Here is an 89,486-nt window from a genome sequence, read left to right as displayed (position 1 = left end):
GAATAATCCCAATATTCATGGCCATGCTAGCCAACAGACTCAGCAATGCCTTGAAGGGCCGTTTGGGGATTTGGCTTGCGGTTTTAATTGCGTTCGCTCAGTGAATGCGGTTGCTTGCGCCGCATCGCCTGATCAACAGTGCGTCAGTGATAATTTTGGCCACATTGCCTGCGGTTATGGTTGCGTTAAAACGCCAACACGCGTCGCCTGTGCAAGTCGACCCAATGAGAATTGCATTGTAAATGGCTTTAACGAAATAAGATGTGGACGGCAATGCCGTCTTGAGGGCTTAAATCTAATACGCTGCTATTAACCAGCATGGGGATTGTGCTTTTGCATGATCCCTAAGTCCGCTCATACACGCAGAAGGTCATATCGTAGAGATTATTTTCATCTTTGGGTCTAAATGTTTTTTCCCTGCATTCCCAGCTGCTGTCCAGTTCCGGAAAAAAAACATCGGCTTTAAACTGGTGATGGATCACCGTCAAATACAGTCTAGAAGCGAGGGCTAAGGTTTGTTGGTATACGGTTGCTCCGCCAATGATCATTACTTCAGGTGCGCCACTCGTTAACTCAAAGGCCTGCTCTAGAGAATGAACCACCTCAACGCCTTCAAAATTTAACTCCTGGCTTGTTAAAACAACATTCCGCCGCCCTGGCAGAGGTTTGCCGATTGAATTAAACGTATTTCTACCCATAATGATGGGTTTAGCCATGGTTAAATGCTTAAAATGTTTCAAATCAGCAGGCAAGTGACACAACAATTGGTTCTCTTTTCCTAGACCCCGCCTCTCATCCATAGCCGCTATCAAACTAATGAGCATTATTTTCCTCTCTATTCCTTGCCATCTCTTCAGCCATTTTAACCGCGGCTTCAAGGCTGCTTGGATCAGCTAAGCCTGTTCCCGCCAACTCCATGGCTGTGCCATGGTCAACGGAAGTTCTGATAATGGGTAAGCCCAGAGTAACGTTCACGGCAGAGCTGAAATCAGCATACTTGATAACTGGTAAGCCTTGATCATGATACATGGCCAGAAAGGCGTCACATGTCTGCAGATGTTTTGGCGTGAACAAGGTATCTGCAGGGAAAGCACCTTGTATATGAATGCCTTCTTTTCGCAGCGCCTCCAGGGCAGGATTAATGATTTCAATTTCCTCGCGTCCGAGATACCCCCCTTCACCAGCATGCGGATTTAATCCAGCGACAAAAATCTTGGGATTTTCTATGGCAAAATCATCGCGCAAAGATTGATAAATTTGCCTCACGACTTTATGGATAAGGTCTGCTGTAATTGCATTTGGCACGTCCCGCAACGGCAGGTGAGTAGTTAATAAAGCAACCCGCATGGCCTGGCAAGCCAGCATCATAACTACCGTTTCAGTTTGACAATACTCCGCAAGAAACTCAGTATGGCCAGTGAAAGTAAATCCTGCCTCGTTGATCACAGCTTTATGCACTGGCGCTGTAACTAAAGCCGCGAATTCTCTCTCCATGCATTTTTGTGCGGCCAACTGCAGCATCTTCAGAACATAAGGCGAATTATTGGGATTCAATTTGCCAGCCTCCACTGAATCAATGCAGGGAAGGGAGAGTACAGTTAATTTTCCTGGTTCTGTAGCAACCGAGTGATCCTGTCGATAGTCACAGAATTGGACTTCAATGTTTAATGTTTTCGCTCTTTGAGCTAGAAGTGCTTTATCGCCGAGAATCACCACAGGCAATTGTAGAGCAGCGAGAGCAAGACATAAATCAGGTCCCACCCCCGCGGGTTCGCCACTGCTTATGAGCAGTGGCTTCATGCCAATTCCTTATCCATTACATTTATATAGGCACTGCTTCTTATGTGTTGCTGCCAGTTTTGAACTGCTTCCGTAAATTTTCGCTGCGTTAAAAACTGCCTGACCTGCTCTTTTTTGTAAGATTCTGAATCATCGATTTTTTTACGTTCCAGGACTTCAATGATGTGCCAACCAAACATGGTTTTTACCGGTTTGCTAATGGTATGCAATGCTAAATTGTTCATTGCTTTTTCAAACTCTGGCACCAACTCCCCTGAATTGACCCAGCCTAAATCTCCGCCCTTAACGGCGCTGGCTGCATCCAGGGAATATTGCTTCGCCATCAAAGCAAAATCTTTCCCCGATTTTAACTGTTGATAGAGGTTATTCGCTTGTCTTTGGGCTTCTTCAACCGTCATGCTGGCATCTGGCTTTAATAAAATATGACGCACATGAGTTTTGGTCACTTCGTGATGCTCTTCTTTGCCTCCAATTGCAATTAATTTAATTAATTGAAAACCATTTCCAGTTCTTATTGGACCTGCAACTTCGCCCGTTTTCATATTAACCACTTGTTTCGCAAAAATTTCTGGAAGTTCAGCCAAGTGCCGCTCGCCCAGGTCACCACCTTCCAAGGCAAACTCCCCGCTTGATTCAGCAATGGCCATACGATTGAAGTCTTCGCCCTTTTTAATTTTGCCAAGCAGCTCCTTGGCCTTTTCACGAGCCTTGTTTACTTGCTCTGTAGTCGGTTCCTCAGGAACTGGGATGACGATATTTTGCACATGGTAAGTCAATTGATTTTTGTTTTCGGGCAGTCCTGTTTTTAAGAAATCTTCAACTTGCTTTGGCGTTACAGTAACGTCTTTACCTACTGCTTTCTGCTGCAACTTACTGATTAGCATTTCCTTACGGATGTTTTCCTTATACGTTGACCAGGTTAACCCCTGGCGAGTAATTTCTTCTCTCAGCTGCGTTAAGGATAAATTATTGGCTGTGGCTATTTTAGCGATTGCATCATCTAAATCCGTGTTGTCTACGGTGATGTCATTCTGCTTGGCTAATTGCAATTGCAAATCCACGTCAATTAAATGCTGCAGTACTTGCTTGCGCAATTCGGTTTCCGTAGGCAATTGCATGTGTTTTGCCTGAATTTGCTGACGCAGCAATTCCACTTGCGTATTTAATTCACTTTCCGTAATCACCCCGTCATTAACAACAGCAATTACTTTGTCCAAAGGCTGAGCTGCTTTTGCAACTGTAAGTGCTGGCAGAAGCAGCATTAAAAGTGCAATTCGCTTGAGCATGCAGTATCCCCTTTTAATTTTTTGGCAATTTAGATTATTCTTAATCAAAATACAAGCAACTTTGACTTATTTAAAACCAATATTAACTGTTATGGAACTGATCCAGATAGGTAGGTAAATAGCTGCGGATTGTACTCGCAGGATCACTGTTACCCACTGACCCAAGTCCCTTTAACAGTATCTGTAAATAGACGTTGTTATTATACACAGGTTGCGCTAAAGAGTTTAGACTTTGAAAACTTCGCCCTCCTAATAAACGTACTGCCCAGCAACAACTGTCATATTGAACACCCAAGAAAGACATCATTTGATAGCCTTTGCTGATGTTGTAATTGTATCCACCAAGAGTACTCCAACGCTCATTAAACGGCCATGCGTAAGACAGGGTCACTTGATGAAGTGGGCTCACCTGAACGCCGCTGTTGGCGACTTGGGTGATATCTCCATTAAGCAAGTAGCTGTAGCCAAAGTTGACGATGTGATTTAAAGCAGGTTGATAATGTAAATTCAGGTGGCCATTGTTGGTGTTACGAAAATGAGGATCCCAGACATAATCGCCGGTTAGCATCCAATTTCGATTGAAATGGTAGATTCCTCGGCTGGCGATGGGGGAATAAGTTGCTTCAGGGGATAAATAACCTAAAGTCAGTGGATTGTCTCTGCAAGTTCCTGCAGGATTTTGACACAGTTGTACTCTTCTCCCTGAAAAATAACGTATTTGGCCTACAGAAATGTTGGCTCTTTCAACACCATTTTCATCGGATAACCAGCGTGAACTTAGGGCATAGGAAAGTTGATTGCTATCTCCAATGCGGTCAAAGCCTGAGAAGCGGTTTTTAAAGAATAACTCATCGTAATTAAAAATCATGTAACCCGAATCAAAGACTGGAATTGTGGTTTGATCATGGTAAGGCACGTACAAATAGAATAAGCGAGGTTCTAAAGTTTGTGTGAGACCTTGTCCAAGAAAATCGGTCGATCGTTCAAAATACAAGCCACCATCCAGGCTATACCGAGGGATGAAACGATTAAATTCACCATTTTCTAAAGTTGACACCGGGAATCCATAGCTATGCAATGGATTGCTGTCGTTTAAAGAAGCAAAATTATTGCGGCTAATATTGTAATAATTTTCTACCACCTCAACAGAAGGATTAAAAAAGCCCCAGGGCTTCCTTTGTGGGAGTTCAAGCACTGGGTTGAAATGGAAGCGAGGGCCCTCCGGCTTTTTTAGAGTGGGTGGGTCAATGGCTCGTAATGATTTTAAAAAGGGTTCATCTGGCCATTGGAAATAATCGAATTGCCCGAGAATTGACAAATTGCTGTTAAACGGCAAATCATCATAATTACCTGCGGCCAACAATTGCGGAAGCCGTTGATACACATCATCGATTGGCGTTTGGTTAATTGGATGCAAGGTCTGATAACTTTGAAGCATTCCGCGAACCAACCAATGATCAGTGGTATAGCTTAAATCCGCTTGACGCAACAATTGGCGTTCGGTTAGCACTGCAAAATTGCTAGAGAAATCCTCAAGAAAGTAATTATCAGAGACTTGTTGAAAATTTACCCCCAGATGTAAATTAGGGGCAAGCCAAGTGCTATTTAACATCTGCACTGACCAGCGATCACTTGATATTCCCCGCAGCACAGGATAGAGCGCCTCATTATCGAGAATAAAGTCCCTATAGGCACGGTCATGGGGCAAAAAACGCCCGTTAAACACCCCAGAGGAATTCAAGGTTAAATAACGAAATTGGCCACCCACCATCAAACCCCGACGGGAATAAAGATGGGGAATAAAGGTGGCATCATAATTGGGGGCGATATTCCAATAATAAGGTTGCGCATAATCAAAACCGCCAATATTGGACATGCCGACCGTAGGCATTAAGAAACCCGATTTGCGCTCTTTGGAAGTCGGAAAGCTTAAGTAGGGACTGTATAAAACAGGCACATCATAAATTCTTAGTCTGGCATTGCGGGCAACGCCGGTGGCTTTGGCATTATCCAAGGTTATTGAATCCGCCTCAATTTGCCAAGCTTTATCCTGGGGGGCACAGTTGCTGTAGGTTGCCTTTTTTAACACATAATCCTGATTAGGAAAGCGCTCAATCAAGCTGGCCCGTCCCCATGCAGGCAAAATAGCACTGACGCGTTGGGTATTAAAACGATATAAAACATCCTCTACCGAGCCTGCTTTGCTGTCGGGATAAATGGTTGCTTTACGCGCAATCATTAAGCGATCAGGTTCTAAATAACGGACCTCGCCAAGCAGTTCAATTTTAGAGATTTTATGGCTGCTTGCGTCTCGATAGACATAAGCCGTTTGGGCATTGACCACTCGCAGACCTTGCTGAACTTCAACCCCACCAGTCAAATCTGAGCGGCCTGAATTAGAAAAAGAAACATTGCCGGCTGTGATTTGAATTTCTTCAGGATCACTTAAAGGAGTAATGTTGATGGGTTGGTAAGAACCCCGGCAAACTGGTGCCGGCGAAATAAGGGGACTTTCCCAGCCTAAGCATTCTGCAAAATGGCTACGGATAGCATCCGTCAAATTGACATCGCGAGCGATGACACAAGCTTGAACAGGTTCAACTTCCAGCACGTCTTCGGCATAGGCAATGGCGTGATGTGCGCCCAAAGCTACAGCAATTAGAGTAAGTGAGGCAACCAAGCTGTAACGATGGCAAATCACTGTTGTTATTATTTGAGGAATATAAGCTTTCCTAATGTTCAGCGCCACCAAAATACCTTATGATGCACATGCATTAATGCAAACCATAATATTAAATGATTATTCAGCATTAACACACATCGTAAGTAGAATCTGGCTTGGGAGTATAGCATGCAAAATCGGCAAAACGCACTCAACAAATGGTTGGAGCAAATACTTCATTCCTCCTCCTTTATAATCAACCCCTTAGCCGGTGATGCAAGTTTCCGCCGTTATTTTCGCCTTAATGCCAATGGACAGAATCAAGTAATAATGGATGCGCCTCCGGAGAAGGAAGCGCTTCTTCCCTTTCTAACAGTCAGTCACTTATTAAGCAGTCTCGGTATAACAGTCCCCGCAGTTCATGCGGTGGACGAAACTCAGGGCTTTGCCCTCCTTGATGATTTCGGTGATGAACTCTTGTTAGCCCACCTTTCAACACAAACAGCTGACGAATTATACGCAGCAGCCATAGCCATTATTCTGTTGATGCAACAATACCGCCCTGGCACAGCAATTACTCTCCCTGCCTTTGACAAATCCTTTATGCTGCAGGAACTGAATGTTTTTCGTGAATGGTTCCTCGATGCTTATCTGAAATTGAAGTTGAGTGCAGAAGACAACAAACTGCTTGATGACTGTTTCAACTGGTTAACGGATGAAATTGACCAGCAACCGAAAGTTCTTATTCATCGGGATTTCCATTCAAGAAACATCATGCTCCTAGAGCAGGGCGAAACCATTCGCCTAGGCATCATTGACTTTCAAGACGCGATGATTGGCCCCTTTTGCTATGATTTGGTTTCACTGCTGAAAGATTGTTATATTCAATGGCCCTGCGATCGGGTAGCTGCTTGGCTCAAATCTTTTTATGAACAATCCCCTCTAACAAAAAATTGGACACAAGATGCTTTTCAACAGGCTTTTGATTTCTGTGGGCTACAAAGACATTTGAAAGTTCTGGGTGTTTTTTCAAGATTGCATCTGCGCGATCACAAATCCAACTACCTGCAAGATTTGCCGCTAACGCTTCACTACGTCATGTCTTGCCTTGAAACCTATAAAGAACTAGAACCTTTTTACCAATTTATGCAAAGGAGAATTCGCCTACCGTGAAAACCGCAATGATTTTAGCTGCGGGCCGAGGTGAACGCTTAAGGCCCATGACTGATGTATTACCCAAAGCACTATGCTGCGTCAAAAACAAACCTTTGATCGAGTTTCATATCGAGAAATTAAGCAAAGCTGGATTTGAACGTGTTGTCATTAATCATGCGCATTTAGGCGGGCAAATACGTCGCTACCTTGGGGATGGTCAAAAATGGAACATTGAAATTTGCTACGCGCCTGAGCCCCCAGGAGGGTTGGAAACGGGTGGTGGTATTTTTAATGCCTTACCCTTGCTGGGTAGGCGCTTTTTAGCCGTCAATGCCGATATTTTCACAGATTACGATTTTGAAGCTCTGAGCCTGGAAGAGAATTCTTTCGTAAAATTGGTTTTGGTACCCAATCCCAGCCATAACCTAGGCGGAGATTTTGGGCTGATGAATGGATTATTAACCAATGATAGACACTACACTTACCCAGGTATTGCCTATTATCGCTCCGACGTGTTTGCCCATTGTCGTCCCGGGCGCTACAGTGTTACTCCCATTATTCGGCTATTGGCCGAAAAGAAATTGGCAACGGCTGAGCTCTACAATGGCTTATGGCTAGACATTGGTACGGTTGAACGACTCAGACTTGCCAATAATTTTTAAAGAAAACAACTTAAATGCCTTTTCTTTCTTAACCCGCCGGGCCGGCATAATTGCTAGCCGTTGCCTCTGGAGTAGCAGGAGCTGTGGCTGGCGCTTCCTTTGCTGCCGTTGGCGTAGGAGCCTGCGTGACTTCTGGTTTTTTCTCTGGAAAAGGCTGTTGTCGAGTAGTCACTGCTATTTCATGGCCTTCTTTATTGAATTGCTGGAGAAAATTGGTAAATCCATTCTGATCATTGCTTACCATGCCTCTCACTTCAGGTCCATTAGCCACTACCGGTTGACCACTGCTATCCCTAAGAATATGCCCCTTATTATCCGCCTCATAAATGACGCTGTTCTTGCTGATCTTATTGTTTTCCGCCAACCAGGCATTAAATAATTTATCCATATCTTGCACAGACTCTGAATCAAGTGCTTTGCCATCAGCCGCATAACCTCTGATGAATTGCGCATTATCATTAATGGCGTAATCCATAATAATATTGCCCTCGATCTTTGAGGAAAGGGAGTCGGCTGCCTTCTCGGCCAGATTTCTTTGTAAATTATGAAAATCAGTTAAAGGACCGACATTTCCAGTCCAGGGGTCGCTTTTCAGCTCACGTTGCATGCTTACAGTTTCGGCAAATTCATTAATATGGGATAGAGCCTTCTTCCCTTCATCCATTTTACCTGCTTGCACCAACTTGCTTTCAAATTGATCCCTGAAATAGAAAGCAGCCTCAACCGTAGTAGCTACTTCTTTACATTGAGTAAGTGCTTCAACGGAGGGTAAAGGAATATTTTTATGAACGCTTCTAGTCTCTGTAGCCATGTTTATCTCACAATTTGAGCTAAATGATTCCCAAATGAAAATCTATGCAGACTGAGTTTATATAAGTTTCCATGAGTATAGCAAAATTGCGTAGGTCGCTGACACTGATTCTGAGCCCTGAAAGTGTTAAAACACAGTAAATTTTAGAAGGATTTCGCAATGACCGCTTAACGGCCATTGCGAAGATTCATTACTATTTATCCAAGGGATTTGGAAGATTATCGGTCACCGAGGCAAAGGATTTCTTTTTCATGGAATCAAAAGAAAACTCATCCACCTGAATGGCATCCCAACGAGCTCTCTCTACAGCCATGAGTTCATTCATCTCTTGTTGCGTTAATTCTCCCTTGCTCACTTTTTTCGCCAGTTGCTCCTTAAACCCACTAAATTTGACTCTCTTGATATCAGCGATTTTCTTATATAAATCGCCATGCTTAATGATCAACTGCAACGCCTTTTCCATCCTGTCAACAGGCTGATTGGCATCGCCACTTAAATAAACCAGATTTTTTAACCAATCACGATAGCGGTTATTGGCTTTCATGGAACGCGCCAGCTGATGATCTAGATAATCACTCGGATAACGCATGGTCTGACCTAAGGGAAATGCAAAAAGGCGCATCAAGAAGCCTATACCCTTAGAAGGAAAATTTCGACATACTGCTAACATTGCTTTTTGCGCATGATAAAAACAGTAATTTACAGCCCACTTGGCGTGTAATTTGTCATCCCCATGCTCTCCGCTCTTTTGATACAAACGCAAAGCCGCCATGGCCATATAAAGATAAGACATGCCGTCAGCCAATCTTGCTGATAAACGTTCTCGTCGTTTCAAATCGCCGCCTAGATATATAAGAGACATATCAGCAATCCAGGCATAGGCATGACTCAAGCGAGCGAGACGTTGATATTCTCTCCTTAAACCGCTTCGAGGAGTACTAATGAATATTCCTGCTGTCCAACCGGAGCAAATGGTCTTGGCAAAATTACGTAAAAAATAGACGATGTGTTGCCAAATCAACCCTCTAAAAGCGATTTTATCATCACGTGAAACGGCATAAAATTCATCACGTACGAAGGGATGGCATGCCATTGAGCCTTGGCCAAAGATTAAAAGATTACGCGACATGATGTTCGCGCCTTCAACGGTGATTGAAACCGGTACCCCCAAATAATAGCTTGACAGATAATTACGGGGACCGACCACTACGGCTCGTCCCGCATGAATGTCCATTGCGTTGTTAACGGCCAGGCGTCCAATCTCGGTATTGAAATATTTGGTAATTGCAGACGCTACCGAGGGCTTTTTATGTTCGTTTACAGCCGCAACGGTAAGTAAGCGGGTAGCATTGGCAAGATAACTCAACCCAGCTATTTCAGCCAATTTTTCCTCTATACCTTCAAATTGGCCGATTTCAACATTAAACTGCCGACGAATCCTTGAAAATGCTCCTGAAGTCAAATAGGAAATCGAGGAAGAAGCCGCACCTAGTGCAGGCAATGAAATAGAACGACCGATTGACAGGCATTCCACAAGCATTTGCCAACCGCGACCTGCATTTTTTTGACCGCCGATAATGGTAGAAATGGGTACAAAGATGTTTTTGCCACGGATTGTACCATTCATGAATGGCTGCATCGCTGGCAAGTGGCGATTACCTATTTCAAGATTTTCCGTGTCGCGAGGAATCAATAGACAGGTTATCCCCTCCTCTCCCTCGCCTTGCAGCAAGCCGTTGGGATCTTTTAAATTTACAGCCAAACCAATTAAGGTCGCCACTGGCGCGAGAGTAATCCAGCGCTTATCTAAAGTGATTTCAAGGCCTAGAACTTCTTTATCCCCTACGGCTCTTTTAACCACGATCCCTTCCGATTGAATGGAGGTGGCATCACTTCCCGCCCCAGGCTCAGTCAGGGCAAAACAGGGGATATCAATTCCTTTAGCTAAATTCGGCAAATACTGCGCCTTCTGTTCCTCAGTTCCATAATAAGTGAGGAGTTCTCCTGGGCCTAGGGAGTTAGGCACCATTATCGTTACGGCCGCGACGCTTGAACGGCTAGCTATCTTCATGACAATATCAGAATGAGCACGTGCCGAAAAACCTTTTCCGCCATATTCCTTAGGAATTACTAAACCAAAAAAGCCTTTTTCCTTAATGAAATTCCAAACTTCCTCGGGCAAGTCTCCTGCTTGGCTGATTTGCCAATCATCAAGCATATTGCAAAGCGCCTGCGTCTCATTATCCAAAAATGATTGCTCTTCGGCGCTTAACTCAGAGGAGACTTTAGCCAAACGCTCCCAATCCGGAGCCCCTCTAAAAATATCCTGTTCAAGCCAGGTATCACCCGCATTCAGTGCTTCTTCTTCGGTTTTTGATAATTTCGGGATGGAGTTTCCCAAGCGAGCAAATAAAAAATCACTAATTGCTGCGCGAATGGGTTCTACTCGAATTAACAACACTGTCGCAATCACAGCGATCCAAAGAAGCGTTGCCAAAAGCCAATGCATACCAACAACAAATGTTCCAAACAGCAGGTAGAGGGCACTTCCCACCTCCCATACGAGCGGATTTAAATTGCGGTACAAAACGATGAGTGTAAATGCCAAATAAAAAAGAAATAGAAGCGTTGCCATGTTCCAAACCTTCCTTTGTCTTTAGGCTGTGATATCCACAAGCGGAAAATTCTAAGTATATACCTGTGCCCTATCCTTTTGCGAGTGGGGTTCGCAGCTCGAAATAAAATTTTTAAAAGTGCTTGCCAAAAATACTGCATTGTGTTGATTTTATTGCTTTTCCGCCTTTTACAATTTCTGCTTTTCTTCATTACTTTTATCTTGCTTAAATAAACCTGATCTAATAGCGTTAAAGGATTTAAATCTTTGTGAATGTTATGAATCAACGTTTGTTTTGGAATTTTGAGATAAAACAGGAATCTTCCCTGGATTGGCCGGCCCTTCCCTCTGAAGAAAAAGATGCCATTAAATGGGAAGCCCGTTTTTTTTGGCCTGAAAACGAGATTATTGTACTCCACGGTCTTGATGAGCAATTTATGGATCTGACGCGCTATGAGATTAAACGTCGTGAGGATTGTTACATATTGCTAGAGGATTTCGATTACAACATTAAAAAAAGAAAGGGAAATATAGTCTACAAACCGCAACTGCACATGCAGCACCAAATTCGGGGCTTTGCAAAGAAAATTAATCTTGAGCACTCAGCACCCGAAACGGTTCTACCGGGGCGCACCGTTGAGTCTATATCCACATTGCTCAATAAACTACAACAGGGGGAAGAAATCACTGTCCACAAAATTGCCCTGATTTATCCATTTCCGACGCAACCCACTGTTAAACTTGAATTAGCAAGACTGCATGTGCATGGCAAAATTTATTTTACAGTGTGTGTTGAAGGCCGTTCTTTTAATCTCGTTCGCCTGATAACCCAGTATTTGCTACCCGGGAAGAAAGCTGTCGATTACGTGAATTTTCTAAAACGGCAACTTCATCATGATTAAGACATTGCTCGCCATCATTACAAGCTTTGGCAAAATAGGCATCATTTCCCTGGGCGGGGGCAACTCCATGTTGAAATTGCTTGAATACGAAGCCGTTAATTACCGTCATTGGATAGGAGAGGAAGAATTCATTCAAATGGTGGGATCGACCTTTTTATTCCCTGGTCTTACGGCGGTAAAATTATCCGCCCTGATTGGCTATAAAGCAGCTGGGCTGTCAGGCTTAATTCTCGCTGTCGCTTGTTTGAATTTACCAGGCCTGTTATTAGCCTTTTTCGGTTATCGATTGCTTACCAACCACACCAGCCCCTTCACCCAAAAAATAATGATTGCGGTGCAGTATGGTGCTTTGGCCTTGTTAGCCGCGGCTTCTTTTTCAGTTGCCCAAGGGGTTGTTGGCATGTACCCATCCTTACCCATTGCCCTTGCTACGGCTCTATTTTTCTTTGGCCTGGTCTATTGGGACCTCTCACCCTTTTGGGGATTCTTGGCGTTTATTGCCGTTGGTTTTTTTCTCGTGCGTTAATCTTGCGTATCAGGACAAGGTGCAATAACCTAGCCCTAATGAATCGTCCTCAGTAGGAGTGTTGCGTGGCTGATGATTTAGATAACCCTGAGTATTACATCAATCGGGAATTCACATCCTTGGCTTTCAATGAACGCGTTCTGCAATTAGCAAAGGACCCCCGGGTTCCTCTCCTGGAACGAATGCGGTTTTTGTGCATCTGCAGCGGCAATCTGGATGAGTTCTTTGAAATCCGTGTGGCTGGCCTGAAAGAGAAAATGGCTCTGTCATCTCGCAAATTTTATATCGATGGTTTGCAAGCGGATGAAATCTTTAGCCAATTAAGTAGAAAAGTACATCTATTAAGCGATGAACTCTACCATATTTTCAATAAAGAATTACTGCCGTCAATGAAAAAGGAAAACATCCATTTCCTGGCTACTGACGAATGGACAGAAGACATCCACCTTTGGGCAAAACATTATTTTAAAAATGAAATTTTGCCGATTGTAAGCCCCATCGCTCTAGATTTAGCCCACCCCTTTCCACGTCTATTTAATAAAAGTTTAAATTTTATCATTTCCTTACGAGGCAAAGACGCCTTTGACCGTAATATAGATTACGCCGTGATACATGCTCCGCGTTCCCTTCCCCGCCTCATTCATTTACCCTCGGAGTTGTGTAATGAAGGCGGCGAGTATTTTGTTTATCTGTCATCCATCATCGAAACGCATGTGCATAGCCTTTTTCCTGGCATGGAAATTAATGGTTGCTACCCCTTTCGCTTAACGAGAAACAGCGACTTATTTTTGCGTGAAGAAGAAATCGAAGATTTGGCGGTTGCAGTCCAAAGAGAATTGTTCTCCAGGCATTATGGACATGTGGTGCGTTTGGAGGTGGATAAGTGCTGCCCCTCCAAAATTGTTGATTTCCTGTTGCAAAAACATCATCTTCATCATGAAGACGCTTACCACTGCGATGGCCCAGTTAACTTACAACGTTATTTAGGCGTGATTAACCGCATTGACCGACCCGATCTTAATTACCCCCCTTTAATGGTTCAGTACCCTGAAGTGGTGCATCAAAAAAGAAATATTTTCAACGTCCTGGATGAGCAAGATATTCTGCTTCATCACCCTTATCAAAGTTTTGATGTAGTCATTGATTTTGTCCGCCAAGCGGCCGCAGATCCCAATGTCCTTGCCATCAAGCAAACTTTATATCGCACCCACTCCGAATCGGTGATGGTCAAAGCTTTAGTGGAAGCAGCACGCTCTGGCAAGGAAGTAACCGCCGTGGTGGAGCTGCGCGCCCGTTTTGATGAGGAATCCAATTTAAAACTGGCCAATCGCCTGCATGAAGCCGGTGTATTGGTGTTATACGGGGTCATGGGGTATAAAACGCATGCCAAAATGACTTTGGTGGTAAGAAGAACTCATGGAAAATTAAAACGCTATGCCCATTTGGGTACAGGAAATTACCATGAGCAAACTGCCAGACGTTACACAGACTTTGGTTTGCTAACTTGTGAATCCAACATTACTTCGGATCTGCAACTTATTTTTCAGCAACTTACAGGTTTAGGTAAGACTGTTAAATTAAAGGCACTTTGCCACTCGCCCTTCACCTTTCAAAAGAATTTATTGCAACTGATAGAGGATTGCATCCAAACTGCATTGGATGGCAAGGAAGCTGAGATCAATATAAAAGTGAATGGATTGACGGATAAAACCATGATAAAAGCGCTTTATCGCGCCTCCCAGGCTGGGGTAAAAATCAATCTTCTGGTTCGCAGCGTTTGCTGTCTTAAACCTGGCATTCCAAAGGTTTCGGAAAACATTCGCGTCATTTCAATCCTCGGCCGCTTTCTTGAGCATCATCGCGTCTATTACTTCCGCATGCAAGATGAAGAGCAGTTGTATTGTTCGAGTGCCGACCTTATGGAGCGGAATCTTTATACCCGAATTGAAATCATGTTTCCGATCCTGGATGAAAAACTTCGCAAACGCATTAAGCAGGAAATTTTTAGAAATTACCTCAAGGACAATTCCAATGCCTGGGAAATGCAAGCGGATGGCAGTTATAAGCCAATGACGCAAGGACACTACAGTGCGCAAGAAAAACTCATTGAGTCGTATGCGAAAATTGGGCAATAGGTCTCCTGATGGATGCTCAGAGCAACAGAGTTTTACTTTTTTTGCCCGCCTCTTCACGCGCCAGGCGGGGCAAAAGATAGCCAGGAACTTTTTCTTGCAATTCCCGATAGATGCTTAAGGCTTTTTCAATGGGCAAGTCAAAATGGGCAGCCCCTTTCACCTTATCCAAAAGATGCAAATAATAGGGAAGAATACCAAAATCAAGTAGTTTTTCACTCAACTCGGCGAGCACATTGGCGTCGTCATTTATGTCTTTTAATAGCACGGATTGATTAAGCAAGTGGCAACCGCTTTGCTTTAATGATTCACAAATTGTTTGCACGCTGTGATCAAGCTCTTGTGCATGATTAATGTGCATGACCATTATCTTTCGACAAGGGGAGTTTTTTAATAAGCTCAATAATTCACTGTCAATTCGTTCTGGCAAGACTACCGGCACGCGTGTGTGGAAGCGAACCGTACGAAGATGAGTGATTTCATGTATGTAATTAAAAAACTCCCTGAGCACTGCGTTACTTGCCAGCAATGGATCACCGCCACTTAAAATCACTTCCTTAATGCTTCTGTCGGATTTGATGTATTCCAGGACATCTTGCCAGCCGCCCCGGCCAGGATTATTTTCCCGATATGGGAAGTGACGCCTGAAGCAGTAACGGCAATTTACAGCACAAACACCGGTAAGCGTTAGCAGCACTCTTCCCTGATATTTATGCAGTAAGCCTTGCCGTGGATTTCCCTCATGTTCTGCCAAAGGATCGTTATGGTAACCCTCTGGATTCTGCAGTTCAGCTTGCGTAGCCAAAATTTGCAAAAGAAGAGGATCCCTGGCATTTCCTTTTTGCATGCGAGCGGCAAAACCGCGAGGAACCCTGGTTTTAAATGTTTGTTCCGCAAGCTTGCTGCCAAGGCTTAATGGTAACGATAAAAACTCAAGTAATTCATCTACTGTGCTAAAGCCTTGGGCTAGAATTTTTTGCCAACTTAAAGGGGAATCTCGCATTAACTGTTCAAAATTGATAAACTGGGCCGAACTCTATCGAAATTGGAACAAAATCTCAACAGTGGAGCACTGATGGCAATATATAGCACCAATGAATTCAAAGCCGGTTTGAAAGTAATGATTGACAATGCACCTTGCAGTATCGTCGATTGCGAGTTTGTCAAACCCGGTAAAGGACAAGCTTTTACACGAGTCAAGATTCGCAACTTAAAGACTGGACGTGTGGTTGAACGCACTTATAAATCCGGTGAGACTTTACCTTCTGCAGACGTTGTCGATGTTGAAATGCAATATTTATACAGCGATGGTGAATACTGGCATTTCATGGTTCAGGAAACATTTGAGCAATATGCAGTTAATGCAGAAGCGGTGGCGGATGCAGTACAATGGTTGAAAGAACAAGACATATGCATTGTTACACTGTGGAACAATGAACCCATACAAGTTCTGCCACCCAATTTCGTTGTTTTGGAAATTGTGGAAACGGATCCCGGCGTGCGTGGAGATACTTCAGGCGGCGGCGGCAAACCTGCCAAACTTGAAACAGGAGCTGTTGTGCGGGTGCCTTTATTTGTCCAAACGGGTGAATTGATCAAGGTAGATACGCGCAAGGGCGAGTACGTCTCGCGGGCTAAAGAATAAGGAGAATAAAATGAGTGACATTAACTTTGATAGGGATTTTGAAGTTTTGGCACTCACTCCTGCAGAGACCACGTTAAAAGAACTTCAAGCAAGATTCAGTGAACTGGTCTCTGCCGATGATTTTCAGGATAAATTAAGGGCAAATGATGAGCAGGCTAAAAGCATCGTAGCCGCTTACAGCAATTTGCAGCTTTTGCTAAAGCCCTATGAGAGCCTGGATCTCCACCAGAAACGCAAATTGCTGGATGCTTTGAATGAAATGCCTGATTTTCAACTAAAACGGTATTTAGGCATTTACCCACATAACAGCAGTCAATTTTATTGGGACAGTAAGAATTATCCAAAACTTAGGGATTATCTTTCAGGTCAGATCATTAACAACGCTGGAACCTGGATGACCAGTATGGTGGGTGCTTTGTTTAAAAGCTGCGCAGTCAACTCCTATCCTTTGAAGGATAACGACGACCCTGATTCCCTAATATTGAAAAAAAATCGCTAATCAGAACCTTGGAATTTATATTGGAAGGGTGTGCCGCACACCCTTCCCTGATGACAATTACCATCTACTGACATAGCCATACCAGGCATTGGGATAAGCCCCGCCGTAATCGCCATAATAATAAATGTTTCGATAATTACCCCAGTAGGTATTTTCCAACTCATAATTGGAATAATAACGGGTGCCCCAATAAGGGCGGTATCCATAATAGCCCACCGAATAGACGTAATCATTGGTGTAGCCTGGGTAAGTAGTAGCCGTTGTCATCGCGCAGCTGGATAACAGCAGGATTGGCGTAAACGCAAGTGAAGCAAGCAGTAATTTTTTCATACACGCATCCTTGCCATGATAGGTTGTTCTTTAATTATACTTCAAGCTTTTGAATTATACAAAATGAGCGGGGAATGCGAGATTAGTCTTGAAAAATTGCAAGAATAAATACGGTAACGACCACCTGGGTTCTGAGCCGCTGGGTCTACAAAAGTGGCGATCTATGATGCGCTTTAGGTTCCCCGGCCATGCGGATATACACACCACGCATCAACAACAATCTCCTATCTAAAAGCTAAACTGGTTCAGCCAGGTTAGTCATCACCTAATCTTATATTAGACCATCTGGCTAAAACCATCTATGTGCCATCTGTATGAGTACAGGTTAATCGCGAAAATTTTCAAATTGCAAAGGTATTTTGATGTCTGATTTTTTAAGCAGCGCAATTGCCTCTTGCAAATCATCACGCTTTTTACCCGTAATGCGAATTTTGTCGCCTTGAATTGAACTTTGGACCTTAAGCTTACTGTCCTTAAGGAGCTTAACAATGTCTTTTGCAGTGGGCTGATCAATTCCCTGTTTAAACGTCATGTTTAAAGAAAAGGTTTTACCGCTATGCACTGGTTTATCTTCAATATCAACGCCACTGGCATCCACTCCTCGTCTGGTGCAATGATTGCGAAACAAATCCTCAAGCTGACGTACTTGAAAATCTGATTCAGACTTAAGGGTGACCGTTAAATCCTTAAGCTCAATGCTTGATTCCACCCCGCGAAAATCAAAACGTGTGGCAATCTCGCGAACTGCATTTTCCACCGCATGGCGTAATTCAACTGTGTTAATTTCCGAAACAACATCAAAAGAAGGCATATGCTCCCCTCGCAGCCAAACTTAACAAGCATTGTAACTAAAAAAGGCATTTTAGGTATACAGCTTTAAGCCCTTGGCTTGTTAACAGGATGCAACATTAAGGGATTAAGGATGAGATTGAGCATTTTGCCTTAATGATAATTCAGGAAAAATTGCAAGCAATTCACCTTCGCACTCCTCCAGCAAATTAGCCAATTTCCCTTTTTTATCAAAAACACCACCGTAGAGTCTATAAACACGCTCATTGTCAGCCATAGCTTTTTTCAAAGCGTTTTGTAAGACGGTTGGATTATCAATCACTTCCCCTTGATAACTCATATACTGCAGCTGCATCCACAAAGCATTAGCGACATCAATCCTGGCATTTTGCAAGCGCTTATTAAAGAAGTATCCTTTATTGACGGGATGAAAGCTGGAAAACACATAATCTTGGTTTTCTTGACTGGAAATGAATAAAGCTCGTTTGCTGAAATAATCTTCCAATTTAACGAGAAGCCTTTCTCTTGTCTTTTCAAGACGCCAGGCTGCTGCTGTTGCATCAGACTCAAGATTTGTCTTAATGCTGGTTGCCAAAGTAGTGGACAAGTTAAGGAATAACTGCAAAAAGGCACTTTTCGAAAAGCCAAGTTGGACAGCACATTTTGCCATGAGGAACAGACTGGCCATAAGAGCCGAAAGAGTTTTGGACCCTATAATTAAATCCTGGCTTTTGCTTAAAAATTGCAAATAGGCAGGTGAAGCCTCTTGTTTGCCAAGCAAACCACGAGTTTGCTTGGCTATCTTGTAGTTAAGGAGCTGTTTAATGAGTATATCTTTCAAATATTGCAATTTTTTTACTGAAACGGCGTTAATTGAAGTTAACGTTTCCCTATCCGCTAAATAGATTTTTTCCATAACAGACTGGCTAATGTCTGTGATTTTAAATTTCTTTGTAATTGCAAAATCAAGAATGGTCTGTAACTTACCGTGAATCAATTTTAATTGATTTGCCAAATCAGAATGAGCAAATTGACCATGAGCTAATTTTTCCTGCATCTGTTTAAATCGCGTAAGACTGGACTGAGCAGTCCCCCTTTTTTCTTGGTTTTTTTGAAGACTTACACGACAAACGATGACTGGATGAAATGGTTTTCTCTTGCTGTCAAAGAAACAACTCATGGTAGCTTTGTTTGATTTAGGTGACTTATTTTACCATACAAACCAAATATTGACTAATAAGGGTTAAAATTACACATATATTCACCAAGATGAGGTCATTTTAATTGGAGCCGTTGGCAATTTCTTTTTAATCCAGACCATCAGAGGCGTTGAAAGTGTTTGTTTTTTTTACTATAGATTAAAAAAGGGATACATGCAGCAGCAGACAAGGAGGTAAAACAATGCAACTTCCTATTCAAGTCGTATTCAGGAATATGGATCCGTCGCCAGCTGCTGAAGAAAAAGCACGCTCTCTGGCCACTAAACTCGAGCGCTATTTTGATAAAATTATGGGCTGTCGGATAGTCATCGAATCGCCTCATCGTCATCACCATAAAGGAAAACTATATCACGTACGTATTGATTTGACAGTTCCAAATGCCGAACTTGTGGTGAGTCGCGAGCCATCCGATCATCACGCGCATGAAGACGTTTTTGTCGCCATTCGTGATGCTTTTGATGCAATTAAACGGCAACTTCAAAATTATGCCCATCAACGAAGGGGCGAGATAAAGCATCATGAAATCCCTAACTACGGCAGGGTTCTTGAGGTATGCCCTCCTGCCGACTATGGCTACATTGAAACCCCAGACGGGCGGCAAATTCGTTTTACCAGCAATAGCCTAATTGATTATGACTTTGAGAAACTGGAAGTAGGCGATCGAGTCCGATTTGCAGAAGTAGAAAACTCTGAAGAACCAGTTGCAAGTACGGTTTACGTAGAAAGAAGCAATCATAACGGCGGCTGAAGGAGAATTTGTTATGCTTGTAGGAGAGTTCTGCAGTCGCGAAGTGGTGATGATGGAAGTAGAATCAGTCAAAATACTGCAGTCTCATGCGCAGCCATCATGTGGACAATCTGGTGATTATTGAGAAAAAGGAAAAAAACAATATCCTGTCGGTCTTATTTCGGATCGCGACCTGGTTGTTGAAGTCATGGCCCTAGGCTTATATCCAGAAGAATTAGCCGCAGCTGACGTTGTAACTCGCTCGCTTTTGGTGGTCACTGAAGAGGATAGTTTTTTAATGCTCTCGATTTTATGCGCGAAAAGGGTCTGCGCCGTTTGCCCGTTGTTAATGTTCAAGGCAGCCTAGTTGGAATCACCCTTAATGATGTCACTGATGTTGGCTGAAATGTTAAAGGATATGGCTACAGTAATGAGCCAAAGAGCGCTTGAATTTAAAATCGCCCTTAGCATTATTGATAAGAAAATAGCCCATTATATTGTTATGGCTTGCGTTCGACCGCAGCGAATGTTTGTGGTAGCGGTTTTCGGTATTGACTCGACTGAACCATCAAACACAGCAGTATAATAAGCATTGGTGAGCGGAAAATCCCCCCCTTCCGTGGAAGTCCAATAGCTTACCTGCCAAGGGTAACCAAATCCGAGAGAAACGAGCTCGGCGATCGTTGTGAACCACTGATCTACCGCAGGTAAATACCAATCAGTGAAACCACTACCAGCATAAGTAAAACAAACATCACCAGCCCCAGTATTGCCGGCAGCAATCATTTGGGATGTATTAAAGGCCCCATCTGTCTGGCTGTTAGCGCCAACAATCTGTCCATAATTTCCCCATTCGACATTTGAAGCAACATCGACATTGGTAATGACAAAAGCATTCCCACCCGAAATCGCATAGACCAATCCTCCCCCGTACTGAAAAGCTAAAGCAATGGGCACCGAATTGGCGGTATTGCTACCGCTTACGGGAATGTTGCTATGCGTTACATAGGGAGTAGGGGAACTAAAAAACAAGGTGCAAGAAGCGCCAGGGGCCACACTTGCACAATTACCACTGTCTTGCACCACATCAGTTAAGTCCCCCGGTAAAGTAGCGTGAATATTAAGAGCATTGACGGTGCTGCTGGCGCTGTTGGTAACGGTAATGCCCACCGCAGGGCCACCAACTGTAATCACTGCACGTGGCTGTGCAATGGAAATAATCGGCATCGCAGCCACACGCACAGTGATGGTTTCCCGGTTGGTATTACTACCTCCAATCAGCACACTCCTGGTTTCAACAGCACTGCCCGTAAAGGTAATGCTGCAACTGGCTCCGGGAGCTAGTGCAGCCCCGCAAGTATTACCCACCACGGATATGGAGCTGCCTGCAGGGACAACCGCAGTCACATTTCGGGCGACAATATCAGATACATTTGTTACCGTTACCGAGCCAGTGCCGTTAACAGAAAAGGCAATGCTCGTGGGAGAAACGGAAATTAGGGATTCCGAAACCAAGATGGTCACAAAAGTGGAGGTTGTATTGCTTCCCTGGAAAATAACTTGAGCTTCGGTAGGCACTGCCGAAGTAAACGCCATGTTGCAACTGGCTCCAGGAGCCAAAATGGCTGGGCAATTGTTCGCCACGAGTATCAAAGGACTATTGGGAGGAATAATGGCCCTTATATTTTCCGCACTAATCAGGGTACTTGCACTATTGGTGATGGTGACTGTCCCTCCGGATGTTATAGTGAACTTTAAAAAAGAGGGAGAAGCAGTTAGTATCGCTTGCGCTGCCGGTACGACGGTAACATTTAATTCATTCGCTTGCTCTGGCTGTGAGCATAAAAAAGGATCAGGAGTGTTGTCAGTGGGGCTTTTGGTTTTACAAATGATAGGGCCACCATGGACACCGGCGCCCATCTGATTTGCTATCAGACGAAGACTCAATATGCAAGAAGCCCCTGGAGTCAGCACAAAGGGGATGCTGCAATTGCCCGTGCCGGGAACTGCCGTAACCCCTAAAATGGGTTCCATCGTTAGCCTTCGGGTAATCGAGGTGTTGTTGATCACCACGTAATTGGCGATGGCGATGGCATTTATTGGTAATTGCGCAGGAGGTCTGTTAATTGGGAGAATGCTGAATTTGGGCGTGGAACCCGCTTGCAAAGGCATAATCGAGCAACAAGCGAGAACCAGCATTAGAAATTTGCCCAGCAATCTTCCCGTTTTCATATCTTATCCTTAAGCCAGGTAAGTGAAATTAATTAAAAATTGTTGCGTATACAAATTACTGAGTGATAAAACTGAGTTTGTGGTTTGGCCCCATGCAGGCGCCAATTGGGTTTTACCCCAATTGAGAAACTCATAACCTATACCAATCTGGAAATTATCAGTCACTGGCATGTCAAGACCCGCGCCCAGAGAATAGGTGAATGCCGATTGGTCATTATTACCAAACGGTGGCGCCGGAATTTCAGGATAAATTTTAGGAGATATGCTGAAATTGGAGCTGTTGTTCATTCCATAGCCTAAACCCACACTAAAATAAGGAAGCATGTAGTCCAAATCGCCAATGAACTTGGCTTTTGCGGCAATGTGCTGATGTCTTACTTTATAGGTATAAGTGAAATTATTAAAGTTTGGATTAGCATCTTCCCAGACATCACCGGTTAAATTAGAAGAGGAAGTAACAGCAACCTCTAAGCCAAGCTGGGTAATGAATGATTCATTGAAGTGGCAGGCATAACCTGCAAACAGCTCTATGATGCCCGAAATTTCATCCGTGTTGCTATTTATTGTGTAAGTCTTAACCACATCCGGTTCAAGTCTAACGTTCTTCTTGTCTCCACCTCCTACCCAAGCAGGACCGATACTTAGTGTTGCAAAAAATGGAACACCTGATTGCTGATGTAAATAGTTATCGTAGGGATCGGCCAGGGCACTGGCAGACAGGAGGAAACTGGTTGCTGCAATGACTAACTTCTTTATGCTCATATACGTCCTGCTTTTTTACTGCTTCTTCCTTAAAAAGGAACCCAATTGAAACATCAATTTATATCGCATTTCCAGGTAGTAATCCAGAAAAAGCTTCAATAGCTTAGGACAAGAGTTCCATGAAAAAACCATTCAGCACGCTTATTCATCTTGGGTTATATTTTTAATAGGAGGTGAAATAATCTTATGGAAGATGAAAAACAGAAAACCAATAATCTTTACCCGCCTCTCATTTACAATCATGAGCACAAAGAACGAAGGGTGGGTTTTGAAATTGAATACGTGGGCATTTCGCTAAAGGATTCTCTAAACATTCTTAAGCGCTTGTATTCAGGAAATATTCAGCTTGAACACGATAAAAAAGGAGTGCTTAAGGACTCAGCACTGGGGACTTTTGAAGTTGAGCAAGATGCGCAGCTTTTAAAGGAATTGGCCAAGCATTCGAAAAAAAATCAAGAAGAAGGCAAAATCGATTTAAGTGGTTATCTCAGTACTGCGATTGATTTTGCTCTAAACAACATCATTCCTCTGGAAATCATCTCCCCCCCTGTGCGGATTAAAGACATTCCAAAATTAGACAAGATTATTGATGAGCTCAGATTACATGGGGCAAAAGACAGCAGCTCCTCATGGCTTGCAGCATTTGGCGTTCACCTTAATCCCGATTTGCCATCTTTATCAGCCGACTGCATTCTCGCTTATTTGCAAGCCTTCATCCTATTGCAAGACTGGCTAAGGAAAGAAATTCAAGTGGATTTAACAAGGCAGTTATCCACTTACATCGCTGACTTTCCGAGCGCTTATAAGCTCAAGATTTTAAAGACCAGTTATCAGCCCTCTCTAGCAAAACTGATGGATGATTATTTGCACTATAATTCGACGCGTAACCGCGCCTTAGATTTATTGCCGCTTTTTGCCTTTATCGACAAACAAAAAATTGCCGAACAGGTTGATAGCGATTTGGTTAAGGCACGACCAACTGTCCACTACCGACTGCCAGACAGCAACTTTCATAAAGAATCACGAAATTTTACCACTGAATGGCAACGCTGGCTTAAAGTCGAACAATTGGCTGCAAACCGAGCAGTATGCCAGGAGATGTGCCGCAAATATCTGGAGCACCTGCAAACCAGTTCGTTTTCCTTCGATAGCGAAGGCTGGGTTGAAATATGTGAAAATTATCTGAGGCATCTATGAGAAAGCGTCCTCTCATTGCAGTTACTCAGTCTTCAAGGCAATCCTGGCTGCCTAATTTTGCTTTAAAGCTGGCCATATGGCTAGCCGGCGGGCGTGTCATAAGCATTAATCCTGCAAGCAACCAGCATCGCTTTGATTATCAAGCCTTATTGCTGGGCGGAGGTGTTGATATCGATCCCAAACTGTATGGAGATTTACGAAAAATTGGCTACCACTATCAATTCGAACGAGACGAGCTGGAACTTAAACATCTGGCCTACGCTGAACAACATCATTTACCTGTGTTTGGCATCTGCAGAGGCTGTCAATTGATGAATGTTTACCGCAAAGGGACATTATGCCTCGACATTGAAAAAGTCTTTGAAAATGCACAATATCCTTCTCATCTTCTTGGCTATTTATTCTTTCGCAAAACAATCCATATTCAAAAGCCCAGTTTATTATTTGCAATTTCGAAGCAGCACAGCTTAAAAGTAAACAGCATTCACAAACAAGCCATCGCCAAACTTGGCCTAAATTTGAAAATCACTGCCTGGGAAAGAAATCAAATCATTCAAGCCATTGAGGATCCGACTAAGCCATTTTATTTCGGAGTGCAATTTCATCCCGAGTTTTTAATTCACAAAAAAATATTTTTGAATTTATTCAGGGCGTTTGTAAAACAGGCAAGCAGCAAAAAACAGTCTGAAATACCAGGTTGAACCGAAGTTCAACCTGGCTGGATTTTAGAAGCCGCCGGGCAAATTGATTGAGCCCGCTTTGTCAGGAGTGGCAGGCTGAGAATTGATGTAACAACCCTTGGATTTTTCGCTCACCACAGTAACACTGCCATCTGTACCAATCAACAAATTGCAGATGTTGCTGTTACTCCCACTAATCAGCATGGTGGATGAAGCATTGATGTTCTTAACCAGACAAGCCGGATTTTTACTGACTGGGTCTGGACAAGTTGTGCTGTTATTAATAAGCACCGGCTTAAAGGGGTAGCCCACATAAACCATGTAGGAATATTGGGTTGAAGGTGGCGGTGGCACACTGCCGCAAAATTTCCCTTTAATTTCGCCAGGCTGAATGTTGTCTAGTGAGCAAACTGCACTGCCATTGCGGTAAAAATTCACTGTTTTAGGCGTTGATTGCTGGTTATACGCGGAAACATAGAGTTTATCACCGCTGCCAAATGCTGCGTAAGCGGGAGTATCGGCCGTGACCTCCGGATTTAGGGTGCCATATCGGTTTAGATTTTGAATCCAATAATAGATACTAGGCTTAGATTCTCCAGGATCGGGCGTATTGCCTTGCTGCTCGAAGTACTGCGTGTAATATTGCGCTGCCTTAGCTGGGTCACCCAGAGCAAGATATTTTAATAAAGTCCCGCAATAGGCTGAATTGCTTGCATCTCCCGAACAAGGATTTTTAGCGTCCAAACTGTAGGCGCGTTTTACAAAATCCGCGTTGTAACCCAGATAGAAAGAACCTGCGGTCATCGGAAGCGTATTGGATGCCAGGTTCTGATAATAGCAAGGTTGTGCCGCACAGAAATAGGTGGAACGATCCAGTTTTCCGCCCCAAACATTACCTACAATTAAATAGCTTTGTCCGGTTGAACTGTTCGACCAATTGCTGGGAAACACAGCAGATTCGGGGTTTTGATTGAAATGATAATGGTTTAAGCCTTGCTCCTCTGTAGTGTATAAATACAACCCTGTCTCCAGAAGATCTTGGGGAGAACTATTATCCCCTTCAAAACTTAAGCCTTCTGTGTTTAATCCCCAGAGGATAATCGCTTGTGCCAAATTCATAAACTCAGCGCTGTCTTCTTCATTGACGTTGTCAAAGCTGTAAGGCATTCCGAGTGCTGAAGATAAGCCAGCATAAGGGTCAAAACTTCTAAAATGCGGGAACTTGGCTGGTTCGGAACCATCCTCTCCATACTTGTAATTGCAGATGTCTCGAATCAACAAGTTAACCATAGCCCCATATTGCTGAGCCCAGGTTTTGTCAAATTGAGCTATCGTTGCTGCCGCGTCAAGTAAATAGCCCCAATGGAAAGCATGATCGGTTAAGGTAGTTGCGGTAAAAAATCCGCTGGGGAAACCCATCATGCTGTTCCATTCACTGTTGTAACTAAAAAACCAACTGCCTTCTTGCCGCTGGCAATCCGACGCACCTCCAGGACAAGGATCAGTGTAGTTTAAACCGGTAAGAAAACTGGTCATTTGATTTTTTAATGCAGTTAGCAAATCATCGCGAATCTTTTTGTATTTTGGATTTGGATTGCTGGAAGAACCCATCAATACATGAGCTATTTTGATGAGTTGAGCCTCGCGGCCAAGCAATTTGCCCGTAGCATAAGTATCCGTCCAGGGATTTTTAGAATCCAAATGAGGATCTGGGGGCAAGCTGAATGGATAACTGCCAATTTTGTCCAGTTCCGCTTGGCTAAGGCCATTGGCCAAAGTGGGCATTACACCATGAAAAGGCACTTCTGTTGCAAAGGATGAATGGTCTTGACTTGATTGATTAGGGACAAAAAGTTGCATATTCCCTTTCAAGGTCCGAACAATGCCTTGACTGCCAGCACAATTATCTTGAAAAAAACAACCTGCTTTATCAACCGCCGACATATTTTTAACTTGCCATGGGTATACCATCACCAAGGGCTGATGTTTGAGGGCACTGTTTGCATAAACCGTTTCTGTGTCAAAATTAAAATGGCTAATGACTTTTGAAGAAGCCTTATCATATCCATATTGTATGGAGGTGTTTTTGATAACCGTATGTGCATAAGGCTTAATACGATTGGCCACATCGAGCGCTGCGGCATCCGAACTTGCAGGAATCACCATTAAGGAAATAAAACGGTTTGGATCATTGCTGTTTATTTGCGTTCCAGGTACCACATTGCCACTGCCGCCTTGATCCACAGGAACAATGACTGCGCCACTGCTCGTTTTCCATGGATTAGCCGAAGAGGCAGGATTCGTAAAATAGGCATAATACCGATAATTTCCATCGGAAGCATTCCTGGTTTTAAAGACGCTAAAACCTGAGCCCTGGCTTAATAGTTTAATGTCTTGGGAATTGCTAAATTGCAAATAAGAGGTGGGCTGGTTATTTTGTTTTTCAATAAAAATAAACGGCGAACCCTCAGCAACCCTGGCCGAGATTAAAGGGCTGTTATTACGCTTCCATTCTAACTTCACCATCCAATCTGAGTAGTCATCCACTAATGGCGCAGTACCGAGCAAATCTCCCGTGGTAAAATTAAGATCAAGCGTATTGTCATAACCCCTATCGACATGAACGTTATCCACTTTGGCATTTTGTAGCGGAATACCCAAAGAAATCCCTTTTTCATTAAATCGAACACTTAGCGGGTTTGGTAGTAGAAGCAAAGGGTTTAGGTAATCACTGTCTTGAATTTGTCCAGCTGTTTTATCAACCGCCAACATCGGCGTCCACCAGAGTCCAGTGGTAATGACTTTATCTGTTAAACCAAACTGACTGCCGCGAAAACTGGACTTTAATGTGGCATAGTTGTCAATCAGTGGATAACCAGCATCTTTTGACACACGTCCCGGGTATTTTTCGGCAAGCTTGGCAATTTGCTGATTATCATAAAGGATCCCATGGCCAATCGGTGTTGCGCTTTGGATTAAATGACTATGGATTAAAAAAGAACCAAATAGAAGGATTCTGCTTAAATTCTTAATAGGGCTTTGCTGATCTGGCATTAATATCTCTCCTTAGTTGACAGTAATTACTCCCATATTGAAAAAACCTTTTTGTTAGGTCTCTTTTTTTACCTTAAAGGGACTAATCTTTCACTGTCAACCCAAAGAGAATGATTCAATGACAATAAATGCTCTTTGTATCAATATACAAAATAAACAAATTGAATTTATAAACTGTTTTGTTGAGAGTTATTCTGAAGTGTTGTAGCACTCTTCTCAGCTGATTTTGCAGTATGAAAAAAAGAATAGTTTATTTTTTCAACCATGCGATATGCAGCCCAGCCAATTACTGTCCCCGCGGTAGCCCGTGTGGTGTCAACCAGAGTTGTTTTAACAGCATCCTTAAAAATATGTGTTGCAAATTTACCAAAAAACATTTCTTCCCTTCCTATTTAATTGCGAGTTAGTGTTGTATTTTATCCCATTAGCGCAAAATAATGCCAACACTTTTGACACAAGTAAACATCAGAGAAAGAAATGTCGTATGCAATCAATGTCCCAAATATCAAATTAATTAGCGTGCTGGGCCAGCCGATGGCGAAGAATCCCTATCCTCTTCAGGTTTAGGCCAAACCCTTTTTAGCGGTTCTGTTCCCATGGCATGATCCAAGCCAAAAATAATGCTAAATGTGAGAGCAGTTTGCGGGCTTCTTATTAAGGCTTCTTTCAAAAAGGTTACTTTAAAAAAAGTTTTCATGGCTTCTTTAGCACCCATTTCGCGCATATGAACCTTTGCCTGGCTAAACATGGAAAAAGGGCTTACGGTAACTACGCGGCCCTCATTCATTTTTGAGGCTAATAATTTTTTATCCGCGTAGGCATTAGGTATTGTAGTCAGGAATGTGGCTATAACGCCTGAAGTGGCTCCAGCTGCTACCTGATTGTAGATATCCCTATTGAACTTGAATAGGGAAGCGATGGAATCCCCCATCATGCCTATGGCCGCAAAATTAATGAACCCTGCAATGGAACGGGATCCCCAGTTGGTTGTTGTTAGATGCCATAAGTTGGCTACCGACCAGTTGAAATTTCCTTTGGTGACGATTTTGGCGCTTTCCAGCTTGGCCTTGCTTACCAAACCATTGCTGACCAACAAATCCGCCTGAGAAAATAAAAAAGTGCCAAGTACGCGTTTATGCGGGTGCACTTCGTGCTCAAGCTGCTCTTCGGCCGATTCCCGGTTTTGTTGTTTGGCCGTAACTGCCACGGCCCCTCTTTTTTGGCCAGCTATGGCATAGGAGCCAAAGCCACGGTACATGCTTCGAAATAAGCCCTGTTTGAACGCCGAATCTGCACCACTTGCACCAGGCAGCTGCATGCGAGTCAACATGTATTGAAAGGGTTGGGTAAAAGCAGAAACGCTAAAGGAAATCGCTGCGGTTTTAAAAACCAAGTTCGCGAATACATAAGGTTTGCCAAAGAATGGTGAATCAAGTTCTGCTGTGTTTGTTTCTTTTTTCTCACGCATAATTTTGTTCCTGATTACAATTTTTAATCAGAGTAACCAAATTTTCTTAAGAAAATATTAAAAAGAAGCAATTTTGCAGTTTATTGCCTAGATGAGCAGCAATTCCCATGCAGCTGGGAAATAATCCGCCGCACAAGACGGCCACATCGTATTTCTTTCCACACGCTCAGCAATGCTAAAGCTATTCCTGTGGGCCATTAACTTGCTATAGTTAGCCTATCCACCCTTTCCTTTTGGTGATGCATGAGCAATCAGCTTCTCAATTACCTAAAAGATAATAATTTGGTATTAACCACTGCAGAATCTTGCACTGCGGGACAAATCATTCATCTGTTAGCCCAATGTGAGGGCAGCGGCCAATGTCTGGATGCTGGATATGTAGTTTATTCTGAAAATGCCAAGAAGCGCTTGCTGGGAGTAAGACAGGAAACCATTGAGCAATATACCTTAACCAGTGAAGAAATAGCCCGTGAAATGGTTATGGGGGCCTTAAAGGACAGCTTGGCCAATGTCGTTGTTTCAACGACAGGTATTGCAGGTTCAGAACCTATGGATGGAATTCCTCCTGGAACCATTTGCTTTGGTTGGGGCTTTAAATTAAAAAATGAAGTGGCTATCTACAGCGAGACCAAGCGTTTTCAAGGGGCTCGTGCTGATATTTTATCTGAGGCTGCAAAGTATGCTTTGGCGCAAATTCCCCATTATCACCGAATTTCACAGACCGTAAAATGATGCGCTTTCCCCTAATCATTGAGAATGCGTTTAGCTATCTGGGAAAAGTCTTAGGACTTGGCGAATCCTTACTGTCTTCAGCCTGTTGGGGTGGAAAGAATGAAATTGGCCTTGACTTGTTGCTGGAGAGGGTTTGTTTTGGTTGCTCGCTGAGCAATTCCGCCAGCTCATGATGTCCCATGACGGCAGCTATATCATAAGGCCGCATCCAAACTGTCTCCTCTGAATGCCCGGAATTCTGCTCGATAAACGTTTGCATCCTGTTTAGAATTCCTGTGCCTCTTGCCATGGCAAAATTCAACAGTTTCAGCCGATTAAATGACGTGGGCAAGGATGGGTCTGCCCCATATTCAAGCAACTTTTGAACTGCTTTGAAATGCCCGTTTTGAGCCGCAATAAAACAAGCCGTACAGCCATTTTCCTTTGGCTTATTTAAATCTGCTTTATGAATCGCCAAACGCTCAATCACCTGGGTAAAACCTTTTTGCGCGGCAATAAACACGGCGGTTGTTCCGTCTTGGGTTTCCTGATTGACATCAACGCGCGTTGCCAAATAATCAATGATGTCTGAATGCCCCTGGTGGGCGGCTGCATGAATGGGTGCAACTCCGTTAATTAAGGTTTCAGACATCTTTGCCCCCCATGTTCCAAGTTCTTCGAGCGCTTCTTTATGTCCTCTTAAAGCACAAATATAGGCCGCGCTTTCGTCTTGAGAGTTGGTTTGATCAACATCAGCGCCATGTTTTGCCAACTTCGAAATAACCTTGGAAAAACCTTGCAGTGCAGCGGCAAGTATTGGCGAATTTCCATTATTTAAAGGCTTATTCAAATCAGCACCCAGGACCGCCAATTCTTCAACCAAATCATGAAATCCGGATTGAGCCGCCAGCAATACGGCAGTAGCACCGCAATTGCTTGTTTGGTTTATGTCAACACCCCGTGTAACCAGCTCAAGAATAATGGCTTTTTGCCCTTCTGCGGCCGCGACATGGATAGGCGCTCGGCCTTCTTCATCATCCAGGCTTAAGTCTGCACCCAAATCGGCGACTCTCCTGAGCCCTTCACAATCACCTCGTCGCGCTAATAAATAGGCGAGATTAACCTGATCCTTTCGTTGAGCCACTTCAGTATTGATGAGATGCTTGTTCTTAACTTCTGCCAGTGCATGAGCAATGGGGTTTAGGCGCGGATCACTCGCGGTTAATAAAACGGCTGAATTCAATGCCACAAAAGGGCTATGAATGTCTCTTTTAAGGCTATGCATTATCTTTTCAGCAAGAAGCCTTCTGTCGGCGAAATTCAGGTATTGGGCTGGATAAGTTTCTATATCGAGGTAGTACCAACCGATGCTAGGCTTAAATGAGAGGGCAGTGCTGTGTTTGGCACCCGTGAGAAGCACAGCCAGGGGTTTGTCCAGTTGTTCTGAGTGACTGGTAAAAGCCTCTTCCAATTGCTTAAGGTATAGCTCAAGCTCATCCAGATTAGACAGAAAAGATTCTTCATACACTTCCCTAATCCCACCGAGGACCTGAATTTTGTCACAGGAAGCAAGAGGGGAAATCGACTCAAGATCTTGTTGCGTGGGGAGGCTTTCTCGGTCAAACAAGCCGGGGTTAAGAAAGGGAGCCTGGAATAACATCAAACTTTCACAAAAAGCCAGTGCATCCAACAATTGTTGGTCATTCTGACTCAGAGTGTCGTTCTTCTTGCTTTGAAGTTCAGTCAGCCAATCTTTGAAATTGGCTCTGTTTAAGAGAATGTATTGTATGCGCTCATCAAATTGTTTTTCTTCACCTAAAAGATGGGCTTCAAGCCAACGAACCGCAAATCCGTGGCAATAATAATCTCCCAGTTTAGGATATCCCAAGCCCTCCAGCATAGTGGAGAGTTCGTATGCAAGATTCTGGTAAAACATGGCATCACCTGCAACCATTTATTGCACACTGTGTGCAATTTAAGATCATTATAGATGGGCTCTTGTCATTTGACTATGGAAATTGCCGAGCGGGGCATTAAGCTTTGGCAAACAATCCTATTTAGACCTAATGCTGGGTCAACTTTATGTCAAAAACTAAATCCTATAGTGACATTTTTTTAGAGGGTTAAAACAGTAGGGGTTGATTGGATATGCCGATCTCGCATTCGATTTCTTGTTCAATATTTTTTTCCATGAGTGATATTACCCATTCTAAACTATGAACTTATTGATGACCTGTGTTATACATTTAAATAAAAAGGTATAAACAAATGACCAAATTCGTTTATTTACTGGGGCTCCTGATTGCCTGGATTTTGTTTTATAACATTCTGACTCGCAGAAGGGTCAGATTTCCCAAGCTTAAAACAACCATTATTGTGCTTTTATTTTCTGGGTTGATTGTTGCCTTCAGCAATAATCTTTATGCATTTTTCGATCGCCTGCTCTTTTCTTTGAATAAAGCCGGGGAAGTTGCATTGGTTAACTCCCCATTTAAAATCCCTGCGAATCAGGATGCCAATTATTGCAAACAATTCAAAGATCAAGACGGGCATGAAATTACAGTTGTATCCGTGCGAAGCGATGGAAGGTATTGTGGTGATTTCTGGCGATTCAAAGAACGAGTAGACATTTTTTTGCCCTACAAACACTTTAACAATCAGCAATGGATTTACTGGGCATCACCCAACTTGCAAATCATAGCCAACAAATAATTCAATGGGCACGCGGGTGTAGTTTAATGGTAGAACCTCAGCTTCCCAAGCTGATGGCGTGGGTTCGATTCCCATCACCCGCTCATCCTGTTAATCAAACTTCCTTCCATTACCTGGGGATGTTCAGCAATCGATCTTCTGGAGCCATGTCATCACCAGGGGTTTTGCGTAAAAAAGCCTGGTCAAAAAAACTATACTGCCCGCTTTTTAATTTACTTGCCACAGAAACAAGGGCCGGGATGGTTCCAATTCCTGTAAGGAGTAACAGTAGGTTTTTCAAAAAAGGGCCCCAACTTGAATTACTTTCCATTTTGACCTGGTATTCGCGGATGAGCCTGCCTGCTTCGATTTGCAAGGCTAGCGAAGCCTCTTGCATGGCATTGTCTCGAGCGGGTTCATCTTGGCTCATTAGCTCATTCAGCCTTTGTTGGAAATTATTCAATTTAGTGTCCAGTTCTCTCTTAAGAGAAGCAATCGTCCCTTTATCCATTGTGGAAACAGAGTTTTGGATGGCTTCAAATTTTTTAAATTGCTGCTTAATATTTTCCCTAATTTCGACAAGCATAAATTGCCCTAGTTCCCTCGGATTCGGTAGATGTCTGTTTTTTTCCACAAATCGAATAGTCAGTGCTTCTTTATTCAAACCAATACCGATGAAACGCCGATACAATTCCACGCGCAAAGCAGCGTCATAGGCTTTTTTGAACTCTGTTTTATAATTTTCGACGTCCTCAATGCCATTGGTGTGCCTGTAGGCTTTAGCAAATGCCGTTTGAGCCGCCGCCATAATCCCTATAACGTCTATACCATCCACAAAATTTCTGCATTCCCAACTAGCTAACTTTGGCGCCGAATCAAAAGCCACCTTGTGGATCTTTTCTTTTAAGGTTTCTAAATCATTGCCATTGCTTGCTAAGGCCTTTTCCAGCGAGGAATCGTAATTGGCCATTATACTTTGGGCTATCTTTAGAACTTTTTCAGGTTTCATGATGTTCAAGCTTTAGTAATTTAGATACCAATTATATTGAAACAAGCTTAGGGTTTTATTAAACCTCTTCTGCAAAAAATGAATTATTCTTTTTTTACATTAATTATTTAGTAATCACATTGTGCTATTATGACACCCTATTGAGCAACCTTAAGCTCATTCAAGCAACTGCCACCTAATGAGCAATCTGTAGAAAATTTATTATCCATTGTCAAAGTGCAATTGCGCAACAAACTGTTGTCTCCCCGTGGTGATCTCAGCCGAATTATTGAAAGTGGTTGAAGAAAATACGGGTAACATTGCTAAACTGTGGTGAGCCAAAGGATTCTTCATTGCGGCTTCCTTAGAAAGTAACGGCCGGGCTTGTGTCCTAAGGATTTGACGGTATTGCTGCCTCAGCCAAGATGCTAAGGAATGTTCATTTTGAGCTATTTACAAACGATTCATTGTCTTCTATGATTTGATTAATGTCACATTAATCAATACAAGAGGCCATATGAATCGTGGCGGCAAAAGGCTGGGAGCAGGACGCCCTGTTGGCAGCAATCGCTACGGAGAGCCAACAAAAACCATACGAGTACCCATCTCACGAATGGCTGAGATTAAAGAATACATTAATAATCAGCCCAAGGGATTTCCTCTTTATAGCTCGAAAGTAAGGGCCGGTTTTCCCTCGCCAGCTGACGATTACATCGAATCTCACCTTGATTTAAACGAACATCTGATAAAACACCCGGCATCTACCTTTTTTTTAATTGCCGAAGGCGATTCAATGACTGATGCCGGCATTCAACCTGGGGATATGTTAATCGTCGACAAAAGCCTTGAGCCAGTACACGGTAAAATTGTGATTGCCGCAATTGATGGTGAGCTTACGGTAAAAATACTGTCGAAATTGAATGGTAAAGTACAGCTTATCCCAGGAAACAAAGCTTACAAGCCAATTGATATCAGTGAAACGCAGGATTTGGTTATTTGGGGCGTGGTCACACACATCATTCATCAGGCGAGCTGACATGTTTGCCTTGGTTGACTGCAATAATTTTTACGTCAGTTGTGAACGCTTGTTTCGTCCCGATTTGCAAAATTCTCCCGTTATTGTGTTAAGCAATAACGACGGCTGTGTCATCGCCCGTTCCAATGAAGCCAAGGCGCTTGGCATTAAAATGGGGGCACCCTATTTTGAGGTGCAGGGACTTTGCAAGTCCAATCGCGTACAAGTTTTTTCCTCCAACTACAGCCTCTATGGCGACTTATCGCATCGAGTAATGACCGCCATTGAGCAAAATTGGCCGGAGACTGAAATTTATTCCATTGATGAAGCTTTTCTTGATTTGAAAACCTTGCCAGAAAAAAACATTGATTCTTTTTGTACGGAATTGCAAAAGCTTATTTTTAAACACACAGGCATTCCTGTCTCCATCGGCATTGGCCGGACAAAAACCCTCGCTAAGGCCGCCAATTACGTGGCCAAAAAGAAATTAAAACTACCCATTTTTAACATAAGCAATCAGGAAACCAACTGGCTTCCCCACTTGGCCATACAGGATGTTTGGGGCGTTGGCCGTCAGTATTGTAAACAACTCACAGCCTTAGGGATTAAAAATGCCCTTGAATTGTCGCAAATGAACCCCCGTTTTATTAAAGATCGTTTTAATGTGGTTTTGCAGCGCACTGTCCTTGAATTATCGGGCAAGCCTTGTTTGGATTTGGAGGAGATAGCAGCCAGACAATCCATCATGTCTTCTTGCTCCTTCGGTACTTTGCAGACGGACTTTGCCTGTATCCAAGAAGCCATTAGCCATCATTGCAGCACCGCCTGGGCTAAAATGCGACGCCAGGGACTTACCACCCAGCATCTATCCGTATTTATCCGCTCCAATTCGTTTCGCGAAGATTTAGCCCAATATTCCAATTCGATTGGTTTTCGCCTGGTTAATCCCAACGATGACTTGAGGCATTTGACCACCATCGCCAAACAGGGTCTTAAACGTATTTATCGCAGGGGGATTCAATACCATAAATGCGGTGTTTTATTGGCGGATTTAATCGATAAACAATATTATCAAAAGGATTTATTCCATCAGCCGAGCGATGAACAACTGTTTGCCGCTGAAAAAGTAATGGGGCTGATTGATGGAATCAATCAAAAATATGGGCCAAAGACCATGCGACTGGCGGCTGAGGGTTTTCGTAAATCCTGGTCAATGAAGCGGCAATTAAAATCTCCGCACTACACCACCCGCTGGTCTGAACTTCCAGTCGCTTATTTGAAATAGTTTAAATTTCTTTTCGTGGTGTACTGACACCCTTGTCATTCTGTTTTCGTTCAACATCGTCCATGTATTCACCAGTTCGACCGCCAGAAACTTTATCCAGTTTGTCTTTGCTGAGTTTTTTTGATTTTTGCTTCGCTTCGGAAGATTTGGAGGAATTGTCCATGCTTGATGTCCTATAACGGAAATATAATAAAGCATAGTTCAGTTTATTTAAGCTTGCGTGACTTCTTTGTTCCCTCACCATGCTCACCCAGCAGCTCAATGATCCAAGCTTTACCAAGGCTTACAAAGAAAGGTTAAAGGACATAATTGCTCAATATGGACAACAACAATCTGAGACTGGGCAATCTGGATCATCCTTTAAGGATATAATTTAATTCTGCTAAATGTTCCTTGCAAAAGGAGGCGTATTTAATCAAATTTATAACCTGATCTTAAGCATTCAGGAACAACAGCTGGCTTAGGCAGCCAATCGAAGCATTCCGTGGTCTTTACAGTGATTTTACCCGCGTAAACAGCGCAGGTTTTCCGAGTCAGGATTTGTCAGGGCTTCTGCACCAGTTTGCCTGGCTTCCTTACTTCGCAAGCTCATCTGCCCACTGGCTCCAAGTGGGTGAGTTCTGAGTGATTCCAATACTGCTGCTAAGCTTAATCGTATGGGAGGTTGACTTAAGTATGCGCCTCGTCGACAGCAACAGGACTGTAGGGATATGCTAAATAAATTTATCCAGGTAGACCATCAATGGAAAACAACCAAGGCAAGCGCTCCTCTGATGCATTGGAAAATAAACCCGATTTATTGAATTTGGCTAATTTTCCCCTGCTGAATGAACAGGCAGGCCTTAACACCGCAAACAGCAAAAGCGTATTGGCTGAAATGCTGACTATTATGGTGAACGATTCATTGCCTAATGTGAATTAGTTTCGACTTAATCTGACACAAGTACTTGAAAAAGAGAGAGTTTCCGGTTTTGATAGAAGTGCGAACTTGAAACAAAACCAAAAGGAAAACTCTCATGATAGATAATACAGTTAAAATTATTAAACATAAAGTTGGCTTATTAAACCTTGCTGAAGAATTAGGGAATGTATCTAAGGCATGTAAAGTAATGGGCTTATCCAGAGATACATTTTATCGCTATAAGTCGGCAGTAGAATCGGGAGGAGTTGATGCTTTATTCGATCAAAGCCGAAGAAAACCTAATCTAAAAAATAGAGTAGAAGAAGCAATTGAACTCTCGGTAAGGGAGTATGCGATCGCATTTCCAGCCCATGGTCAGCTTCGTACGAGCAATGAGCTTCGTAAACGGGGTATTTTTGTTTCTCCAAGTGGAGTTCGTAGCATTTGGCTGCGATATGAGCTTGCCAATTTTAAAGACCGCTTAAAAGCATTAGAGGCTAAAGTAGCTTCTGAAGGAATTATATTGACGGAAGCGCAGGTCGTAGCTTTGGAGAAAAAGAAATTTGATGATGAGGCATGTGGTGAAATCGAAACAGCACATCCTGGTTACCTCGGCTCGCAAGATACTTTTTATGTGGGTACGCTTAAAGGAGTCGGTCGCATTTATCAGCAAACTTTTGTTGATACCTATAGTAAAGTGGCATTTGCCAAGCTTTATACGACTAAAACGCCAATTACTTCAGCAGATTTACTGAACGATAAGGTTTTACCCTTCTTCGAACAACACGATTTACCTATACTGCGTATTTTAACAGATAGGGGTACTGAATATTGTGGCAAGGTAGAACAGCATGATTATCAGCTTTATTTGGCAATTAATAACATTGACCATACAAAGACAAAAGCAAATTCACCCCAAACAAATGGGATTTGTGAACGTTTTCATAAAACGATTTTACAGGAGTTTTATCAAGTAACATTCCGAAAGAAAATTTACGAATCAATCGATGAATTGCAAAAAGATCTGGACGAATGGATGGATTACTATAATAATCAACGTACTCATCAGGGTAAAATGTGTTGTGGACGTACTCCAATGCAAACTTTGATAGAGGCTAAACAAATCTGGATGGAAAAATTTATAAACTAAATTTGACCTGACAGACACTTCTTAAAAACCGGTAACTGTCAGATCAAGTTGGAACTACTACACCTAATGATTTGGCGCGAATGAAAGAAGCCCATGATTTAAATGATTGGGAAAGCACCCAAAACATTGCCCATAAAATCAAAGGCGGTGCAGTTTATTTAGGTACGGTGCGATTAAAAATGGCCTGTCAGCACCTGGAGCATTATTGGAAATCAGGGCATTCTGAGTTATTAGAACCCCTTTACCAGCAAGTCATCACCGTCATCAATGACAGTCTCGAGGCTATGAATGACTGGCTTGAAAAACATGGATAACGTTTTATACAGCGATGCCCAGCAATGAACCAATACCTGCACTTACCAGCATTGCCAGGCTTCCCCAAACCACGACGCGCACAGTACCGACCATTATTTTTGCCCCGCCCACCTTTGCAGCCACGCCACCCAGCAATGCCAGCAACAGGACCGCCATTACAGAAAGGATTAGAATAAGATAAGGGCCTGGAACCATTAAAACAATCAAGAGGGGCAATAAGGAACCGAGGGTAAAACTGCCAGCAGAAAATAGTGCTGCCTGAAAAGGGCGCGCACTTGATATTTCTGTAATACCCAGCTCATCGCGAGCATGGCTGCCTAACGGGTCTTTAGCCATCAACTGCTTTACCACTTCTTTCGCTAGCTTAGGCTCTAATCCACGGTTGATGTAGATTGTGGTTAGTTCCTCTATTTCATTGGGCAGGCTCGCCTCAAGCTCTATTTGCTCACGCTGCAGAGCTGATTTCTCGGTGTCCGCCTGGGAGCTTACAGAAATATATTCACCCGCAGCCATCGACATGGCACCTGCAATCAACCCCGCAATACCGGCTATGAGAATCCCTTGATGTGGTGTATGAGCCGCAGCGACAGCAATCAACAGGCTCGCCGTAGAAATGATGCCGTCGTTTGCACCCAGTACGGCAGCTCGTAACCAGCCAATCCGCCCGATTCGATGATATTCTTTATGTTGCATATGCTATCCCTATAAATTAGCCTGTTTTAGGTCTGTGGCTTCGTTCCCAAGATTTCAATTCTGGATGCAATGTGCCTGCAGATTCATCATCTAGAATACAGCCACATTCCCTGAATCAGAGTGTCTTTTGCGGTCCATTCAATCCTTTCTGTGATGCAATCCATCAGCATTTTAGATTTACATAAGTTTACCTTAATTTATTTTTGATAAAATGCTCAGCATTTCATCTCACTGGCCGAGCAAATGAGCTACTTGAAAAAATTTAAAGGGTTAACACAAGCTTTAATCGATACGAAATTAGTTGAAGAAAAAGAGCCCTCTTTATTCTATTTAGACCCTACAGTGGGGTACAAAAACCAACTGTTTCAGTTAATAAAAGAATTAGAAAACCTTTTAGAGACTCACAAAATCTCCGCAAAACAGGCTTATTTTAATTTGTTAAACCTGTGCGTCTCATTGCAAACTACGACGGAGCCTCAAAACTTCTCGTCCGAATACTTGGAATCGTCTCTGTTCAACTCAGGTTTGGCCTTAGTTCTTGGTGACTCATCTATTGAACTAACAACAACCCACAAGGTGGAAAAAAAAGAATTACTTTTTGTCCACTTATATGAGAATGCCAAAAAGATTATCCCTGAGGAAATAATAAATCAAATCCGGCAACGATTTTTTACCGAAGTTAACCCCATTTCGCTTTCAGAAGCCAATTGGCTACTGGCAAAACAATTGTTTGATCATTTGCATTCAATACAAGATGCCAAACTGCTTGAAAAAACCCAACTTAGCATTTTGGGTTATTTAAGAGGAATATCACATCAGCACACCATTCGAGAAGAGTGGCTAAATATTGCTTCAGCAATTCATCCTCTGCCCGTCACTGATTATATATTCTTTAAAATGATTGAAAGGGGTAATGATGCCATTGCCTCAACCCTGGATGAATCCCTAAATCCAGAAGGTCCATCACGTTCACAACAAACCCTTATTGACCCGATACAAAAATTTCTCGCACAGACCAATCATCTTTGCCGGGTTGAAATCGAATATAATTCAGAACAGCATTTAACACACACACAGTTATTTCCCAGCCAAAACTTACCTTTCAATGCCGAACAATTTGCAACTGAAATATGCAAGCTTGGTAAATCGTTAACTTCTGTGGAACGAAACCAGTTAAAAGAGTTTGTATGGGATATGGTGAAGTTGATTCAAGAAGCTCAAAGTTTACAGGCCGAACTCGTCCTTTTGCAAAAAACCCGCTCAAGACAAGAGCCTATCACCTATACAAAAGTACAACAGCATCATGAGGAAATAAAAAGAGACTTGCAGCGCCGTGCCTTAAGTCTTAAAGCTAACGCGGATAACTTAAAATCCAAAATGATTGATATGGCTGAAATATTTAATCAAATTGAAGACAGGATGTCATGGGAGAAGATCATAGGGATAGGGACAATGATTATTGGTGGGATCATTGCCTTGGCAGGTGTGGCAATGCTCTTTATTCCGCCCTTGGGTGGAGCATTAGCCGTCGTAGGAACGGTTTCCTTGATGAGTGGCGCAGCCTTGGCAGGTATCGGTGCATGGGGCTTTTTTAAAGCACCCAAGCTTTCAGAGCGAACGTTGGATGACGCAAAGGCGATTGCCGATCATTATCAAAACCTGGGTACTTCAGCTTGCAGACAAATAAGAGATTTTATTCCTGGTTCTGATAAACAAGACGACTTAACCATGGGAACCAACGCTCTTTTAACTTTTTAACAGTACTACACTCATTCTTGATAGCTTGGTTGACGCCTTAGCGCCAGCCAAGCCTCACCCTACCCCTGTCATCATTGCTCAAGTAGCTTTAATTCCTGACCGTCTGACTTTCTTAGACTAAATAAAGTGTGTTGCGGTCAGCTTCATTCCCCCATCGTTGGCAGGTTTGAAGGGCCGAAGAGGTCTTGAGAGGCTAAGAGCTCTTTGCATATGTGTTTGTTAGAGCGTTAGTTTCACGAATAAAAACGGTTTGAGGCAGATTGAGGGGTTTTTAAACACTCTAAAATAGAGCTGTAAATCATGCGTTTCCATCCACTTTCCACAAAGTTATTCACAGTTTTTGGGGATAACTTTGTGCGTCAGAAGACAGATTAATCCCTTGACAGCAAAGGGTTTAAATAAAGGGACGAAATTTTAAGCCTGGATGGTTTATTAACTTATCCACAAGGAGAGAAAAATGAAAATAGAACAGGAGCGAAACTATGATAATAGAAAATTTATGACTCCGGTAGTCTTGACGTGTAAAATTTTCCCAATATTTTTTTTAACATTTTGTAATCACAGTGTTTTTTATTTGGCAGAATGATTTTTCAGTGGGTTTGGTAGGACAATAGATACAGAATCATGTTGTATGCCAGTCTTAATTATGGAAAAGACGCATGCCTTTAATCAGCTTAAACATTTACTGGCACAAGAAAAACAACTGGGCATTCATGAACCTGCATGTGCAGTATTAGCAACTTTACTGCGAAGGCAGTCCAAGTAACCATCCGTGGAATCCAGTCAGAAAGCTTTTTATTTTTACTCAAAGACTCAGCCGTAAAAATCTTTGGGATGAGCAGCTTTGCAGAGTTTATCCGTTATTTTAAAAATAGACGGTTAGTGGCAGCGGGCATACCTTTCATCATAGTTTAGGTGTGGAAACGGTTTTAGTCATTCAGCAAGCTTTATATGATTATTGGAATCGTTCAAATCAATTAATAAAGAGGCTTGATGTATTTGTGCCCGCATGAAATCTGCACAAGGCTTTATCAATGATGCAATATCCTCCCAATGTTCACTTTCTAAACCAACGCAGATTGCTTTAGCGCGCCGCATTACGACTTGCTGTGCCTCAGGTAAGTTAGGAATTGCCCAATCAGCCGCCGCTGGTTTTGATCGAATCGCATTGGTTTTTAAGGTACTCCAAATTCGAGCATAGGTCAGTAGCACATTTCGAGTGTCATGCTCTAAATCTTCAGTAAGCCTGCCTAGATCATGAAGCATTGCTCTTACAAAATCACCATAGGGCACTTTGGGCAGCAGTTGTTTTGGTTCCAAGCCAAATAAAATGTGATTTTTTAATAAAACCTGGGTAATAATCAGCGCAAGATCTGGCATTTCTTGTGTCGGCCAAAGGTCAACCTTGCCATGTTCAAAAGAAGCCCTTAACCATTCGCCATATTGAAAATCAAACTGAGGTGGATAATGCCAGGGATTAATTGCAGCCTTTCGGACAAAGGTCATTTCAATTGGCAATTGAATGCTTTTCATATAAATGCCCGAGGTTTTAAGGAGGTGGGCAATTATCTGCTTTCTTTCATCTAAAGTCATGGAGTGGCTTATCACAACCAGTAAATCAATGTCACTGTACTTTTGTAGTCCGCCTACAATAGATGACCCATAAAGATAAATTCCCAAAAGATCGGCCCCCAAAACGATCTTTAACAGATCTAAGCTTTCTTGGATTTGATTTTGTATTTGCAAATTAACTGTATTTAGCACAGGTCAATCCATTTTTTTGTTAATGACTGATGAGCTTGCCTTCTTGAGGACACTGCTAATGAGATCATCCTCAGTAAGGCAACACGATCAAAATGCATTCAATAACTCAAGGATGCACGCGTTTCAAGTCCAGAAGCTTAAATTCCAGCGAAGTGAAATGTCCTCTCCAGCATTGGCAGTATATTTGCTGTTTAACTTGGTCGGTGAGATGCAGCTTATGACTTTATAACAAGCTAACCTGGCTTTCACAACATCCAAATTGTTTGATTTATCCTCTTGGATTTCTAGGATTCCAGTAATCAATGGGATTTTTCAGGTGTGGCTCACCGCGATCATCAACTCCGCAATTACCACTTGGAGCAGAACGGCCACCAGAAATATTCTTTAAATCATCTTTTTTTAACTTTCCTTTGATTTGAGGCTGTTTTGAAGAATCTGGAGAAGACTTTTTCATGATGTTGTCCTGTTACAAAAAGGTCTTTTAAGAATAGATTAGATTTTTTAAAAAAGAATTATGGTTGAATAACATTACCTTCGCCCCAAGACTTGAAATTTATCGATGAATAGGTAAATCAAAGCTTTTTGATTCACCTGTTTGATTAATTTTGAAGCTTAGCAAATATTGCCAGTGGCTAAGGATTCCCATTAGCAAGAAGCAGAGTTTTGATTTTCTTCAGTGGAGCCCCTGGTCAATTAGAAATGCTTCTGCAGCATTTCTTCCTTTGTTGAACAGGAAATTTATAAATTCAAAATCCGCATTAAATTTCGTTGAGTAATCGAGTTCGAGTACTTCCTGATCGTAGATGGGGTGTACTTTTGCTTCAGCCCATTTGTTCGCATCACCTGACAAAGAGTCCGGATTTTCTTTCAATAGCTCTATAAAGTACAATTCGGTGGCTATGCGTACACTGAAGGCAACTTCATTCGCCCTATTAATAATATGGGGTGAGATGACAGGAACGTCGTTGCGATGTTGCGGATTAATATGTACAAGGATTATATCTTTGCTGGCACAATCCTCCACCAGCGGCCTTAAACTTGGGTTTCCTGTATACCCTCCATCCCAGTATTCTTCTCCATTAACTTCTGTGGCCGGAAATAAGGTCGGCAAACTTGAAGAAGCGATCAGAACATCCGGCGTTATGTCATCATTTTTGAAAATTCTGGCTTTCCCAGAGGTCACGTTCGTTGCAAATACAAATAATTTTGTTTCGCTTTTCCTGAGGTTATCGAAATCAATTACTTCTTCCAGCAGATTTTTTATACCCATTAAAGGATTAACATTTAAATAAGGGGATAAGGCGCGGGACAGCCATTCGTAGGTTAGGAATGAAGTCGAAAAATCAAGGTTCCAATGGCCGATTAGCCTATCCAAGACCCCTCGGTGAAAAGGAGTAAATGGCGCCATGCTTGCAAAACTTTCCCAAAAGGTTTTAAGGGCTTTTTTTGCTTCTGCGGGTCCCCCGGATAAAAGGGCACTTGCTAAAATGGTCGCGTTATATGAACCTGCCGAACTTGAAGCAATTCCTTCAACCTTAAAGTCTGGTTCATCAAGGAGTCTATCCAAAACACCCCAAATGAATGCACCATGGGTTGCCCCGCCTTCCAGTGCCAAATTCAATTGATTAAGCTTGAGTTGATTGGCGCGTTGATTTTTCTTCATAATTGTTCTCACTCTGCTGTGATGTGTGGCTATAGAACATTCCTTGCTCATACGCCCAGGTTCATTGCCATTGTGACATTCCCAAACGCCGTATTTTCCAGAAGAAATTAATCCTCTTTTTTTATTTTCACATGAAGATGACCGTCTACATCAATCCAGGCGCGTTTCATTAGCTTTGTGTTAAATGAAATGCCGATATGCCCTTCCTGACTGACTGAGATAAGTCCCATTTCAAATGTCTTAGGGTTTCTTTTGTGAATCACTTCATCACAGGCTTCCTGCAAATTTTTATTTAAAAGCTCCTTTATAAAGGAAACGGCACTGGCAACGACTCCCGTGATAAGAAATTCACCTTCTCCAGTGGCAGAAACTGCACAAGTTGGATTATGGGCATAGCATCCAGCGCCAATGACGCAACTGTCGCCGATTCTGCCAGGCAAGCAATTTGGCGTGCCTCCTGTTGAAGTGGCCGAGGCCAAGTTGCCTTCTTTATCTAAAGCTACGGCGCCTACTGTCCCATGATATTTTTTGCGTAAAAACTGTTGTAAGTCCTGGGAGTCCCGGCTTTCCAAAAAGGCTTTAAATTGTTGTTCTGTGATGAAATAGGACTCTGGTTCGAGTACAAGATCTTCCATGTTGGCAAAATGCAAAGCCCCGTAACCGGATAAAAAAACATGCTTTGAGTCATTCATCACCATGCGGGCAAGGGTAATTGGATTTTTAACATTTCGAGCCATTGACACAGCGCCTGCCTTTGCAGTTTTACCGCACATGATTGCGGCATCCATTTCCACTTCACCTCTGGCATTCAAAGCTGAACCACGCCCGGCATTGAATAAAGGGTTGTCTTCCAAACAGATCACCGCCTCCTCAACAGCCTTTAGTGCGCTGCCTCCTCTGCGAAGAACTTCATAACCCCTTTTTACAGCAGCTTCTAAACCCTGTTTATGAATTTGAGGATTTTCTTCCACAAAAGAGTTTTCATTTTCTGCTCCTGCATGAATAGCAATAGCTATTTTACTCAATTAAGAACTCCCTTTCCAAAGCCTGGTTTTAAGCCGCTTTTCTTTATGATTATTCTATTTTTAAAATTAATCCATTCGTACTTACCATGCGTTCATTAGGGACGAGCAAATAGCCCTTTTGAAGCTTCAATTCTAACCAGCTGTTTAAACTAAATAATGTGGATAACAAAAAGCCAATCCGTCCATGCAGCTTTATTACAAAAGTTCAAAGTCCAACCTAAACAGCAAATCTGTTTTGCATTGCGTCGAATGCAATTTGGTTTACGCCACCTGGCCTGCGGCCCAACCAGAAGACCAAGCCCATTGAAAGTTATAACCGCCTAACCAGCCTGTAACATCCAACGCTTCGCCAATAAAATACAATCCCGGAATGTCATTTGCTTCCATGGTTTTCGAAGATATCGCATTGCAATCTACCCCTCCTATAGTAACCTCTGCAGTTCTATAGCCTTCAGTGCCATTAGGCTTAACAATCCAACTATGCATTTGATGTGCGATGGCCGTCATCTCTCGATTGGATAAATCTGCAAGCTTTGTTTCGGCGAGATTTGGCGGAATGAATGCCTCGATCAATCGTTTGGGCAAATACATTGATAGAATAGAATTTAATTGTTTTTGAGGCATTTCAAGACGCGCTTTTTTTAAATCTTCAAAAAGATTTTGCTCGGGTAAAAAGTTAACACTGATGGGTTCTCCAGGGTGCCAATACGAGGATAATTGTAAAATGGCAGGGCCGCTTAATCCTCGATGGGTAAACAAAATATTTTCTCGAAATTCCTTTCGTTCATTGTTAACTTTGCTGTCAATGCTAATCCCAGAAAGGGTTGAACATTTTTCTTTATCAGTGACATCCAAGGTCAAAGGAACAAGTCCTGCTCGGGTTGGCCAGACTTTAATTCCAAATTGCTCGGCAATTTTATAAGCAAAGGGACTTGCGCCCATAGTTGGGATGGATAAGCCGCCAGTGGCAATGATTAATGAATTGCAGAGAAACGTGCCTCTGCTGGAGTGAATCTTAAAATGAGAGCTATCCATGAGTTGGATCTTCTCTATCTTGCTATTTAAATGAATTGATACTCCCGCTTTCTCACACTCCGCAAGCAACATGTCTACAATATCTTTGGATTTGTTATCACAAAATAATTGCCCTAATGTTTTTTCGTGAAAAGGAATAGCATGTTTTTTTACGAGCTCGATGAAATCCCATTGGGTATAGCGACTCAATGCAGACTTAAAAAAATGGGGATTATGAGAAAAATAGTGATGGGGTTCTATATTGTAGTTAGTAAAATTACAACGCCCTCCTCCAGACATAAGAATTTTTTTACCCACTTTGTTGGCATGATCCAGAATCAGGACCTTGCGGCGGCGCTTGCCTGCTTCAATTGCACACATCAAGCCGGCAGCCCCCGCCCCAATAATAATCACTTCAATTTGTTCCATCGAATAACTCTTAAGGAAATCAACAAGCACTTTGGCCCAAGATTAAACTAATATAGCCAATATTTAAATGACTGAAGAAAAATGAACCAACTATTGAAATTAGTTTTACTTTAAACGGGGCGCCTGGAAAAATGCGGGGTGGTAAAACAAGTTTTTATATTGAGTTAACCATTTTGTACAAGGAAACAGGGGGTTAAAATGCTCCTTATTAACAAAGGCATTGAAACAACAACCATACACGTTTACGCCAGTATTTTATGTCCGAAAAACCAATAAGCCAGGGGAAAGCTCACAACAATTTGCCCTAACCTATGGATGCATATCTTAAAATAAGCAGAAATTCACTAGCGCAACAGATATTAAACTCACCCATTTATTCTTCCATGATTTTAGGGTGGAAACATTTGGTGGGTATCAAGTAAGTCACTTCGAGAGGGTGATTTAACCTAAGTATGGAACGGACAGCTCATCTCAAGCTTGGTATTGTCCAGTCTATAGCTGGAGTGTCATTAGGCAAAAATGGTGCTGTTGTGATGTTCTGGTGCCAGGATATGGGTGTTTTTCTTTTTAACAAATTAATTGGTGGGGCGGCGGGAATCGAACCCGCTACCATTAATTTTTAGTTTTTCATGAAAAACTATCAAAGACCATGAAAAACCATGTCAGTTCTGGGCTATCGTTCTTTCTCCAAAACATATTAAGTTGTCTTTCATCGTCTGTAATTGTCCTCAGATGGTGCCGTTTTGGTGCCGCTAATTAAGAGGTGAATTCAGCTTGCTCGATCACATCAGGAAAAAGATACTTCTTATTCATCCCCTTCTCTTTCAGTAGCCCCTTGAGGTAGCATAAGTTGCTTTCTGTTCGTTCAATCAAAAACTCCTTAAGTTCAAATCTACAGGTGTCCAATCGATTTTTATAGCGTTGACTAAAATAATTTAATGATGGGAAAGCTCCGTTTTGCAAAAAGAAAGAACACGGATGGCTATAATAGCTGAAAGTACCCTCTTGTCTTTCCGCTCTAATGTTTTCTGTGTGTATATTTCTATCAAGCATTTTAATTGGCGACTGAGGATCAAGGATTTTAAAAGCGTATAAAGCAAGAAATTTGGAGTTTTGCTTAGATTCATTTCCTAAAGCAAAATGAATAGCCACATGAAAATTATATAACCAATCTAATGCTGCAGTTGGGATCCCGTAATGTTGTGGCAATGTCTCGTCTACAGCAGCCAGATCTTCATAGGGATTAGCTTGCTGAATGAGCGCACCATCCTTTAAACTGTGACGGTTAATAATGGTTGGGAGGTATCTTTCGAACATCTGTTGAAAAGTTGTTTCCTGCCTCCAATACTCAGCGTCACGTAATAAAAAACTAGCAGCATCCTGTTTAGAGACGTTATTGGGATTATTTTTAACAAAAAGATGGAGAGAATGGTTGTAGCGCATTATATAAAGGCACCATTCTTTTAATAAGTATATTGCTGGATGTTGCGAATGAATAGGATTGGAAGAATACCATGATGCTATAGTTTTTTTAATTTCTTTACTATTGAACTATTCACCAAGGAGCGTTGGGGGAATATTAAAGTCTATCTTCATTTTAGCAATCGAATGCTCTCTAAAAGCACTGGGTGTTAACTGATACCTAAAATCTTCATGTCCTCTGAAAACATACCCTTCCAAAGACAATTGTTCCAGCGTAGAGATTATAGTGCGGATGCCTGTTGTCATAAAGTGAACTCCTTTTTAAAGATGAATATTATTACATCCTTGTCATTGATGCAAAATAAATTGACAAAATTTGCTTTGTACTCAATAATTATTAACATCATTACAAAGGATGCTAATATTTTGGATCTGATAAACATATCAACAATTAGCGCAGGCTACTCATTTCGCGGAAAAATTCCTGAACTTAAAAACTCAGGCGTTTATTGTGTTCAAATGAAAGACATTAATGAAACATATAATGTAAACTGGAGCACAGTAATAGAGACTATATTACCTAGCCGCCAATCTCAGGTATCACTTCAGTTTGGGGATATTTTATTCGCAGCACGTGGCCAGCGTAATTACGCCGCATTAATAAATGCTGAGCTAAAAGAGCGTCTTGCGATTGCAGCACCTCAATTCTTTGTAATTCGTTTAAATGTTCCTGATGTTCTTCCAGAATATATAGCTTGGTTTTTAAATCAAACTATCGCACAGCGCTATTTTCTCAGTAATGCTGAGGGTAGTACAACGCCAAGTATTCGTAAACAGGTATTAGAAGCCACTCCAATTATTTTACCTACATTGAAGCAACAAAAAACTATTATGGAATTAGCTACAACCATTAGCAAAGAAAAACAGTTAGCACACAAAATAATCGCTAATGGTGAGTTACTTATGCAAACACTGCTTAATGAAATCAGCCAAACCCAATTGAATCAAGAGGAAGTTACATCATGCTAAATAGCCATGCGTTAAACACTATACCCATCCATGCCGATCCTGTTAATCAAGACGCTATCAACAAAGCGCTGATGGCAGCGTGTGATACTTTTCGGGGAACGATCAGTGCTGATACCTATAAAGATTTTATTCTTACCATGCTCTTTCTCAAATATATATCAGATGTCTGGCAAGATCATTTTGACGAATATCAAAAACAATATGGTGATGAGCCGGAATTAATTCATGAAATGATGAAAAATGAGCGTTTTGTGATTCCTGAAATTATTCTTAAAAATGAAGATGGCTCTGTTAGAGATCAATTTCAAGCAACGTTTAAAAACCTTTGGGAACGTCGCCATGAACCTGGAAATGGTGAACGGATTGACCTGTGCTTACATGCTATAGAAGAAGCAAATGGTACCAAACTACACGATAACGCTAAAAGTGTTTTCCAAGATATCAGTTTTAATACCGATAAGCTCGGTGAAGAGAAGCAGAAGAACACTATATTAAGGCATTTGTTGGAAGATTTTGCCAAACCTGAGCTTAACCTAAGACCCTCTCGTGTCGCAGGTCTAGATATTATTGGCAATGCTTACGAGTATCTTATCAAACACTTTGCAGCAAGTGGTGGGCAAAAAGCTGGAGAATTCTATACTCCTCCCGAAGTATCTAGCTTGATGGCAACATTACTTGATCCCCAACCCGGTGACAATATATGTGATCCTGCTTGTGGGTCTGGCTCTTTATTGATGAAATGTGGTCGACTGATTAGAGAAAACCATCACCAAAAAAATTATGCACTCTTTGGACAAGAAGCTATAGGCTCGACATGGTCGCTCGCAAAGATGAATATGTTCTTGCATGGTGAGGATAATCACAAAATCGAATGGGGAGATACCATTAGAAATCCAAAGCTGTTGGATAGTAAAGGACATTTGATGCTCTTTGATATCGTCACAGCTAATCCACCCTTCTCTTTGGATAAATGGGGTCATGAAGAAGCTGAAAATGATCATTTTGGCCGCTTTCGCCGAGGTATACCGCCTAAAACCAAAGGTGATTATGCATTTATATTACATATGATTGAAACACTTAAACCTAAAACAGGTCGTATGGGTGTAGTTGTACCTCATGGCGTTTTATTTAGAGGTTCTAGCGAAGGAAAAATCAGGCAAAGATTAATTGAAGAAAATTTACTTGATACGGTGATTGGCCTACCTGAAAAACTCTTTTATGGTACCGGCATACCTGCGGCCATACTTATTTTCAAAAAACAAAAATCAGATGATAAAGTGCTTTTTATTGATGCGTCGAAAGAATTTAAATCAGGTAAAAACCAAAACCAATTGTCTCAAACCAATATTGATAAAATCATTGAAACCTACAAACAACGACAATCTGTTGATAAATATGCCTATCTCGCAAAACTCGATGAAATAAAAGAAAATGATTACAACCTGAATATTCCTCGTTATGTTGATACCTTTGAGGAGGAAGAAGAAATTGACTTGATGGCAGTTAGAGCTGAACGCTTATTACTAAAAAGTGAACTGGCTGATCTGGAGCTTCAAATGGAAGCTTATTTGAAGGAGCTTGGTTATGGTTCCTGAGACATGGAGGCTAAGTACTATTGGAGAAATCTCAAACGTTGCGTCCGGCGGTACTCCTAGCAGAATGAATGAAAATTATTGGGGCGGCGATATCCCTTGGGTAACTACTGCTGAAGTTCAGTTTGGAACGATTTTTAATACATCTGAAAAAATAACAGAAGCAGGCCTCGCAAATTCATCGGCAAAACTTTTTCCAGTTAATACAATTCTTATGGCCATGTATGGGCAAGGAAAAACTAGAGGGCAAGTTGCAAAACTTGGTATAGAAGCAACAACAAACCAAGCCTGTGCTGCCATAATGTTGAATAATGAATACGATGTAGATTACTACTTTCAATTTCTGATCAGCCGTTATGAGCATATAAGAGACATGTCTAACAGTGGAGGGCAAGAAAATCTTAGCGCTGGAATTGTTAAATCAATTCAAGTTCCCGTGCCTCCATTACCAGAACAAAAAGAAATAGCCCAAATCCTATCAACATGGGACAAAGCCATCACCGCCACCGAAAAATTATTAGCTAATAGCGAACAACAGAAAAAAGCGTTAATGCAGCAGTTGCTTACAGGTAAAAAGCGATTTTTGGGGTTTAATGATGATTGGGATGAATATTCTTTGCAACAATTGGGAACTACTTATAATGGATTATCAGGGAAATCAAAAGACGATTTTAAACAAGGTAAACCTTATATACCCTATGTAAATATATTTAATAACTCAAAAATAGAGGTTACAAAGTTAGAGCTGGTTAACATTGAATCGGGTGAAAGACAGAACCAAGTAAAATATGGAGATATTTTTTTTACAACTTCATCTGAAACTCCACATGAAGTTGGCATGTCCTCTGTTCTTTTAGATACTTTAAATGAAACATACCTGAATTCCTTTTGCTTTGGTTTTAGGTTATATGATTTTAAGCATCTGCTCCCTTCTTTTGCTCAGTTCTTTCTGAGAAGCGCAAAAATTCGTAAAGACATATCAGCTCTTGCACAAGGAGCAACTCGTTATAATCTTTCCCCTACTAGATTGATGAAAATCAAATTCAAACTCCCCTCGGTGAATGAGCAACAAAAAATCACCTCGGCACTTTCCGTCGCAGACAGTGAGATCGAAGCATTGCGGAAAAAACTCGACTTTGTGAAACAAGAGAAAAGAGCATTAATGCAGCAACTTTTAACAGGGAAAAAACGGGTTAAAGTAACGGAGATAAATAATGCTTAACTTACTTTCCTTTGAAGACGCTATCATTGATTCTCAAAACTATTCTAAACGACATTTAATTCTAGGAAATGGATTCAGTATAGGCTGTTTCCCTGATATTTTTCATTATTACTCTTTATATAACAAAGCGGACTTTTCTAATACACCAGAATTAAAACAGGCTTTTGAAGCTTTTAATACACAAGATTTTGAAATCATTCTTAAAGCGCTCACTAATGGCATTAATCTATTACCTATTTATCTACCAAATCATCAAGCATTCATAAAAAAAATAGAAGCACATATTGCTTGTTTAAAGGAAGTGTTAATTCAGACTATTTCAGAAAATCACCCGAAGATTCCATCTGACATTTCAGAAACGAAATATCTGCACTGTAAGAAATTTATTAATTATTTCCTTGGAGAAGGAACCTCTGGACAAGTTTATACACTTAATTATGACTTACTTCTTTATTGGGTTCTAATGCACTCCAGTGATTTTATTGATGAAGCAGCAAACAAAATAAACAAAAATGATGGTTTTGGAAATGTTGAAGATGAATTTGATACTTCATATGTCATTTGGCAAGGTCACTCTAACTCAGGGCAGCAACGCGTTCACTATCTACATGGCGCACTTCATTTATTTGATGCAGGATATGAGTTAAGAAAATACACCTGGCTTAGAAGTGGTGTTCGACTTATTGATCAAGTCCGTGAATCACTTGAAAACAATGAATTTCCATTGTTTGTTACAGAAGGTACCAGCCAAGAAAAAATGGCTAAAATTGAACATCATGCATATCTTTATCATAGCTATAAGAGCTTGATCGCAAACTGCAAGCAAAAAGAGCCTTGTGTTTTTATTTATGGACACTCCCTTGCTGAAAATGATAATCACATTTTAAAGAAGATAGGTAAAGGTAAATTCCCTAAATTGTACATAGGATTATACGGAGACCCATCCAATCAAGGAAACAAGTACATTATTCAACAGGCCAATAAACTAGCTGCTTTAAGAGATAAAAAATATCCCTTAAATTTAGCATTTTATGACTCATTATCCGCTAATGTATGGGGAGCATGATGATTTTCAATCAAAAGACCGCTTTCTTTGCTATCCAAAAGAGACTCCTATCATGACATGGACAGTTGAACTAATTTTAAACGAACTCATCGAACTCGATGAGCATCAACGTATTGAAGCTAAACGCGCCAGTGAAATTGGGCCTTCGGTGATGCAAACTATTTGTGCTTTTGCAAACGAACCCGGTTTAGGAGGCGGCTGGCTGCTTCTTGGTGTTGATGAACCAAACGATGAACATAACACACATTGGGTTAGTGGTGTTGATAATATCGACAAGTTATTAGGCGAGCTGCAAAACAATTGCCGCACACAGTTTGAACATCCTGTCCGCATTGAATGTAAGCATGAAAAATTTGATGGCAAATCAGTCATTGGTATTTTTGTACATGAACTTGAACCTAATGCAAAACCATGCCGTTTTATTGGAAAACCCGACAAACACAACAAGCGCAAAACAGGCGTATGGCGACGTGGAGCAAACGGTGATTATGAATGCACTGAAAAGGAACTAGAGCCTATTTTAATAGCAAAGGCTGGCAGCAGCTATGAACAAATTATTTTACCGGATACCACTCTCGATGATTTAGATGAAAATGCTATCGCTCTGTATCGCAAACTACGTGCAAAAGTTCGTCCTAATGCCGAAGAGTTACAAGCTGATGATCTAGAGCTACTCCGTGCTTTGCGTGTAGTTAAAAAACATGGTGCCGAGTATATCCCCAATATTGCGGGGTTACTCTTATTTGGAAAAACACTTTCTTTACGTGGGTTATTACCGGCTGTTCGTGTAGATTATGTTCGCGTTGCAGGCACTGAATGGGTAGAAGATCCAGACCAACGTTTTCAATACTCTCTTGATCTGCGAGAACCATTATTAACCCTTATTCCTAAACTTGAAAATGTGATTTTAGATGATATGCCTCGCTATTTTCGTTTAGAAGAAGGACAGTTACAACGTTCTGATCAGCCTTTCTTGCCTCAAAAAGTGATTCGCGAGGCGATTGTGAACGCAGTGATGCATCGAGATTACCATGTCCACCAGCCAACAATCGTTGTGCGCTATAGCAATCGGCTTGAGATCCGAAATGCGGGTTATTCTTTGAAGTCTTTGGACGAATATGATGATACGGGTTCTGAGCTAAGAAACCCTATCCTTTCTCATGTCTTATATGACTTGGATTTTGCAGAAACGAAAGGAACCGGGTTTCGCACGATGCAGCGTTTACTAAACGATGCGGGTTTAACTAAGCCTATATTGTTATCGAATAGACAAAGTAACTACTTTAAAGCAACCTTTTTACTCCATCAACTGATGAATGAAGAGCAGTTGCTTTGGTTAAAGCAGTTTAGAGACTTGAATTTAAGTTCCGATGAAGCCAAAGCGTTGGTCTTAATTAGAGAGGTGGGAGCTATCGACAATAGTGCGCTGCGAGCGATTACAGACCTAGATACGCTGGCAGCAAGTAAAGTACTTGGTCGCCTTTGGCAACAATACCATTTGATTGAAAAAGGTGGAAGTGGACGTAATACTTATTATAAACCGACCCATTTGCTGATTAGCTATCATCCTTCTGAGCATCAAAATAGAGATGAGATCAATAGAAATGATAGTAACCTCATGGCAAATGGTAATGACCTCAATCGAAATGGTAGTGACCTCGATGCAAATAGTAGTCACTTACCTGATGCTTTGAGAGAGGAAATAGATCGATTGACTCCTAAGTCTCGTCAGATAAAGCCCCTCATTTTGAAGTTATGCCAACATCACTCGTATTCTGCCGATCAAATGGCGACTATTCTTAATAGAAACGCGAGTGCTTTAAAAACGAAACAACTTGTACCTATGTGTGAAGAAGGTTTGATAACGTATACCCATCCAGAGGTACGAAATCATCCAAATCAAGCTTACGCTATCACAGAGAAAGGAAGGCAGTGGTTAAAAAATAAGGGGCAACTATGACCCAATTACCTCGTTTTCAAGAAGAATACAGCGCAAAAATACCTGCGTTGGTTGTTCTCAACAATTTAGGTTGGACTTTCCTATCTCCAGAACAAGCATTGGCTTTACGTGATGGTAAACCTAATGAGGTAGTCTTAAAAGCTGCACTATATGATGTGTTAAGAAAACGCCGCTTTATATATGCAGGAAAAGAGTATCCGCTTTCTGATAAATCGATTGATGCGATTGTTGCAGAAATTAGCACACCTGCATTAAATGAAGGATTAACCAAAGCAAATGAACGGATATATAACCACATCTTATACGGAATTACAGTCACTGAGTTTGTTGGTGGTAAAAAAATAAACCCGACTATTACGCTGATTGATTGGCATGATATCCAAAATAATAGTTTTCTATTTACAGAAGAATATTCTGTTTTGGGTGCTGGTGGTGTACAAACCCGTTGCCCTGATATTGTTTGTTTCGTTAATGGCTTACCACTCGCAGTCATCGAGGCGAAACGTCCAGATGGGAAGAAAGGGCCAACGATTGAGGAAGGGATATCACAACATCTACGTAACCAGCGTTTAGGCGAAATCCCTCAGTTATTCGCCTATAGCCAACTTTTATTATCTATTAATGGCGTTGATGGCTTATATGGAACACAGGGCACAGATGCAAAATTTTGGGCGACTTGGCGAGATGAAGATATAGACGAGAATCAATTTAATCAAATTAAAAATTTAGCCCTTACCACGCAACAAGTAGACGTTTTTTTTAACCATCGGCGAGCAACAGATAAAGTTTGGTTTGAAAAACTCATTTCGCAAGGACAATTAGCTGTAACAGGACAGGATAAACTGCTAATCAGTTTATTATCACCCCAACGATTACTCGATATGACTCGTTATTTCATGTTGTTTGACAAGAAAGCAGGGAAAATCGTTGCACGTTATCAGCAGTTTTTTGGTATCCAGCGGCTGATCGAACGAATTAACACACCAAACCCTGGTGGTGGGCGAGAAGGTGGCGTGATATGGCATACGACTGGTTCTGGTAAATCGCTAACGATGGTATTTTTATCGCGCGCACTCATTTTGCATGACAGTTTGAAACAATGTCGCATCGTTGTAGTCACTGATCGTGTCGATCTGGAAAGACAACTATCTAATACCTTTCATTCTGGTGGTGAGTTTTCTGGAAAAACAGAATTTTCAAATGCAAAAGCAACATCCGGCAGACGACTGGCAGAGCAAATCAGCAAAGGCACTGAACGTGTTATTTTTTCTCTCATTCAAAAATTTAATACCGCGGCCAAGCTGCCACAATGCAAGAATTTAAGTCGTGATATTGTCGTTTTAGTGGACGAAGGCCACCGCTCACAAGGCGGGGAAAATTATATTCGCATGAAACAGGCTTTGCCTAATGCGGCCTTCATTGCCTTTACAGGTACGCCCTTGCTTAAAGAAGATAAAACAACGAATAAATTTGGGTCTATCATCCATGCTTATACTATGCAGCGTGCGGTAGAAGATAAAATGGTGACACCGCTTTTATACGAAGAAAGACGTCCTGAACTCATGGTCAATGATCGTGCTATTGACTCTTGGTTTGAACGAATAACTGAGGAACTTTCTGATGAACAACGGGCAGATTTAAAGAAGAAATATGCCAAAAAAGGCGAAATCTACCGCTCTGAAAATCGAATTGAGCTTGTTGCTCTAGATATAGCGCATCATTTTGTAAAAAATATTGATGAGGGCTTAAAAGGACAAATTGCTTGTGACAGCAAACTGTCTGCCATTCGTTACAAAAAATATTTAGATGAAGTTGGATTATTTGAATCCGCAGTAGTAATGTCACCTCCTGATACCAGAGAAGGAAACGTGGAAGTTGATGAGTCTAAAATTCCAGAAGTAACAAAATGGTGGAAAGATAATGTTGGCAATCAAGATGAACGTGAGTACACACGACAGGTTATAGAGCGTTTTGCCAATGATGAAGATTTAAAAATAATTATTGTTGTTGATAAGCTGCTTACTGGTTTTGATGAACCGCGAAATACGGTGCTCTATATTGATAAGCAGCTAAAAGAGCATAATTTAATTCAGGCTATAGCTCGTGTTAACCGATTACACGAAAAGAAAAAATTTGGATTGTTGATTGATTATAGAGGAATCCTTAAAGAGCTTGATACCACTATTACCAAATATCAGGATTTAGCATCCAAAACACAACAAGGTTATGACATTACCGATTTAGATGGTTTATATCATCAAATGTCTAGTGAATATAAACGTCTTCCCCTGCTCTATGATGCACTATGGAAAATCTTCAAAGAGATTAAAAACAAAGGAGATTTTGAACAACTAAGGCAAGTACTTATTCCCAAAATACAAGAAGTTGATGACAACCTCGTCGATACAAACCTGAAAGTTCGAGAGGATTTCTATGATGCACTGAGTGAGTTTGCGAATTGTCTCAAAGTTGCCTTACAGTCTGATAGCTTTTTTGATGACAAAAGTATTACCGATGCCCAACGTACTCACTATAAAGAAACATTAAAACAATTCACCAGCCTGCGCCAAATTGCAAAACTCGATGCAGGTGAAATCATTATATATGATAAATACGCCGAGCTTGTAAAAAAGCTCATGGATAAACATGTTGTTGGTGTGCAAATTAAAGAGCCAGTAGGTGTATATGAAGTTGGCAAAATGGGACGTCAAGAACGTCCCGAAGAATGGAATGAAGAAAAAACAAGAAACGAAACAGATATCATAAAAACACGCATCGCTAAAATGATAGAACAGGATTTAAGAGATGATCCTTATGCGCAAGAAACATTCTCAGAACTTTTAAAAATAGCCATAAAAGAGGCAGATGAGCTATTTGAACATCCATTAAAACAATATTTACTATTTCAAGAATTTGAACATGATGTGCTGAACAGAAAACTAAAGGAAATTCCAGCGGATTTTTCTGATAATCACCATGCACAAGCTTATTATGGGGTATTCAAACTTCAACTTCCTGTTTCCTTTGCCACGCTTACAGAACAAGAACAAAAAAAATGGATTGATCTTGCTTTTACTGTGGACGAATTAATTAATATTTCGATTGCAGAACATTCTTTGAATCAACAAAATACAGAAGCAGACATTCGAAAAAAATTATTACCTATTATTTTCAAGGCGTGTAAAGAATTAGGTTTTGGAATGGAGCACGCAAAAAACATTATTGAACAAATTATTCAAATTGTTCGTGTGGGTTTAATTTCAATATGATTAAGGATAATCGATGTCTACAGACACATCCTATATTACATTCGGGATAGATAAAATTCCTTTTGAGCTTCGAGCCAAAAGTCAAGAAGTCCATCGCATCACAATTAAAGTCAAACCTGATTGTCAGGTTATTGTTTTTGCACCTCCATCCGCAACCCATGACGAAATTATTGTGGCTGTAAATAAACGCGCAAAATGGGTGTATAACAAATTACGTATATTCAGATCTCAACAAGAATATATTACTCCTCGACAATATATAAGCGGCGAAAGTCATTATTATCTAGGTAAAAAATATTTGCTCAAAGTGATTAATGATTCAAAAGCCAAACCGCAAGTCAAATTAGTACGCGGTCAACTTCAAATTATTGCCGCAAGGAATATAGAGCATAGACGCCAACTATTGTCAGATTGGTATAAGCAAAAAGGTTTTGAGTTTTTTAGCAAAAGATTAGATCAACTTCTATTGACAGCCCCTTGGATAAAAGAACGCCCCACGATAAATTTAAGAGCGATGCGCTCCCGATGGGGTAGCTGTGCAGTTAATGGAAAAATAACACTTAATACTCATCTCATTAAAGCACCGACAGCATGTATTGATTACGTGATACTCCATGAGCTATGCCACCACTCTGAACATAATCACAGCGATAAGTTTTATCGTTTATTAAGTCAGGTTAGCCCCAACTGGAAGCAGGTAAAACATTATCTCGATAAAACTGCTAATTTATATCTTATGACTTAATCATGGGAGATTTATAACATCTAAGATTCTGAACTAGAACACCGATAATTTTAACATCAATATCATCATTTACTTTAATATTTGGCCAATTATCATTTAATGTTAGCAGTTCAAATTCTGCCGAGGTATAAGATAATTTTTTATACTGACATATCAGCGTTTCTGACTTACCACTGATTTTAACTGCTACAAAATCACCCGGTTCTGGTAAAACAGAAGGCTTAATCACCAATCATTGACTCTAATTTCAGGCATCATACTGTTATCTGTTATTTTCAAGGCAAATGCATCCGTGCTTAATTCTGGTTGTAAAGCCGTACTCACAGAAATAAAAACCATCTCGCCAGATGTCTCTGCATCAGTATGCAATTGAGAAGGAAAAGCAGTTGATTGCTCGGTGTGAGAGGTCTTTGGCTTTGGAGATATTGAAAGAAGCGCAGAGTGAATACTCGGGGTAATATTGAATGGGGTGGTTTAGTCATAAAATCGGGTATGAATAGATTTAATAAAGCTACCATTCTCGGTGCCTTAGATTTCTCTTATAAATTGATTTAAGAAAATAACTCATATATGGACTTATTCGAAGCTACAGGGAAAAATTATTTTTAGGATTAAGGAATGAATGATGCAAAAAAATAGCACCTACTTTGGGGTTGTTTCACTTAGTCTTATTTGTTTCATTCAGTCTTATATTGCTAGATGTGAATAAATTAATTGAACTGGCCTACAAGCCTGTGGAAACCGCATCTAAAGCTATCGCAAAAAATCAAGTACAACTTAATGAAATCAATAAGGCTCTTAGTAAAAACGAGAAATTGACAAATTTGTATTTGAAAATGGAGTATGGTTCCGCTGCTTTTTTCTCATCAGTTGACGATAAAAAAGAGCCATTGATTTTGCTCAGTAATATACAAGATTTAATTAATAGAAATACATTACTTACCGAAAAAACCAATCTTCTGGAAAATAATCAGGACCTAAAAAATGAAAAACCACAACTCAGTATTTCAAATATTTGGGTCTGGTTGTGGTCAATAGTAATTTGGACCGGAGAAATGATCTATAAATGAATAATTGAATCCTTCGCTGACTTTATATTGAATCAAATAAAAAATAAGGCATTTCCTATCAATAAAGACGGATCAACTTGGTTGAGCTACTCCAAAAATTGTTGGACAACAGTAACAGTTCACAGATAAAATTCCTACCTTTTTTTTCCGCTGAAAACTCCATGCGTTTCTTCCAAACATATATCTCCATCCTTTGTCCACACATCTTTATAAAATCTTCTATAGTCAGTGCCGTCTTCTTCTTTGCCATAAAATGCCTTCTGGCGGCTTACATTGAAGTTTTTCATCTTTTTCCAACCATACGTTTTTTTCTCTGTTTCATTAAAAGGTAGCTTCAAAACGCTATTACATCCCATATCCCAAACAGATGATGAAAAAAACTCAAACGAGCATATATTTTCAAATTGGCTTACCATGAAGGATTTATGAGTTGAAAATTGAACATCTTTCCTATCAATAAATATATCGAAATTAACTATGGCATATGGGCCATGTGTGGTGGTCATTTCATGATACGAAATAACACGCATGGCAGGTGATGTAAAATACTTCGTAAGATAATGATCACAAGAAGTAATATTATGCTTATGCAAATACGTTTTCATGCTTTCCAATAAATCGGCGTGGGCAATAACAGGACAAAATGCCACATAAAAAAGTAGTATCCTTAAATTTTTCACACTCTTACCCTCAAAATTTTATCGTATTATGTCGTTATATGTTATGAAAATACTAAATCGTTTATAACGATAGAAAAATTCAAGGTTCCACAAACGATAAACACAAATAGTATAATCATTGACAGACAATCTGATTAAGATTGTCTGTTTTCTCTACCTAACAAGTAACTTTCCGTCCTTGAGTGCAATATCTATTTTTATAGTTCAAAAAAAAGTGTATATTTTTTTCTTTAAACTAAACTGCTATTCTTCGCAAGCATTAAAGGCTACTCTTGAAAAGTACCCATGCTGTACGAACCACCCAAGCTCATGCTGACTTGAAATAACTAGCCCGGGACGCACAACAGATTCAATAGTAGATAGTTCATCATTAATTTGGGTGACAAATAAAATAACATGAGCGCCGGGCTTAACAAAGACATCCCCCGTTTTCATCCACTTAATATATATGGGACTTGTTTTCTCAAAGATTTGACCTGTGTTCCATTTTGTCTTAAGCCCCCATAAATTTGAGATAAACCCCGAGCAATCTACACCTGCAGTGCAGGAGGGCAAAGGATTAATCGCTGTGTTTACATTGCCCGCTTTTATGCGAGTAATTTTTTCATTAAATGAATTGACTGAATCAAAACCGCCCCAACTGTAGCTCACTGAGAACATGCATTGTGATTCTTTACCTACTAAATAAGGGGGAATAGCTCGACCTGGGCAACTGGGATCATTTTCAATTGCGTGACTAATATAACACTGATAATTATAAAGATATTCTATTGCACGAATAAATACATCTGTTCTTGATTGGCAAGGTTCATCATTTAATTGGTGTGGTACTTGATTATCTGTGTTCGTGGGGCAATTTGCATTTTCTAGAGCTGATAAGTTGTGCGGCTCGATGAATTCGCGTTTTTTATTTTCAGGTAAGGGCTCAATTAAATCAAAAGCCAACCCCTTTGGCTGTCCACTCATAAACCAAACCTCTCCCTTATCGTTGATCGCAATAGAATGGACTACATAGTCATCAACTGGGATTTGAGGTAATCGAAAAACAGCCTTCAACTCCCCGGAGGCAGTAACTTTTAATAAATAAGCTGCAACAGTGTAGCGATCGAAAAAAATTGATTCCCTAACCCATACAGTACCATCAGCATCAATCTGCTCAATCCGTGTGCCCGCATTCATGGCCGCATGATTTAGTTTAATCTTTTGTTCACCAATAATCAGGGAGGGCTTCTGACCATTAACTCCTTCATACACTATTTGATAATCTTGGCCTTTAACTAATGGACCGTCTACTTCTTGGGGCTCACAAATTAAACATGACCGAGCAATTCTTTGTTTCTTACTCTGAGAAAGTCTAGATTTTTCCTTCTTCAGCAGGCAAGAAGGGCAATTCGAGAGCTCACTTAGGGTGTTCAAATTCAATGGGCTTACGCTTTCAAAATACAACCCGAAATCATCAATAACAGCTCTTGAAATTAAACTGTCGAAATTAATATCCAATTCCTTTTGCTCGAATTGCTTGTTACTGATTTTTACGATTCTGGTTGTTAACCCATTGTTAGCAAACGCAAATAGCACGCCATCTCTATCTTTTATTAGTCGTTGATAGTATCCCGAAGGTAATTCAATACGTTTGATATAATTGCCCCGGTAGTTAAAAAATGAAATTGCATGGTTGTCACTATCCAGAACTGCTATTAATCCATTAAAAACTACAAAATCAGTTGGCCCAACTGCGGACATCTCAGGCGCTGGTTTATTCAAGATCTTTAGATGTGGTGTTACATTCCCCAACATAAACATGCGTTTGGCATGAGTTATATTGCTGAAAAGTAATGTGACTGCCATTACTATATGAACTATGTTTTGCGTTTTAAGGTCCAATACTAACTCCTTTTAAAAACCAAAGTGCTTGATGACAACCCCTGACAAATTAAGGTTCGTTCAACTTTCTCAATTTTTTTGCTACATTAAATAACTGATTACACTCCTCCTGCATCACCCCCTAATCACATGACAACTATAAAAATCAGGCGTCTTAAACAAAATTTCTCCCCAACCTGAATTTGCCGTCCAAACAGATCATGCAAAAATGAAATGGAAGAACCATAAACTACTTTAGGGATCATTGCCCAATAAATGCACCGCACACATAGGACAAGGTTCAGAGTTTTCAGCAAACTTATTCGCGTTGGCCTTGTAATTGGTGTCTATTTTGAATGGGTTTAAATTGGATAGCTCATCATAAATATCAACCTTCTGCTTCACTTTGAGGAAATATATCATCAGGATGGACACGGGTGCGAGAAAGACTTCATACGATATGTATAGGCATCCTCAAAAACAATGACACTCGCCAATTTATCAGTCGGTACAATTCCATAGAACGCCACCAATGAAACAAGCTCACATCGATGATGATTCCAAATGCTGATGAAGTGGCGATTCGTATCCAAACGATGGTGATAAATTCTTTCTTCAGCGAGATACCCGTTTCCGTTGTCTGGATTTGATAAGTGAAATAACGGTGGAATTGATGGTCATACCCAGAAAGAAGGCAGTGGCAGAAGCAATGAACATTCGCGCCTGATTGTGCAGTATCGCTCGGTACAGTTCGTTCTCTCCAAGCGCCAGCATATTGGTTACCCAAACATCAAAGACAAGCAGTAAATTGCAGAAAATAACAAATAGCACCATCTGCTTGGTGCGTTCAATTCCATAAACATCCGTCATCATATCTGCAGCAAGGTAGGCCAATGAAAAGACAATACCCCCAACATTGATGGTCAAAAATCCAATAGAAATGAATTTGGCAACCGTGGTTTTGGACGCGATAAAAAAGACGATACTGGAACAAAACAGCATGTGATGATATTGAATGTCTTGCCATCGTTCTTTAGGACTTGTGGCAACTGAAATTTAAAAAGATGTCTGTCTGATTGGATAGGGCTTTCTATGTGTTCAATTCTCGCTATAGCCCAGAGAGCCAACTATAAAAAATACAAAGCAGCCCGAGGATGAGCAAAGGCACCACGATCTGGGTGTTTGGGTATTTTTGTGCATATTTAACCAGCCCATATCCAAAAAGCAAAACGCAACCAAAGATACCCAGAAGATATACCCGTAGTATTTATGATTTGCCGGACTCGCAAAACGTATCGGGAGAACCGCACATCCCCATAAAAATAAAGAGCTTTTTATCAGGTATAAAAAATCCCTACCCAGTACCTGCGTGTAATGTTCTTGCATTTTCCAGAATAAAGAGGCGGGCAGCCAGATGGCAAACTTCAAGAACAAAATGTAAATGGCATGAAATAACAATACCGCATACACAGAGGTGGCCTTCCAGACAAAACAACGCTAAGAATTAGCTTTTATTATAAAGGGGTCCGTTGTTTTGAAACCCTGAAAATCGAGGCTACTGCTGCCAATATCAAATATGCAGAGCGATTAAGGGGTGAGATTTAAAATGCGATTGAACGTGGTAATTTTTCTTACCCTGATTACTTCCCGAACTCAAAACGCGCTCATATTTTGGACATGTTCAGTCAAAAATCACTATCGGTGAATTGCTACGTGAATTTTTAGCAGAGCAAAACCCACAAAAGAGGCAAGTACTTATCGAGGTTACAAGCGTGAAGGACACCTATTCCCTATATTTGATAAAGTGGAAATACAGGACTTACAACCTGCCATGCTTAGAAAATGGATGAGAGGCTTACAGTGCACCACCAAAACAGTGGAAATATTCTCACCCCTCTGCGTGCTATTATTGAACAAGCTCTTGTAGACCAATATATTAAAGAAAATCCGCTCATAGCATTATTGTTGATAAGCTACTTAACAACGAAACTAAAAAAAGTGATTACAAGCCTGATCCATTCAGTGTTGATGAGATAAAGGCAATATTAAGTGAATCTGAAGGGCAAGTACGGCTTTTATTTCAATTTGCTTTTTTCACAGGGCTACGCGTTTCGGGAGTTGATCGGCTTGAGATAGGAAGACATCGATTGGAAAAAACCAGAGCATTCATGTAGAGGAAACCATCGGTTGCCAAAGAAGCAAAAGGTCCGAAGACAGAAGCAGGCATTAGTGATGTGATGTTATTGCCCCCAGCTCTAGATGCGTTAGAACAACAAAAACAATACACTTTTGTTTATAAAGGAAGAGTTTTTTATAACCCTTAAACACATAAACCATGGGAAACCTCACAGTAAATTCGCCGCACACAATGGATGCATATTTTAAAACGAGCTGGCATTCGTTATCGTAATACCTATCAGCCCCGGCATGCTTATGCGTCTATGATCCAGTTTCAAGGAGAAAACAATCATGTGGGTATCTAAACAATTAGGTCATGTAGACGTAGAAATGGTCATTAAAACTTATGGTCGATGGATACCCGAGAGTTCCTCGCAATCGGGATACCGCCCAGTTCACGATTGGAGTCGTCATTTAGGATGAATGTATTTTAAGCTATGTTTTAAAAGCGGGCTTGTAGAAGCAATTATAATTTAATTACTTTTTTTTCTTTACTGTTTCCACAATCGCTGTAGACTTTCGTCGTTCTGCTACTTTTACAGGTATAAATTGCCCTGTTTTTGCATCACGACCTCTTTTATAAGATTTAGACATTAGTCTCTCCTTACAATAGAGATGCGTTCAAGCGCATTGCTCAACAATAGCCCAATTGCTACTGCCAGTAGTCATCAGAGAATTGAGCAAAAAGAACTACAAGCCCTAGTTAATTATAATATATGTTTATGAGGTTATTTTTAGATTTTGGTGCCGCTACTTGAAGATTAAATTGATTTATTATATATAAATCAATTAGTTAATTGGTGGAGGCGGCGGGAATCGAACCCGCGTCCGCAAATCCTCTGCCGTCAGATCTACATGCTTAGCCTTGTCTTTTAAGTTAACCATGACCTCTCCGACAGGCAGGATCGTTCATGGCGATTCCCTTAATTTAACAACTTAACTCGGGACGGGCTAAGATGCGAGCTTATCTCTTATGACCGTTGATTCGATACCGATAAGCGGGCTCGGTCAACGGGGCGCTGGTTTTATGGCAGCGCACGTTTGGTAGCTTTACTATCGTTGATTACGCAGCGATAGCTTGTCCACCAGCAAAGTCTTCTTCGTTTGCATTTATGTTTATTGAGACTGATTTACGAGAGTGCTCCTTCTCGGCATGCACATCAGGTTTCGCAACCCACGTCGAAGCCAGGTCGCCCCCTTGTACAACTTTATTATATCACAATTTACACCGACAAATATGGTCTTGGCTTAATTTTTTCAAGCCAAGACCTTTTGCTTACTGCTGTATGCCATTGTGTCGCAGCAAAGCATCCACCGTAGCTGGCCGGCCGCGGAAGCATGCGAATGCTTCCGATGCGGGTTTTGAACCGCCTGCCTCTAAAATGCAGTGCAGGAAGTCTCGGCCGGTCTTTTCATTGAAAATCCCTTCCTCTTCAAAACGGGCAAAAGCATCGCTAGACAGCACTTCAGCCCATTTATAACTGTAATAACCAGCAGCATAACCGCCGCCGAAAATGTGGGTGAAACTGTGTTGAAAACGATTATAGGCTACGACAGGGACCACGGTGCATTGCTTTCGCACCTCATTGAGGATGTGTTGCACGAAATGCTCTTGCCCCGCAGAAAACTCCTGATGGATGCGAAAATCAAACAAGGAAAACTCCAGTTGGCGCATCATGGCCATTGCGGACTGGAAATTTTTGGCGGCAATCATTTTTTCATATAAGTCTTTAGGCAAGGGCTCAGCCGTATCGACGTGCTCTGCCAAAAGCACCAAAGCTTCTTGTTCCCAGCACCAATTTTCAAAAAACTGGCTGGGGAGTTCAACCGCATCCCACTCCACGCCATTAATGCCGGAAGCGCTTAAATAATCCACGCGAGTCAAAATGTGATGCAGGCAATGGCCGAATTCGTGAAATAAAGTCTGTACTTCATCATGGGACAAGCTGGCTTTTTTCCCCGCAGAGGGTTTTGCAAAATTGCACGTTAATGTGGCGATTGGCACTTGAGTCCTGCCATTCATTGCGCGACGGCTTTGTAGAGAGTCCATCCAGGCCCCTCCCCGCTTATGGGGCCGCGCAAACAAATCAACGTAAATGTAACCGCGGCATTCATTTTGCTCATCGAAAATGGCATAGCAAGTCACATCCGCATGCCAGACTTCAGCCCCTGAAACTGGCTCAAGGCGAATGCCATACAGTTTGTTGACAATGGCAAACAAACCATCAATGACTTTACTTTGTGGGAAATAAGGCCGCAAATCCTCTTGCGAAATCGCATAGCGTGCTTGCCTTTTCTTCTCGGACAAATAGGCAATGTCCCAGGGAGCTAAATCTTTAAAACCAAATTCCTTTTCGGCAAACTGCTTGAGTTTCTCAAATTCAATTTTGGCTTGGCCATAGGCTTTGGCCGCCAAGTCTTCAAGGAAGGAACAAACCTTGCTAGGTGATTCAGCCATTTTAGTCGCTAAGGACAACTCAGCAAAATTTTGAAATCCAAGCAGTACGGCTTTTTCATGGCGCAAACTAAGAATCTCATCAATCACTTTGGAATTATCAAATTTGCCCGCCGAAGGTCCCTCATCGGAAGCCCGGGTAATATAAGCCCGATACATGTCTTCGCGCAGGCTGCGATTGTCGGCGTAGGTAACTACCGCCAGGTAGCAAGGGAACTCAAGGTTAAACACCCAGCCTTTGAGGCCTTTTTGCTCAGCCAACTCCCTGGCCGTATGAAGCGCATGTTCGGGCAAACCTGTCAGCGATTCCTCTGATTCAAGATGGATACTAAAATCCTGCGTCGCATCCAGCACATTATTCTCAAATTGGTTTGATAATGCCGACAGGCGGGTTTGAATGGCTTCAAAACGTTCTTTTTTTTCCCTGGATAAGGCTACACCAGACAATTCGAAATCACGCAACGTGTCTTTAAGAATCTTTTGTTGCGCTGAATTTAACTGTGTTTTGTCTAAGGATTTGATGGCTTGGTATAACTCTTCATTGTGTCCTATCGCGGCGTCGTAAGCGGAAAGTTTAGGCAGGCAAGCCTGATAGCAATCGCGCAATGATTTGGAGTTGACCACTGCATGCAAGTGGGACAATGGTGACCAAAAGCGCTCTAAGGCATCATCCATGTCTTCGAGGGGTTGCATCAGGTTGTCCCAGGTAAAGCTGCGGTTATCTTTAGTCAGTGAGTGGATTTTCTGAAGATTGTCTTGCAGAAGTGCATCAAGATCGTGTACGAAATTTTCAATATCAAGGTGATTAAATGAAGGCAATTGCTTTTGCATAACCTGCTCCATTTGGCAAAAGCAATAGCATAGCATCGAATGAAAACCTACTCCATGGATTCAATCTATTGTTTCAACACCAAAGCCGAGTCCTGCTCTTTAATTTCGGGATCGACATGGTTCAAAGAGCGGTTGGGGCAAGGGAAAAATCCTTCTGATACGATGCCATATTTAGGTTGGGACAGCTCCATTATGCGATTGGCCGGCCTAATTTTCTCAAGTTGCTGGGTTCGCATAAAGGCAACGCAGGTGACGGTGGCCACAAGCATCGCACCAATAAAGCCAAGAATGGGCGTAGTCAGAAAAGGCAGTGCCAGCAACATGCTGATGAAAAGAACGGTGTTACTCATAACGGGTAACAAAAGACGGCTTCTTTCAAACAGCACACGCTCCCTTAAGGCTTCCTGGTAGACGCTTAATTCAGCTATCTCAGCTGGGGAAGCCATCCTTGCTTCAAGCTCCTTCCTTTTAGCGGCGTAATAATTTTCCAAATGGTTTAGACGACCTAATTCTACGTAGGCACGCAGACCCGTCCATAAAGCATCGAAAAGAAACAAAGCAATGATCACATACATGGCAATTGGGGCCAAGGCTCCAGTCAGCACAAAGCAATTCAGTAAGCCGCTCGTGAAAAAAATGCCATCATTCCCAAGCTCAAACCAGCGCCGTTGCACTTGCAGGTGTAAGCGCAGCTGCCAGGACAGGGATCTTTCTTGCTCACTCATCCACCATTTTCCGGGAATTAAATGCTTCAGCAAGAGAAAGAGGTTCGTTGCTAATCTGGGCACATAAAAGAGCCATGAAAAATAGGTGAGTGCCGGATTGACGTATCGATCAGCAAATAAGACAAAGCGGCTGAAATATTGAAGTTCTTGTATCTGGGGAATTAAAACTACTGTGGTAAATACGCGCCTTATTCTTCCTGAAAAAAGCCTCGGCCAATTAAAAAAAGCAGTAGTATCCCTCACTTTTTGAGCAAAAAAACCAGGTGACGGGATTAATTCTTGCTGGGAGGGGAATTGATAACCTCTTTTCCGCAAAAAACTGCAGTAAATTTTTTTTTCGTCTTCTAGGCGTTTCACTTCCCTTGGGACGCTAAGGTAGTGGCGATAAAGATGGGCCAACAATTCAGCCATCACCAGCGCCGCTGCGACTTGTTCGGTAATTTCCTCGCTATCAGCAATGGGTTTTTGACCAAGCAAGCGATTGGCCAGTTTTGTACAATAAATGCTGTATTCAATATTTAAAATGACGTGTTCTTTGAGCAAAATCTCAAAGTACGGACTCTTTTGCTGGTTAAGGAATGAGGTAAACTCCCATTGCGAGTTATGGGTTACTGCACTTTCCTTTAAATCATAACCAAGCTGAGCATGCAATCGTTGCAAAACCGCTGTCATATTATCATTTAAAAATCCAATGAAAGTGCTCAATGATCCCAAAAAATAGACAAAAAGTAAAATTTAAATATTTTTTTACTTATTTTTTATACGACAGCCCATTTTTTTGTCCACTAATACTACAATAGATGGATTGCAGCTTGCTGATTAAACCCTTCTGAGCGACAATAGGAGCCCTTGATTGATAGCCTAAGAGTACTTATGAGCCTTTCCAATGATCTAGTCAATGCTGTTCGTTTTTTAAGTATCGATGCAGTAGAGCAGGCCCAATCAGGACATCCTGGAATGCCCTTAGGCATGGCGCAAATTGCCAGCGTTCTTTGGAAAAAATTTCTCAAACACAATCCCAAAAATCCATCGTGGTTTGACCGCGACCGCTTTGTTTTATCCAATGGCCATGGCTCAATGCTACTTTATTCCCTTCTTCACCTGACTGGATATAACTTAAGCATTGATGAGATTAAAAATTTCCGCCAACTGCACTCAAAAACACCTGGGCATCCGGAGCACGACACACCGGGAGTTGAAACAACAACAGGCCCGCTGGGTCAGGGGCTTGCCAATGCAGTGGGAATGGCCATTGCAGAAAAATTATTGGCCACGCAATTTAATCGCCCTGGTTTAGAACTGGTCAACCATCACACTTATGTATTCGCTGGCGATGGCTGTCTCATGGAAGGCATTTCCCATGAAGCTTGCTCTTTGGCTGGCACCCTTGGCCTTGGAAAATTAATCGTCTTCTATGATGATAACGGCATTTCCATTGATGGTCAGGTGGACTCCTGGTTTAGCGACGATACAGCCAGCCGTTTCAAAGCCTACCATTGGCACGTTATTGGGCCTATTGATGGCCATGATTGCACAGCGATTGAAAATGCCATTGAAGAAGCACGACAAGAGAGCAGCAAACCAAGCTTAATCATTTGTAAAACAATTATTGGCTATGGCTCTTCCGTTGCTGGTTCAGAGAAAAGCCATGGTTCGCCTTTAGGGGCTGAGGGTGTAAAAAAAGTCCGTGAACATTTCAACTGGCCCCATCCTCCTTTTGTCATTCCTGATGCGGTTTACGCCAAATGGAATCACGAAGAGCAAGGACAACATGATGAGACTCTCTGGCTTAAATGCTGTGATCATTATCAAAAAGAACATAGACGCGATTATCATGAATTTCTTCGTCGCGTTAACGGTGATTTGCCGGATAACTGGGACAGTTTGACTGCGACTTTCATTGAAACCTGCCGTCAGCAGGATAAAGCGCAGGCTACCCGCAAAAGTTCGCAACAATGCATTGAAGTATTCGCTAAAATTTTGCCAGAAATGCTGGGTGGTTCTGCTGATTTAACCGGGTCAAACAACACCGACTGGTCCGGCTCCAAAGTCATTACCGCCAAAGATTTTTCCGGGAATTACCTTCACTACGGAGTCCGTGAATTTGCGATGGCAGCCATTATGAATGGGTTGGCCCTGCATCAGGGAATCATTCCTTATGGCGGCACCTTTTTAGTCTTTGCAGACTATGCACGCAATGCCGTTCGCCTTAGTGCCCTAATGAATCAACGTGTCATTTATGTATTTAGCCATGATTCCATTGGTTTGGGAGAAGACGGCCCGACGCATCAACCCATTGAACAAGCTGCCATGCTGCGCATGACTCCGAATATGCATGTTTGGCGTCCGGCTGATTTAATGGAGACTGCCGTTGCTTGGCAGCAGGCCTTGGAACGCCACAACGGCCCCTCCTCTCTGTTGTTATCCAGACAAAATTTACCGTCTTTATCTCACCAGGAAGGACAAGCTGAGTGCATCAAAAAAGGCGGCTATGTGCTTAGCGATTGCGATGGCACTCCCGATGCCATTGTACTGGCGACAGGCTCAGAAGTTCATTTGGCACTCGAGGCGGCAAAATATATGACTGGCTTGGGCAAAAAAATTCGTGTGGTCTCAATGCCCTGTTGTGAACGATTTTTAGCTCAAGATGAGGATTATCAGGAAAAAATTTTGCCCAATTCTGTTCGCAAGCGAGTAGCTATTGAGGCTGCGGCCAGTGATTACTGGTACCGCTTCGTGGGTTTGGATGGGCAGGTTATCGGCCTTGACCGCTTTGGAGTTTCTGCACCAGCCGCTGATGCGTTTCAATATTTAGGCATCACCGCTGAGCACCTGATTTCCGCTTTAAAAACACTATTAAACTGATTCGCCAAGCGAGTCACAGTAATTCGGAGAAGTAGTATGACCATACGAGTCGCAATAAATGGTTATGGCCGCATTGGCCGCTGTATTTTACGTTCCATTTATGAGTATCAGCGTCAAAATGAATTTGAAATTGTCGCCATCAATGATTTGGCAGGCATAGAAACAACAGCCCATTTGACCCGTTATGATTCAACACATGGTCGATTCAGCAGCCGTGTTGAAGTAGAAAATAACCATTTAGTTGTTGACGGCCATGCCATTCGAGTCATCGCAGAACGCGATCCCAACGCCTTACCCTGGAAAGAACTCGACGTTGACTTAGTATTTGAGTGCACCGGTTATTTCACCCAGCGGGAAGCCGCCATGAAACACATTAATGCTGGCGCAAAAAAGGTTCTGATTTCAGCACCAGGAAAAAATGCTGATGCAACCATCGTCTATGGGGTGAATCACCATAGCTTGCAAGCAACCGATGTGATTGTGTCCAATGCTTCCTGTACCACAAACTGCTTAGCTCCGGTTGTGAAAGCTTTGCATGATGCCATAGGCGTAGAGCATGGATTGGTTAATACCGTACACGCCTACACCAAAGATCAAATGCTTCTAGACGGCAGCCACAGCGATTTGCGGCGTGCCCGTTCAGCGACCCAATCCATCATCCCAACCAAAACCGGTGCTGCTGTTGCTGTTGGGCTTGTGTTGCCGGAGTTGGCTGGCAAACTGGATGGTTTTGCCATGCGTGTTCCGACGCTTAATGTATCGGTTGTTGATCTTACCTTTTCAGCCAAACGCGAAACCACCGTTGAGGAAGTCAATGACATCATGCGTAAGGCCAAGAATGATATCTTGCACATTTGCGAAGAACCTTTAGTCTCTTGTGATTTCAATCACTATCCTGCGTCAGCCATATTTGATACCACTCAAACGAAAGTGCTTGGAAACTTGGTTAAGGTCGTTGCCTGGTACGATAATGAATGGGGCTTCTCCAATCGAATGCTGGATACAGCTCAATGCATGATGACTCGTTAAGGATGGCGTAATGAATCTGATTAAAATGAGTGAGATAAGCCTAAGTGGCAAACGCTTGCTGATTCGCGAAGATTTAAATGTGCCTATCAAAGATGGGATCATCACCAGCGACCAACGATTAAGAGCCGCTTTACCAACCATTCAGGCTGCTCTTGATGAAAATGCCGCTGTGATGGTTCTTTCCCATTTGGGTCGACCAGAAGAAGGGAAATTCGAGAAACGATTTTCTTTGCAGCCTGTAGCCGATTATCTGGCGGCTAATTTGGATTATCCTGTTCATTTTGTTAGCGATTATTTGGATGGAGTGAACGTCAACCCTGGAGAGCTGGTCATTTGCGAAAACGTTCGCTTTAATGTGGGCGAAAAGGCGAATGATGACGCCCTGGCTAAAAAACTGGCTGGCTTGTGTGATATTTTTGTAATGGATGCCTTTGGTACCGCTCATCGTGCACAAGCTTCCACGCATGGGGTTGCGAAATTTGCTCCTGTCGCCGTAGCCGGTCCTTTGCTCGTTAGTGAGCTTGAAGCCCTGGAACATGTTTTAAAAGAACCTGAAAAACCCATCGTCGCCATCGTTGGGGGGGCGAAGGTCTCTACCAAATTAAGTTTGCTGAAACAATTGGTCGGGATGGTGGATTACCTAATTCCTGGTGGTGGGATTGCCAATACCTTCCTCAAGGCACAAGGTTATGAAATTGGCATTTCTCTCTATGAAGAGGACTTAGTTCCCGAAGCGCAACTCATTTTAAAATTAGCCGCCGAGCAAGGCTGCAAGATCCCCTTACCGACGGATGTTGTTGTGGGTAAAACATTTTCAGACAACTGCCCTGCCTTTAACAAAGCACTTGGCAGTGTAGCGGCTGACGACATGATCATGGATATTGGACCAAATACTGTCAGTGATTACGTAGATATTATTCATGAAGCGAAAACAATCATTTGGAATGGTCCGCTCGGTGTTTTCGAATTTCCACAGTTTGCTTACGGCACCCGAGCCATTGCCATTGCCATTGCCGACAGCGACGCGTTTTCAATTGCGGGTGGCGGCGATACTTTGGCAGCCATTGATCAATACGCGTTGACTCAGCAAATTTCTTATATTTCAACAGGGGGAGGCGCCTTTTTAGAATTTTTAGAAGGTAAAACCTTACCCGCTGTGGCCATTTTAGAAGAGCGTGCCAATGCGTCGAACTAAAATTGTAGCTACCTTGGGTCCAGCTTGTAGCGATTCAGCAACGTTAGCCGAGTTGCTCAATGCTGGTGTCGACGTTCTGCGTATTAATTTTTCTCATGTGGATGGCAGCCTGCAACAAACTGTTCAAGATGCCAGAGCAATCGCGCGCAAACTGAATCGCCCTCTTGCCATCATGGCAGACTTGCAAGGGCCAAAGCTTCGCATTGGGCGTTTTCTTGAGAAGCAAATTAAATTGCTAAATGGCCAGCAATTTATTCTCAATTGTCAAAGTAATGAGCCTGGTGATGAGCATTCCGTTTCCGTTGCTTATCAAAATTTATGTTTTGAGCTGCAAGCAGGCGATCATTTGCTTCTCGATGATGGCATGCTTGAGCTTAAAGTGGTTCACATCTCAGCACCTTTAATTTATTGTGAAGTCATCGAGGGTGGAATTTTACGCAGCAATAAAGGCCTTAACCGTAAAGGGGGTGGTCTTGCCGCAAGGGCTTTAACGGATAAAGACAAAAATGATTTAAAAACGGCTGTTGAACTAGACGTTGATTATCTTACCCTGTCTTTCGTTAAAGACGCGAAAGACATTGAGGAAGCTCGAGAGTTACTGGCCCAATGCGGCAGAAAAGACATTCCCATCATTGCCAAAATTGAGCGTACCGAAGCGTTGCAACACCTCATTGAAATCATCAATGCCGCTGATGCAATCATGGTTGCTCGTGGAGACTTGGCTGTTGAGGTTGGGCCTGCTGAAGTGCCTGCGATGCAAAAGCGGATTATTGAACAAACAAGGCGATTGAACAAAGTTGTCATCACCGCAACGCAAATGATGGAATCCATGATTAACCACCCACAACCTACTCGGGCTGAGGTATCGGATGTGGCTAATGCGATTTTAGATGGCACAGATGCCGTGATGCTTTCCGCAGAAACGGCTACCGGCAGCTTCCCAATCAAAGTCGTTGCTATGGTCGATAAAATTTGCCGCAGTGCTGAAAAACATGCTGGCTTTTTCTATCATGCTGATAATGAAAGCTGTCACCCTCAGCGTGCCGATCAGACGATTGCAATGGCAACCATGCATGCTGCCAATCATTTTCCGATTAAAGCCATTGTCGCTTTAACTGAATCAGGGGCCACTCCCATCTGGATGTCGCGACAACATAGTTTGGTTCCTATTTATGCAGTAACGGCAAACCCTTATACTGTAGGCAAGTTAAGTTTAGTGAATAATGTTTTTCCAATTTATTTGGATTACTATGCTTTTGATCAAGACATTGATAACAGCATTATCCAATGCTTGATTAAAGAAGGCTTGTTGAAACCCAATAGCTTCGTACTGTTAACCCGAGGCCATAAAATTGGGGAGCCAGGCGGCACGAATCGCCTGCAAATTGTCCGAACTTAAGGTTGTGCTATTAAAAAACCATTAAACGCCTTTGCTTGATTTATAAATCAAGCAAAGTTCCCATAGGAGCTTAATCCGTTGTTTCGATGGATTTGCGCGACAAACCTAATTTTTCTTTCAATCTGGCAACGGCATCCGGATCGAACTGTCGGGAAGGTTTGTGTTTGATTACCACGGCAGGGCGAGCTGGTGCTGCGGCATGTTGCACGCTGAAGGCTGGTGCCCGCTCAGGAAAATAGGCTATCGATTCCGTGATTTGGGATGCTGAAGACGTATTTAAAGGCTGTCCTTTTGCAGGTGCAAGCTTGCGAGCGTTTCGAGCACTTTTCTCAATGCGCTTTCGAATTTTTGTAGCAGCACGTTCGGCTTCTTCCTCACTGACCATGCTAACGGGATTTCCCTCCAAATCCACACGCATTTCCCGAGCTTTCAAGCAGGCCAGGTAATCAATACGACGGGTAAATACAACCACCGCCTCGCGTAATTTACTTTTTGAAATACCATGCTCCGCCGCTTTATCGGCATAGACCAATATGTCTTCCATAATCCCTATTTTTAATGGACGAATTCTAAGTGAGTTATCAAAAACGTGAGGGAAAGTAGCTGCAAGCCACAATAAGGCCTCATTCCGGGCTTTTTTGGATTTATTTTTTTGCGTTTTATTAATTACCGCTGTGCGAGGATGAAGTTCTTGCCTTCTCATGCTACTACCTTTGTTTTGATGGAGCCATAATGTTAAACAAGGCAACAGCCAGTGAGCACAAAGTCACAATTAGTGAGGCTGCAGCTTGCCATTTTATGGATAATGATTCTTGAAAAATGCGCATACAATGTACAGTGTTTATTTGGCATTTGCAAGCCTCTCATAGTCCTCTGATACTAAATTGCACAAGCCTTTATCCACGCATAAAGCCAAGTGATTTCCAGACAGGCCTATGAAAATCATATTAAAGAGATATATACTTTAAGCATGCATTTTTTGGAGCAGTCCTGTTTAGTTGCACCTAAACCAACTTGCTGCATTAGGCATGTATTTACAATTAAGTAAGTTCCGATTCTGAATCGGACAATGCGAGTCATTCAATTCGATAATAGGTAAACGAACGATGCTAAATCGACTGTTTTGGTTTTTTCTGGCCGTTTTTTTCCCTTGGATAGTTTTGCTTCTCGATGATAACCCTGGAGGGGCCTTAGTGGCGCTCATTATGCAAGCCACTTTGATCGGCTGGATTCCCGCCAGTGTCTGGGCTTTGCGGGTGGTGCGGGAAAACACCCCTCCAAAAGAGAAATAACAAAATCTGTCCGCTTAAATAAAAACTGGAGAACTCATGCCTATCCCCGTGATTGTGAATGGCGCTCAAGGCAAAATGGGCCAATTAGCTTGTGAAACATTAAAAAATCATCCCGATTTTGAACTGGTAGCCAGCTTAGGCCGTCAGGATAACCTTCGCCAAGCTATTTCTGAGACCGGAGCTGAAATCGTTGTTGATCTCACGCGAGCCGATTCAGTCTTTGAAAATAGCCTTGCCATTGTTGAAAGTGGTGCTCACCCGGTCATTGGCACCAGCGGATTATTAAATGAGCAAATTGAAATGTTGCAGAGCCTTTGCGACCGACAAAATTTAGGCGGCTTAATTGCCCCCAATTTCTCCATTAGTGCCGTGTTAATGATGCGATTTTCTGCTGAAGCGGCTCGCTACCTTGCCAATGTAGAAATTATTGAAGCCCATCATCAGCAGAAATTTGATGCCCCCTCGGGAACCGCACTCAAAACAGCGGAAATGATCTCAGCCAATCAAACAAGGAGCGGCTCTAGTGACCAGGGTCATGAACTAGTTGAGGGAGTCCGAGGCGGTTGTCATCATGGCATTAGCATACACTCTTTGCGACTACCTGGATTTGTAGCCCAGCAACAAGTCATTTTTGGCAGCACAGGGGAAACATTAACCATAAGCCACAACAGCATTGACCGCATATCCTTTATGCCCGGAATTGTTTTGGCTTGTCAAAAAGTGAAACAGTTGAACTCCCTGTACTACGGATTAGAGCACATCTTGTGAGACAAGCCGGCCATGGCTGTCTTGGCTCATTTAAGAATTCTAAAAGGAACAACCCCTTAACCATAGGGGTTTTTCCTTTAATACAGCAAAGTCCAAAATGAGCGTAAACACAAAAGCATGATTAAAACGGCAACCATAATCATTAACAATTTTCTCGGGATCTTCTTTACCATATAAGCGGCTATTGGTGCTGCCAGAGCACCTCCTGCGATTAGACAAACAACAATCGGCCATTGCTTGATGCCAATGTTGAAAAAAAAAGCCGTTGAAATACCGAGAGCGACGAGAAATTCGGCCAAATTGACCGAGCCGATGGTGTATCGCGGCGGCTCACCTTGAGCTAGCAAAGTGGAGTTGACAATGGGTCCCCATCCCCCGCCTCCGGCTGCATCCAAAAAGCCAGCGGTAAGGCCTAAAGATATTAGACGAGGAATTCGTTTAGCAGGTCTTTCCCGCTTCATCCACTCATACACAACATAGTCATAGAGGAGTTCCGACAGATTGCTTTTGCGAAATGTTTTATAAACAATATAAATGGCCATGAGAAACAAATAGGAAGTGACAAAAGGCTTAATAATCTGAGCGGGTACATGACTTAGAAAAAAGGCCCCAAGTACTCCCCCTAACATTCCAGGAATGGCTAAACGTTTAAATAGAGTACGATCCACGTTTTTAAACATCATATGGGACAAACCTGAAATCCCGGTGGTTACAATTTCAGCCGTGTGAACGCCTGCACTGGCGATTGGGGGAGCAATGCCATAAGCAAGAAGTACGGTCATGCTGATGAGACCATAGCCCATGCCCATGCCACCATCAATCAGCTGGGCCACAAAGCCTACCAATGTAAAAACAAGATATTCGTTCACTATGATATGACTTGGCTGGTTGAATATTGAATCGCGATTTCTTTGATTTTAGCCAATTCAGCAATATTTTCTTTAATTGCAGATTTATCCTGGGGATGATTCTGAATATTGAATATTGCTTGATAGATTTTTAAAATCTCAGGAGCTCGTTTCCATTTCTCCGTCGCTTTAGGGCAAATTTCTGCAAAAATCCGGGTCAGTTTTATCATGTCTGTTTCTTCCCTGCCATCGCGATTCTGCAAAATGTCTTTTGTTGCAAGAATACCTTCTGGTGCTTCTTTTTTAAATATCATCAAATTGGAAGTTTTATTGCGCATGAATTCGCCTTGGTTGCATAAGTCGGTTAAAAGGTCCAATATTTCTGCTCGTTCTTCTCTACTGAGTTGTAAAACGGCATATAAATAGTTATTAACCGACATAAAATCAGCTCTCTTTGAGAGTTGATGCAATGCTTCCAGGGCAGACCTCCTATTTATAGGATTTTTTTGGCCTTGACGGGTTAGATCGAGGAGCATAATTAAAGGCTTAACCCCAAGCGCATGATGGATCAAATGGTTCAATAGGGTGATTATTTCTTTAGCATTCCCCTCATCCTCTCTCGCCGCTTTAAGGACAGTAATCACCTGTTTGCTATTCTTTTTATCTACAGAGAGATTACCAATGCGCCCTACTTCATTATTGGTAGCTAAAACATCGCTGTGGTGCAAAGCATGCATTCCCGCTTTCTTGCAAATGGCAGCAGCAATGTCCGCTGGCCAATAATTAGCAGGAGTTTTAATTCCACTAGAACCATCTGCATTTTGCTCCGCCAGTTCGTAACCATGCCAGGTCACCCATAAATCCGCGACAATATCAACGAAATCTGCGCGATCTTGGCCGGTGTGACTCATGCTTGGCCAATAACCCTTTCTTTTATGAAAGATAAGCATGGCTAATATATGGGTTTCAAGGACCTCTCTTCGGTCTTTGCCACTCACGCAAGAACCGTAGCTTTTACACTGGGATTCACCCATTAATAAATTTTCTATCGAGCTTAAGAACAGTTCGCGCCCATAGTAATCAAAAATAGTGGCTGAACCATAAGGTGAATTTAAGATGGTGCGATATTCTTTTAGCAGCTCTCGTACGCTTTCAACATCGATCGAGAAGCGTTTGGATTTTCCTTCTTTCTCTAAAACCGTTTTCCATTCCAATTGTTTTGCCAATATGGCTTGCCAATCGTCCATTTGACTCAATGCATGATGATTTTTTTCAAATAAACGTTTCAGATTCGAAATGACGGTCTGTGTTTCATTATCCTGCTCAGGAAATAATTGTTCAGAATTTAACGCCTGCTTGTCCTCGACTTCTGCAAATGCTAAAGCAATAACGGCTTTGATTTTGTTTAGGGACCAGGATGACGGAATGAAATGGGGATACTGCATGGCCAAAATTCTCATTTCGACCAAAGTTATTAGAGCCTGACATGACTTGTCTGTCGCCGTAGTGTAATAAAGGTATTTGGCTATGTTAAACGGATGGTTGGTTGAGACAATTAATTTATCTTTCTCTTCTTGAAAACTGGCAATGATTTCTTTGCGCTGCATGTCCAAAGCATAATCTGGTATGTAAGCGTGCAGCCAGGGCACCGGGCTGATTAAAGTTTGTATCAATAAAGGTTGGTTAGACGCATGTTGATGGATTAACTCCAAATTTCTTGTTGCATAGAGTCTTTTAATTGGCATAGGCCATTCGACAATGTCACGCGCAGCCATATGACTGGAGCGCATTCTTGTTGAATATTCATGTTCAACTTCCCCTCTCTCATTAAGCCAGAACACCTTGGTTTCACAGAAATTGGCTAAGAGCGGTAATCGACGCAAGCGGCTTGGAGCAAATGAAATACACTGTTCAAGAGAGCCAACTTGTAAAATATTGCTGAGGAAATGGCGCTCAAAATCTTCTAAAAATAAAACCCATGAGGGTAATTTTCTAAGGGAATTTAGCCTTTCTAACGGCTCAAAAGATTTATTTTGACTGGTAATTCTTTCTTTTTCACTGAGCAACCAGGAATGAAGGGTCGAAACATCAAGGCTCATGCTTGCTGTCATGAGTTTAGTCTCAGCCAGTATTCTCAATACTAACTGATGCTGTGGATCTAAAGATTTCAACCAAATTGGGATTTTGGCATGGCCCATTTGGGCAATTTGTTTTAAATCATGATCAAGCGCCGCACCCTGTTCGAGCTTGAGCTTATTCCATTCCCCAATGAAACCATTCAGGAAAGACAAGCTGCCTGGCAATTCTAGAACAGTTAATTGATTAAAATGCTCCAATTGCTTTTTGTCTCGGGCAAGCCGTTCACTTTTATCCTGCAGCCAATTATCAAAATTAGCAATTTCATCGCTAATGCCTGCTTCGCTTAATCCAGCATCAGCCATTAATTTTAATAGTTGCTGATGCTCTGGATTTAAAGATTTCATCCAAAGCGGAATTTTGCCTTGGGCAATATTTTCTAAATCGTGGTGAAGGTTTGCTCCCTGCTCGAGTTTTATACTGCTCCACTGCAGAGTAAGACTATTCAGGTTGCGTTTTAAACCAGTGAGGGTTTTAAGATCATCTTTGCTGATTAACTCAGAAGGTATAAAAGAGTGCAGATAGATTTGCATCCAAGGTGAAAGAGAGCGAAACCAATGTGGAATGTTTAAGCCATTGTTTTCTTTTGCATGTTGCTGTATTGCTTCAAATTCCTTAAACGTTTTATCCGTATAAGGCTTTAATTGCTCCTCCCATCTTAAAACATACTCAACCGAGTTGCCGGTCTTTATGGGAATTAGTGTTGCCAGGTCAGCTCGTCCTCTTTTCATAATGACATACTGCTCGGCCTTATTGATTAACTCCACAAAATGCTCTTTGCTTTTATAATGTGGGAAATGATCTTTAAGGGCACTCAACAGAAAAGAAGTGTAATCACTGAGAAAGTGTTGATATTGCTCTATGGGAAGTTCTTGGCGTAAAGGGCCAAACTCTAAGTACCAGTTGGGTAGAATGCCTTGATATTCTTCAACTGGAAGTTCTTCTTGGGGTAGGCGATAAAACTCTAAACACCAATCCACGTAGAGCTTCAGATCTTCCTTAGAGTGTTTAAGTTCAGGGAGGCTACTGAGTACTAATAAAAATGCATTGTAAAAACTTTGCATGCGACGCTGATAACTGCGTCTTAAATTAGGTATAGCTGGATAAAATTCGATTTCAAATTCACCCAGAATGGTTTGTAGTTTCCTCTGCATTAATGGAGAAATGTCCATGCCTTCTGCGAGACGTAATATTGTTTTTTTTCCCATGTCTACTATCCTTGCATGCATCGGTTGTTTATTATTAAATAAATCGGCAAAGTTAACAATTTCTTGTAAACCATTTTAACAAGATATTCAATGTGGCTTCACTCTAACGGATTTCGACTTAAGGATAAAAAATGAAAATAAAAACAGGAGATTACTTCGGCTCTTCGGAAACAGGGATTAATGAAGCCGTTCAGCAAGCCTTGCAAAATGTACCCGAACATAGCTTGATAGAAATTATTGAAACCCGCAGTTCCTGGACAGAGAACAAGCGCTATTACCAAGTGATAATAAGCGCTTTTGCCAATTAAATTGATGCTTATTGAAATGGAGTTTTGAACATGGGTTACATCGTCCCTCATTTCATCGCGGGTGAAACAGTCCTTACAGAAACAGCCCACTTTCGTACTATTTTTAATCCAGCTCTGGGTGAAGACATTGGCCGAGCCTATTTTGCCGACTCAGCTTTATGCGATAAGGTGGTGGCTACTGCCAAAGCTGCCTGGCCAGCTTGGGCTGAAACCACAGCACTTAAGCGTGCCAGGATTCTGTTCAAATTTCGTGAGTTACTCGACAAATATCAGCTTGATTTAGCGCGTATAGTCACTCGTGAACATGGCAAAACACTTGAAGATGCAAAAGGTTCTGTAGCCCGAGCCATTGAGGTGGTTGAGTTTCATTGCGGATTGGTGACTCAGCTGCAAGGGGATTTTTCCGCGGACGTGTCAACTCATATCGACTGCCACACTTTCAGACAACCTCTTGGTGTCTGCGCAGGCGTGTCTCCTTTTAACTTTCCAGTGATGGTTCCCGTTTGGATGATGATTCCTGCTATTGCTTCAGGCAATACCTTCATTTTAAAGCCATCTGAGCAAGATCCTTCAGCACCTATACGTCTGCTGGAACTATTAAGTGAAGCAGGCTTGCCAAATGGTGTTGCCAATTGCATTCAGGGCGATAAAGAAGTGGTTGAACACTTGCTTAAGCATCCTGATATTTCAGCCTTTACTGCGGTGGCATCAACGCCCGTTTCTGAAGCCATTTACCGCAAGGCCACTGCCTATGGTAAACGGGCTCATACATTTGGCGGCGCAAAAAATCATTGTGTTGTGATGCCTGATGCCGACTTAGACCAAGCTGCAAATGCCATTGTTGGGGCTGCTTATGGTTCTGCCGGTGAACGCTGCATGGCGATTTCAGCGGTGGTGACTGTCGGTGATAATACAGCTGAGCAATTATTGCAGAAATTGATCCCTTTGGTCCGTGCCATTCGTGTGGATGCAGGTGATGCCAAAGACAGCGACATGGGTCCTTTAATCAGTGCCGAGCACCGGCAAAAAGTCCTTTCTGCCATTAATGAAGGGGTTGCCGAAGGGGCAACGCTATTAGTCGACGGGCGTGCCTTTAAGCATAAGGAACATCCCCAAGGTTATTTTTTAGGCCCCTCCCTGTTTGATCAGGTAAAAGAATCGATGTCCATTTATCAAAACGAGATTTTTGGACCTGTATTGGTGGTGCTAAGAGCAGCCACTTTTGAAGAAGCCCTGTCCTTAGTCAATCGTCATCAATACGGTAATGGCACTGCCATTTTTACCCGCGATGGCTACAGCGCTCGCGAATACAGTCGTCGAGTACAGGCCGGCATGGTTGGAATAAATATTCCCATCCCCGTCCCCATTGCAAGTCATCCCTTTGGTGGCTGGAAACGTTCTTCGTTTGGCGATACCAATATGCATGGTGTGGAAAGCATTAATTTTTACACGCGGCGCAAAACGGTCACCAGCAAATGGCCTGTAACTGAATTGGCTAATGGCGCTTTTAATATGCCTACTCACGATTAATGTCATTATCTATAGCGGTTCAGGAGAACAAATCATGGCAAAGATTGGTTTCGTCGGGCTTGGGCATATGGGGCTGCCTATGGCCATCAATTTAATAAAAGCAGGACATCAGCTAACCGGCTTTGATTTGCAATCTTCCGCTCTTGAGCAATTGGTGGATGCTGGCGGAAAAGCAGCAACTCAACTTGCCGAAGCGGCTTATGCAAAAGACATCATTATCACAATGTTGCAAACTGGCCAGCAGGTTTCGCAGGTCTGTCTGGGAGAACAAGGGCTATTCGCCAAAGCTCCACCCGGTTGTTTATACATTGACTGCTCTTCAATTGATGTTCCGAGCAGTCGTGAAATTCACAGCCAGGCTGCCCGCCTGAATATTTCAGCGGTTGATGCCCCAGTTTCTGGCGGAGTTGCTGGAGCCGCTGCGGCTACTTTGACATTTATGGTGGGAGGAAGCCAGCCTGCTTTTGAGAAAGCCAAACCCATTTTAGCGGCCATGGGACAAAAAATAATTCATACAGGAGATTGCGGAAGCGGGCAAGCTGCAAAAATTTGTAACAATATGATTCTTGGCATATCAATGATAGCCGTTTCTGAAGCCTTTGTCTTAGCAGAACATTTAGGTTTATCGGCACAGAAGTTATTTGAGGTCGTCAATAATTCATCGGGGCAATGCTGGGCAATGACTAAGTATGCACCGGTACCTGGAGTATTGCCCAATGTGCCAGCTAATAATGATTATCAACCCGGCTTTACTGCGGCAATGATGCTTAAGGATTTGAATCTAAGCCAAAATTCAGCGGCCACTTTAGGAGTAAAGACAGCCATGGCTGAGAAAGCCGCGGCCATTTATCGAGAATTTAATGAAGCAGGCTTAGGACATTTGGACTTTTCAGCCATCATTAAAGCCATTGGCCAAAATTAGGTGCCCCATGACTAAAAGACCATTCCCAACAGCAGACGATGATTCTCTCTTGCCATTTTGGCACGATGTGGCTCTTGAGTATATTGATTGGATTAAACCTTGGGACAAAGAGTTCGAAGGTGGGTTTGCACAAGGACAAGTAAAATGGTTTCAAGGTGCGAAACTCAATGCCACTGTCAATTGCCTGGACAGGCATTTACCGACCAAAGCCAATCAACCAGCCATCATTTGGGAAGGCGATGACGACAAACAGCAAAGCACACTTAGTTTTGGGCAATTGCATGAACAAGTTTGTTTAATGGCCAATGTCCTTAAATCTTTAGGTGTGGGCAGGGGCGATCGCGTGGCACTGTATTTACCAATGATTGCAGAAGCCGTTATTGCTACCTTGGCTTGTGCTCGCATTGGTGCGGTACACTGCATTGTCTTTGCCGGTTTTTCTCCTGCAGCACTAAGACAGCGTTTGCAGGCTGCCGAATGCAAATTGCTCATCACAGCAGACGGATATTTCCGCGGCGGCAAACATTTTCCACTAAAACAACAAGCCGATGCGGCCGCAAATGAGCTTCCTTTGCAAATTTTACTAATCCAGAATAGCAAGGAAAAAGTACCTTTCAATGCGCAAAAGGATCACTGGTGGCATGAACTTCGCCTTGAGCAAAGCAGCCATTGCGAGCCTGAGGCCATGAATGCTGAAGATCCTTTATTCATTCTTTATACTTCAGGCAGCACCGGGAAACCCAAAGGTCTGGTGCATAGCACAGGCGGCTATCTCGTACAGGTGGCTTATAGCTTTGATTATATTTTTAATTGCGCCCCCACGGAAATCTTTTGGTGCACAGCAGACATTGGTTGGATTACGGGGCACAGCTACGTCATTTACGGCCCCTTAGCCAATGGCATCACAAGCTTAATGTATGCGGGAGTTCCCAATTGGCCTACTCCCGCTCGTTGCTGGGAAATTATAGACCGTCATCAGGTCAATGTGTTTTACACAGCACCAACTGCCATTCGTGCCTTAAAACGCGAGGGCGATCAATGGCTTTCGACAACCAGCCGCAAATCTTTACGTTTATTGGGAACCGTAGGTGAGCCTATTAACCCTGAAGTATGGGAATGGTATCAACATAAGGTGGGCTTAAATTCTTGTCCAATTGTAGATACCTGGTGGCAGACTGAAACGGGAGCAATCATGATATGCCCGCAAGGAGGGGTCATGAATGCCAAACCAGGTGCCGCAAGTCAACCGCTGCCAGGAATATTCCCGGTGATTCTCAATGAACAACATGAGGAAATTAAAGGCATGGGCGAAGGCATATTGGCCATTAAAAAACCCTGGCCTTCTATTGCCAGAACCATAGCCGGTAATCACGAGCGCTACTGCAAGGCATATTTTGCCAATGACTATTATATTACCGGCGATGGTGCCAAGCGCGATAAGGATGGTGATTTTTGGATTACCGGACGGATTGATGACGTGTTGAATGTTGCCGGTCATCGTTTGAGCACCGCAGAAATTGAAAGCTCCCTAGTCACTCACCCTAAAGTGGCAGAAGCTGCAGTGGTCAGCATGCCCGATGAAATTAAAGGACAAGGAATACATGCTTATGTGACTTTAAAAGAGGGAGAAGAACCCTCCCCTCAACTGTACGAAGAATTAGTATCCACTGTAAAAAACGACATCAGCAGCATTGCCAAACCCGATGAAATCACATGGGTTAGAGACTTGCCCAAGACCAGATCGGGTAAAATAATGCGCCGAATCCTTCGGCAAATCGCAAACAATCACGCACAGGAGCTTTCTGATTTGGGTGATTTATCCACCTTGGCAAATCCTCAAGTGGTTGAGGATTTACTCAAGAAAGAAAAATAACAGCCACCGGTCCTTAGGAGTTTATAAGTCAACAGCAATATCGGGAATGCAAAGCCTGAACATTGATTCTTTAGAATTGCTCTAAGCAAAGCTTTCATGGGGCCAGGAATTAAGCTGGTGCATCAATAATTCTCTGATGGTTTAGCAAACCATCACAAGCCTTGATTCGAAGAATAACAAAAATGGCGGCTTTCAAGGTTTTATGTTAACTTGCCGCGCCTGTTTGCAAATCGGGCCAGGCAAACCATTCATTTAATTTCTTGATGAGTTCTTCGATGCCTTCCTTTTTCAAGGCCGAAAAGGCTTGCACACTGATGAAATCCTCCATCAACTCATAGTGCTTGCGCACTTTGGCCATGCTGTTTTTAACCTCACTTCGACTTAATTTGTCGGATTTGGTGAGTAAAATATGGACGGGCAATTCACGAGATAGCGACCAGTCAATCATCACTTGATCCAGCTCTTTTAAGGGATGACGGCAATCCATTAACAAAATTAATCCTCTTAGGCACTGCCTGACTTCCAAATAATGGCTTAAATGCTGTTGCCATTCTTTTTTAACATCCTGAGCCACTTTGGCATAACCATAACCTGGTAAATCCACCAACCGCCGTGAATCGTCCAGTTCAAACAAATTGATGAGCTGCGTGCGACCGGGCGTTTTACTGGTTTTAGCAAGCTGTTTATTTTCAGTCAGACAATTCAAAGCACTTGATTTACCAGCATTGGAACGGCCTGCGAAAGCAACTTCAAACCCTTCATCACTCGGCAATTGATTGACTCGAGCGGCACTTTTTAGAAAACTTGCTTTCCTGTATGGATTTACTAACATCTTTAATTTCATTTTGGTATTTTAAACAAGCAGTGTACCATTAAATAAGAAGAACCCTCGGGAAAACCATGAAAAAAATCTTGTTTGCACTTGTTGTATTTTACACATACGCAATCAATGCTGCCAACCAACAACCCTCGCCCACAGCTATTGAACAAAAAATAGCCGTTTGTGTAGCCTGTCATGGGCAGCAAGGGATTAGTGTTAATCCACAATGGCCTAATCTTGCTGGCCAACACGCGAGTTATCTGTTCAAGCAGCTGAAGGATTATAAAGCCGTCAAAACCAGAAATGTACCAACAATGACCGCTATCGTTGCCAATTTAAATGAGAATGATATGTTGGAGCTGGCTAAATACTATTCCGAACAAACGCTACCGAAAGGGGCGACGCCTGAGAAATTTGTTCAGCGCGGGCAACAACTTTACCGAGGTGGGGATTTTGACAAGCATATTACAGCTTGCATCGCATGCCATGGCCCTAAAGGGACAGGCAATGAACAAGCTGGTTTTCCTGTCTTGTCAGGGCAACATGCTGCTTATACCATACTGCAATTACAAGCATTTAAGGAAGGTAAGCGCTCCAACGATTTAAATGGGATTATGAGGGACATCAGCTCCCGCATGAGCCAGGAAGACATGGAAGCCGTGGCTTATTACATTCAAGGTTTGCACTAAAAAAGAGAGATTCAATATGTTAAAGCGTGTTTTGTGTGTTCTTTTGCTGTTCCCGGTTCTCGCATTTGCAGAAGATTTTGTTGCTGGGAAAGACTATGAACTGGTTAATGGTACTGCTCCTTCCGTGCATGCAGGCAAGGTCATGGTGACTGAGTTTTTCAGTTATGGTTGTCCCTGGTGTTATCGAATTGAGCCGGCGTTAAATACCTGGGTTCAACAACAAGGAAACAAAGTGCAATTTTCTCGCATTCCTGTTGTTTTCCATAAAGAGTGGGAATACTATGCGAAAGCCTACTACACGGCCAATTTATTGGGACTTGAAAGCAAACTTGGCCCAGCCTTGTTCAAAGCCATTCAAAATGACAAGCGTCCATTGGCTAACAATGAAGAAATGATTCAATTTTTTACCGCCGAAGGCGTGGACAATGCCACGGCAAAAAGCGCCTTTGAAAACTCCACAACCATAGATGTGCAAGTTGCCGAGGGTCTTGCAACCATGTCTCGTTATCGCATCAACGGCGTACCCGCCATCGTTGTCAATAACCAATACAAAACCGACTTGCAGATGGCTAAAAACCCCGAGCGGTTTTTACAAATTTTAGATTTCCTGGTTAAAAAAGCCCAAACGGCTTAATGGAACAACGCATTTAAACCTTGGTACCGTTTAAACCATTTCAAACTGTCTAGCGCAAAGGGTGGAGGGGTGCAAGCACTCCACCAATTAAACGCATATTGAATTGTGCCGGAGAAGGAGAAATCCCATCGACCTTCAATTTTTCTGAGACTCAATGAACACCTGGCAGACTGCAGAATAGTTAAATTGCAACCATGTTTTTATAATAACCCTTACCTTCAATGCCCAGCCTTTGTGACCCTAGACTAGGCAGGTAAGCCCATGAGCTCAGTCTTTTCCCCTTATTCCTTGCATTTACAAATGCTTAGATTAGAGGGTTACAGCTTAGGTTTGGGAAGAATAAATAATATTTTTCCCATTCTTTTTGGCCTGGTACAACATGAAGTCTGCGGCTGAAACCAGATCCTCCAACTTAGTCTTCGAAGGTCGCGTTTCAACGATGCCCATGCTCAATGAAACTTTATTGGGAGAATCGATCTTTATCTCTTCCTGTATGGTCTTTGCAATCAGATTAGCTTCCTCTAATCGGCAATTCGCCAGAATAATTGCAAACTCATCGCCACCAATTCTAAAGCTGCTGTCATTAGAACGAGAGGTATTATTTGCAATGACGGTCGCTACTCTTTTTAAAAATTCATCCCCTTTAGGATGACCAAGATTGTCATTAATCCATTTAAAATTATCTACATCAATGAAGAGCAAAACCAGGAAATGTTTGTTTCTTTCTGCTCTTCTTAACTCTTCATCAAGACGAAGATCAAAATATCTACGGTTGTAAAGGCCTGTTAAGGAGTCTGTAATTGAGATTCGCCGGATCTCATCCAAGGCATCGTCTTTCTCGTGATTGGCCTGATGGAGGTTGCTAATGAGGCAATCTTTTTCTTTGCTAAGGTTAATGGTCTTATGCAGAACCCTTGAGGTGAAATTTGCCGTGACCATCAACATGATAATAAACAGTAGAAAAGTAACAGCTAATAAGTCCTTATCCAGTATACCGAATGAAAGATTATAAATGATCATGGGCAAGAAAATTGGGAATAAAAAAGCATAGTAAGCAGGCCGGTATACAGAAAGCGAGGCAAGGCCACCTGCGGCCAGGCCCCCAAGTACAACTGTGATGACATTCTGATGCATTGCAAGGAAGTATTTATAAAACCAGACGTAGCAAAAGCCCCATAGGCAACCAGTTAAAAACGTTAAGCCTACAAAGAGGGCCAAATGCGCCTTAGCTGAATCGATGTAAAGCCTTTTGATCAAAGTGTAGTGGCTATGGAACAAGCGGATGAGGCTTAAAAACGTCATGGCCAG

81 protein-coding genes, 1 tRNA gene, 1 other RNA gene and 1 pseudogene (2 of these 84 running past the window's edge) are annotated in these 89,486 nt (G+C 42.1%); 46 read left to right on the top strand and 38 right to left on the bottom strand.

Annotated features, from left to right (window positions below; all coding sequences use genetic code 11):
- On the top strand, nucleotides 1–313 hold the end of the coding sequence (locus tag EL203_RS01135; protein ID WP_064108434.1) for a DUF3421 domain-containing protein. It extends 515 nt beyond the left edge of the window; only the last 313 of its 828 coding nucleotides appear in the window; the start codon falls outside the window, past its left edge; its stop codon occupies nucleotides 311–313.
- A 31-nt stretch (nucleotides 314–344) separates the two neighbouring features.
- Here EL203_RS01135 and EL203_RS01130 read toward each other — a convergent pair whose 3' ends face one another.
- From EL203_RS01130 to EL203_RS01115, 4 genes are all read right to left on the bottom strand, one after another.
- Nucleotides 345–827, bottom strand: a complete 483-nt coding sequence (locus EL203_RS01130; RefSeq protein ID WP_122224970.1) for a dihydrofolate reductase — start codon at nucleotides 825–827, stop codon at nucleotides 345–347.
- On the bottom strand, nucleotides 814–1,800 hold the full coding sequence (gene pdxA / locus EL203_RS01125) for a 4-hydroxythreonine-4-phosphate dehydrogenase PdxA (protein ID WP_058471388.1): 987 nt from the start codon (nucleotides 1,798–1,800) through the stop codon (nucleotides 814–816). The genes EL203_RS01130 and pdxA overlap by 14 nt, the downstream gene beginning before the upstream one ends.
- The gene (locus tag EL203_RS01120; RefSeq protein WP_058471389.1) at nucleotides 1,797–3,086 is read right to left on the bottom strand and encodes a peptidylprolyl isomerase; all 1,290 of its coding nucleotides are present in this window, start codon (nucleotides 3,084–3,086) and stop codon (nucleotides 1,797–1,799) included. Before EL203_RS01120 ends, pdxA begins: the two co-directional genes overlap by 4 nt.
- 82 nt (nucleotides 3,087–3,168) lie before the next feature.
- Nucleotides 3,169–5,766, bottom strand: coding sequence for an LPS-assembly protein LptD (locus EL203_RS01115; RefSeq protein ID WP_058472227.1), 2,598 nt, complete (start codon nucleotides 5,764–5,766; stop codon nucleotides 3,169–3,171).
- 171 nt (nucleotides 5,767–5,937) lie between these two features.
- On the opposite strand from EL203_RS01115, the gene EL203_RS01110 reads away from it, so the two are divergent.
- Together EL203_RS01110 and EL203_RS01105 are read left to right on the top strand one after the other, a co-directional pair.
- Nucleotides 5,938–6,921 carry an aminoglycoside phosphotransferase family protein gene (locus EL203_RS01110; RefSeq protein ID WP_058471390.1) on the top strand — a complete coding sequence of 328 codons (984 nt, stop codon included), beginning with the start codon at nucleotides 5,938–5,940 and terminating at the stop codon, nucleotides 6,919–6,921.
- Nucleotides 6,918–7,565 (top strand): nucleotidyltransferase family protein, encoded by a 648-nt coding sequence (locus EL203_RS01105; protein ID WP_058471391.1) that lies wholly within the window; start codon nucleotides 6,918–6,920, stop codon nucleotides 7,563–7,565. The genes EL203_RS01110 and EL203_RS01105 overlap by 4 nt, the downstream gene beginning before the upstream one ends.
- A 28-nt stretch (nucleotides 7,566–7,593) precedes the next feature.
- On the opposite strand, the gene EL203_RS01100 is transcribed toward EL203_RS01105, so the two are convergent.
- Nucleotides 7,594–8,376 (bottom strand): hypothetical protein, encoded by a 783-nt coding sequence (locus tag EL203_RS01100; RefSeq protein ID WP_058471392.1) that lies wholly within the window; start codon nucleotides 8,374–8,376, stop codon nucleotides 7,594–7,596.
- A 193-nt stretch (nucleotides 8,377–8,569) separates the two neighbouring features.
- Complete coding sequence (locus EL203_RS01095; RefSeq protein WP_058471393.1) at nucleotides 8,570–11,011, bottom strand: acyl-CoA dehydrogenase; 2,442 nt, start codon at nucleotides 11,009–11,011, stop codon at nucleotides 8,570–8,572.
- A gap of 257 nt (nucleotides 11,012–11,268) precedes the next feature.
- On the opposite strand from EL203_RS01095, the gene EL203_RS01090 reads away from it, so the two are divergent.
- From EL203_RS01090 to ppk1, 3 genes are all read left to right on the top strand, one after another.
- Complete coding sequence (locus tag EL203_RS01090; RefSeq protein ID WP_058471394.1) at nucleotides 11,269–11,892, top strand: hypothetical protein; 624 nt, start codon at nucleotides 11,269–11,271, stop codon at nucleotides 11,890–11,892.
- Nucleotides 11,885–12,418 carry a chromate transporter gene (locus EL203_RS01085; RefSeq protein WP_058471395.1) on the top strand — a complete coding sequence of 178 codons (534 nt, stop codon included), beginning with the start codon at nucleotides 11,885–11,887 and terminating at the stop codon, nucleotides 12,416–12,418. Before EL203_RS01090 ends, EL203_RS01085 begins: the two co-directional genes overlap by 8 nt.
- Nucleotides 12,419–12,483: 65 nt before the next feature.
- The gene (gene ppk1 / locus EL203_RS01080; protein ID WP_058471396.1) at nucleotides 12,484–14,553 is read left to right on the top strand and encodes a polyphosphate kinase 1; all 2,070 of its coding nucleotides are present in this window, start codon (nucleotides 12,484–12,486) and stop codon (nucleotides 14,551–14,553) included.
- Nucleotides 14,554–14,569: 16 nt separating this feature from the next.
- On the opposite strand, the gene epmB is transcribed toward ppk1, so the two are convergent.
- Nucleotides 14,570–15,553 carry an EF-P beta-lysylation protein EpmB gene (gene epmB / locus EL203_RS01075; RefSeq protein ID WP_058471397.1) on the bottom strand — a complete coding sequence of 328 codons (984 nt, stop codon included), beginning with the start codon at nucleotides 15,551–15,553 and terminating at the stop codon, nucleotides 14,570–14,572.
- 72 nt (nucleotides 15,554–15,625) lie between these two features.
- Between epmB and efp the strand changes: the two genes are divergently transcribed.
- Together efp and EL203_RS01065 are read left to right on the top strand one after the other, a co-directional pair.
- On the top strand, nucleotides 15,626–16,195 hold the full coding sequence (gene efp, locus EL203_RS01070; RefSeq protein WP_058471398.1) for an elongation factor P: 570 nt from the start codon (nucleotides 15,626–15,628) through the stop codon (nucleotides 16,193–16,195).
- A gap of 10 nt (nucleotides 16,196–16,205) precedes the next feature.
- Entirely contained in the window at nucleotides 16,206–16,694 is a 489-nt protein-coding gene (locus tag EL203_RS01065; protein ID WP_058471399.1) for a hypothetical protein, read from the top strand.
- Between the two features lie 57 nt (nucleotides 16,695–16,751).
- Here the strand turns inward: EL203_RS01065 and EL203_RS01060 are convergent, their stop codons facing one another.
- The 3 genes from EL203_RS01060 to EL203_RS01050 all read right to left on the bottom strand — a co-directional run bounded on the left by EL203_RS01060 (nucleotide 16,752) and on the right by EL203_RS01050 (nucleotide 18,993).
- Nucleotides 16,752–17,024, bottom strand: a complete 273-nt coding sequence (locus EL203_RS01060) for a hypothetical protein (RefSeq protein WP_058471400.1) — start codon at nucleotides 17,022–17,024, stop codon at nucleotides 16,752–16,754.
- A gap of 325 nt (nucleotides 17,025–17,349) precedes the next feature.
- Complete coding sequence (locus EL203_RS01055; RefSeq protein ID WP_058471401.1) at nucleotides 17,350–17,835, bottom strand: YajQ family cyclic di-GMP-binding protein; 486 nt, start codon at nucleotides 17,833–17,835, stop codon at nucleotides 17,350–17,352.
- 105 nt (nucleotides 17,836–17,940) lie between these two features.
- Nucleotides 17,941–18,993: a hypothetical protein gene (locus EL203_RS01050; protein ID WP_126320075.1), complete on the bottom strand. Its 1,053-nt coding sequence runs from the start codon at nucleotides 18,991–18,993 to the stop codon at nucleotides 17,941–17,943.
- A gap of 221 nt (nucleotides 18,994–19,214) precedes the next feature.
- Here EL203_RS01050 and EL203_RS01045 point away from each other — a divergent pair, with 221 nt between their 5' ends.
- Nucleotides 19,215–19,781 (top strand): HPF/RaiA family ribosome-associated protein, encoded by a 567-nt coding sequence (locus tag EL203_RS01045; protein WP_058471403.1) that lies wholly within the window; start codon nucleotides 19,215–19,217, stop codon nucleotides 19,779–19,781.
- 291 nt (nucleotides 19,782–20,072) lie between these two features.
- Nucleotides 20,073–20,165 carry a CBS domain-containing protein gene (locus EL203_RS14725; RefSeq protein ID WP_331852623.1) on the top strand — a complete coding sequence of 31 codons (93 nt, stop codon included), beginning with the start codon at nucleotides 20,073–20,075 and terminating at the stop codon, nucleotides 20,163–20,165.
- Nucleotides 20,166–20,252: 87 nt separating this feature from the next.
- Here EL203_RS14725 and EL203_RS01035 read toward each other — a convergent pair whose 3' ends face one another.
- Nucleotides 20,253–21,992, bottom strand: a complete 1,740-nt coding sequence (locus EL203_RS01035) for a DUF1566 domain-containing protein (protein WP_058471404.1) — start codon at nucleotides 21,990–21,992, stop codon at nucleotides 20,253–20,255.
- A gap of 9 nt (nucleotides 21,993–22,001) precedes the next feature.
- Complete coding sequence (locus EL203_RS01030; RefSeq protein WP_058471405.1) at nucleotides 22,002–22,754, bottom strand: outer membrane protein; 753 nt, start codon at nucleotides 22,752–22,754, stop codon at nucleotides 22,002–22,004.
- 186 nt (nucleotides 22,755–22,940) lie between these two features.
- Here EL203_RS01030 and EL203_RS01025 point away from each other — a divergent pair, with 186 nt between their 5' ends.
- Together EL203_RS01025 and EL203_RS01020 are read left to right on the top strand one after the other, a co-directional pair.
- A complete protein-coding gene (locus EL203_RS01025) occupies nucleotides 22,941–23,951 on the top strand; it encodes an amidoligase family protein (RefSeq protein ID WP_058471406.1) in 1,011 nt (336 codons plus the stop codon).
- Nucleotides 23,948–24,652 carry a gamma-glutamyl-gamma-aminobutyrate hydrolase family protein gene (locus EL203_RS01020; RefSeq protein ID WP_058471407.1) on the top strand — a complete coding sequence of 235 codons (705 nt, stop codon included), beginning with the start codon at nucleotides 23,948–23,950 and terminating at the stop codon, nucleotides 24,650–24,652. Before EL203_RS01025 ends, EL203_RS01020 begins: the two co-directional genes overlap by 4 nt.
- A 24-nt stretch (nucleotides 24,653–24,676) precedes the next feature.
- On the opposite strand, the gene EL203_RS01015 is transcribed toward EL203_RS01020, so the two are convergent.
- The 3 genes from EL203_RS01015 to EL203_RS01005 all read right to left on the bottom strand — a co-directional run bounded on the left by EL203_RS01015 (nucleotide 24,677) and on the right by EL203_RS01005 (nucleotide 29,153).
- The gene (locus tag EL203_RS01015; protein ID WP_058471408.1) at nucleotides 24,677–27,685 is read right to left on the bottom strand and encodes a glycosyl hydrolase; all 3,009 of its coding nucleotides are present in this window, start codon (nucleotides 27,683–27,685) and stop codon (nucleotides 24,677–24,679) included.
- A 167-nt stretch (nucleotides 27,686–27,852) separates the two neighbouring features.
- Complete coding sequence (locus EL203_RS01010; protein WP_058471409.1) at nucleotides 27,853–28,062, bottom strand: hypothetical protein; 210 nt, start codon at nucleotides 28,060–28,062, stop codon at nucleotides 27,853–27,855.
- A gap of 137 nt (nucleotides 28,063–28,199) precedes the next feature.
- Nucleotides 28,200–29,153, bottom strand: a complete 954-nt coding sequence (locus tag EL203_RS01005; RefSeq protein WP_058471410.1) for a hypothetical protein — start codon at nucleotides 29,151–29,153, stop codon at nucleotides 28,200–28,202.
- A gap of 243 nt (nucleotides 29,154–29,396) precedes the next feature.
- On the opposite strand from EL203_RS01005, the gene EL203_RS01000 reads away from it, so the two are divergent.
- Nucleotides 29,397–29,885, top strand: coding sequence for a CinA family protein (locus tag EL203_RS01000; RefSeq protein ID WP_058471411.1), 489 nt, complete (start codon nucleotides 29,397–29,399; stop codon nucleotides 29,883–29,885).
- 34 nt (nucleotides 29,886–29,919) lie between these two features.
- Here EL203_RS01000 and EL203_RS00995 read toward each other — a convergent pair whose 3' ends face one another.
- Nucleotides 29,920–31,800 (bottom strand): ankyrin repeat domain-containing protein, encoded by a 1,881-nt coding sequence (locus EL203_RS00995; protein ID WP_165481233.1) that lies wholly within the window; start codon nucleotides 31,798–31,800, stop codon nucleotides 29,920–29,922.
- A 332-nt stretch (nucleotides 31,801–32,132) separates the two neighbouring features.
- Here EL203_RS00995 and EL203_RS00990 point away from each other — a divergent pair, with 332 nt between their 5' ends.
- Together EL203_RS00990 and EL203_RS00985 are read left to right on the top strand one after the other, a co-directional pair.
- Complete coding sequence (locus EL203_RS00990; protein ID WP_058471413.1) at nucleotides 32,133–32,576, top strand: hypothetical protein; 444 nt, start codon at nucleotides 32,133–32,135, stop codon at nucleotides 32,574–32,576.
- A gap of 12 nt (nucleotides 32,577–32,588) precedes the next feature.
- Nucleotides 32,589–32,659, top strand: a tRNA-Gly gene (locus EL203_RS00985).
- A 26-nt stretch (nucleotides 32,660–32,685) separates the two neighbouring features.
- On the opposite strand, the gene EL203_RS00980 is transcribed toward EL203_RS00985, so the two are convergent.
- Both EL203_RS00980 and EL203_RS14640 read right to left on the bottom strand, forming a co-directional pair.
- On the bottom strand, nucleotides 32,686–33,564 hold the full coding sequence (locus EL203_RS00980) for a hypothetical protein (RefSeq protein WP_058471414.1): 879 nt from the start codon (nucleotides 33,562–33,564) through the stop codon (nucleotides 32,686–32,688).
- A gap of 201 nt (nucleotides 33,565–33,765) precedes the next feature.
- Nucleotides 33,766–33,897, bottom strand: coding sequence for a hypothetical protein (locus tag EL203_RS14640; protein WP_259637622.1), 132 nt, complete (start codon nucleotides 33,895–33,897; stop codon nucleotides 33,766–33,768).
- 163 nt (nucleotides 33,898–34,060) lie between these two features.
- Here EL203_RS14640 and EL203_RS00975 point away from each other — a divergent pair, with 163 nt between their 5' ends.
- Together EL203_RS00975 and EL203_RS00970 are read left to right on the top strand one after the other, a co-directional pair.
- Nucleotides 34,061–34,579, top strand: coding sequence for a LexA family protein (locus tag EL203_RS00975; RefSeq protein ID WP_058471415.1), 519 nt, complete (start codon nucleotides 34,061–34,063; stop codon nucleotides 34,577–34,579).
- A gap of 1 nt (nucleotide 34,580) precedes the next feature.
- The gene (locus tag EL203_RS00970; RefSeq protein WP_058471416.1) at nucleotides 34,581–35,843 is read left to right on the top strand and encodes a Y-family DNA polymerase; all 1,263 of its coding nucleotides are present in this window, start codon (nucleotides 34,581–34,583) and stop codon (nucleotides 35,841–35,843) included.
- Nucleotide 35,844: 1 nt separating this feature from the next.
- On the opposite strand, the gene EL203_RS14265 is transcribed toward EL203_RS00970, so the two are convergent.
- Nucleotides 35,845–36,006, bottom strand: a complete 162-nt coding sequence (locus EL203_RS14265) for a hypothetical protein (protein WP_156413827.1) — start codon at nucleotides 36,004–36,006, stop codon at nucleotides 35,845–35,847.
- Nucleotides 36,007–36,585: 579 nt separating this feature from the next.
- Here EL203_RS14265 and EL203_RS00965 point away from each other — a divergent pair.
- The 3 genes and pseudogenes from EL203_RS00965 (at nucleotide 36,586) to EL203_RS00955 (ending at nucleotide 38,208) form a co-directional block, all read left to right on the top strand.
- Nucleotides 36,586–36,765: a hypothetical protein gene (locus tag EL203_RS00965; protein ID WP_064108435.1), complete on the top strand. Its 180-nt coding sequence runs from the start codon at nucleotides 36,586–36,588 to the stop codon at nucleotides 36,763–36,765.
- Nucleotides 36,766–36,859: 94 nt separating this feature from the next.
- Nucleotides 36,860–37,919: pseudogene (locus tag EL203_RS00960) on the top strand (IS481 family transposase).
- A 55-nt stretch (nucleotides 37,920–37,974) separates the two neighbouring features.
- Nucleotides 37,975–38,208 carry an Hpt domain-containing protein gene (locus EL203_RS00955; RefSeq protein ID WP_064108353.1) on the top strand — a complete coding sequence of 78 codons (234 nt, stop codon included), beginning with the start codon at nucleotides 37,975–37,977 and terminating at the stop codon, nucleotides 38,206–38,208.
- A gap of 4 nt (nucleotides 38,209–38,212) precedes the next feature.
- Here the strand turns inward: EL203_RS00955 and EL203_RS00950 are convergent, their stop codons facing one another.
- Complete coding sequence (locus tag EL203_RS00950; protein ID WP_058471419.1) at nucleotides 38,213–38,902, bottom strand: VIT1/CCC1 transporter family protein; 690 nt, start codon at nucleotides 38,900–38,902, stop codon at nucleotides 38,213–38,215.
- Between the two features lie 252 nt (nucleotides 38,903–39,154).
- Between EL203_RS00950 and EL203_RS00945 the strand changes: the two genes are divergently transcribed.
- Both EL203_RS00945 and EL203_RS14635 read left to right on the top strand, forming a co-directional pair.
- Nucleotides 39,155–40,660 (top strand): hypothetical protein, encoded by a 1,506-nt coding sequence (locus tag EL203_RS00945; protein ID WP_126320074.1) that lies wholly within the window; start codon nucleotides 39,155–39,157, stop codon nucleotides 40,658–40,660.
- A gap of 631 nt (nucleotides 40,661–41,291) precedes the next feature.
- A complete protein-coding gene (locus EL203_RS14635) occupies nucleotides 41,292–41,426 on the top strand; it encodes a hypothetical protein (protein ID WP_259637623.1) in 135 nt (44 codons plus the stop codon).
- A gap of 167 nt (nucleotides 41,427–41,593) precedes the next feature.
- On the opposite strand, the gene EL203_RS00940 is transcribed toward EL203_RS14635, so the two are convergent.
- The 5 genes from EL203_RS00940 to EL203_RS00920 form a co-directional block, all read right to left on the bottom strand.
- A complete protein-coding gene (locus EL203_RS00940; RefSeq protein WP_058471421.1) occupies nucleotides 41,594–42,424 on the bottom strand; it encodes an aminoglycoside adenylyltransferase domain-containing protein in 831 nt (276 codons plus the stop codon).
- 268 nt (nucleotides 42,425–42,692) lie between these two features.
- A complete protein-coding gene (locus EL203_RS00935; RefSeq protein ID WP_058471422.1) occupies nucleotides 42,693–42,878 on the bottom strand; it encodes a hypothetical protein in 186 nt (61 codons plus the stop codon).
- Between the two features lie 219 nt (nucleotides 42,879–43,097).
- Nucleotides 43,098–44,087, bottom strand: coding sequence for a patatin-like phospholipase family protein (locus EL203_RS00930; protein ID WP_058471423.1), 990 nt, complete (start codon nucleotides 44,085–44,087; stop codon nucleotides 43,098–43,100).
- A 107-nt stretch (nucleotides 44,088–44,194) separates the two neighbouring features.
- Complete coding sequence (locus EL203_RS00925; protein WP_058471424.1) at nucleotides 44,195–45,112, bottom strand: isoaspartyl peptidase/L-asparaginase family protein; 918 nt, start codon at nucleotides 45,110–45,112, stop codon at nucleotides 44,195–44,197.
- A 261-nt stretch (nucleotides 45,113–45,373) separates the two neighbouring features.
- A complete protein-coding gene (locus EL203_RS00920) occupies nucleotides 45,374–46,555 on the bottom strand; it encodes a BaiN/RdsA family NAD(P)/FAD-dependent oxidoreductase (protein ID WP_058471425.1) in 1,182 nt (393 codons plus the stop codon).
- 452 nt (nucleotides 46,556–47,007) lie between these two features.
- On the opposite strand from EL203_RS00920, the gene EL203_RS14260 reads away from it, so the two are divergent.
- Nucleotides 47,008–47,178, top strand: a complete 171-nt coding sequence (locus EL203_RS14260; protein ID WP_156413828.1) for a hypothetical protein — start codon at nucleotides 47,008–47,010, stop codon at nucleotides 47,176–47,178.
- Nucleotides 47,179–47,311: 133 nt separating this feature from the next.
- Here EL203_RS14260 and EL203_RS00915 read toward each other — a convergent pair whose 3' ends face one another.
- Nucleotides 47,312–47,998 (bottom strand): FRG domain-containing protein, encoded by a 687-nt coding sequence (locus tag EL203_RS00915; RefSeq protein ID WP_058471426.1) that lies wholly within the window; start codon nucleotides 47,996–47,998, stop codon nucleotides 47,312–47,314.
- Nucleotides 47,999–48,304: 306 nt separating this feature from the next.
- On the opposite strand from EL203_RS00915, the gene EL203_RS00910 reads away from it, so the two are divergent.
- Genes EL203_RS00910 through EL203_RS00880 form a run of 7 tightly spaced genes read left to right on the top strand, consistent with a single transcriptional unit; the run spans nucleotide 48,305 to nucleotide 58,860 of the window.
- Nucleotides 48,305–49,006 carry a restriction endonuclease subunit S gene (locus EL203_RS00910; RefSeq protein WP_058471427.1) on the top strand — a complete coding sequence of 234 codons (702 nt, stop codon included), beginning with the start codon at nucleotides 48,305–48,307 and terminating at the stop codon, nucleotides 49,004–49,006.
- The gene (locus EL203_RS00905) at nucleotides 49,000–50,601 is read left to right on the top strand and encodes a type I restriction-modification system subunit M (RefSeq protein ID WP_058471428.1); all 1,602 of its coding nucleotides are present in this window, start codon (nucleotides 49,000–49,002) and stop codon (nucleotides 50,599–50,601) included. The genes EL203_RS00910 and EL203_RS00905 overlap by 7 nt, the downstream gene beginning before the upstream one ends.
- Nucleotides 50,591–51,820 (top strand): restriction endonuclease subunit S, encoded by a 1,230-nt coding sequence (locus EL203_RS00900; protein WP_058471429.1) that lies wholly within the window; start codon nucleotides 50,591–50,593, stop codon nucleotides 51,818–51,820. Before EL203_RS00905 ends, EL203_RS00900 begins: the two co-directional genes overlap by 11 nt.
- Nucleotides 51,813–52,886 (top strand): DUF4917 family protein, encoded by a 1,074-nt coding sequence (locus EL203_RS00895; RefSeq protein ID WP_058471430.1) that lies wholly within the window; start codon nucleotides 51,813–51,815, stop codon nucleotides 52,884–52,886. Before EL203_RS00900 ends, EL203_RS00895 begins: the two co-directional genes overlap by 8 nt.
- 52 nt (nucleotides 52,887–52,938) lie before the next feature.
- Nucleotides 52,939–54,846 carry an RNA-binding domain-containing protein gene (locus EL203_RS00890; RefSeq protein ID WP_058472228.1) on the top strand — a complete coding sequence of 636 codons (1,908 nt, stop codon included), beginning with the start codon at nucleotides 52,939–52,941 and terminating at the stop codon, nucleotides 54,844–54,846.
- On the top strand, nucleotides 54,843–58,115 hold the full coding sequence (locus tag EL203_RS00885) for a type I restriction endonuclease subunit R (protein ID WP_058471431.1): 3,273 nt from the start codon (nucleotides 54,843–54,845) through the stop codon (nucleotides 58,113–58,115). Before EL203_RS00890 ends, EL203_RS00885 begins: the two co-directional genes overlap by 4 nt.
- Before the next feature lie 13 nt (nucleotides 58,116–58,128).
- On the top strand, nucleotides 58,129–58,860 hold the full coding sequence (locus tag EL203_RS00880) for a M48 family metallopeptidase (RefSeq protein ID WP_058471432.1): 732 nt from the start codon (nucleotides 58,129–58,131) through the stop codon (nucleotides 58,858–58,860).
- On the opposite strand, the gene EL203_RS14500 is transcribed toward EL203_RS00880, so the two are convergent.
- Nucleotides 58,850–59,089, bottom strand: a complete 240-nt coding sequence (locus EL203_RS14500) for a LexA family protein (protein ID WP_058471433.1) — start codon at nucleotides 59,087–59,089, stop codon at nucleotides 58,850–58,852. The genes EL203_RS00880 and EL203_RS14500 overlap by 11 nt on opposite strands.
- 212 nt (nucleotides 59,090–59,301) lie before the next feature.
- Here EL203_RS14500 and EL203_RS14720 point away from each other — a divergent pair, with 212 nt between their 5' ends.
- Both EL203_RS14720 and EL203_RS00865 read left to right on the top strand, forming a co-directional pair.
- Entirely contained in the window at nucleotides 59,302–59,415 is a 114-nt protein-coding gene (locus EL203_RS14720; protein WP_233435786.1) for a conjugal transfer protein TraD, read from the top strand.
- A gap of 146 nt (nucleotides 59,416–59,561) precedes the next feature.
- Nucleotides 59,562–59,930, top strand: coding sequence for a hypothetical protein (locus EL203_RS00865; RefSeq protein WP_126320073.1), 369 nt, complete (start codon nucleotides 59,562–59,564; stop codon nucleotides 59,928–59,930).
- Nucleotides 59,931–60,064: 134 nt separating this feature from the next.
- Here the strand turns inward: EL203_RS00865 and EL203_RS00860 are convergent, their stop codons facing one another.
- The 3 genes from EL203_RS00860 to EL203_RS14540 form a co-directional block, all read right to left on the bottom strand.
- Entirely contained in the window at nucleotides 60,065–60,610 is a 546-nt protein-coding gene (locus EL203_RS00860) for a hypothetical protein (RefSeq protein ID WP_126320072.1), read from the bottom strand.
- A gap of 243 nt (nucleotides 60,611–60,853) precedes the next feature.
- Nucleotides 60,854–62,494 (bottom strand): hypothetical protein, encoded by a 1,641-nt coding sequence (locus EL203_RS00855; RefSeq protein WP_058471436.1) that lies wholly within the window; start codon nucleotides 62,492–62,494, stop codon nucleotides 60,854–60,856.
- A 594-nt stretch (nucleotides 62,495–63,088) separates the two neighbouring features.
- A complete protein-coding gene (locus EL203_RS14540) occupies nucleotides 63,089–63,475 on the bottom strand; it encodes a VUT family protein (protein ID WP_232003981.1) in 387 nt (128 codons plus the stop codon).
- A gap of 462 nt (nucleotides 63,476–63,937) precedes the next feature.
- On the opposite strand from EL203_RS14540, the gene EL203_RS14715 reads away from it, so the two are divergent.
- Together EL203_RS14715 and EL203_RS14630 are read left to right on the top strand one after the other, a co-directional pair.
- The gene (locus EL203_RS14715) at nucleotides 63,938–64,078 is read left to right on the top strand and encodes an Arm DNA-binding domain-containing protein (RefSeq protein WP_122224971.1); all 141 of its coding nucleotides are present in this window, start codon (nucleotides 63,938–63,940) and stop codon (nucleotides 64,076–64,078) included.
- Between the two features lie 864 nt (nucleotides 64,079–64,942).
- Nucleotides 64,943–65,074 (top strand): hypothetical protein, encoded by a 132-nt coding sequence (locus EL203_RS14630; RefSeq protein WP_259637624.1) that lies wholly within the window; start codon nucleotides 64,943–64,945, stop codon nucleotides 65,072–65,074.
- Between the two features lie 375 nt (nucleotides 65,075–65,449).
- On the opposite strand, the gene ssrA is transcribed toward EL203_RS14630, so the two are convergent.
- The 3 genes from ssrA to EL203_RS00820 form a co-directional block, all read right to left on the bottom strand.
- Nucleotides 65,450–65,849: a transfer-messenger RNA gene (gene ssrA, locus EL203_RS00830) on the bottom strand.
- A 78-nt stretch (nucleotides 65,850–65,927) separates the two neighbouring features.
- Entirely contained in the window at nucleotides 65,928–67,937 is a 2,010-nt protein-coding gene (locus EL203_RS00825) for a M3 family metallopeptidase (RefSeq protein ID WP_058471438.1), read from the bottom strand.
- 65 nt (nucleotides 67,938–68,002) lie between these two features.
- Nucleotides 68,003–69,334 (bottom strand): hypothetical protein, encoded by a 1,332-nt coding sequence (locus EL203_RS00820; RefSeq protein ID WP_058471439.1) that lies wholly within the window; start codon nucleotides 69,332–69,334, stop codon nucleotides 68,003–68,005.
- Nucleotides 69,335–69,535: 201 nt separating this feature from the next.
- Between EL203_RS00820 and tkt the strand changes: the two genes are divergently transcribed.
- From tkt to pyk, 4 genes are read left to right on the top strand one after another with little or no spacing between them, the layout of a single operon-like run.
- Nucleotides 69,536–71,527 carry a transketolase gene (gene tkt / locus EL203_RS00815; protein ID WP_058471440.1) on the top strand — a complete coding sequence of 664 codons (1,992 nt, stop codon included), beginning with the start codon at nucleotides 69,536–69,538 and terminating at the stop codon, nucleotides 71,525–71,527.
- Between the two features lie 36 nt (nucleotides 71,528–71,563).
- Nucleotides 71,564–72,556 (top strand): type I glyceraldehyde-3-phosphate dehydrogenase, encoded by a 993-nt coding sequence (gap, locus tag EL203_RS00810; RefSeq protein WP_058471441.1) that lies wholly within the window; start codon nucleotides 71,564–71,566, stop codon nucleotides 72,554–72,556.
- A 10-nt stretch (nucleotides 72,557–72,566) separates the two neighbouring features.
- Complete coding sequence (locus EL203_RS00805) at nucleotides 72,567–73,751, top strand: phosphoglycerate kinase (protein ID WP_058471442.1); 1,185 nt, start codon at nucleotides 72,567–72,569, stop codon at nucleotides 73,749–73,751.
- Nucleotides 73,738–75,150: a pyruvate kinase gene (gene pyk, locus EL203_RS00800; protein WP_058471443.1), complete on the top strand. Its 1,413-nt coding sequence runs from the start codon at nucleotides 73,738–73,740 to the stop codon at nucleotides 75,148–75,150. Before EL203_RS00805 ends, pyk begins: the two co-directional genes overlap by 14 nt.
- Before the next feature lie 70 nt (nucleotides 75,151–75,220).
- Here the strand turns inward: pyk and EL203_RS00795 are convergent, their stop codons facing one another.
- Nucleotides 75,221–75,853, bottom strand: coding sequence for a ProQ/FinO family protein (locus tag EL203_RS00795; RefSeq protein ID WP_058471444.1), 633 nt, complete (start codon nucleotides 75,851–75,853; stop codon nucleotides 75,221–75,223).
- A gap of 403 nt (nucleotides 75,854–76,256) precedes the next feature.
- On the opposite strand from EL203_RS00795, the gene EL203_RS00790 reads away from it, so the two are divergent.
- A complete protein-coding gene (locus EL203_RS00790; RefSeq protein ID WP_058471445.1) occupies nucleotides 76,257–76,442 on the top strand; it encodes a hypothetical protein in 186 nt (61 codons plus the stop codon).
- Between the two features lie 36 nt (nucleotides 76,443–76,478).
- Entirely contained in the window at nucleotides 76,479–77,210 is a 732-nt protein-coding gene (dapB, locus tag EL203_RS00785; RefSeq protein WP_058471446.1) for a 4-hydroxy-tetrahydrodipicolinate reductase, read from the top strand.
- Nucleotides 77,211–77,287: 77 nt separating this feature from the next.
- On the opposite strand, the gene EL203_RS00780 is transcribed toward dapB, so the two are convergent.
- Together EL203_RS00780 and EL203_RS00775 are read right to left on the bottom strand one after the other, a co-directional pair.
- Entirely contained in the window at nucleotides 77,288–78,079 is a 792-nt protein-coding gene (locus EL203_RS00780) for a sulfite exporter TauE/SafE family protein (protein WP_058471447.1), read from the bottom strand.
- Nucleotides 78,079–81,402 (bottom strand): hypothetical protein, encoded by a 3,324-nt coding sequence (locus EL203_RS00775; RefSeq protein WP_058471448.1) that lies wholly within the window; start codon nucleotides 81,400–81,402, stop codon nucleotides 78,079–78,081. The genes EL203_RS00780 and EL203_RS00775 overlap by 1 nt, the downstream gene beginning before the upstream one ends.
- Nucleotides 81,403–81,533: 131 nt before the next feature.
- Between EL203_RS00775 and EL203_RS14250 the strand changes: the two genes are divergently transcribed.
- From EL203_RS14250 to acs, 4 genes are read left to right on the top strand one after another with little or no spacing between them, the layout of a single operon-like run.
- Nucleotides 81,534–81,710, top strand: a complete 177-nt coding sequence (locus EL203_RS14250; RefSeq protein ID WP_156413829.1) for a hypothetical protein — start codon at nucleotides 81,534–81,536, stop codon at nucleotides 81,708–81,710.
- Between the two features lie 30 nt (nucleotides 81,711–81,740).
- Entirely contained in the window at nucleotides 81,741–83,240 is a 1,500-nt protein-coding gene (locus EL203_RS00770) for a CoA-acylating methylmalonate-semialdehyde dehydrogenase (RefSeq protein ID WP_058471449.1), read from the top strand.
- A 34-nt stretch (nucleotides 83,241–83,274) separates the two neighbouring features.
- Complete coding sequence (gene mmsB / locus EL203_RS00765; protein ID WP_058471450.1) at nucleotides 83,275–84,162, top strand: 3-hydroxyisobutyrate dehydrogenase; 888 nt, start codon at nucleotides 83,275–83,277, stop codon at nucleotides 84,160–84,162.
- Nucleotides 84,163–84,169: 7 nt separating this feature from the next.
- Nucleotides 84,170–86,035 (top strand): acetate--CoA ligase, encoded by a 1,866-nt coding sequence (gene acs / locus EL203_RS00760; RefSeq protein WP_058471451.1) that lies wholly within the window; start codon nucleotides 84,170–84,172, stop codon nucleotides 86,033–86,035.
- Nucleotides 86,036–86,240: 205 nt separating this feature from the next.
- Here the strand turns inward: acs and yihA are convergent, their stop codons facing one another.
- A complete protein-coding gene (gene yihA / locus EL203_RS00755; protein ID WP_058471452.1) occupies nucleotides 86,241–86,867 on the bottom strand; it encodes a ribosome biogenesis GTP-binding protein YihA/YsxC in 627 nt (208 codons plus the stop codon).
- A 68-nt stretch (nucleotides 86,868–86,935) separates the two neighbouring features.
- On the opposite strand from yihA, the gene EL203_RS00750 reads away from it, so the two are divergent.
- Both EL203_RS00750 and EL203_RS00745 read left to right on the top strand, forming a co-directional pair.
- The gene (locus EL203_RS00750) at nucleotides 86,936–87,544 is read left to right on the top strand and encodes a c-type cytochrome (protein WP_058471453.1); all 609 of its coding nucleotides are present in this window, start codon (nucleotides 86,936–86,938) and stop codon (nucleotides 87,542–87,544) included.
- Between the two features lie 16 nt (nucleotides 87,545–87,560).
- The gene (locus EL203_RS00745; protein ID WP_058471454.1) at nucleotides 87,561–88,178 is read left to right on the top strand and encodes a thiol:disulfide interchange protein DsbA/DsbL; all 618 of its coding nucleotides are present in this window, start codon (nucleotides 87,561–87,563) and stop codon (nucleotides 88,176–88,178) included.
- Between the two features lie 324 nt (nucleotides 88,179–88,502).
- On the opposite strand, the gene EL203_RS00740 is transcribed toward EL203_RS00745, so the two are convergent.
- On the bottom strand, nucleotides 88,503–89,486 hold the 3' portion of the coding sequence (locus EL203_RS00740; protein ID WP_058471455.1) for a GGDEF domain-containing protein. It continues 153 nt past the right edge of the window; only the last 984 of its 1,137 coding nucleotides appear in the window; the start codon falls outside the window, past its right edge; the stop codon is at nucleotides 88,503–88,505.

Origin of the sequence: Legionella jordanis (assembly GCF_900637635.1) — a bacterium.
Lineage (GTDB): Bacteria > Pseudomonadota > Gammaproteobacteria > Legionellales > Legionellaceae > Tatlockia > Tatlockia jordanis.
Note: the sequence above shows the minus strand (reverse complement) of the source record. Positions and strands in the feature narration are given on the sequence as shown.

Bases quoted from the DNA above. Each gene is read 5' to 3' on its own strand.
- pdxA (WP_058471388.1), bottom strand. From the start codon at position 1,800: ATGAAGCCACTGCTCATAAGCAGTGGCGAACCCGCGGGGGTGGGACCT.
- EL203_RS01120 (WP_058471389.1), bottom strand. From the start codon at position 3,086: ATGCTCAAGCGAATTGCACTTTTAATGCTGCTTCTGCCAGCACTTACA.
- EL203_RS01110 (WP_058471390.1), top strand. From the start codon at position 5,938: ATGCAAAATCGGCAAAACGCACTCAACAAATGGTTGGAGCAAATACTT.
- EL203_RS01100 (WP_058471392.1), bottom strand. From the start codon at position 8,376: ATGGCTACAGAGACTAGAAGCGTTCATAAAAATATTCCTTTACCCTCC.
- EL203_RS01095 (WP_058471393.1), bottom strand. From the start codon at position 11,011: ATGGCAACGCTTCTATTTCTTTTTTATTTGGCATTTACACTCATCGTT.
- EL203_RS01090 (WP_058471394.1), top strand. From the start codon at position 11,269: ATGAATCAACGTTTGTTTTGGAATTTTGAGATAAAACAGGAATCTTCC.
- EL203_RS01085 (WP_058471395.1), top strand. From the start codon at position 11,885: ATGATTAAGACATTGCTCGCCATCATTACAAGCTTTGGCAAAATAGGC.
- epmB (WP_058471397.1), bottom strand. From the start codon at position 15,553: ATGCGAGATTCCCCTTTAAGTTGGCAAAAAATTCTAGCCCAAGGCTTT.
- efp (WP_058471398.1), top strand. From the start codon at position 15,626: ATGGCAATATATAGCACCAATGAATTCAAAGCCGGTTTGAAAGTAATG.
- EL203_RS01065 (WP_058471399.1), top strand. From the start codon at position 16,206: ATGAGTGACATTAACTTTGATAGGGATTTTGAAGTTTTGGCACTCACT.
- EL203_RS01060 (WP_058471400.1), bottom strand. From the start codon at position 17,024: ATGAAAAAATTACTGCTTGCTTCACTTGCGTTTACGCCAATCCTGCTG.
- EL203_RS01055 (WP_058471401.1), bottom strand. From the start codon at position 17,835: ATGCCTTCTTTTGATGTTGTTTCGGAAATTAACACAGTTGAATTACGC.
- EL203_RS01050 (WP_126320075.1), bottom strand. From the start codon at position 18,993: ATGAGTTGTTTCTTTGACAGCAAGAGAAAACCATTTCATCCAGTCATC.
- EL203_RS01045 (WP_058471403.1), top strand. From the start codon at position 19,215: ATGCAACTTCCTATTCAAGTCGTATTCAGGAATATGGATCCGTCGCCA.
- EL203_RS14725 (WP_331852623.1), top strand. From the start codon at position 20,073: ATGCGCGAAAAGGGTCTGCGCCGTTTGCCCGTTGTTAATGTTCAAGGC.
- EL203_RS01035 (WP_058471404.1), bottom strand. From the start codon at position 21,992: ATGAAAACGGGAAGATTGCTGGGCAAATTTCTAATGCTGGTTCTCGCT.
- EL203_RS01030 (WP_058471405.1), bottom strand. From the start codon at position 22,754: ATGAGCATAAAGAAGTTAGTCATTGCAGCAACCAGTTTCCTCCTGTCT.
- EL203_RS01025 (WP_058471406.1), top strand. From the start codon at position 22,941: ATGGAAGATGAAAAACAGAAAACCAATAATCTTTACCCGCCTCTCATT.
- EL203_RS01020 (WP_058471407.1), top strand. From the start codon at position 23,948: ATGAGAAAGCGTCCTCTCATTGCAGTTACTCAGTCTTCAAGGCAATCC.
- EL203_RS01015 (WP_058471408.1), bottom strand. From the start codon at position 27,685: ATGCCAGATCAGCAAAGCCCTATTAAGAATTTAAGCAGAATCCTTCTA.
- EL203_RS01010 (WP_058471409.1), bottom strand. From the start codon at position 28,062: ATGTTTTTTGGTAAATTTGCAACACATATTTTTAAGGATGCTGTTAAA.
- EL203_RS01005 (WP_058471410.1), bottom strand. From the start codon at position 29,153: ATGCGTGAGAAAAAAGAAACAAACACAGCAGAACTTGATTCACCATTC.
- EL203_RS01000 (WP_058471411.1), top strand. From the start codon at position 29,397: ATGAGCAATCAGCTTCTCAATTACCTAAAAGATAATAATTTGGTATTA.
- EL203_RS00995 (WP_165481233.1), bottom strand. From the start codon at position 31,800: ATGTTTTACCAGAATCTTGCATACGAACTCTCCACTATGCTGGAGGGC.
- EL203_RS00990 (WP_058471413.1), top strand. From the start codon at position 32,133: ATGACCAAATTCGTTTATTTACTGGGGCTCCTGATTGCCTGGATTTTG.
- EL203_RS00980 (WP_058471414.1), bottom strand. From the start codon at position 33,564: ATGAAACCTGAAAAAGTTCTAAAGATAGCCCAAAGTATAATGGCCAAT.
- EL203_RS14640 (WP_259637622.1), bottom strand. From the start codon at position 33,897: ATGAAGAATCCTTTGGCTCACCACAGTTTAGCAATGTTACCCGTATTT.
- EL203_RS00975 (WP_058471415.1), top strand. From the start codon at position 34,061: ATGAATCGTGGCGGCAAAAGGCTGGGAGCAGGACGCCCTGTTGGCAGC.
- EL203_RS00970 (WP_058471416.1), top strand. From the start codon at position 34,581: ATGTTTGCCTTGGTTGACTGCAATAATTTTTACGTCAGTTGTGAACGC.
- EL203_RS14265 (WP_156413827.1), bottom strand. From the start codon at position 36,006: ATGGACAATTCCTCCAAATCTTCCGAAGCGAAGCAAAAATCAAAAAAA.
- EL203_RS00965 (WP_064108435.1), top strand. From the start codon at position 36,586: ATGGAAAACAACCAAGGCAAGCGCTCCTCTGATGCATTGGAAAATAAA.
- EL203_RS00955 (WP_064108353.1), top strand. From the start codon at position 37,975: ATGAAAGAAGCCCATGATTTAAATGATTGGGAAAGCACCCAAAACATT.
- EL203_RS00950 (WP_058471419.1), bottom strand. From the start codon at position 38,902: ATGCAACATAAAGAATATCATCGAATCGGGCGGATTGGCTGGTTACGA.
- EL203_RS14635 (WP_259637623.1), top strand. From the start codon at position 41,292: ATGCCAGTCTTAATTATGGAAAAGACGCATGCCTTTAATCAGCTTAAA.
- EL203_RS00935 (WP_058471422.1), bottom strand. From the start codon at position 42,878: ATGAAAAAGTCTTCTCCAGATTCTTCAAAACAGCCTCAAATCAAAGGA.
- EL203_RS00930 (WP_058471423.1), bottom strand. From the start codon at position 44,087: ATGAAGAAAAATCAACGCGCCAATCAACTCAAGCTTAATCAATTGAAT.
- EL203_RS00920 (WP_058471425.1), bottom strand. From the start codon at position 46,555: ATGGAACAAATTGAAGTGATTATTATTGGGGCGGGGGCTGCCGGCTTG.
- EL203_RS14260 (WP_156413828.1), top strand. From the start codon at position 47,008: ATGGAACGGACAGCTCATCTCAAGCTTGGTATTGTCCAGTCTATAGCT.
- EL203_RS00915 (WP_058471426.1), bottom strand. From the start codon at position 47,998: ATGCGCTACAACCATTCTCTCCATCTTTTTGTTAAAAATAATCCCAAT.
- EL203_RS00910 (WP_058471427.1), top strand. From the start codon at position 48,305: ATGAATATTATTACATCCTTGTCATTGATGCAAAATAAATTGACAAAA.
- EL203_RS00905 (WP_058471428.1), top strand. From the start codon at position 49,000: ATGCTAAATAGCCATGCGTTAAACACTATACCCATCCATGCCGATCCT.
- EL203_RS00900 (WP_058471429.1), top strand. From the start codon at position 50,591: ATGGTTCCTGAGACATGGAGGCTAAGTACTATTGGAGAAATCTCAAAC.
- EL203_RS00895 (WP_058471430.1), top strand. From the start codon at position 51,813: ATGCTTAACTTACTTTCCTTTGAAGACGCTATCATTGATTCTCAAAAC.
- EL203_RS00890 (WP_058472228.1), top strand. From the start codon at position 52,939: ATGACATGGACAGTTGAACTAATTTTAAACGAACTCATCGAACTCGAT.
- EL203_RS00885 (WP_058471431.1), top strand. From the start codon at position 54,843: ATGACCCAATTACCTCGTTTTCAAGAAGAATACAGCGCAAAAATACCT.
- EL203_RS00880 (WP_058471432.1), top strand. From the start codon at position 58,129: ATGTCTACAGACACATCCTATATTACATTCGGGATAGATAAAATTCCT.
- EL203_RS14540 (WP_232003981.1), bottom strand. From the start codon at position 63,475: ATGCTGTTTTGTTCCAGTATCGTCTTTTTTATCGCGTCCAAAACCACG.
- EL203_RS14630 (WP_259637624.1), top strand. From the start codon at position 64,943: ATGTGGGTATCTAAACAATTAGGTCATGTAGACGTAGAAATGGTCATT.
- EL203_RS00825 (WP_058471438.1), bottom strand. From the start codon at position 67,937: ATGCAAAAGCAATTGCCTTCATTTAATCACCTTGATATTGAAAATTTC.
- EL203_RS00820 (WP_058471439.1), bottom strand. From the start codon at position 69,334: ATGACAGCGGTTTTGCAACGATTGCATGCTCAGCTTGGTTATGATTTA.
- tkt (WP_058471440.1), top strand. From the start codon at position 69,536: ATGAGCCTTTCCAATGATCTAGTCAATGCTGTTCGTTTTTTAAGTATC.
- gap (WP_058471441.1), top strand. From the start codon at position 71,564: ATGACCATACGAGTCGCAATAAATGGTTATGGCCGCATTGGCCGCTGT.
- EL203_RS00805 (WP_058471442.1), top strand. From the start codon at position 72,567: ATGAATCTGATTAAAATGAGTGAGATAAGCCTAAGTGGCAAACGCTTG.
- pyk (WP_058471443.1), top strand. From the start codon at position 73,738: ATGCGTCGAACTAAAATTGTAGCTACCTTGGGTCCAGCTTGTAGCGAT.
- EL203_RS00795 (WP_058471444.1), bottom strand. From the start codon at position 75,853: ATGAGAAGGCAAGAACTTCATCCTCGCACAGCGGTAATTAATAAAACG.
- EL203_RS00790 (WP_058471445.1), top strand. From the start codon at position 76,257: ATGCTAAATCGACTGTTTTGGTTTTTTCTGGCCGTTTTTTTCCCTTGG.
- dapB (WP_058471446.1), top strand. From the start codon at position 76,479: ATGCCTATCCCCGTGATTGTGAATGGCGCTCAAGGCAAAATGGGCCAA.
- EL203_RS00775 (WP_058471448.1), bottom strand. From the start codon at position 81,402: ATGGGAAAAAAAACAATATTACGTCTCGCAGAAGGCATGGACATTTCT.
- EL203_RS14250 (WP_156413829.1), top strand. From the start codon at position 81,534: ATGAAAATAAAAACAGGAGATTACTTCGGCTCTTCGGAAACAGGGATT.
- EL203_RS00770 (WP_058471449.1), top strand. From the start codon at position 81,741: ATGGGTTACATCGTCCCTCATTTCATCGCGGGTGAAACAGTCCTTACA.
- mmsB (WP_058471450.1), top strand. From the start codon at position 83,275: ATGGCAAAGATTGGTTTCGTCGGGCTTGGGCATATGGGGCTGCCTATG.
- acs (WP_058471451.1), top strand. From the start codon at position 84,170: ATGACTAAAAGACCATTCCCAACAGCAGACGATGATTCTCTCTTGCCA.
- yihA (WP_058471452.1), bottom strand. From the start codon at position 86,867: ATGTTAGTAAATCCATACAGGAAAGCAAGTTTTCTAAAAAGTGCCGCT.
- EL203_RS00750 (WP_058471453.1), top strand. From the start codon at position 86,936: ATGAAAAAAATCTTGTTTGCACTTGTTGTATTTTACACATACGCAATC.
- EL203_RS00745 (WP_058471454.1), top strand. From the start codon at position 87,561: ATGTTAAAGCGTGTTTTGTGTGTTCTTTTGCTGTTCCCGGTTCTCGCA.